We start from the raw sequence: 115,343 nt of genomic DNA on the forward strand, positions 1-115,343 counted from the left end.
ACGAGCTGGAGCGCCGCGCAGCGGAACTCGCCTGATTCGCCTGGCCACGGCCCCGGCCCTGCTGCTGGTGGCCTGCCGGCAAAAAACCTGATCGATCTGGTCACCGGCCACAGGCGCTTTTCCCGGCTGGCCACCGACAGCAGGGGCCCTTACAGTGGCGCGCCCTGGCGCCCACTTGGCCGAAGTTCCGGGCGGCCGGTTGCAAAGCCGCCCCCGCCCATTAAAATCCCGCGTTCCCACGAATTACAGCAGCAGTCTCCTATGAATATTCGCCAGCTCCTCTCCGACAAGTTCCAGGCCGCCATGCTGGCCGCCGGCATTCCCGCTGAGTGCGGCCCGGTGGTGGCACCGGCGAAGAAAGCGGGCTTCGGCGACTACCAGGCCAACGGCGCCATGGGCGCGGCCAAGCGCATGGGAACCAACCCACGCGAACTGGCGGCGAAGATCCTCGAGCACCTGGATCGGGGCGAGATGATCGAGAAGGTCGAGATCGCTGGCCCCGGCTTCATGAATATTCACCTGAGCGAACAGTGGCTGGCCGACAAGCTGGCCGCCACAGAGAAGGATGAGCGACTGAATATCGCCGCCGTGGAACAGCCGCAGACGGTGGTAATCGACTACTCCCACCCGAATCTGGCGAAGGAGATGCACGTCGGCCACCTGCGCTCCACCATTATCGGTGACGCCCTGGCGCGCCTGCTGGAATTCCAGGGCCACAAGGTCGTGCGCCAGAACCATATGGGCGACTGGGGCACCCAGTTCGGCATGCTGCTGGCCCACCTGTCCGACAAACTGGAGAGCAGCGACGCCGAGGTGGCGCTGGCAGACCTGGAGACCTTCTACCGCGAGGCCAAGATACGCTTCGACGACGAGGAAGGCTTCGCCGACCGCGCGCGCGAGTACGTGGTGAAGCTGCAGGGCGGCGACCCCGAGTGCCTGAAGCTATGGCAGCAGTTTATCGATATCTCCATCAGCCACAGTGAGGAGATCTACCAGAAGCTCAATGTCACCCTGAAGCGCAGCGACGTCTACGGCGAGAGCCAGTACAACGAAGACCTGCCGGTGCTGGTGAAGGAGCTGCTGGACCGCGGCATCGCCGTCGAGGACCAGGGCGCCATCGTCGTGTTCCTCGAGGAGATGGCCGACAAGGAAGGCAATCCCAGCCCGATGATCATCCAGAAGAAAGGCGGCGGCTACCTCTATGCCACCACCGACCTGGCCGCCATCCGCTACCGCGCCAACCAGCTGCACGCGGACCGCATCCTCTACGTGGTCGACGCGCGCCAGTCCCTGCACCTGCAGCAGGCGTTCACCGCCTCGCGCAAGGCCGGCTTCCTGCCGGAGTCGGTATCGCTGGAACACTGCGCCTTCGGCACCATGATGGGTGACGACGGCAAGCCGTTCAAAACCCGCACCGGCGGCACGGTAAAACTGGCCGCGCTGCTCGACGAAGCCATCGAACGCGCCGAAAAACTGGTGGCGGAGAAGAACCCGGACCTGGACGCCGACACCTGCGCCGAGATCGCGCGCAAGGTGGGCATCGGCGCGGTCAAGTACGCAGACCTGAGCAAGACGCGCACCAACGATTATGTGTTCAGCTGGGAAGCGATGCTCAGCTTCGAGGGCAACACCGCGCCCTACCTGCAGTATGCCTACACCCGCGTGCGCTCCATCTTCCGCCGCGCCGGTATCGAGCCGAGCGAGCTGACCGGCGACATCCAGCTGGGCACCGCCGAGGAACGCGCACTGGCGGTCAAGCTGTGCCAGTTCGGCGAGGTGCTGGATCAGGTTGCCAAGGACACCTTCCCGCACATGCTCTGCAGCTACCTGTACGACCTGGCCAGCGCTTACATGGCCTTCTACGAGGCCTGCCCGGTGCTGAAGGAAGGCGTCAGTGAAGAACAGAAACACAGCCGCCTGCAGCTATGCGACCTGGTCGCGCGCACCATCGCTACCGGACTCGGCCTGCTCGGCATTGAAGTCATGGAGCAGATGTAACGAGCCGACCACAACGCCGTAACTGCCCTCGATGCGAAGGCCCTGATGCCGGTGGCGATTTGCCAGACCTTACGCGGCCATGGATGGCCGCGTAGAGCGTACGACCGCCAGGGAAGGCGGAAGTGCAGATTTTGCAGGAGCAAAAATCTGCCAAGGATGTATTCACAGCGTGTCTGGCAAATCGCCACCGGTAGCAGGGCCGCCGATTAGCCGACAAAGAAAACAAATCTTGAAAATACTGATCACCGGCGCCTCCGGCCTGCTCGGCCGCAGCGTCTTCTCACAGCTCAGCGCCAATCCCGCATTCGATGTAACCGGCACCGCCTTTTCCCGCGCCGGCGAAAACCTGCGGCGGCTGGATCTCACCGATTCTGCCGCCGTGGCAGACATGCTGCGCGAGATACAGCCGCAGGTGGTTATCCACTGCGCCGCCGAACGCTGGCCGGATCGCTGCGCGGAGAACCCCGACGCGGCCTGGCAGCTCAATGTGCAGAGTACGGAAAGGCTGGCCCAGCTGTGTCGCGATACCGGTGCGCAGCTGGTGTATATCTCCACCGACTATGTCTTCGACGGCAGCGCGCCGCCCTACTCCGCCGACGACGAGCCCAACCCGATCAACTTCTACGGCCGCAGCAAACTGGCCGGTGAACAGGCGGTGCTCGGCAATGGCGATCACTGGGTGTTGCGCGTGCCGCTGCTGTTCGGCCCGGTGACTTACCTGCGCGAGTCCGGGGTAACCGCACTGCTGGAAACGGTTCGCGATCCGCAAGCGGTTACGCTGGATGACTGGGCCATTCGCTTCCCCACCAGTGTCGAGGACGTCGCCCGGGTGCTGGAGCAGTGCCTGCTGAAAACCGCGGTAGGCGCCCACCTCGGCGGTATCTATCAGTGGAGTGGCGATACCGCCTGCACGCGCTACCAGCTGGCCAGAGTGGTGGCGGAGACTTACGGCCTGTCGGCGGACCACCTGTCTGGCGACCCCGCGCCGCAGTATAACGAGCCCCGCCCGTATAACTGCCAGCTGGACAAGTCGCGCCTCACCGACATGGGTATCGAAGCCGGTGAACCACTGACACAGCAGCTGGCGCGTTACCTGCACCCGTTCCTATAGACGGCCGGTGGAAAAGAGAAAGAAGAAATAAGCGGAAACCGCGTCAGGCGATTTCCGCCGGGGGGGATGAAGAGGAGGAGATCCGGCTGGCCACCTGGGCCAACCCGGGCATTTTTTCCAGGCGCCCGACGGGCACCCGTATAGCTTCCGCAACCAGCGCGCCTTCGAGCAGCTGTGATGCGATATCCAACTGGTGGTTCTGCAAAACCCACAGTTCCGAATACCAGGCCACAGGGCCGCTGTCCTCTTGTGGTACGTCGACCACAGATTGTTGCATCAGAACCGAGATACCGGCCCGTTCCAGCAACGTATACAGGTGACAAACAAGCAGTTGGTCGCTGGCGATAAAGATCCTTTGCGCCATGATCAGATTTTCCGCAGTCCTTGCCGGCTGACAGCCTCAGCAATCTCATTATCTTTTTATTTATCGCTTTCAGTGCCCCGAATAACGCCGAAAATACATTCGGGTACCCTTAAAGGTAGACCACGGCAGGTCATAGCGCGATGTTCAACCTTATATAGAAGTGGGGAATTACGACACGCGCAGGAAAGTGGACCAAGAGCAAGAGCCACAGGCAATATCCAGGTCCAATTCCGGGAACAAATACTAACGGCGCATTTTTTCGAGAATTTCGGCCAGCCTGTCCGAGTGACAGAGTGTGCTGCCGAATTGTTCAACCGTCGCAGCACCGGCGGCCACTGCGTAACGGGCGGCCGAGATCGGGGGCTGCCCGTTGGCAATGGCGAGGGCAAACGCCCCCAGCATGCTGTCACCGGCACCGGTGGTGTCAACGACCTGCACTTGGGGCGCCTTGATGTAATCGCTACTCTCTCGTGTCACGCACACGGCGCCCTCGGAGCCCAGCGAAATCAGGATAACGCGAACCCCTTGCCCTCCCCTTACCACTGCTTCCGCCCGCTCGATCAGTTCTCGACGATCGCCCCGCCCCCCTGAACCGCCACCCACTCCGACTTATTCGGCTTTATTGCGAACAGACGCTCTTCCGCCATGGCCCTGCGCATCGCCTCGGGCGGGCTATCGAGAAACAACAGAGCCCCGCGTTTTTTCGCCACCGCGGCCACGCGCGAGTAAAAGTCATCGGGAACGCCGGGGGGCAGACTGCCGCTGGCGATCAACAGCGAACCATCTCCAAGGACCTCTTCCAGCCGGCGCAGGGCAGATTGCCACTCCCGTTCACGCAACTCAGGTCCCGGCAGCACCAGTCGGTATTCACCCTCTTCGTCTTCGGGATTGGCGAGAATATTGATCCTGGTGTTCTCCTGGATATCGATCCGCGCTGTTGCGATTCCCGCGCGCGCCAATTGCTGCACAATGATCCGGCCCGTTTCACCACCGCAGGTAAACATCGCGCAGGACTTGCCTCCCAGGTTGGCGATAGCGCGGCTACAGTTGATCCCGCCGCCGCCGGGAGTGATGCTCGCATCCCGGCAGCGAAGTTTGCGCTTGATTTCCAGCCGCGGTGTGGTTACTGCAAGATCGACAGCCGGGTTCATGGTAAGTGTCCAGATCATCTAGCACCCGCGGGATATCAGGAGACAAACAGCAACCTATCGCTTAGAACATTATTGCGCCATTGACGCAATAACAGGATTTGATCCAGCTTTACCGCCATAAAATAGCACTTTTGACGCTAAAATCCGGCAGATTGCCGGCATCGCCCGCGATTGCTAAGATGCGCGCGCCCGGCGCCCCAACAGACCCCGCGATCCGCCTGTCTGACGGCTGCCAGCCTGCTCTTTCCCAAGGTCTGTTCCTCGACTATCCGCCGTGCGGAGACCGCGGGCCTATTGAGGAAAGCGGGACAGACACCAGGTGCTATTTTTAACCGCGAGCGCACCAGCGACGACTCCCTGCGATTACAGGAACGAAGTTTATGACCCAGCCATCTCTTCAGCAGTTGGAACAACACGACGCCTTTATCTACCGTCATATCGGCCCCGATGCCCAGCAGGTTCAGGCGATGCTGAAAGCCCTCGGCGTTTCCAGCCTCGACGAGCTGATCGAGAAGACCGTACCCGCAGCCATCCGCAAGACCGATGAGCTGGACCTGGCAGACGCGGTCAATGAAGTAGAGGCGCTGGCCGAGCTGAAAGCGCTGGCGGGCCGCAACAAGATTTACCGCACCTTTATCGGCATGGGTTACCACGACACCATCACGCCGAACGTCGTCCTGCGCAACGTGCTGGAAAACCCGGGCTGGTACACCGCCTACACCCCCTACCAGCCGGAAATCGCCCAGGGCCGCCTCGAGGGCCTGCTGAACTTCCAGCAGATGATCATGGACCTGACCGGTATGGAACTGGCCAACGCCTCCATGCTGGACGAAGGCACCGCCGCGGCCGAAGCCATGGCCATGTGCAAGCGCCAAGTGAAGCGCAACAAGTCCAACGTATTTTTCGTCGATCGGGACTGCCACCCGCAGACCATCGCCGTGGTTGAGACCCGTGCCGAGCACTTCGGTTTTGAAGTGGTTGTCGGCGACGTGGAAAAAGATATCCCCGCGGAGCTGTTCGGCGCCCTGCTGCAGTACCCGGGCACCACCGGCCAGGTGCGCGACCTGACCGACATCATCGCCAAGGTACATGAGGCCAACGGCCTGGTGACCGTCGCCGCCGACCTGATGAGCCTCGTCGCGCTGAAGGCGCCGGGTGAGATGGGCGCGGACGTGGTGGTCGGCTGCAACCAGCGCTTCGGTATCCCGATGGGCTACGGCGGCCCGCACGCCGGTTTCTTCGCCTTCCGCGAAGCCTACAAGCGCTCCGCGCCCGGCCGCATCATCGGCGTATCCGTGGACAGCAAGGGCAAGCGCGCACTGCGCATGGCCATGCAGACCCGCGAGCAGCATATCCGCCGCGAGAAGGCCAACTCCAACATCTGTACTTCCCAGGTACTGCTGGCAGTGATGAGCGCCTTCTATGCCATCTACCACGGCCCCGAAGGCCTGAAGACCATCGCCGCGCGCATCCAGCGCCTGACCGACATCCTCGCCGCCGCACTGAAGAAAGAAGGCTTCGACCTGGCCCACGACAACTGGTTCGACACCCTGACCGTCACCGTGGGCGGCAAGCAGGGCGAGATCTACCAGCGCGCCCTGGATGCGGAAATCAACCTGCGCAAGGTCGGCGCCGATGCCCTGGGTGTCAGCCTGAACGAGACCACCACGCTGCAGGACGTGTCCGATCTCATCAACGTCTTTACCGGCACTGAGCATAGCCTCGACCTGCGCGCGCTGGACAGCGAGATCGCCGCCAAGGGTCCGCAGGGCCTGCCGAACTCCCTGGTACGTACCAGCGAATTCCTGACGCACCCGGTGTTCAACACCTACCACTCCGAGACCGAGATGCTGCGCTACCTCAAGTCCCTGGAATCCAAGGACATAGCGCTGAACCACTCGATGATCCCGCTGGGCTCCTGCACCATGAAGCTGAACGCCACCGCGGAGATGATCCCGGTGACCTGGCCGGAATTCGGCAAGCTGCACCCGTTCGCGCCCGCCGACCAGGCCCAGGGCTACGCGGAGATGTTCCAGCAGCTGCAGCAGATGCTGGCGGCCTGTACCGGCTACGATGCCGTCAGCCTGCAGCCGAACGCCGGCTCCCAGGGCGAGTACGCCGGCCTGGTGGCGATCAAGAAATACTTCGAGGCCAAGGGCGAAACCCAGCGCGACATCTGCCTGATCCCGGCTTCCGCCCACGGCACCAACCCGGCTTCCGCGATGATGGTCAGCATGAAGGTGGTCGTGGTTGCCTGTGACAACAAGGGCAACGTCGATATCGACGACCTGAAGGCGAAGATCGAAGAGCACGGCGACCGCATCGCCGCGCTGATGGTCACCTACCCGTCCACCCACGGCGTGTTCGAGGAAGGTATCCGCGAGATCTGCGACCTGGTCCACCAGGCCGGCGGCCAGGTGTATATCGACGGCGCCAACATGAACGCACTGATCGGCGTGGCTGCACCGGGCCAGTTCGGCGGCGACGTTTCGCACCTGAACCTGCACAAGACTTTCTGTATCCCGCACGGCGGCGGCGGCCCGGGCATGGGTCCGATCGCAGTCGGCGAGCACCTGAAACCCTACCTCGCCGGTCACCCGGTGACCGAAGTGCCGGAAACCGATGCCGCCAACGGCACCATCTCCGCGGCACCCTGGGGCTCGGCCAGCATCCTGCCGATCAGCTGGATGTACATCCGCATGATGGGCAAGCAGGGCATGAAGCGCGCCACCGAAATGGCGATCCTGAATGCCAACTACGTGGCCAAGAAACTGAGCGAGCACTACTCACTGCTGTATACCGGCACCAACGGCTTCGTCGCCCACGAGTGCCTGGTGGACCTGCGCCCGCTGAAAGAGGCGAGCGGTATCAGCGAAGAGGACATCGCCAAGCGCCTGATGGACTTCGGCTTCCACGCCCCCACCATGTCCTTCCCGGTGGCCGGCACCCTGATGATCGAACCCACCGAGAGTGAGTCGCAGGAAGAACTGGACCGCTTTATCCAGGCCATGGCGACCATCCGCCAGGAAGTGGAAGATGTGGCCAACGGCAAGTACAGCGCCGAGGACAACCCGCTGCACAATGCGCCGCACACATTGGAAGACGTGATGGCGGACCAGTGGGCCCACAGCTACTCCCGCGATGTGGCCGGACGCCCGGCGGCGTGGCTGAAGGAGCACAAGGTGTGGCCGGCGTCCAACCGTATCGACAACGTCTACGGCGACCGCAACCTGATCTGTTCCTGCCCGCCGGTGGAAAGCTACGCAGAATAAGCTGCCCACTACCCGTAGCGATCACAGATCGCTCATGCAAAAAGGCCGGGAATTTCCCGGCCTTTTTGCTTTTGCTGTTAACCCGCAACTCCGCGGCCGGCAATCCCTTACGCCGGCACCAGCGGTCGCTGGCGATACCAGCGCCCCACCCAGACTGCGAGCGCCAGCACGGCAACGGCGATCACCCCGCAGCTGATACCGAGGTATTCCTTGCTGAGCGCACCGGCGAAACCGGCAGGCGGCATTTCGCCAGTCATTTCGTAACTCGCCGCCGCCATACCCGTGTAGTGCATACCGCACACAGCCAGCCCCATGACCAGTGCGCTGCCTGTCTTCTGCCAGTGCCCGCGAGTCTGGAAGGCCATCCATAAAGCCGCACCAGCAGCAACTACAGCGATCAGTACCGAGATAATCAGGATATTCAGGTTGTAGCTGATTTCTGCCGGCATCAGCATCGCTGCCATACCCGCGTAGTGCATCCCGGCCACACCAAACCCCATGAATACAGCGGCGGGCAGTAATTTGTCGGCATTGAACTCACCCGTACCTACGATCGCCAGCCCCAAAGTACAGGCGGCCACCGCAACAACCACCGAGCCCAGCGTGCCGAGAATGTCATACGCCATCGGCATATCGGTCTCCAGTGCCAGCATGCCGATAAAATGCATCGACCAGATAGCCGCGCCACCCATAACCAGGCCAGCGAACAGGATTGCACGGCGTCTGTCCACCCCGGTCACCGCCTCGGGAATAGCGGTAATCAGTTGCAGCGAAGCAAACGAGCCCAGCACGGAGATTACATAGGAGAGCGTCACTAACATCGGGTTGTACTGGTCGAGCATCACTTCGTTTACCTGTATTCAAGATTCACTGCGTCAGAGCCTGAGAGGCAAGCCGCTTGGGCATGCGCACTCGTCACTGTTACGGCGCCTGCCGGAATACGGATCACAATATGCTGGCGTTGTTGAATATTCGTGGTGCAGCTCAGGTGTGCATTGACCGGAGGATAGGAATGGAAGCGATGCGGCAAGTCATAAAAAAAAGCCGGGGCACACTGCTGTGCCCCGGCTTCACGTTTTTCGCGCGACTCAAACACTCGTCAGCGCTTCACACCTTCCCGGCATTCACCGCGCACTTCGCCATTCATCGGCGATACGCTGCGCTCAATCACGAAGTAACCGTCCAGACAGAAACCGGTCTCTTGCAGTTTCAGGTTAAGGGCGTGGTCGAAATCCAGGCTGCGGTTGCCGCGCTGCTGGCGGACCGGCATATCCTGCGGGCGCACCATACCGCTGCGGGCAGTGGGGCTCTGGGTATAGGGCCCGCGCACCAGCGGCGTCGTCATTTCCAGCGCGTAGGTGAATCGCTTGGAACCATTGGCAGAGATTTCGGTGTGGAAAGATTCCTTCAGGCCGGGATTCGGGGCGGGCTGAGTACTGGTACAACCAGACAACAGCAGTACCGCAGTGGCCACCCCCAGCAGCCCCCAAGCGGGCCGGGCAACAGTCGGGGAAAAACGCATTCGCACTCCTCTCAGTTCTAGTTACCGCCTATCGCTACCAGCACCGGTCAGCTGCGGCGTTATTGTTCCTTAAGATATTGAATAAGCAGCCTGCGCTGCTGTGGATCCTCGATGCCGGCAAATGTCATGCTGTTACCCGGCGCAAAGGACTTGGGATCGGCAAGAAAGCGATCCAGGTTTTCCTCGCTCCACCGCCCGTCAACCGCACGCAAAGCCGGGCTGTACCGAAAATCTTCTGCTCCCGCGATGGGTCTGTTAAATACCTGTGCCAGATTTGGACCGATATGGTGACCCTCCCCGCGCTGGTTGCTATGACAGGCGCCGCAAGCCATCCACAGAGTACGAGCCTGCTGGCTGATATCCATCTCTCCGGGTTCTGCCTCAGCTGCAGGTTCGACGCGAATAAACACACCGCTATCCGTCATTAGCAGCAAGGTACCGTCGGCGGCCTGGGCAAGATCCCGCAGGCGATCACCTATCGCGATCCGCTCCATACCGATGATATCCGTTCCTCGGGCCTCCAGGCGAATCAGCGAACGGCCGCCGAGACTGGCCATTATCAAGTCATCGCCCCAGCGCGTAAACCGGGAGCCGTTCAATCGAATCAGGTTTGAAGCACCTACCGACCTCGCCCATATGTACGCAGGATCCGTGTAATCGCCGTGCTCGTGCCAGTCGGCGCCCGGCGGATAGTCATAGCCGGCGTACAGGGTGCCGTAGCTCACACGGGGCCAGCCATAATTGGCTCCCGCGCGAAGGACATTCAGTTCGTCACCACCGCGCGGCCCGTGCTCCGAGGACCACCAATTGCCGAACTGATCCCTGGTCAGGCCCTGCGGATTGCGGTGCCCCATAGTGAACAGAGTCGCTTCGCCGGTGTGGCGATTCACGAGCCAGGATTTTCCGTAAGAGGCGGCGGGATCCTGTACCAGATCCGGGTTATGCAGCCCCTCCATGTAGTGGTCACCGATGGTCACCAGTAATTGATCCGCGTCGTACTGCGCAATACGCCCGCCGGCCTGTAGCAGGGTGTCGTCCACCCCAAGCCGATTGACGCTCGCGTCAAGCTTCAGGCAGGGCTGGCTTTCAAACAGGGTCTGCCACTCGTGTTCGGGAACATCCGCAAAGGCGTTCTCGGCAATGCGAATGCCCGACAACCTGAAAACCGCGCACGCTTCCTGTTCTTTCCAGAAGTGATGGCTGGCGTAGATATAGAACCCATCGTCGGCCTTCAGCGTGTAAATATCCTTGACCCCGAAATGCAATGGGATCCGGGGATGACGTTCAGTTACCGGATGCTGCAGAAAGATTTCCTTTTTCACCGGCACGCGATAAGGAAGTTTCTTCACCGAGAAACTGTCCGGCCAATTCAATTCGGCATAACTGAGTTCGCCGTTCCTTTTGGCGATCAGATAACCGTTGCCCAGCGGGGTAAAACCAACATTGTCGCCAGGATTTTTCGGCATCACTTCCAGGCTAGTGAGAGACAACTCCAGAAGGCTGCTTTCAAGAAAGGTCTGATTGCTCCGCTGCCCACGAAACTTGCTCAATACGGTGCGGATCATGGTTTCCGTAGCATTTATGGGCTCGAAGAGTGGCTGAATGCGCAATTTCCCGGCCAGCCCCCCGACCAAAAAAGCAGCGGCCAACATGGCCAGAGCTAACACTGTGGCTGCGCATATCAGGTAGAAGTTCCGTTTCATTCCATTGACTCCCGATTACAAGCAATAAATTCTTCATCCAATCAGGCTGAAGCGATAGTGCGGATCGACTACAAACTTCAGTCCTGAACGATTACAGCATTTCCCCACTTGTTGCTGGATCCCGGCAATCAAAGCCGGAAAATCGGCGGCTTAGTGCGGACAGCGCCAATATCCCTGCGCGCAGTGTTTTCCAGGCTACTTGAACACCACAGTCTTGTTGCCGTGAATAAAAACCCGCTCCTGCAATACCAGTTGCAGGGCGCGGCTGAGAACCGACTTCTCCACGTCGCGCCCGGCCGCAGCCATCGCCTCGGCGGAGTAAGCATGGTCCACATGGATAACATCCTGCTCGATGATCGGCCCCTCATCGAGGTCATCGGTGACAAAATGTGCGGTGGCACCGATGATCTTCACGCCGCGCTCGTAGGCCTGCTGATAGGGCTTGGCGCCGATAAATGCGGGCAGGAACGAATGGTGAATATTGATGATACGGCCGCGATAACGGGCCACGAATTCCGGCGTCAGCACGCGCATGTACTTGGCCAGCACCAGATAGTCCGGCGCGTAATCATCCACCAGTGCCATGACCTGCTCTTCGTGCTGCGCCCGCTGCAACCCCTCCGCCGGCAAGCAGTGGAACGGGATATCGAACTTCTCCACCAGGGCGCCGAGATCCGGGTGATTGCCAATCACCGCGGCGATCTCCACGTCCAGTGCGCCGGCGTAGCATTTCATCAGGATATCGCCGAGGCAGTGGGGCTCGCGGGTGACCATCAGCACCAGCCGCTTGCGCCCGCTGGCCACCAGGCGGCGCTCGGCACCCGCCGGCAGGGCCATATCCAGGTCTTCCAGCAGCGTGGCATCGTTGAAGATGCCCTCCAGCGCGGTGCGCATGAAGAAGCGCCCCTGCGCGCGGTCGACGAACTCGTCGTTCTTGATGATGTTGAGCTGGTGCTTGTAACAGATGTTGGTGATCTTGGCGATCAAACCCTTGGCATCCGGGCAGTCCGTCAGCAGTATCTTCTTTTGCATGGTCAAAATTCAGGCCAAATATCCGGACTCCAGACTATACACTATGCCGGATAGTCGATTCACACACTGTCGATTCACACAATAAGGGCAACCATGGACAAGAACCTCTACGCCGACCATATCGCCACCCTGCGCAGCCGCTACGACGACATCATGGAGCAGTGCGGTTTCGACACCCTGAACGTATTCAGCGGCGCGCCCAAGGTGCAGTTCCTGGACGACAACTACTATCCATTCAAGGTCAACCCGCAGTTCAAGGCGCTGGTGCCGGTCACCGACAACCCGCACAGCTGGGTCATCTACCGCCGCGGCCAGAAGCCGAAACTGCTGTTCTACCGCCCGGTGGATTTCTGGCACTATGTGCCGCCGGCTCCCCAGACCTTCTGGAGCGACCACTACGATATCGAGCTGCTGAGCAAGCCGGCGGATGCCAAGGAATTCCTCAGCGCCGAAAACGCCGCCTTCCTCGGCGAGACCGCCGGTCTCGAAGACTGGCCCATCGGCACCCCCAACCCGCAAGAGCTGCTGGAGCGCCTGCACTGGGCCCGCGCCTACAAGACACCCTATGAATTCGCCTGCCTGCGCGAGGCCAACCGCATCGCGGTGAAGGCCCACCGCGCCGCCGAAGCGGCCTTCCGCAGTGGCGCCAGCGAGTTCGAGATCAACCTCGCCTACCTGCAGGCCGCCGGTCAGGGCGAGAACCGTATGCCCTATGGCAATATCGTCGCCCTGAACGAGCACGCGGCGATTCTGCACTACACCCACCTGTCGGAGCAGCGGCTGCCGGAAGCGGAGCTGAAGACCTTCCTGATCGACGCCGGCGCCGACTGCAACGGCTACTGCGCCGACATCACCCGCACCTACGCCTACCGCGACGGCGAGTTCGCCGAGCTGGTGGCGGCCATGGATCAGAAGGAACAGGAACTGGTCGCCGGCCTGAAGCCGGGCCTGCCCTACCCGGACCTGCATCGCGAGTGCCACCACAAGGTCGGTCAACTGCTGAACCAGTTCGGCGTTATCAAGACTTCCGCCGAAAGCGCGGTGGAATCCGGCCTGACCGGCACCTTTATGCCCCACGGCCTCGGCCACTTCCTCGGCCTGCAGGTGCACGATGTCGGCGGTCACCAGACCGCGCCGCAGGGGGGGGTCACCCCGCCGCCGGCGGAATACCCGTTCCTGCGCACCAGCCGCACCATCGAGGAAAACCAGGTCTTTACCATCGAGCCGGGACTCTATTTCATCGACAGCCTGCTGGCCGAGCTGAAAGATTCGGAGCTGGCGACGGAAGTGAACTGGGACAAGGTGGACGCCTTCCGTCCGTTCGGCGGCGTGCGCATCGAGGACAACGTGATTGTGCATAAGGACCGCATCGAGAACATGACCCGCGACTGCTACGCCCAATAATTCTCGATTGGATACCGGAGCGGGTAACACCGCTCCTTCCGCCCTTCTCGCCCCTCCCTCACAACAAATTCAAACCGATGCCGCACACTCCGGTCTCGCCGCTTCCCCACTTAAAACAAAACCGCCGTACCATCTTGTCGCCGACGGACAAGCGCAACATCAGTTCAGTCAAAATTTTTGGCGCGCAGATTTTCTCTGTGAGCGCGTGTCACGTATTTCTATTGCCGAGCCGATAAAAAATAATCAATCTGGAGGGGACAAAACCAACAAAAAGGACTCCAGATGAAGATCTCTACGCTTCCTGTGGTACTTATGGCAATGCTGTTCTCTGCCGCAAGCCAGCTGCACGCGGAAACCATCGAATATGTTTTCTACGACAAAGAGGGTGTCGCGGGTACAGAGGTAATCGAACAGGACGGCAACAAGGTTGCCGGCAAGCTGCAGTTGGGCTGGAACAACCGGCGCCTGAATTTGACGGAAACCTTTACCATCGGCGCCGCCGCGATGCCGAATGATTTGCATATCGAGGGCATCAGCCCCTTCGGCGCGCCGGTGGATGAAAAGTTCTCTATCCAGGATGGCGTGGCCAGCTGGAGCAGCACCGACGAACGCGGCAACGCAAAATCCTCCGGCCCCCAGTTCTATATTCCGAAAAATTCCACGCTGGCGGTGCAGGCCCAACTGGTCAAATCGCTGCTCGCGGATGAGGACAGGACGGTCAGCCTGCTGCCCCAGGGGCAGGCACAGCTGCGCCAGCTCGACACCGTGACCCTGCGTCAGGGCGAGCAAGAGCAGACAGTAATTCTCTACGGCATCAGCGGGCTCTCGTTTACCCCGCAGTTCGCCTGGTACGACGAACAGGGCAACCTGTTCGCGTCCGACGAAGGGGGCTGGTTTGCCATCCTGCGCAAGGGCTGGGACAAGTCGCATCTGGACAGCCTGAAGGAGCGGCAGATTCACGCTGCCGACACCTACCTGCAGGAACTCGCCAGCGAACAAACGCATAAGTCCGCCAAGCCGATTCTGATCAGCAACGTCAACCTGGTCGACGTCGAGGCGGGCAAGCTGCTGGAGAAACGTCATGTGCTGATCAGCGGCGGCAAGATCGCCCGTATCAGCACCGCCCCGATCGGCCTCGCCGGCGCCACCCGTATCAACGGGCGCGGCATGACCCTGATCCCCGGGCTCTGGGATATGCACGGCCACCTGTCGCCCGCCGACGGCGCGCTCAATATGGCCGCCGGCATCATCAACGTGCGCGATATCGGCAACACCCATGAAAACATCATGCGCGTTACCGAGCTGTTCGAATCCGACAAGGTGATCGGCGGCGATGTGTTCCGCGCAGGCTTTATGGATCGCGACAGCGAAAATGCGATGCGCATGGGCAAGACCGCCAAGAGCCTCGAGCACGCCAAGGAGATCGTCGACTGGTACGCGGAACGCGGCTACCAGCAGATCAAGACCTACAGCTCGATGGAGCCCGAGTGGATAGCGCCGCTGGCGAAACATATTCACAGCAAGGGGCTGCGCCTGTCCGGCCACATCCCCGCGTTTATGACCGCGGAACAAGCCGTGGATGCGGGCTTCGACGAGATACAGCATATCAACATGCTGTTCCTGAACTTTATGGGGCCGATCGATACGCGCAAGAAACTGCGCTTTACCGAAGTGGGCGAGCATGCGCACGAACTGGACCTGGACAGCGAGGAGGTTTCCGCGTTCCTGGACAAGCTCGCCCGCAAGGGCACGGTGGTCGATACCACCACCACCGTGTTCAGCTCCATGCTGCTGCGCGAGCCCGGCAAGCTGGATCCGGAGTTTGCCAATATCGCCGACCACCTGCCGGTGAATGTGCGCCGGCAATTTATCGGTGCGGAGCTGGACGTGAAACCACAACACCGCGACGACTATGACCTGTCCGCCGAAGCGCTGCTGAAGATGGTGCGCAAGCTGCATGAGCACAAGGTACCGATGGTCGCCGGTACCGATGGCATCCCCGGCTTTACGCTGCTGCGCGAGCTGGAACTCTACGCCAAGGCGGGTATCCCCAACGCCGATGTCCTGCGCACCGCCACCGTGGTACCGGCCCGCATTGTCGGCGCACTGAATCACAGCGGCACCATCGATGTCGGCAAGGACGCGGACCTGGTTTTACTGGACGGCAACCCGCTCGAGGATATCAGCGCACTGCGCCGCACCGCGCTGGTGATCGAGGGACAGAACTTGTATCGACCGGATGAACTGTACCGCGCGCTCGGCATCAAGCCGTTCCACGAGTCGGTTCCGTTCAAACTGAATGGCTCCACGACCGTAGCCGCCAAGTAGCTTTTGGGCGACGCCCCGCCTCCCTTCAAAACACTCGTCGTGCCGGCGCAGGCCGGCACCCAGTGGAAACTGGATCCCGGCCTACGCCGGGATGACGAGAGTGCTTTGAGATCAGGCCAGCTCCGCACGCACCGTGCGCGCAGCCTCCACCATATTCAGCAGCGATGTTCCCACCTCGGCCCAGCTGCGGGTCTTGAGTCCGCAGTCCGGGTTGACCCACAACTTCTCCAGCGGGATAACCTCGGCTATCTTGCGCAGCCGCGCCACCAGCTCCAGCCGCTCCGGCACATTCGGTGAATGGATATCATAGATGCCCGGACCCATCTCGTTCGGGTAGCCACCGTTCTTGCCCGCCCTCTCACCTTGCGAAAAGACGCGCAGCAACTGCAGATCCGAACGCGCCGATTCAATCGTAATCACATCCGCATCCAGCGCGACGATCGCATCCATGATCGCATTGAAGTTGCTGTAACACATATGCGTGTGGATCTGCGTCTCCGCTTTCACCTGGCTGCAGGTATAGCGGAAACAGGCTACCGCCCAGTCGAAGTAGCCCTGGTGCTCCGCCTGCCGCAGCGGTACGCCCTCGCGCAGGGCCGGCTCGTCGATCTGGATAATGCCGATCCCGGCCGCTTCCAGATCCAGCACTTCCCGACGCAACGCCTTGGCAATCTGCAGGCAGCTCTCGCTGCGGGGAATATCCTCGCGCGGGAAAGACCAGTTCAGTATCGTCACCGGCCCGGTGAGCATGCCCTTCACCGGTTTACTGGTCAGGCTCTGCGCGTAGCGGCTCCACTCCACCGTCATCGGCTGCGGGCGGGAGATATCGCCGAAGATGATCGGCGGCTTCACGCAGCGGGAGCCGTAGCTCTGCACCCAGCCGTTGCCGGTGTGCACGAAGCCGTCCAGCTGCTCGCCGAAATACTCCACCATATCGTTGCGCTCCGCCTCGCCGTGCACCAGCACGTCCAGGCCGATAATCTCCTGGCGGCGGATCGCCTCGGCAATTTCCGCACGCAGGTGATCGAGGTAATCCTGTTCACTGATCTCACCAGAGCGGAACTGCCTGCGCACCTGGCGCAACAGGTCCGTTTGCGGGAAAGAGCCGATCGTGGTGGTCGGCAGCAGCGGCAGCTGCCAGCGATTGCGCTGCAGTGGCGCGCGCTCCGTGTAGGATTGCGGGCGCCAGGTATCTTGCAATTCCGCTATGACCGCTTTGTCTGTCAACGGAGAATCCGCAGCCGTGTCAGCGGTCGCGATATCCCCAAGCAGCAGCGCCTGTAATTGCTGCAGCTCGGCCAGCTTCTGGCGGCTGTAGGCGAGCTTCTGCAGCTGCACCGCCGGCAGTTTGGTTTCCGTATCCAGATCCACCGGGCAGTGCAGCAGCGAGCAGCTGGCGGAGAGCCACAGCCGCTCGCCCAGCTGATCCGCCCGCGGCTTCAGTTCGCGCTGCCACCTGGCCAGGTCCGCGCGCCAGACGTTGCGGCCATTCAGCACGCCGACGGACAGCACCTGCTCTTGCCGCAGTGCTGCCACCGCCGCCGGCAATTCCTCTGGTGCGCGCACGCAGTCGATATGCACACCATCTACCGGCAGGTCGAAGGCCAGCGGCAGGTTTTCCCGCAGCGGCGAAAAATAGGTGGCGAGCAGCAACTTCAGCGATGGGGCTGCCGCACGGATACCGCGGTAAGTATCGGCGAAGGCGTCGCGCCACTCAGATGGCAGGTCCAGGCCGAGGATGGGTTCGTCGATCTGTACCCATTCCACCCCGGTATCCGCCAGCTGCTGCAGCAGCTGTTCGTAGCAGGGCAGCAGCTGCGGCAACAGCGCCAGCGCTTCGCCCTGCGCACGTCCCAGCCACAGGTACGTGAGTGGCCCGATCACCACCGGCTTGGGGCTGTGGCCCAGAGCCTGCGCCTCGCGCACTTCGTCCAGCAGCCAGTCACTGTCCAGCGCGAACTGCTGCTCGGCCGCGAATTCCGGCACCAGGTAGTGGTAATTGGTATCGAACCATTTCGTCATCGCACTGGCGGCTACCGGTTCGCCGGACGGCGCGCGGCCGCGAGCAACGCGAAAATACTGGTCGAGCTTGTTGTCCGCCGCGCCCTGCCGGAAGCGGGCCGGCACCGCGCCGAATAGCAGTGTGTGATTGAGCACCTGGTCGTACCAGGCGAAATCGCCGACTGTCACCAGGTCCAGGCCGGCGTCGCGCTGCGCCTGCCAGTTGCCGCGGCGGATCTCCGCCCCCACCGCCAGCAGTTCCTGCTGGGAGATTTCCCCACGCCAATAGGCCTCCTGGGCCTTTTTCAGTTCGCGGCCGGCGCCGATGCGCGGGTAACCGAGGATATGAGTCTGAGCCATCTGTAATTCCCCAATGCATTCCTTGTTCACCCACCCCCCATGGGTGGAATCCGAAATCGGGGTTGATTCTGCGGGCACGCTGTTATTCAATCAATTTCATATTTTTTGCCAGAAACATGAATATTTCTAAAGATGATTGAATTGCGGCATTTAAGGGCCCTGACGATATTGCGCGAAACCGGCAGCATGGTGCGTGCCGCCGAGCGCCTGCACCTGACCCAGTCCGCCCTGTCCCACCTGTTCCGGGAGATGGAGGAGCGCCACGGGCAGCCGCTGTTCGTGCGCAAGTCGCGCCCGCTGCGCTTTACCAGCGCCGGCCTGCGGCTGCTGCAGCTGGCGGACGAGGTGCTGCCGCGTGTGGCGGTGGCCCAGCGTGACCTGGCGCGGCTGGCCTCCGGCCAGGCCGGCCGCCTGAATATCGCCATCGAGTGTCACAGCTGCTACCAATGGCTGATGCCGACGCTGGACAAGTACCGGGACGACTGGCCGGAGGTGGAGCTGGACCTGTCCAGCGGCTTCCACTTCGCGCCGCTGCCGGCGCTGGTGCGCGGCGACCTGGATCTGGTGGTCACGTCCAACCCGGATCCGGAACAGAAAGGCATCCACTACCAGCCGCTGTTCGGTTTCGAAATGGTGCTGGCCATCAGCCGCAAACACTCGCTTGCCGACAAACGCTGGGTGAAACCGGAAGACCTCACCGACGAAGTGCAGATCACTTACCCGGTCGAACGCGAGCGGCTGGATGTCTTCCAGCACTTCCTCGATCCGGCCGGTGTCGAGCCCGCCGACGTGCGCACCGCCGAGCTGACGGTGATGATGGTGCAGCTGGCGGCCAGCGGCCGCGGTGTCTGCGCGCTGCCGAACTGGGCCTTACATGAATACCTTCAGAAAGGATTTGTTGCGCAGCTGCGCCTGGGCGAAAAAGGATTGTGGAGCACACTCTACGCCGCCGTACGGGAGGAAATGCTGGAGCAGGCGTATGTGGAGGATTTTCTGCAGACAGCGCGGGATACCTGCTTCGCCAATCTGAACGGTATTCGCGCAGTTTAATCACTCACTCGTCATGCCGGCGCAAGCCGGCATCCAGGCTGCTCGGAACTTCATGTGGATTCCGGCCTGCGCCGGAATGACGAAGGTGAGAATGAGAAATTGTATGAGCGGCCCATGGCCGCAACAGGCCGCAACGATTTTTTCCCACATCCCGCAGTAAAAACTGGATAAGATAAGCCACAAAGAAAAGAGGGAGATTCGGCATGAGCGAACGAGTGGAAAAATGGCATCCCGTCAGCAAAGGGCTGCACTGGCTGGTGGCCATCCTGATTCTGTGCGCCTGGGCATCCGTGGAATTACACGAGCTCTACGAGAAAGGCGAGCCGATGCGGGAGTGGTGGGAGTACCTGCATTTTTCCATCGGCTTCACCGTTTTGCTGCTGGCCATGCTGCGACTCTACTGGCGCGCAACCCACCCGCGCCCGAAACTCTACGGCAGCCGCTGGCAGCGGCCGGTATCGCTGCTGGTAGAGGCCCTGCTCTACGTCGCCATGTTTGGCATGCCGCTGACCGGGCTGGCGATGCGGCAGTTTGCCGGCAAGGAAACCCCGCTGTTCTGGCTGTTCAACCTGCCGTCGTTTGTCGAAAAAAATATCGATGTCGCCAAGCAGATCGCCTTTGTGCACAAGGAACTGCTGTGGAACGCGTTGCTGGCACTGCTGGTACTGCACATCTGCGGTGCGCTCTGGCACCACTTCGTCACGCGCGATGACACGCTGCGGCATATGCTGCCGTGGGTGAAGAGCAGCTGATTGCTGCGGAGTAAATTTAGGCGGGGCGATCCAGAGGCCCCGCAACAAGAAATCGTCATACCGGCGCAGGCCGGTATCCAGAATCGCCACCGGAGCACTGAATTCCGGCTTTCGCCGGAATGACGACAGAGCATAAAAAAACGGGCCACTGGCCCGTTTTTTTGTTACTGCTGCGGCTTGCGTTTTCTCGGCTTGGCGACCGGTTTACCGCGCGGCTTGCCACCGCCGCCCTGCTCGGCGAATTTGGAAATTTTCATTTCCCGGCCGGACACACGCACTTTCTTCAGGTGCTGGAAGATCTCCTTCGGCATCCCCTCCGGCAGATCCACGGTGGTGTAATCCGGATAGATCTCGATGCGGCCGATATAGGAGCTCTCCAGATCCACCTCGTTGGCGATCGCGCCAACGATGTTGCCCGGGCGCACGCCGTGCTCGCGGCCAACTTCGATGCGGAAACGCTCCATGCCCTCGTCCGGCGGCGGCATCTTCTTGTCCTTCTCGTAACCGCCCTTCTTGCGGCCGCGGCCCTCGAAGTCGTCATCGCGCTCGCGGCGCTCGCGCCGACCGTCTCTGTCGCGCTCCGCCCGCGGCTTGCGTTCCACTTCCTTGACCAGCAGCGGCTGGTCGCCCTGGGCCATCGCAGCCAGTGCGGCGGCGACGTCGAGCGGATCGGCCTCAGTCTGCGCCAGGTATTCCTCAACCAGCTGGCGGTACGGCGCCAGATCGGTGCCGCCTTCCATCGTGCCGGTGATGCGCTCGCGGAAACGCTGCATACGCGCGCTGTTCACCTGGGCGGCGCTGGGTAGTTCCAGCTGTTCGATCGGCTTCTTGGTGGCCTTCTCGATGATGCGCAGCATGCGGCGCTCGCGTGGCGCCACGAACAGGATCGCATCGCCCTCGCGGCCGGCACGGCCGGTGCGGCCGATACGGTGGATATAGGCTTCGGTATCGTAGGGAATGTCGTAGTTGATCACGTGGCTGATGCGCTTCACATCCAGGCCGCGCGCCGCCACATCGGTGGCGACGACGATATCCAGCTTGCCGTTCTTCAGCTTGTCGATCACCTGCTCGCGCAGGTTCTGCGCCATATCGCCGTTCAGCGCAGAGCTGGCAAAGCCGCGTGCGGCCAGCTTATCTGCCAGCTCCACGGTGGTGTTCTTGGTGCGCACGAAGATGATGGTCGCATCCACCGGCTCCGCTTCCAGGATGCGGGTCAGCGCATCCAGCTTGTGCAGGCCGCCCACCGGCCAGTAGCGCTGGCGGATGGTCTCGGCGGTCTCGGTCTTGACCTTGATCTTCACTTCCACCGGATCTTCCAGGTGGTCGCGGGCGATGCGCGCGATTTCCTTCGGCATGGTGGCGGAGAAGAGCGCGATCTGGCGCTCCTCCGGAATCTGCTCCAGTACCCACTGCACGTCGTCGATAAAGCCCATGCGCAGCATTTCGTCGGCTTCGTCCAGCACCAGCGTCTTCAGGTTGGACAGGTCCAGTGAGCCGCGGCGCATATGGTCCATGACCCGGCCGGGCGTACCCACCACCAGCTGCACGCCGCGTTTCAGCTGCTGCATCTGGCCGCGGTAGTCGGCACCGCCGTAGATCGGCGCCACATGGAAGCCCTTCAGGTTGGCGGCATAAGACTGGCAGGCCTCGGCCACCTGGATCGCCAGCTCGCGGGTCGGCGCCAGCACCAGCGCCTGCGGGCGACGGTCTTTCAGGTCCAGCTGCGCCAGCATCGGCAGCGCGAAGGCGGCGGTCTTGCCGGTGCCGGTCTGCGCCTGGCCCAGCACGTCGCGGCCCTCTAACAGGGAAGGAATGGTCTGTGCCTGAATCGGCGAAGGCGTCTCGTAACCCAGCTTCTGGACTGCGGTAAGGATGTCGGACGGCAGGCCCAGCTGGTCAAAGCCAACGGGATTGGGGGTATCGGTCATTTCGGAGTTCACTTGATTTTACAAAGGGGCCGTGCGGGAGCCATGTGCCCATCGGGCTAACCATAGCTCACCGTCAAATATTGCTGGGCGTGGAGAAGAGCCCAGTAATAGCACCCGCTATCTCAAGCTCGTTCAACGCAGTACAGGGGCCTGTGGCGAGGAGGTCTGTAACCCAAATTGGCTGATGTCCCGTTTCGGGGGCCCTGTGTGGCCGGGGACAAAAGGCCGCGCAGTCTAACAGGTTCGGCCAGACATAACAGTATATTTTTTAACCAAAACGCAGGGGTCGCCGCACTGAACTACTTCACCGTGACTGGCCGCTCACCACCGCGGGTTACCTCCTGAGCTGCCGCCCTCACCGCCCCCGCAAGGTCGGCACAGACCCGCTCGAGGCCCCGCCGCCAGCTGGGAATTGGCGTCTCCAGCAGCGTCTCCAGCTTGCTACAGTCCAGCACCGAATAGGCAGGCCTTGCGGCGACAAAGGGATATTCAGCGCTGGTGATTTCGTGCAGCTGTGGTTGCTGTTCCAGCAGCCCGCAGACGACAGCCTGCGCCATCACGGCCTGCGCGAAGTCATACCAGCTGCAGGGTTCAGCGTTGCTGCAATGATAAGTCCCCCAGGGCAGCTGCCAGTCGCGTTGATAGCGCTCGACCAGATGACCAATGATAACGGCGAGATCTCCGGCATAGCTGGGGCAACCGACCTGATCCCCCACCACGCTCAACTCGCTTCGCTGTTCGCCCAGACGGATCATCGTCTTCACAAAATTGTTGCCGTGCGCGCTGAACACCCAGCTGGTTCGCAACAGTATGTGCCGCCGGTTATACAGGCGCAGCAACTGCTCGCCCTGCAGTTTGCTGTGCCCGTATTTGTTCAACGGGCATACGGCGCTGGTCTCGCGATACGGCCTGGCGGCACGGCCATCAAATACGTAGTCCGTGGAAATATGGATAGTGGGGATCCGCAAAGCGGCACAGGCGGATGCCAGCCTGCCGACACTGACACCGTTGACCAGCCCTGCCAGCTGCGGCTCCGATTCGGCCCTGTCGACAGCGGTATAGGCGCAGGCATTGACCACCAGCTGCGGGCGCAGGCGCTCCACGGCGAGCGCAACCGTTTCCGGCTTGCTGAAATCCACCTGGTTTCTACTGGGCGCCAGCAACTCCCAGCCCGCCTGCTGGAAAACTTTCCGGCATTCCGTGCCGAGCTGGCCGGTAGCGCCAAACAATAGAATCTTCACGACAGGGATTCTTCCCGAATCCGGCTGACGTACTGTGCCAGTGTTGGCAAGACGGCGTCTTTATCCGACAGAATGGGGGTTTCCAGCTGCCAGTCGATCGCCAACTGCGGATCGTTCCATACTATCCCGGAGTTGTCGCCCGGGTCGTAATATTCGGTGCACTTGTACTCCACGTCGGCGATCGCCGACAGTACCGCGAAGCCATGTGCATAGCCGGGCGGGATCCACAGCTGCCGTTGATTGTCATCACTCAGAACACACGCTTCGTGACACCCGAAAGTGGGCGAGTCAGGATCTATATCCACTGCCACATCCAGGATCCGCCCACGCGCGACGCGCACGAGTTTCCCCTGCGGTTTTTCCTGCTGGAAATGCAAGCCTCGCAGTACACCGCATATCGAGCGAGAATGGTTGTCCTGCACGAAACTGACATCGATTCCCAGCTCGGCGCGATAGCGCTCGGCCTGAAACGTCTCCAAAAAAAATCCGCGGCTATCACCAAATAATTTTGGCTCAACAAGCAGTACGCCAGGCAGGCAAGTCTCGGTGATTTTCATTAATCAACTCAATATTCCAGAAGATCCAACAAGTATTCGCCATAACCACTCTTGAGCAGCGTGCCCGCCAGTGTCTGCAACTGCTGCTTGTCGATCCATCCCTTACGCCAGGCCACCTCTTCCGGGCAGGCGACTTTCAGGCTCTGGCGTTGCTCGATGGTCTGCACAAACTGGCTGGCCGCAAGCAGAGAATCGTGTGTACCCGTATCCAGCCACGCCGCACCGCGGCTCAACACTTCAACATTGAGTTCACCAGCTTCCAGGTAAAAGCGGTTCAAATCGGTAATTTCCAGCTCACCGCGCGAAGAGGGTTTCACCTCCCTGGCCAGGTCCACAACTTTTTCATCGTAAAAGTAGAGGCCGGTCACCGCGTAGCGGGATTTTGGATGTATCGGTTTCTCGACAATGTCGCAGGCCCGCCCCGACTCGTCGAAAGACACTACACCAAACCGCTGCGGGTCTTTCACCGGATAGGCAAAGATGGTGGCGCCGCGATGATTCTGCGCCGCGCGCTCCAGGGCCGGTGTCAGGCCCTGACCGAAAAACAGGTTGTCCCCCAGAATCAGCGCGCAGGCCTCGCCATTGATAAACTGCTCGCCGATCAAAAAGGCCTGTGCCAGGCCATCCGGGGAAGACTGCACCGCATACTGTAGGTTCATCCCCCACTGGCTGCCGTCACCGAGCATCTGCGAAAACCGCGGGGTATCTTCCGGGGTGGAGATAATCAGCACTTCGTGGATACCCGCCAGCATCAGTGTTGTCAGCGGGTAGTAAATCATCGGTTTGTCATAGACCGGCAACAACTGCTTGCATACGCCACCGGTTATCGGCAGCAGCCGGGTGCCACTACCGCCGGCCAGAATGATTCCCTTCATCAGTGCACCTCCTGCACGGCGCTATCCTGCGGCAGGCCCAGACGTTCGCCGAAGTAAGAGCCGTGCCCCACTGAGTGATGCCAGTCGCTGTTGTCGAGGTACCAGGCAACCGTCTTGTACAGGCCTGACTCGAAATTTTCCTGGGGCTCCCAGCCAAGCTCCCGCGCGATCTTGCGGGCGTCGATGGCATAGCGTCGATCATGCCCCGGCCGGTCCTGCACGAAACACAGCAGGTTTTCGTAGCGACCCACACCTGCCGGTTTATGCGGCGCCAGCGTCTCCAGAATGTCACAGATGGCTTTCACCACGTCGATGTTCTTGCGTTCGCAGGCAGCGCCTATGTTGTAGGTTTCGCCCACGCGCCCATGGGTCAGCACTCGATACAGGGCCCTCGCGTGGTCTTCCACATAGAGCCAGTCCCGCACCTGACAGCCATTGCCATAGACCCGCAGCGGCTTGCCGGCCAACGCATTGAGGATCGTCAGCGGAATCAGCTTTTCCGGGAACTGATAAGGCCCGTAATTGTTGGAGCAATTGGTGATGAGTGTCGGCAAGCCGTAGGTGCGGTACCAGGCCCGCACCAGGTGATCGCTGCCGGCCTTGCTGGCGGAATAGGGTGAACTCGGCGCATAGGCTGTTTTTTCTGTGAAATAGCCGCGCGCGCCAAGATCACCGAATACCTCGTCGGTGGAGATGTGCAGAAAACGGAAGCGATCGCGCGCCGTTGCGGGCAGGCAATTCCAGTAGTGGCGCGCCGCCTCAAGAAGATTGCAGGTGCCGACCACATTTGTCGTGATGAAATCACCGGGGCTGTCTATGGATCGGTCCACGTGGGTTTCCGCCGCCAGATGCAGCACTGCCTCCGGACGGAATGACTCGAACAGCTGTTCCAAACCGTCTTTATCACGAATATCCGTGCGCCTGAACAGGTAGCGGCCATCCGCAACCGGCGGAATCGATGCGAGACTACCGGCATAGGTAAGGGCATCGATATTCAGAACGACATGGCTGGTCTGCTTCAGCAGAAAACGAACAACGGCGCTCCCGATAAATCCGGCGCCACCTGTAACCATTATTCTCATGGGCAAAGTTCCATAAATCACCGAATCACCGCGACCGAGGCAAAAAAGGTCGCCTAACTTGGTGCCGCGTATTTATGTGGTGCCTTTCTGTATAGCCCGAACAAACAAACTGCGCCTCCATAAGGGAAAAAGTAATGTTGGTACCGGTGCCGAGCTCGGAACTTTCTGATTCCAAATCTTTGACTTGGACTCAGTCACGGCGGGCAGTCGGCGAATCTGTGACGCAGAAAGTCACAGCTCTAAGACCAGTGGTTTGGAATGCTTTCACGAAGAGGAATCAGATGTCGAGCCCATAAGGAATGAGTAGATCAGGCGCAGGGCAAATCAATACCAGTGATTTTCCTGCGAGAACTGCAGTTCGAGCCTTCTATGGTTCCGGCACATGAATGATCCCGAAGATCCCCCAGTGGATGCGCCGGGACACATGGCCATCAAATGGACCTTCAGCAAGATCGCCACTTTCAATCGCCGTGAGTACAGCCCGACTGAATGGTTCGAGCTTGCCCATCAAGACTGTCATGGTTGGGATGGCAGGCACTGCCCGAAACTACTTGATATCACTTTCCAGCGGACTTGAAGAGAATTTGGGCATGGCCGTCATACGCCGCAAGGAGCCTTTCGCCAAATACGTGCATTCCGTATTCACTTAAATGCTCTGCATCGACGAGCATCAGATTGTCATTCTGGATGGCGGCACAATTAGCTTTACCGCCCTCCCCACAGAATAATTTAACGGTATCTATAACCTGCACCCCAGGGAGCTTTCCAAGTTTATCCATCGAGGTATTAAATGCGTCATAAGATGAAAAATCCGGAACTATCTTGGAGACACTTTCCGGGCCATAAAAAGCGTAAATGGAGTCTAATCGACGAAACTCGGGCATAGGGGAAAATATGAATATATTCTCGTAATGAGCCCCCCAGAAGTCTACGACTCGCTTGATATAATCAGCGCTCAATTCCTCGCCTTCAAAACGATGTGCCAACATTATCGTTTGCACACCCCTACTCTCACTTTCCGCAATAACCTTGTCGAAAAGCGGAATGCAATAATCAACTTCCTTATAATACGCTTCTGAAAGCAATGCACACCCGGCACCACCCACCTGAAAAATATCGTAACCCATGGAGCGAATAGCCGCCGCCTTGTCTGCGGAATGCGAGTCACCAAATACTGCGACCCCAGCCATATGGGGCTTACCTAATTCGCTGCCATCGCAATCCCAATTAGAGATAAATACATCAATTCTTTTTACTTCACTGACCGGATTGAAATGACATTCTCCTGCCCTTATCGCTTCAAATCTCTTCGTTGCCAGGGCCCGGATTTCTGTCCATCTCGCAAACTGATCGCCCGACATCCTGCCGGAAACACCTCCAGCAAGGTGTCCATATAGGCCAAAAGAGGCGAAGACAACGGAACACGTCCCTGCCATTGCAAAAATTACAGACCGAGAGGAAAGCACAGGAATGGTTTTGACCCTGAAAGGCCTCTCGATATAACGCCATGTCAAGTACGCCAGCAGTATTGTGGCTATCGCAAGAAAGGCCATCAATTGCGCCGACGGCTCATTGATGCTCCCTAAACGAGCAAACGCAAATAGAGGCTGGTGCCACAAATAGGCACTAAAGCTAATCAGGCCGATTCCGACCAGCCACCTGGCAGACAGAATCTTCGCAGTGAATGTTGATGGCGCACCAAACAGGATGATCAGGACTGACCCAACAACTGGGGTCAACGTATAGGCGGACGGAAAAGGAATCGACTCGTCATATGCGAATACCGCAAACAGAATCAGGCCCAGGCCAAGGGCAGATAGAATTGAGCTTTCTCTTTTCTTATCAATCAAGATAAACGCGCAAATAGCGCCAACTCCCAGCTCCCAGGCCCTGGTTGGAAGGAGATAGAAGTTGGCCCTGGGGTGATATCTGGCCCCATATTCGCACAAAAGGAAACTCAATATCGACAACGCAGCAATCAGGATAAAAATGCGATTGCGGCCAAAGCGCCACAACAGCAATAAGGCAATGGGAAAGAAGATATAGAATTGCTCTTCCACCGCCAGGCTCCAGGTATGGAGCATCGGATTCTCTTCAGCTGCCGGGGCGAAATAGTTCGACTTTTGCCAAAAGACGATATTGGAAGAGAAAAAGACAATGGCAATCAGGTACTGGGAAAAGTCCTGAAATTCCTGCACATTCATCAACACCCATGCTGCAGGAATACACCATAGCAATACAAAAAATAGTGCGGGCAATATCCGCCGCGCTCTACGCTCGTAGAACTGCGCAATGGAAAATCTACCCTCATCAATTTCCCGGATTAGAATCGTGGAGATCAAATAACCACTGATTACAAAAAATACGTCAACCCCAACATACCCGCCGGAAAACCATGCAAACCCGGCATGAAATAGAATGACAGGAAGAACCGCAACAGCCCGCAACCCGTCAATTTCTCGCCTGTAATTCATTTTTCCCACCGAAGTCGCGTACTGTCGCCGCGCAAGCGGGAAGCGCACCGGAACCGCAATGGCCGATCTACAGCAGCAAGTCTCACCACGGCACGACCGAAGAATCCCGTGCCGCCAGCAACCATTATTCTCATGAAATAAATTCCGGAGCTCACTGAAACACCGCGGCTATAGCTAACAGGCGCCCAAATTGTCGCCGCGCACCTATGTGGTGCCTTTCTGTATAGCCTTAACAAACTAAATACGCTTATCGGAAACCCAAACTGGCGTGGTGACTCGTGCCGCGTTGAAAACCTGTTGGCGCATGGGATTACCAACATGATTCGGAGAGAGAGGGGAGATTCGAGCGGGGGAATAACTTCAGACGGCAGCAGGCATCAGCAGGAAAGAAACAAACTACGCCAACATCGATCAATTGTTGGTGGAAAGTCCCTGATTATCGCAGAACGACAGCGACGGTTTGGGTTCCGGCGCCTGTGCCAGCAGATCGCAGGCGGTGGATTCCTGGCGGTATTGCTGTGTCAGTTCCTGCATCTGGCCGCGGCTGCGGTGGTCCTGCAGGCCGCGCAGCAAGTGGCGCTGTAACAGCGGGCTGTCATGCTGCCCCGAGGCAAAAGCGGCACGGACGATCGCCGCGTGTACCGCCGGGGTATAGGGGCCGAGCCGGTCGGCCCGCTCCATCAACCCGCCGAGTTCGCCGTCCAGCTGCTGCAGATTGAGCTTTACATTGATCATTTCCGCTATCGAATCGGGCCACAGCGGGCGCAGGGCGGCGGCACGGCGGTAGAGGTCCAGTGCGGCGCCGTAATCCGCAGCTGCGGCATCACCGCCGGTTGAAAAGGCGCGCCATTCCAGCAGGCGCCCCTTCAGCGACAGCTGATAGGGATTGTCCTGGTGCAGCGCGATGGCGCGGTCGATGGCGGTCAGCGCGTTTTGCATGGCTTCAGGAGAGGAGACTTTGCCGCTCTGCTGCCAGCGCATGAGATCGTTCTCTACCCGGATCACCTGCAGGTGGGCAAGGCCCAGCGAGCCCGCGTGTACCGACAGGCCGCACAGCACAACCAGCAGCAGCGCAGTCACTGCCAGCCGGGCAGGCGAGGTCTTCGCATACCAGGCCTTGTACCAGGGGGTGCAGCGAGTACGGCGCCCGTGTCGGTGTCGATGTCGCTTAGGCGCGGCTTCGGTATTCATCGTTCTCAATCACAAAATGGCTGGCGGCGATGCGCCCCGGGATCTGGCGCACCAGCTCCCAGGATTTCGATTCGCCGACAACCGCTTCCGCGGCGCGGCGGCCTTTTTCCAGTACCGGCGGGCGGCGCACTTCGTGGTGCGCGTCGGTGGCGAGAATCGTCACCAGCTCCCGTTCCAGCAACTGGCGCGCGCGCTGCATCGGCCCCTCGCCGAAATCGCCGGCCACGGCGCCGGCAGTTACCTGAAACAGGCAACCCAGGCGCGCCAGCGGCAGCACCTTGTTGAAATCCCGCAGCACATCCTTGTTGCGCTCCGGATGTGCGATCATCGGGCGAATCTTCTGCGTCTGCAGCCAGCGAATCAATTGCTCGACACCGGGGGGAATATGGCTGTGGGGCAGCTCCAGCAGCAGTACCCGATCGCCTTGCCAGCTGCCCAGGAACGGCACCTGCCGGCCGGCCACCATAGTGAGAATTTCTTCCGACAGGCGGATTTCTGCCGCCATACCCAGTTGCAGCGGAATATCGGCGCGCTCCAGTTCCGTCTTGAACGCGGTGAACACTTCGGTAATAGAGGCGAGGGAGTTTTCGTAGCGGCCGGGGTGGATATGCGGCGTGGCCACACAGTGGGTGATGCCGTCAGCCACCGCCATCCGGGCCAGGCGCAGGGCCTGGTCCAGATCGCGGGCACCATCGTCGATGCCCGGCAGTAGGTGGCAGTGCAGATCGATCATGCAACTTCCAGATCTTTTGCAGCTGCCCCCTTCTTGGACTGAGCCTGGGCTGCGGCAGCGTGATCCTGTTCCGTCCGGTCGCCGTAGCTATAGTCGCCGGCATAGCCGTAATACTCGCCGTAGTAGCTGGCCTTGGAATCGGTATCCACCTGGTTCAGCACCACACCATCCAGTTTGGCGCCGACCTGCAGCAGGCGGCCGATACCGTTGGTGATCATCTTCTGGCGCGTGCTGTCGGCCTTGACCACATACAGCATCGAATCGGCAACACGGGAGACGATCAGCGCATCACTAACTACTTGTGCGGGCGCGGTATCGATAATCACCCGATCGTATTTGTCCATTAGTACCTGCAATGCCTTGGCAAAGCGCGGCGAAGAGAGCAGCTCCTGCGGATTCGGTGGCACGGCACCGGCCGGCATTACATCGAGACCGCTCTTCTCGTCGGAATAAACACACTCCGCCAGGGTATTGCTACCGGCAATCAGGTTGGACAGGCCCGGGTGATAAACCGGCAGATCGAAATCCTTGCCCACGGACGGACGGCGCATATCGGCGTCGATCAGAATGACCTTTTCCATCTGCGCCAGCGCGAAGCCGAGGTTTTCCGCCACGGTGGTCTTGCCCTCGCCGGGCACAGACGAAGTCACGGAAATCACCTTGGCCGGCTTCTCCAGATGGGACAGCACCAGGCTGGTCCGCAGTGTGCGCACCGCTTCAGAGAAACTGTGCTGACTGCTCTCGAAGAAGGTCGCCAGGCTCAGGCGCTGTTCCTTGTCGTGTTTCACCCAGGGCAGCAGGCCGATCATGCGCTGGCCCAGTTTGTTCTCGACGTCTTCCGGGTTGCGGATGCCATCGTTCAGCGCTTCCATCAGGAAGGCCAGCATCACACCGAACATCGCACTGACCACCAGCGCCAGCGCCACGATCAGTTTCTTCTTCGGTTTGGCCGGCACGCGCGGCGGCGTCGCCGGGTCGGTCAGGCGCGCGTTGGCCGCCTCGAAATCCGAGGTCTCGCTGGTTTCCTTGAAACGGGTCAGGAAGGCGTTGTACAGCTGGCGGTTCACATCCACTTCCCGCTTCAGCTCGTTGTAGCGGGTTTCCTTGCGGGAGATATGCTGGTATTCGTTCTTGGCCTGGGCCAGTTCACGCTCCAGGGCGCGCTCGTTGGACTTGATCGCATCGTAATCGTTCTGGATACCGGCAACCAGCTGGCGCACTTCGCTGCGCAGCTTGCTGTGTACGGATTCCAGCTGGTCGCGGGCGGCGATCATTTTCGGGTGTTTCGGGCCGTAGCGGCGCGCCAGTTCGGAGACCTTGCGCTGCGCCTCTATTTCCGCCTGCTTAACGTTCTGAATCACCTGATGGTTCAGGACTTCCGGCAGGTTGGCCAGCGCATTGATATCGTTACCGCGCGTCTGCACCAGCTGGTAAATGCTCTCCGCCTGCTTCACTTCCTTGCGCGCCTGCATCAGCTGGGTGGTGATTTCATTCAGTTCCTGCGCCGCCAGCCCCTGCACACCTTTTACATCCACCAGCCCTTCGGATTCCTGGAACGCCTGCAGCTCTGCCTCGGAGGCCTCCAGCTTCACGCGCAGGCCGTCGAGGCGGCTGTTCAGCCAGGAAGTCGCCTGCTGGGTCATCTCCAGCTTGGCTTCCAGGTGGCTCTCGATAAACACTTCCGCCACGGTATTGGCCACCTGCGCAGCCAGCTCCGGGGATTCGGACTCGAAGGTGATTTTCACCAGCTGGGTATTGCGCACCGGGGAAACCGTCAGATTTGCGCTCACGGCACTGGTAACACTTTCAAGCTTACGCTCGGCCAACTCTTCTTCGCTCAGTGGTTCCTGCTGTGGCAGGAACGGCAGCCAGCTTTTTACTTCATCTTTCAGCGACGGCTCTTGTTGTTCGGGGTCGAACAACCGGTGGCTTGTCAGCTCCAGGCGCTCGACCACCCGCTCGGCGATCTTGCGGGACTTGAGGATTTCGAACTGGGTCAGGAAGTATTCCTTGCGGCTGGAATCCAGCCCGTACACTTCCTCGATGGACAGGGCCTTGGCCTGCTCCGCCTCGATCATCAGCGTGGCAGTGGCCTGGTAGCGGGGTGTCATGGAGAACACCACCATCGCGGTCAGCATCGCAACGGCAACGGACAGCGCCGCGATGCGCCATTTGAATCGATCGACAATGCGCCAGTACTGGCGCAGGTCGATAACTTCTTCCTGAAGTAAACGCTCCTGATTGATGGAGTTAATTTGCGCGTTCATTGTTTACCTCAGAAGAAGCTCTGCTCCACGGTTACCACATCGCCCGGGCGCAGCAATGTATTCAGGTCCACCTTTTCCGGAGTCTGGCTCGGATCGTCGCCGCGGATAACAAAGATCTTGGTTTTGGAGGCGCGCTCGGTAAAACCCTGGGCCAGCGCCGCCGCCTTGCTGATGGTCAGCCCCGGCTGATACGGATAACCGCCCGGCTTTTCCACCTCGCCGTTAATAAAGAAGGGGCGATACTCCAGAATCGAAACATGCACGTTCGGATTCACCAGGTAATCGCCCTTCAGGCCGCGGACGATACGCGCTTCCAGCTGCGCCACGGTCATGCCGGTAACCTTGAGCTCGCCGAGGAACGGATAATTCACCGCGCCGCTGTCACTCAGTTGGGTTTCAACGGTGAGATCGTCTTCGCCGTAGACATTGATCAGGATCTTGTCCCCGGAACCGAGGCGGTAATCGCTCTCGGTTATCGCGTGGGCCGCCGGCACCAACAGCGCCCAGGCGGCCAAACCCATCACCAGAAAAGCAATAAAGGCAGAGCGCAAAGCGCCCTGCCCTTCAGTTTTTGAATATCCCATAGCGGTTACCAGTATTTACCTCAGGCCACCGTTACAGCGTGGCTTGGAAGCCGACAAAGGTCAGGTTCTTGTCGTATTCGAAACGTGCATCAACACCAGAGGAGTCCTGCTCGGACACGTTCACGCCCGCGCGCAAAGACAGCCAGCGCTGCATCTGGTAGTTGAAGCTCAGGCTGGAAGTGGTCACTTCCTCCACGCGGTCCAGGCCTTCGTAATCGTTGTTGGAACGATTGAAGGAGACCTCGGAGGTGAGGCGATCCATCCACGCGTGAGTCCAGGCCAGGGTGTAGCGCTGCACATCGATAAAGTCGCCCACACCGTAGGCCTCGTCACTGCGGCGCTCGGTGATCAGGTCGAAGGCACTGTAGGAACGCGGCATCCAGCGAATGCCGACTTCCCAGCGCGGGCCGGTGAAATCTTCGCGGGCGGCGCTTTCGAATTTCTTCTGGCGGGAACCGACCTTGATGGTACCGGTGGTCTTGGCCGTGCCTTCCCAGGTAATACCAACCAGCACGTCGGTCTCGGTGCTGTTACGGCTCTCGGCGCCGGCCGGGGTAAACGCATAATCCACATCGCGGCGCACGATTTCGGTCAGCAGCTCGGTCTTGCCGCCGGCGTTATAGAAGAAACCCAGCTTCGCGTAATCGGAGTCGCGATCACGGTCCAGGGTAATGCTACCGCCATCGTAGTCGCGCTCGCTGGTACCAGCGGTCACGTCGATACGGCCCTTGGCACCATCGGTACCGAAGCTGTAGATACCGTGAACGTCTTTGTCTTTAAAGCCGGTGGGTTCATCCAGCAGGATACCGAAGCCCTGCGAGTAGCCGGTACCGCGGCTTTCGTGCCCATCCAGGTAGCTGCCGGCCAGGGTCACACGGTTGCGGGAATTCAGTTCCCACTTGGCTTCGCCATCCAGCTCGTGATCGAGGTAGTTGTCCTCGTCACTGTCGAAGTATTCGCCCTTACGCAGGGAGTAGGTCAGTTTGTAGGCGGAAACCCCATTCTCCGCCGACAGCTGAAAGCTCGGGTTCAGCACCGCAACCAGGCTGTCAATCTGCTCGTCGTTTGCATAAAGGACGTTATCGTCGCTCTGCATCAGGAAGTCCACAGTCGGCGTGAACTCGATACCATTACCCAGTTCAACCGAAGCCGCCTGATTCTGAGCCAGTGCCGACCCCGCCCCCATAGAAACGATCATGCCGATCGCCGCAGAAAGTCTTACTTTTGTCATCGTTGTTGTTCCAACAGTTCTTAAAAATCCGTTGATTACCATCCCCAAATTGCCCCCAAAGGGATGGCGAACCACTTCTCAAAATAGTTGCGCACACTAGCACATCGGCGCCGTTTTCACTACCGAAAATACACCGGCTGTAATTGCCTGTAATGACTTTTTGACCGATATTGTCAAAGCGTTCAGGCAATCGGCGAGCGGGCATGCGCAAGCAGGATTGCGCTCGTTTCTTCGCCAGATTCAGGTCTGCTTAGTAGACGTTCTTACCCACAAATCCCTTAAATACGGTCATCAGTACAATGCGCAGATCCAGCCAGAGGGACCAGTGGCGGATATAGTGCAGATCGTGCTCCACCCGCCTGCTCATTTTTTCTACGGTATCCGTCTCACCACGCCAGCCGTTCACCTGCGCCCAACCGGTAATGCCCGGCTTGACCTTGTGCCGCAACATATAGCCATCCACCAGGCTGCGGTATTCCTCGTTGTGTGCCACCGCGTGCGGGCGCGGCCCCACGATCGACATTCGCCCCTGCAGCACATTGATAAACTGGGGCAGTTCATCCAGGGAAGTCTTGCGCAGGAAGCGGCCGATAGGGGTAATGCGCGCATCGTTGCGGCTGGCCTGCACCACGGTGCTGCCATTGTCCTGGGCCGTCATGGAGCGGAACTTCCATACCTTGATCGGCCGCCCGTCCAGGCCATAGCGATGCTGCTTGAAGATTACCGGGCCCGGCGAGGTCAATTTGATCGCCAGCGCGATCACCAGCATCAACGGTGAAATCAGGGTCAGTATCACGGAAGACAGCACCAGGTCTTCCAGCCGCTTCAGCCAGCTGTTCAAGCCCTCGATCGGCGTATCGTAAACACTTAACAGACTGGAGCTGCCCACCTGGTGCCAGCGCGCATGCAGGAGGTTGTTTACAAACAGGTCCGTAAGCAGGTGTACGGTCGCCGTGGTATCGGCGAAAGCCTGCAGAATTTCGACGATGCGCTCCTCTTCGCGCATCGGCAGCGCGATATAGAGTAGATCCACCTCGCCGGCCTTGGCCGCGCGCAGGGCATCGTCCACATCGCCAAGAAGATTAAACGGCCCCCAGGACATCAACGACTGACCGCCGTCATCGGCACCGGGGACGCGATAGAAACCCTTAACGCGGATTCCCAACTGGGGTTCCGCCGCGAAATTGTGTGCAAGCCGCAGCCCGGCATCGGTCACGCCGATAATCGCCGCGGAGCGGGTATTGTGGTCATGGGAGCGGATATAGAACAACAGCAACCGGAAGACGTAACGCCAGGCCCCCAGGATAAACAACGTGGACAGGAACCAGCTGCCGACCACCAGGCGGGAATAGGTCTGCCCCGTCTTACTGAAGTAAGCCAGCAATAACAGCAGCGTACACACCATCACCCAGGAGAAGGCGGTATAGCCGAACAGCTGCAGGTAGGTGTCCGCACGCCAGGAGCGGTAGAGCTCCACCGACTCCGCCATAAACGCAAAGCCGATCGCCGCCAGCAAACCGGCCACCAGCCACTCTTTATCGAATGGCTGTTCAAAGAAAGTGCAACAAAGGACCAACGCACCAAGAATCAGTACGCCATCCAATAAGCGGTACAGCGCAGCCAGACTACTCTGGTGGCCGCGTATCCGTCCTTGCCCCACGGTATCCCCCTGAAAGATCCCCAATGCCAGCTAACCCCAAGCCGGCTAGCAGCGGTCCCCACCGCTGCAACCCCCGTTTTACGCTCCAGCAAGAGCGCACATTTTTGAGGCGAAAATCATGCCACAAATGTGACAGGGTTCAATGTTTTTCGGCGTAATCCATTACAAAAACCCCAAAATTGCCGAATAACTACTGTTTATCAGTCAACAACGGCCAAAATTTACTCAGAAAAATGCCAGCCGAAAGCCCCCCCAGCAGCACGCCGCCAAAATTCGCCGACATATCCACCAGCGAAGCTGTCCTGCCCGGCAGCAACCAGCCCTGCCAGAGCTCAATAGCGGCACCCACCACCAGTAAAAAAACAAGCCCCGGCAACCACCAGCGCCGGGAGAAGCCCAACAACCACAGGGCACTCAACGCGGCAAAAGCACCGAAATGCAACATTAAGTCAAAGTGTGAAACCACTTGAGGAACAGGCTGCGCTTTCAGTCCGGCAAAAAGCGCCACACCCAGGACCAACAGAAACAGCCCTCTAAAGACAATTACTAACACGCGACAGTACCTCAAAGAAATACCCCGGAGGGGCTATTTCCATTACAGCGCATTACAGCTGCGCTAATTAACCATGGCCGCTTCTAAGATGCCCTTTAGGGCACGGCGCCAAGGTGAGAGCACACAACCCAAGGTGAATCCGAACCTGAGGTGGCTTGCAGCACAACTTCGAAATAGACTTCTGTCGTCATCCCGCACTTGTTCCGGGATACAGTCTCACGAACATGGAACGAATATTGTGGCTACTTGATAACCATCTAAGAGGCTTCGGTTCTCGCGCCCCTGAATCGCTCCTTAACCAATAACCATGCGAAGCGACTATTAGTCACTAAATAGCGCTTCCACATACGGCCGGGCTCCTGAATAACACGGTAAAGCCACTCCAACCCCGCATTCTGCATCCAAACTGGTGCCCTCTTGACCTTGCCGGCGACTACATCAAAGGTCCCTCCGACCCCCATCACAAAATCCACCCCAAGCTGGTCCTTCCACTTATTAATGAAGTTCTCTTTTTTGGGGGAGGTAATTGCTACAAACAACAGTTTTGCACCAGACTCACGAATCGCCTGGACGACTGCCGCTTCATCGTCCCAGAAGTAACCGTGGTGGTAGCCCGCAACATCCAGCCCTGGATACATCTCCTTCACCACATCAGTCGTTTTGGCGACCACCTCGTGCTTCGCACCTAGCAGGTAAATGGGAAACCCTCGCCTTGCACTCATCGCCAGTAGGTTATGAAACAGGTCTACGCCTGCCACCCGCTCTGGGACGTGGTGACCACAGAGGCGGGCTCCCCATACCACGCCCATTCCGTCAATATTGATGACATCGCAAGCGTTTACCGACTCCGCCAGCTCGCGATCCTTACGCATATTGACCAGTTTGGCGACATTGACGACGACGTGCTGCAGAAACTCGCCAGCAGCAATCTTCGATTCGATGTGATTGACAGTATCTGCCATGGATGCGCTCAACATGGGCGCACCCAAAAATTTGATCTCTTTCATTAGTTATTGTTTTTTCAATGAGTTATTAAAAGCCGCAAAAGAGTAATACACCCACGCCTGGGTCCAACGCATGTAATTGATTCGGTTAGTAAATCTTTTTGTTTTCTGATAAACGAACCGCCCCTGACGAGGAAGATAAAGCGTATCTAAAGCTCGCCGTATGATCCTATCAGCCAGCGCAAGATCTTCCTCGCGCCCCCCAACCTTGATCAGCGTTAGCACCGCCTGTGCAACCGAATGCATATCCAATGGATAGCGATTATCGTGATAGTACTTTGCCGTACCATCCTCTTCAAAGAAAACGCGCTTGTAGTAGGCGAATCCCTTGTCAATAGAGTTATCAAATTCGGAAACCTCAAGCGAGCGGCGTATAAGATCCAACGCCTCAAGGTTATAACCGGTATGAAACCCGTCGATAAACTGGTGGTGGTGGCGTGCCCCGTAAACCCAGGAACCATCCTCCGCCTGCTCCATTACTGATTGTCTGGCAACCTTCAGTGCCAACTCGCGATAGACCGCGTTTTCCGTGTCGCGAGCGACAATAGCCACCCAAGCGGCAGCCCATAAACTCGCATTGTGTACAAAAGCGACCTCACCGGGAATATAAGCAAAAAAGCAGCGTCCTTCAGCCTCCGTGTAAAGCGTTTTAACAATGAAATGCCCGGCATCCAGTGCCGACTGCAGAAACTTGCTCTCCCCCGTTACCTTCGCCAGCGCATAAAGCGCCTGTGCCACATAAATTGTGGTAATTACGTTCGGCTTACCTTTGGGAACAAAAAACGCACGCGCATTCCAATCAAAATGGTAACCCCAACAGCTATGCTGCCAAGTTGTCCGATCGCACTGCTGCTGTAACAGCCATTCCGCAAGGTCAGTTGCCTGCTGTAAATAATTGGCGTCTTTGGTCCGATCAAAGTCCTCTAGCATTCCCAATATAAATAACGCTATCCCTTTGGGGTTTCGTCGCTTAGGCACACACAGCAACGTGCGAAAATTAAACGGGGACCGCTTAAAAAACTGAATCCAAGCCAAGCCCAAGGGGCCGGAGCGCAGCACCGGCAAAACGTCAAACAACTTACTGTTCAACCCATCAAAGGGATCATACCCAGAAAACTTGTCTGCCTTAGCCTGATCAAGAAGTGAAGCAGCGACGAAATCGAAATTGTTCACTAATCGGCCTCATTTAGCAGCTCAGAATAGAGACCATTTAATTGCGGAATAACAGCCTCAATACTAAAACATGTGGTATATTTAATACTTGCAAACTCTGCTAAACGACGGTTAAGCTCTCTATTTCGAATCAAATCCGTTAAGGCTCTTTCCAGGCCATCAATGTCGCCAGCCTCTATTAGTATGCCTTCTCGCATATGTGTAATAGCATCAGGAATACCGCCTGCCCGAGATGCCACAACCGGGACACCTGCCGACATTGCTTCAAGAATACCCATTGGAAGCCCCTCATTGTAACTAGGGAGGCAATAAATATCTGCCTTAGATAACAGCTCGAGCTTATCTTTACCGGATATCCAACCGCAGAAATTAACACTGTCAGTTAAACCCAACTCTGTCACAAGATCTCTGCAAGCAGAAATATCTCCATCGCCAGCAAGAACCAGCGTAGCTTCTGGGCAAGCTTGCCTAACCTTAGCAAAAGCATACAGCAAATCGAGCGTTCCCTTCCTCGTGCCTATGCGGCCCATAAAAACGACCAGTCCAGCTTGTTTTTTTTCTTCATCAAGCCTCAACTCGGGCACGGAGTTATAAATGACGCGGACATGCTCTTTATTATTAATAAGCAAATTTCGCACCCATACAGCCCATTGACTCGACAGAACAACAACTGCGCTTGCCATCTCGAATGTGCGCAATATATGCGCCTTCCGGCTCAAACTGCATTCTTCAGAGTAAAATTTACGAAATTCAGCACCATGCAAATGTACAACAACCTTGCTCCCAAAAAATTTGGCCAACCTGACCACTATTGACTTTCTCAGATAACTACCTCTGGAAGCCATATGAACATGAACTATGCCGACGTCTCTAAAAATAAGATACATCGTAATTTTTATCAGTGAAAATGCGTACAACAGCAAAGCTCTCACCCTGCCAACTTTATCGGCTCCGCCATGGCTTCGGATTAATCGAACATTCCACTTACTAAAAAACCCAGCATCATGGTAGACATTTAAAACTGAAGCAATCCCACCCATCCCTCTAATGTTCGTACCAACCATTAAATTTATTTTCTGCTTCATTGAGCCATTAATCGACATTACAAATCGCCCTAGGTTGCTTGGCGCTATTTGTTCTCAAAAGTTTTTCCACCTTTTTCAATCGCACAGTCACCCCTTTACCCAATCTATTTCGCACATTAGACAAAAGAATAGCTTGCTGCTTGAAGTCAAATAATTCGTTGACAAGCACTAACACATCAACCTCGCCAACTTTCTCCTGGACAAACTGAGCATCTATAAGACCGATGACTCCCTTGAGACAATCACCTAACGCACTAATCTTGGCACCATTCGACCCGTAAACGTAATCATCCGAGTTCATGCGACCAACAACTTTCTCTACGATCGGAAAGACACGACCACACGGACATTGATTTTCACCTGAAAATACGACCAAGTCTCCTGTTCTGTATCGAATAAGCGGAAAATAATGGTTATTGAAATTCGTCCCAACAATCTCGTGCAACCCGTTGCCGACACTAAGGAACTCTACGAAAGAATAGTCTGAAAGCACATGGTATCGACCGTGCTCGCAATTCGCTATCGCCGCCACACGCTCAAAAAGGCCATACCAGTCAAACACCTTGCAGCGAAACCGCTGCTCAATTAATTGTCTGTCCTCACATGAAAGAGTTTCAGAAGAAGTCACTATCGACTTCAAGCTTCCAGGATAATATTGCTTGACAGATTCAAGGTACTTCGCAAGCGTTACTATTGATGAGGGATACGCTTGGATCACATCCACACCGTAATTCACCATTGCTTCTATATACAAAGGCAACGCTTCCTTACTCATGTGAAAGGACGACAGCATGATCATATTTTCGCACCATGAATAACGCCAATAAGGTGGTTTACTCTGCGCGATGGGGACCATCATATCGCCACGAAGCCAAGCTCGTTTATCGCCTTTTTCAAACCCACACCACTTCAGCATTCGAGCAACAAAGGCCTGCTCGCGGATCACTGACCCCAGCGACTGAGGAACTAACAAAGGTGCTCCAGATGTTCCGCTAGTGGATCCGTTGACGATGATTCTAGGCTCGACAGAGCTCTTAAAGCTGTCTGGGTTAGAGCGAACGTCATCTTTGGTAATAAAGCCAAATTGATCAAGATTAGCTGAATTTGCCAGACCTAATTTAGAGTAAAATTCGACATTACTTACTGCATTGCCAATTGCATGGCGTAAGCTTTTTTGCACATAGCTATTCAATGCCTTAGCCGATCTCTCATGCTCCTCAATCTGCTTAAACAACTTTTTAGTAGCGCCATTATCTCTAATCATTCTTCGTATTAGCGCCCTTATGGTAATAAGAAGGCTTTGGATGAAAAAAGGCGAACTTTTATAGAGCAGGCTATCAAACATTAACGAGCATCCTGTGCGCTAGGTCGCGCGCTTGCGCCTTGACTAGCAACACCACAATTTTCACAAGAAGTCTTAATTTTGCGTCCCATCCTATTTCGATCGCAACTAAGACAAAACAATGTGACCATAAGAAACAGAAGAGCTGGGGTCTTTGCCGACAACGAATTATTAGTCAACGAGATAATTATAAAACTAAGTAGCGAAACCCCCATAGCCCAATCACCATAGGACACCAAACGAAGAGGCAACCGGTATGTAGCAAACAGCAGCAACCCCGCCCCCACTACTCCAAAACTCAAAATCCACGCTACTAAATAATTTTCAATTACATTTACCCCAATATAAAAATCTACATTATTAAGAAGAGACTGTTTTGCGCCTAAAAACCATTCAACTAAAGACAACTTCTCCAGCAGAAAGAAGATGTCAAATCTAACCTGAGCACTAGCATCAATATACAGGCTGTTAAATATTCTATTTCCCACAGGGGTAACTATAACTAGAGTTAAAACGCCCAAAAATGCCAAGCCATAAATAAACTGCATATAAGCAAATTTTTGAAAGTTAAAACGAACCGCACCAGAAATTACGCGGCTAGACTTATATATTAATGAAGCAAATGAAAACAACATAAAAACGGCCATGGCGGCGCGACCGCCATAAGCAAATAGCGCCAAAAAAACGACGGAAAAATACAAACCTGGCGCCAGCCTTGTTTTATCCATCAAGACAGGAGCCAAAGATGCAGTAATTAGTGCATTATTTAGGGGGTGGGATAGGAATGCGGTGGATCGAAAGTACGACGAAAAATCAATAAGCGCAATACCTTTCCCCACCACAAATTCCAACAATGCTACAATGGAATTAATCAAAAGCAAGTAGGCGAGTATTTTTATTAACTTATTCTTATAGCTATCATCTAACACTGCAACTACTGGAATTATCAATAAGGGAGTTAAAAACGTATCAACAAGATACGCCAACCCAGAAGTACCTGACCTAGCCAACCCATAAAAAATAACAAACGTTATTGCACAGACGGAAGTCGACCAACTCGCACCGTAAGGACCCAAACTGCCCAATATTTTTCGATACCCAACACGAAGGAAAAGCAATCCGAATATGAACATTGTCAAGTATGATGCAAAGTGAATCTTAGCGATGGCTGAGCCACCTTCAGAAACATACTTAACACCTAAACTTTCTAGCAAATAAGCACCAAAAAAAAATGAGCTCAGCAATACAAGCACAATGTAACGGAACAAAAAAAACCCACTCATTAGTTACACCTTAAGCCTAATCACAGCTCAAAATAACGTCCAATTACCGCCAACTAAATACAATTATTTTTTACATTTTATCATGTAGAAATAATCGACAAATATAACTAAGCATCCCGGCCACCCCGAAACACTTATTGAAATTTTGAATCTAAAATTTCCATAAACTTCTTTGCGCGCTCCTCAGAAGATTCTAACATTGCTAACTCAACTCTTTTAGAGACTCTATTGACATCTCTAGCCAGACCCAGAGCTATGCGCGCATTACTCAAAAAATCATCGATGCCGGAAGACTCAAAAATCTCTTCGGAAAGGCTGTCATAATCGTTATGGGTCTTAGTGGCGACCACAACCTTACCTAAGGCTAGATACTGATAGACCTTATTATGATGTACATATCTTGACAATTCATATTGCTTGTCGAGCATCAAACAAACATCCCATTTGGAAACCTCCCGCTGAATTTCAGTATATGGAATCATCCCAAGATAAGTAACGTTTTCACGTGCAAATATTTTTACAAACTTCTCTTTATCGTTTTTTTTAGAAAAGTTTATTTTCCCCGCAAATCGAAATTCGGTATCGGGAAAGGAGGCAACCAATGCTTCAACAAGAGGAATATCAATCGTAATTTCATTCATATTGCCGGCATAACCAAACACGTAGTCGCCAGACTGAATTGCATTATTTTTAAAGTTTCTCAGATCCCACCGAGATATATCTACAGTGTTAGGCCAATAAATACCTTCGACATCAACACCAAGATACTTCCGACAATAATCAGATGCCAGCAACTTACTAGTGCAAAGTAGAATCTGAGAAGACAAAGCCATCGTCTTTTCGTCCTCTTTTGTTTTTCCTCCATTCATCAAAAAATATGGATCAACGAAAAGAGACACGATACGCTTTCCTTTAAGAATAGGAATCAAGTATGCGACGTGTGTGTTAGTGAGAAGCGCAACATCAAATTTTTTAAATTCAGGCCGAATAAAAATATGAGCAACAAGGTACTCTATGAACGACAGCAACCAAAAACGCCTAAGCTTCTCAGGAAAAATCGAATAGATATAATTTATTTTCACAAACTCTGATTGAGTCTTTGGCTTAAAAAAATCGGTAATATTTCTCTTAACAAAAACCTCAATATTTTTGTAATTTTTAGATATTGCTTCAATCGTAGCTCGATTCTGGAACTCAATTGTCGATACCACTGCCGCAATTTTCAAAACTTCACCTTAAGAATATTAGTCGCTGTAGATATCGGATTAGCCAGGCTGTACATAGAGGCGCGAATGACGCCCGCGACACATGAAAGTCGACTGACCAGAAAATAAAATAGAAAGTCAGCAATAAAATAGGAGATCAGCGAAGCGATCGCAGCCCCATTTATCGAATATGCCGGTATCAACATTAAGTTCAATCCAATATTCAGTGCAACCGCGAGTAGCGCTTTCGGCAACTCATATCTTGCAACTCCATATATAATCATTAAAGAAGAATAGAGCTTCGAAGATATAAGAAATACTGCAATCGGAGATAATATCATCATCACCAGCTTTGCTGGTTCGTACTCCGAACCAAAAAGCACCTCAATAATTCCCCCAGAAAATACAAGAAGAATTGCCGCTGCACTTATCGAAAAAAGGAAAAGCGCCTTTCCCAGCACTGAAACAAGTTCGTCGAAGCTACTCTTATCACTCTCATGCTTTTCAACTAACACGGGGAAGAAGGCAGACATTATTGCCACTCCCAAAAAACCCACTTGAGTGATTATTTTCATCGGGCCAGAATAAAGCCCTGCCTCATGCTCTCCATAAAAATGAGCAATCATCAAGACATCCATCTGCATAAATAAAGGGAAAACAGCACTAGATAGCATCAGAGGAGCCGCCAAACGGAGGTGCTTACGGGCCCAAGCAGAACTAAACTTGGGGGGCACATGCTCTTCTTTACTTTTAACAAAGATAAAGAAGAGGTATATCAAGCGTACAAAACTCTGCAACGGCAAGAAAATACACGTCATTACAAAGCTCCAACTGTAATATGCGCTAATAATTAAATACAGAAAACCGATACACCTAGATACTATCAGCGAGAATGCCAACTCTTTGGCTTTACCCTTTGCTTCAAACTGACACTTTAAACTAATTAGGTGCACCATCAATACAGTGACAGCTTCAATTGCCGCGATTATTAGTAATTCCGGCGTTTGGCCAATCCACAACACTGTGACGTATAGGCCAGTAGAATATAGTAACCAACCCCCAAACCTAATAATTGCAACAGTGAAAATGATTTGAGAAGAACACTCAGGAGTTTCCACTAAACTTTTGACGATGAAACGATCCAACCCCAGCGTAACTAAAAAAATTAAAGCCGCAGATGCAGCTTGAACTATTGATAGAGATCCAACCTGGGTTGGCCCAAACACCCTTGCCAAAATGACAAACGCAGCTAAGCCAGTAAAAATAGTTACCAATCTTTCTATCACATAGAGCGTTGTTTTTTGTAACACTAGCTTTACCTGAAAGTCACATGCGGCCACACAAAAAATATAGGTCGCTTTTTAAGCGATCAATATAAACTCTCATATTCTTGGCAAATGCCTGAAACAGAGAACTTATTTCGAAGATAAACCGCAGCTTGATTATCGTTAAAACCAAGCAAACTAGTTAACTTCTGCACTTGTTGAGACAAGTCTTTGCCATCAACAAACTTTACGCCTACCTTTTCAAAGTCATGACGGAGATAACCCAACACCCCAACTGGAGTTGTCAATAAGGGCAACCCTGCTGCCAACATTTCCAACGGAGCCATCCCGAAGGTTTCTTGTTCAGAATAGAATACTCCAACGGAAGATTCCCTATATCTCTCGATTATTTCTGACTGGGATAACGCACCCGTAAAAATAACATCGTGTAGCAATCCGCTTGATTTTAACTGCTGAGTTAATTGAGAGAAGTAATCAGGATCTACATTGGGACCGATCACGGTCAGGGACACCTTCCAGCCTGATTTTTTCAATACCGACAATAACTCTATAGCCCGATCTATTCGTTTGCGTCTACTTATTAGGGCGCAAGTTACTAATCTCACTTCTTCGCACTTCGAATCCTCACCAGGCGTAAAATATGCTTCATCGACAGGGTTACCAATAAGAGATATTGGTTTTTGGACATCGCATTCTAATGCAACGCTCAGATCCCACCCAACGCAGGTATAAGCGTCAGTAAAAATATCAGAAACCCTAGGAATAATTCGCTCATAAACAATATCATTAATCAGTGATACTGATTTTCTACATATTTTTTTGTAGGAATGAATCGTTGCTATTCTTCTGATTTTTTTTGAAATAGCAATTAACCACTGCGCCTCATGAACATGCACAATGTCTGGCTGGAAATCTCTAACCTGCCTCCTGACCCGAAATAAGTTAGTGATTAAGCTAGGCATCTTAAACCCAAAAATCGACTCATTTTTTGGGCAAAGGACAACCTCTACATATGGCGACAACTTTAGAACGTCCCCTGAATAACTCACACAGGAAAAAGGATCGATGGCCAATATACGATAATATAAATTAGTTTTTTCTCGATCACCGAGATATTTAATGATGACTTGGCATACGGAGTCTACGCCACCAGCATTCTTTTCTCCCCAATTAAGAGTTGACAGGGGGACAACCAACAAAACCTTCTTCATCATCGAATTTAGACTGGATTCTGTATATAGCACGCAGAGAATTTGGTAGGAAATTGGCGGGCTGGATTCCCAACAGCCGTATATCCTCGTGAGATATTCTTTACGACAACTGCTCCCGCACCGATAATAGCTGAATCATCAACAATAACATTTTCAACAATGCATACATTTGGCCCAATATAGACATTGTCCCCGATGGTAGCGGCCTTACCATGATTAGAGCCAATTGTTGTGAACTGACTTAAATTGCAATTTTTACCGATTTTTGCAGTTGGATGGATAATTATAGAGCTCGCATGACCGAGATACAGGCCAGCGCCAACCTCTGTTTCCTTTGGGATTTTGATTGAGTACTTTACTGAAAGTTGATGGTGCATAAACCTAGCAAATGTTCGTACAAATAGAGACTCACTTCTTAGACACCTAAACCAAAATGTATATTTGAACGATCTATTAGAATTAAGTAGGTTTTTTATCAGTAACGGAAAACTATAACGACCAGTGTGTCGATAAAGATCCGCCTTTATTAAGGCCCACGAGGTGGGGCTATTTTGCATTTTCAAGTCGCAATCCCTCGCGTATCAATCACCACTTTTTCCACAAGGTGCGTTCTATCAAGCATTTTGAACTCTTGGTGATCCACTAGAATGAGAACTATATTGGCTTTTTCAAGCGCTTGCTCGAGCGGTGCAATTGCAACGCCTTTACTGGCAACTAAGTCTGGGAGTTTTTCAATATTGGGCTCAACTGCAATGAGCTGTCCAATATTTTGTTCCGCCAATTTTTCCACTATTTGCAATGCTGGGCTTTCGCGTAGATCATCGATATCTGCCTTAAAGGCGAGCCCTAGGCACGCAATGACCGGCCGCTTAAGTTCGTCGGCCGCCTTGATCACGCGCTCAACTACATAATGCGGTTTAGCGTCGTTGGTGTGCCTCGCTTGAGTGATCAGCTTGGCGTCATCAGGGCAGCTGCTTACGATAAACCAGGGATCTACCGCTATGCAGTGGCCGCCTACACCTGGTCCTGGATTGAGAATGTTTACTCGCGGATGACGATTGGCGAGGCCGATCAGCTCCCAGATATTTATTTTCAATTTATCGCAAATAATCGAAAGTTCATTGGCAAATGCAATATTCACATCGCGGAAGGAGTTTTCGGTGAGCTTTGTCATCTCTGCAGTACGGGAGTTGGTGACGATGCACTCCCCTTTTACAAATGTTTGGTAAAGCTCTATTGCTTTCTCACTACAAGCTTTGGTCATGCCGCCGATCACACGGTCGTTGGCAACCAGTTCTTGAAGAACATAACCGGGCAGTACTCGCTCCGGGCAGTGGGCCACCTTGATATCTGCGGCGTCGCCTTTGGACTGCGGAAATGTCAAGTCCGGGCGCTCCTCCTGCAGCCAGGAAGCCAACTGCTCTGTAGCCCCTACCGGCGATGTGGATTCTAGAACGACCAAGTTACCCCTTTCCAGCACCGGAGCAATAGATCTAGCCGCAGCCTGTATGTAGGAAAGGTCAGGCTCTTTGGAGTCCCCATCAGGAGTTTCTTTAAAGGGGGTCGGCACAGCAATCATAAAGGCGTCGGCAGGCTCCGGAATCAACGTCGCCCGGAGCTTTCCAGTATTGACTACACCGTGAACGACGATATCAAGGTCGGGCTCCACAATATGGATCTTGCCTGAGTTGATGGTATCTACAGCCTTTTGACTAACATCAACACCGATCACTTCGATTCCGCGCGAGGCAATCACAGCCGCAGTCGGCAGGCCGATATAGCCCAAGCCGATTACAGAAACGCGCTTGAATTCTGAGCTCTTAATCATTATTCGCGATTCCTTCGATAATTCTTTGACAAGCAGCGCCATCGCCGTAGGGGTTGTGGGCGTAACTCATTCGTTCGTAGGCAGATTCGTGATCCAATAACTCCACAACTGCAGTGACGATTTTCTGAATATCGGTTCCGACCAGTTTTACAGTTCCGGCCTCCACTGCTTCCGGGCGTTCGGTGGTATCGCGCATCACCAGTACAGGCACCCCCAGTGACGGTGCTTCTTCCTGGATGCCGCCAGAGTCCGTGAGCAGGATGTGGGCCCGACTCATCAAGTAGACAAAGGGCAGGTAGTCGAGAGGTTTGATCAGATGGACATTGCTCAAGTCGCTGAGATGGCGGTTGACCGGTTCCTGAACATTGGGGTTCAGGTGGACGGGATAGATCACCTGCACGTCATCACGGCCGGCGATTTCTCTAATGGCATGGCAGATATTTTCAAAGCCAGCGCCGAAGCTCTCTCGGCGGTGCCCGGTCACTAGCACCAGCTTTTTACCCGGCTCGAGGAAAGGGAACTGTGATTCCAGAGCCGAACGTAAAGCTTCGTCACTGTCGATTTTCTTTACCACCTCCAGCAGTGCATCGATGACGGTATTGCCGGTGACAACAATCCGTTCATTACTTACGCCTTCCTTCAGGAGGTTTGCACGAGAGCGCTCAGTTGGGGCGAAATGGTACTGGGCAATCGCACCCGTCAGCTTGCGGTTGGCTTCTTCCGGCCAGGGGCTATAGATATTGCCGGTTCTCAGCCCTGCTTCGACATGGGCAACAGGAATTTGCTGGTAATAGGCCGCGAGAGTCGTTGATAGGGTGGTAGTGGTATCGCCGTGCACAAACACGCGATCCGGCTTGAATTCAGAGAATACGTCCCGCAAACCGAGCAGAATACGGGAGGTAACGTCGTACAGGTCTTGACCTGCTTTCATGATATTCAGGTCGTATTCCGGAGTGATGTCGAAAAGCTCGAGAACCTGATCGAGCATTTCGCGATGTTGCCCAGTCACGCATACACGAGCTTCAAAGCGATCATCGCTTTGCAATGCTTTCACCAACGGGGCCATTTTTATGGCCTCCGGGCGGGTTCCGAATACAACCAATACCTTCATTCTTGTTAGTTCCGTATGCGCCTAAGGGCTTCTCTTAACAAATAATGTCTTGGGTCGAGTAGCAGCTGGGCATACCTAAAGCGGCATCGGGAATCCGTTCTCCAGCGGCTGATTGACCTCTGCCATGATTAAATCGAGCGACGGCAGCCATGCTGGAAAGCACGGCATGCATTCTTGCAGGCACGGTTTTGTCCTGGCATGAGCGAGAGAAACAGGAAAAGAAAGAAGACTGGCAGCAGCCGACAATAGGGCAATGATGCCCACGCGGCAGTAAGAAAGGATACGAAGACGTGCCCCCCAGCACCTCCACTCAACTTGGAATGGAAGCCCCCCAATCTGGCTTTCCTGACCTGTCACCGATCCTTCTTCGCCTAGCGCCGCTTTCGCTTGCGACCCAATCCCCCAATCGGGCCACTCACGACTTGTGACAGGCGTCACACTCTACCAAACCGGTAATTCATGTCAAAGAAATCTGTGACCTTTTTACAGCCACTGGCATTCACTGCCAAGCGCTTGTAATGGCGTGTAATGGCGCTTGTTTTTTGAGCGTTTCTGCAGAGAGCTATTCGTGCTAGACCACTGAAGGTCCATACCCCCTTTGGGGTAATTAGGTGCCCCCTGTGCTCCGGCGCATTCCTTTCTCCGCCTCGGGTGAGGTTGCGTGCTGTTTTGGCACAGCAAGCCCCCTCTTGGCTCCAGGCCTCCCATCGCTTGTCTTTTCTATTGCCACACTTATGCCGCTACGGGTTACGAGAGGCCCTGCGATTCCCGCAGGGTCAGTTGTGATCACAAACACCTGCGGATTTTTTGTACAGCCTCAATGAATAGGTTTCTGTTGCAGCGGTTAATGTCTCGCTCTGCTGTGGCCGCTTTGGTGGCCAGGGCTGCCTTGCTGTGCACTTTCGCGTGCGGGCTGCTGGTGGCGGGGCGCGCGCTGCCTTCTTCCTCCCCCCTCCTCTCGCCCGCCTTGCTCGAGCAGATGAGCGCCCGCTATGGGAAGGGCGCCGTGTGGCGGTTGCTGGAGTGGAACAAGCTGTTGGGCAACCAGCAGAGTGCCAGTGAGCGGCTGCGGTTACGGCATGTGAATCAGTTTTTAAACCGGGTTCCCTTTGTGGAGGATGCGGAGCACTGGGGGCTGGCTGATTACTGGGCCACGCCGGCGGAGTTTCTGGCCTCTAACGGCGGGGACTGTGAAGACTTTGCCATTGCCAAACTGTTCACGTTGCAGGCAGCGGAGGTGCCGGCGGACAGGCTGCGGCTGATGTACGTGAATGCCCGCCTGCTGAATCAGCCGCATATGGTGCTTCTATATATAGAAGAAGGACAGGCGCCGCTGGTGCTGGATAACCTGACCAATGCGATTCAGCCGGCGGGGGAGCGGGCGGATCTGGAGCCGGTTTATAGCTTTAACTCTTCCGGTTTGTGGTTGAACCGGCCGGATTCGCCGGAGCGGAAGGTGCGGGATCATAGTGGGTCTTTGATGTGGGAGGACCTGGTGGAGAGGATGCGGCGGGAGATTGGGGAGTGAGGGTTTGTTGTTGGGGAGGTTTAGGTGATTGGGGTTTGTGTGGTGCGGGCGGTTGGTTGGGGGCGCTGTAGCCCTGGATACCGGCGTTCGCCGGTATGACGATTGATTTAAGAGCGGCGTTGGGCGGTGAAGCTATAGGGTTGGTTGGGCGGTTGGCTATGGGCGCTGTAGCCCTGGATACCGGCGTTCGCCGGTATGACGACGAAGTGGTTGCGGGGTTGGTTCGGGGGATTTGTGGAGGAGTCTGAGTCTCGCTTCTTCACTTTTCATACTTAATAGGTAACACCTAAGAGGAATGCAGCCTTGGGACTGTTTCAGGGAATAATCGCCAGGCTACTGCTGGTCATTGGCTTGCTGCTGGGGGCGACTCTGTGGCTGGCGATCGACACTACGCGGGATTACCTGCAGCACCAGCTGCGCGCTTACTCGCAGGATGGCGCCAATGCACTGGCACTGGCGTTGCAGCCGTATATTGCCGAGGGGGATCTGCTGACGGCGGACACGATGATGACGGCGCTGGTGCAGGACGGTAATTACTCCGCGGTTGTGCTGCGCGATACCGGTGGCGATCCGATGCTGCAACACCGCCTGGGGGAAATCCAGGCCCGCGTGCCGGCGCTGTTTACTGAGATGCTGCCGCTGCAGCCGCCGGAAGCCAGTGCCTTTATTCACAATGGCTGGGATCGGGTGGCGAGCGTTTCGGTAAGCGCGCACCCGGCGCTGGCTTACCAGCAACTGTGGCGGCTGACGCTGGGGTTTATCGGGCTGGGGCTGGCGGTGTCTGCACTGGCGGTGGCGCTGGCGTGGCGCTGGGCGAAACAGAAGCAACAATTGCTTGCTGCCGAGTTTGAATCTCTGCACAGCGAAATCGACACGCAGCGCCAGCAGGCGCAGCTTGATGAGCAGACCGGCTTTGGCAATTTGCATGCACTTAATCGGCGGCTGCAGTCATTACTGCATACAGCAGGGGAACAACCAGCTGCGGCCGCTACCGACCAGTACCATCTGTTGTTGATACACCTTTCCAGCCTCGGTGATGCGACCCGTACGCTGGGCCGCTGGGCAGCGGATGACTATGTTGAAGCAGCGGCAATGGCGCTGCGCCGCCATTTTGGTGAGCACTTACTAGAACTGGAAAGCGCGGGGAGCGCGACTGAGCCCGGCGATTGTTATCCGTTCCATACCTACACAGACGAGCTGGCCCTGCTGGGTATGTTTGGCGGCGAGGAGGCGGTTTGCGAAATTGCGCAACAGCTGAGCGATGCATTTAACACGCAGACTGCTGAGCTGCATCGCCATGGTTTTGCGACTATCGGCATAGTGCCGGTTGATCCTGCACGCACGCTGCAGGAAATCATCGACGACGGGGATTTCGCCCTGCGCCGGGCGGAAAGTAACGGGGTAAATCAATGGTGCTATTTCGCTGACCGGTCACCCAATCCGCGTGCGGTTACAGCGCTGGAAACCAGCGAATAAACACTGGCAATACGCTGCAAAACAGTGACCAGAATTACCAGCCAGTACCAGATCGTTTGTTTTTAAACCAGTATTTTCAGAAAATTTGGGAATCTGTTAACAACTGAGTTGTGTACTCTTCCCATTTACAGTAGTGCCGGTACAATCAGGCCCATCTTTGGGGATATGACCACTGAGAAGAACACAAAGGAGCAGTCATGAACAAGACTATTTGGGGAATCGCATTGAGCGCCAGCTTGCTCAGTGGTATTGCGAACGCGAGCGTGGAGGGCTTTATCAAGGCCGGTTACTCCATGGAACACGTGATCGCCCACGGCCTGGTAGATGGCCTGAGCATCGAGGAAACCGTTAAGCAGGCGGTTACCACCGCGCCGGAAAAAGCCGATGCGATCATCGCGGCGGCCATTGCCGCCGAGCCTTCCAAGGCGCAGGAAATTGTTAACGCCGCAGCCGCAGCCGGCGTGGACCCGCAGCAGGCAGTAGCCGCAGCCGTGGCCGGTGGTGCCGATGCCAGTAGCGTTTCTGCCCCGACTGCCGCTGGTGGCTCAGCCCTTGTTGGCGGTGGTACTTCCACTGCACCGGCTCCGGTTGCCCTGCCCCCCCAACCACCCGCCGCGTTCGGTGGTGGTGGCGTTGGTGGTGGCGGTACTGGGGCCTCCAAGAACTAAGACGCAGCCGCGTTGCAGAAAAGGCCCTTGCGGGCCTTTTTTGTTTCTGCAATAAACGCTTTAAGAGTGTGCAAAGGGACAAGACACTCCACACAAATTTGATTGAAGTACTTGTACCCGACCATGCCCACCGCCAACCCCACCCACAGTCACCGCATCGAGCGCCTTGAGCGCGGCCTCTTCTATGGGCTGCTGGCGCTGCTGTTCTGGCTGCCGATTCCGCTGGGATCCCACCGCCCCTGGGCCTGGGCGCTGCTGGAGATCTGGTCTTTCGGGCTGATGGGCGGCTGGCTGCTGGTTAACACTTACTCACCACGCCTGCATTCACTGCGCCCTTACCTGCCGCTGCTGGTGATATTCGGTGTATTCCAGCTGTGGGTGGCGCTGCAGCAGATGCCACTGCCGATGGGCCTGCTGCAATCCATTGCCCCGGATACCGCCGCCCACTATCTTGCCGCCAATCCACAGGCCGCGACCGGCACCCTGTCGCTGGACCTGAACCACACCCATGTCGGCCTGCTGAAAGGCCTGAGCTACTGGTGCCTGCTGTTTCTGCTGCTGGCGCTGGTGAATTCCGCCCAGCGGCTGAAGACACTGGCGCTGGTGGTGGTGCTGACCGGTACCTTCCAGGCGTTTTACGGCGTATTGATGGCACTGTCTGGCGCCGAGACAAGCTGGGGGCTGGGCCTGCCCAACAGCCACATTGCCACCGGTGGTTTCGTTTACAAGAATCACTTTGGCAACTTCCTGGTGCTGTGCCTGTGCCTGGGCATCGGCCTGCTGATTGCCAGCCTGAGCAAGAGCAAGGCGCTGTCAATCAAGGAAATGCTGCGCGGCACACTGGCGATGCTGCTGAACGGCAAGGCGGTGGTGCGGCTGTGCCTGGCGATGATGGTGATCGGCCTGGTGATGTCCTACTCACGCATGGCCAACACCGCCTTCTTTGCCAGCCTCTCGATTACCGGCGTGCTTGGCCTGCTGCTGATCCGCAAGAAGAGCCGCAGCCTGACGGTGCTGCTGGCGAGCCTGCTGGTGATCGACCTGTTTATCGTCGGCAGCTGGTTCGGTGTGGACAAACTGCGCGACCGCTTGGAAAACACCAGCTTTGCTCAGGAAACCCGCGACGAGGTCAACCAGTACGGCATGACGCTGATCGAGCAGCACCCGATTGCGGGTACCGGCGGCGGCAGTTTCTATTCGACTTTCCCCAGTGTGAAGGGGCCGGGCATCCAGACCTTTTACGACCTGGCTCACAACGACTATCTGCAGTTCGCGATCGAGTTCGGCCTGCCGGCGACGCTGCTGCTGGGTGCGGTTGTGCTGTGGAGCCTGGCCCTGGCCTTCTCCGCGCTGCGCAATCGGCGCAACAGCCTGATGCAGGGCATGGCCTTTTCGGCGGTGATGGCGATTATCGCCGAGCTGATGATGCTGGCCACCGACTTCCACCTGCAGGCACCGGCGACGGCGCTGTACTTTATGTTGTGTCTGGCGGTGGCTTGGATGGCTAGGTTTATGAAGGTGGAGCGGGCTCGTTAGCCCCTAGAGCACCTTGTCGTCATTCCGGCGCAGAGCCTGTGCCGGACTTGATCCGGTACCGGAACCCAGTGCCACGAAACTGGATTAGGTGGTGCTCCTGCACCACACCCTACGGGCCACGCGCTTTGCGCGTGCTCGCTTCGGCATCCATGCCTTCGCAGTCCGGCATGCGCCGGTATGACGACACATGAAGCGGCCGCTAAATCGAACCTTCAGGCCTGGGCTCAGCTGGTAAACGGGAATACCAGCGGTAGCAGTACCAGCACCGTTACCGAATAGGCGATGGTCAGCGGCAGGCCGGCGCGTACGAAGTCGCGCAGGTGATAGCCGCCCAGGTTCTGCACCATCAGGTTGGTCTGGTAGCCGAACGGTGTCAGGAAGCTGGCGCTGGCTCCGTAGGCCACCGCCATCACAAACGGCATCCAGCTCACACCGAAACTCTCCGCCAGGCTCCAGGCCAGTGGAAAGGTCAGTGCGGCGGCGGCGTTGTTGGTCATCAGCTCGGTCAGTGCCAGCGTTAGCAGGAAGATACCCACCAGCGCGGCAAAGGGCCCCCAGTCGTGCAGCAGATAGCGCAGGCCATCGGCCAACCCATCCGCCAGCCCGCTGCCGGCAAAGGCCTCGGCCAGTACCAGTGCACTGGCAATAATCAGCCAGATCTGGAACGGGAAGCGGCGCTGCAATTCGGTGGTGGAGACAATCCCCAGGCCAATCATGCCACCGAGCAACAGGACCAGGCCTTTGAGTAACGAGAAATAACCCAGAGCCGCACCGGCCACCACCGCGGCGAAGCCGATACCGAGCAGCCAGTTGTCGCGCCGGGAGAGTTCCCGCTGCACCTTGGTGCCGCTGATGACATAGAAGTTCTTGTCGATATTCAGGTGGTGCTTGAAGTCGGCGCCGACGGCCAGCAGCAGCGCATCGCCAGCTTCGAGTTCGATCTCGCCGAGCTTGCCGGACAGCCTTTTACCACCGCGGCGCATGGCAACCACCGCCGCATCGAAGCGGGTGCGGAAATTACAGCTCTTCAGCGACTGGCCGAGAATACTGGAGTTGGGCGTGATCACCACTTCGGTCAGGTGCAGGTCCAGCTTCTCGTCTTCCAGTGCGAACAGGCGCAGGCCCTGGATTTCCTGCAGGCGGCCGAGATCCCGCACGTCGCCACTGAAAATCAGCTTGTCGCCGGAGCGAATCACTTCCGTCGGCGCCACCGGGCTGATCACCTGCCCACCGCGCACGATTTCAATCAGGTAGAGGGTTTCCAGCTGGCGCAGCTGGTTCTGCTCCACCGTGTTGCCGTCGAGCGGCGAATCGGCGACGACTTCCGCTTCCAGCAGGTATTCGGTCACCGGCTCTTCCGCTACCTGCCCTTCAGGCAACAGGCGGTTGGTGAGCATCAGCACTACAAGCCCGACGATGACTGCGGCCAGGCCGACCGGCAGAAAAGCGAAAAACTCCAGCCCGGGCAGGCCGCGGTCCAGCACAAAGCTGTTGACGATCAGGTTGGTGGAAGTACCGATCAGGGTCAGGGTGCCGCCGAGAATGGCGGCGTAGGACAGCGGCATCAGCAGCTTGGCCGCCGGGTAGCGCCGCTGGGTCTTCACGCTGGACGCCAGCGCAGCCACGACGGCGGTGTTATTGAGGATCGCAGAACTCAGCGCAGTGGCCGTGGTGAGCCGCAGCAGGCTGCCTTTCAATGAGCCGTTGATCAGCTTGTCGGAGACGGCCCGCAGCCAGCGCGCCCGTTCCAGCCCCACGGAGACCAGCAACAGCGCCACCAGCGTTACCAGGCCGGGGTTGGCACCCTTCTGCAGTACCGACTCTGCCGGCACTATGCCACTCAGGAAACAGGCTCCCGCCGCCGAGGCGAAAATCAGCGAGGGGCGAAACCGCGTAAAGATCAGTGAGCCGATTACCACTGCAAAGATAATGGCTACAAATAACTGGGTCAGTGTCATAGGGTTCCGTCGCCGTCCTGGTCATTGCCAAGACCGCCCGCTTCTTACACGCCTTCTTGGTGCGGGAAATTATCCCAGAAGTTTGGCTGGCACCCAATGCATTCGGGTTTTTGGGTGGGTGGTGGTGTTTGTTTGATTGGGGCGCGGGATGGTTTGCGGGCTACGCCCGTTCACCCCTTCGGGGGTCGCCGGTGCGGGCGCTCTGCGTCGCCGCTGCGCGGTGCCTTGTGAACCGGGGCTTTGCCTCGATTCCGCAGCTGCGGCCAAATACGAAAAAGGCCGCATCCTTTCGGGCACCTGTGCCTGCGGCTAGATCTGGGCGCGGGATGATTCGCGGGCTTTGCCCGCTCACCCCTTCGGGGTCGCTGGTGCGCCAGCCCGGCCTCCGCGCGCTCTGCGGCACCGCTACGCGGTGCCTTGTGAACCGGGGGCTTTGCCTCGAGCCCGCAGCTTTGCCAAATACGAAAAAGGCCGCACCCTTTCGAAATCAGGCCCTTCCTGCGGTTCGAGACCGCCTCTAGGTACTGCAGCACGAGATTCTGATATCGGGGCGCGGGATGATTCGCGGGCGCTGCCCGCTCACCCCTTCGGGGTCGCCCGTGCGGGCGCTCTGCGTCGCCGCTTTGCGGCTCCTTGTGAACCGGGGCTTTGCCTCGCTCTCGCAGCTAATACCAAATACGAAAAAGGCCGCATCCTTTCGGATGCGGCCTTTTTCGTATTTGGTGGAGCTAAGCGGGATCGAACCGCTGACCTCCTGCGTGCAAGGCAGGCGCTCTCCCAGCTGAGCTATAGCCCCAAATTGGTGTGCTTTCCGTCGAAAGCGGGGCGCATTTTAACAATGCGGGGACGCCTGTCAACAAGAAAAATAACTTTTTAATCAAATAGTTAGCGACCGGGGCGTCGGCTTTGGTACCCGGAGCTTGGGAAGGCCCGGGGATGCCCCCTGCGCCGGCCGCTTTTCAGCGCTTAATTCGGGCATCCGTGCCCTGCCCGCCACCTGGATCAGGCGACGGCGGCGGCCTGTTGCTGCTGCTTGCCCAGGTAGTCGCGCAGGCTGCTGCCGACTTCGGGGTGATGCAGGCCATATTCCAGCTGGGCGGTCATGTAGCCGGTTTTGCTGCCGCAGTCGTGGCTGCGGCCGACGATGCGGTAGGCTTCGACTGCCTGCATCTGCAGCAGCTCGTCGATGGCATCGGTCAGCTGGATCTCACCGCCGGCGCCGGGCTCGGTCTTCTCCAGCAGGCCCCAGATCTCGGCGGGCAACACATAGCGGCCCACCACGGCCATGTTGGACGGGGCGGCATCGACGCTGGGCTTTTCCACCATGCTGTCGATCTTGGCGGTGCCGCCGCTGTGCAGGTCAGCCCCGAGGCAGTCCACCACACCGTATTTATTCACATCCTCCCAGGCGACCGGCTCCACCATGATCTGGCTGACCTGGGACTCTTCGAAATTCCGCACCATCGAGGCGAGGTTGGTTTTGCTCAGATCAGCGGCGTACTGGTCGATCAGCACATCGGGCAGCAGCACCGCGAAGGGATTGTCACCGACCACCGGGCGGGCGCAGGCGATGGCGTGGCCGAGCCCACGGGCTTCCGCCTGGCGCACCGAGATCACGGTGACATCCTGCGGGACGATGGAGCGGACTTCATCCAGCAACTGGCGCTTGAGGCGCTTTTCCAGCTGAGCTTCCAGTTCGAAGGAGGTATCGAAGTGGTTTTCGATGGCGTTCTTACTGGCGTGGGTTACCAGCACTATCTCCTTGATGCCAGCGGCGACCGCTTCGTTGACGACATACTGGATCAGCGGCTTGTCGACGATCGGCAGCATTTCCTTGGGAATGGCTTTGGTGGCGGGCAGCATGCGGGTGCCCAGGCCGGCAACGGGAATTACGGCTTTCTTTACTGCGGTCATTCTTCTTTTTCCTTCAAATCAGATTGTTTTTTGATCGACACGTTGGCCATAGCAACGTGTCGCTACGATTCGTTAATGGCGAAAGAGGAAGAGGAGAGGAAGGAGACTGACGAGCGCCGCTCGCAGCGCTCAAATCGTTGCCGGTTTACCGGCGGGCGCGTGGATTCATGCTCCAGCAATTGCCGCCTGTCGACCGAGTACACCCCCACAGCCCGGCATTCCGTGCCTAACACTGCTCCCAAGCCTTCAATCTTTACTGCCCCGGTCGGTCGGCGTTAAAAATCACCGAAGCCCGACCCGTGATCTGGATCACACTTTAGCAGAGGGCACAGTTGGTGAAAAATTTTCCGCGCCGTAATTAAAACGGGCAGAAGCGACCGCATGCGCGCATGGCCGACCCAAAACGCATTCGGGCGGCCAGATGGCCGCCCGAGCATTGAGGGAGTGTCCCGCCTACCGATCAGCCCAGCGAGGCGTACTCCTTCTCCCAGCGCTTCAGCACCTTCTTGCCGGCGCCACCGAGTACGTCGACCGCCTGGCGCAGGCGCGCGCGGCTGAGGTCGGGGCCCAGCAGGACCATCGCGTCCATCACAGAGAAGGACGCCGTGGTGCCGCTGATCGCGACGAACAGCGGTGCGTTGAAGTCCTTCAGCTTGATGTCCATCGCCGTGGCCAGGTCCTTGACCGTGGCGAAGATGCTGTCGCGATCCCAGCTGCGCAGGGCTTCCAGACGCCACAGGGCGAACTGCAGCAGCTTCTTCTGCTCGTCCAGCTCCAGCTTGTTGCCGCTGAAGCTCTCCTCGGTCAGGCCCAGGCTGCCGGCGGCGAGGAAGCTGACCAGCGGGGCGAAGTCGCCGAAGGTCTCCATGCGCTCGCGGGCGTGGGGCAGTACCTTCAGCAGGTTTTCGCGGTTGAACATCCACTCGGTCAGGCGATCGGCCAGCTGCTCGTTTTCCAGCTCGCGGATCCACAGGCCGTTCAGCCAGGACAGTTTCTCGACATCGAATACCGGGCCGCCGAGGGATACGCGGTGGATGTCGAAGTGCTCCAGCATCTCGTCCAGCGAGAACTTCTCGCTCTCGTCCGGCATTGACCAGCCCATGCGGCCCAGGTAGTTCAGCAGCGCCTCGGGCATAAAGCCGGCGCGCTGATAATAGAGAATGGACGTGGGGTTCTTGCGCTTGGACAGCTTGGTCTTGTCCGGGTTGCGCAGCAGCGGCAGGTGGCACAACACCGGCATCTCCCAGCCGAAGTATTCGTACAGCAGCTTGTGCTTGGGTGCGGAATTGATCCACTCCTCGCCGCGCAGTACGTGGGTGATCTCCATCAGGTGATCGTCCACCACGTTGGCCAGGTGATAGGTGGGCATGCCGTCGGACTTCAGCAGGATCTGCGCGTCGACCTGGGCCCAGTCGATCTCGATCGGGCCGCGCAGCAGGTCGTCCACCACGCAGGTGCCAGTCTCAGGCACGGTCATACGCACCACGTAGGGTTCGCCGGCGGCGCGACGTTTCTCGAATTCTTCCTTCGACAGCGCCAGGTCGCTCGGCTTCAGCGCGGTGCGGCCGGCCTCGCGCAGCTGTTCGCGCAGTTGCTCCAGCTCTTCGGCGGTGCGGTAGCAGTGGAAGGCGTGACCCTTCTCGACCAGTTCCTCGCAGTACTTCTTATAGATGTCACCGCGCTCGCTCTGGCGGTACGGGCCGTGGGGACCGCCCATATCCGGACCTTCCTGCCAGTCCAGCCCCAGCCAGCGCAGGCTGTCGAGGATGGCCTTTTCCGATTCGGGGGTACTGCGCTGCTGGTCGGTATCCTCGATACGCAGCACAAACTGGCCGCCCTGGGCGCGGGCGAAGCACTGGTTGAACAGGGCGATATAGGCGGTGCCCACATGGGGGTCGCCGGTGGGGGAAGGTGCGATTCGGGTTCTTACGGTGGTCATATCAAACCTGGTTGGGATTGAAGTGGATCAAATTTGATCGTTTTGAGGCGCGGGATTATAGCGCTGGCGGGGCTCCGGGCACAGAGACAGTCACGAACCTGACTTTCCGCGCTAACTAGCACAAATTACGGCCATTAGACAAAAAACATCCACAAAAACCGTGACTTGCATCACGGAAAAAGTATCATTGGCGCGAAACGCATGGATTGCCTTGACCAAAAAAACAACACAAGTCGCAGTAGGGTATTTGCCAGCGAAATCGTTTCATATTCTCAACATGAATTTATGGTCCCAGGAAGAGTTACCATGAAAACAACAATTCGCACTTTTGCAGCCTTTGCACTTGCTGCAGCAGCTTCCGGCGCTCTCGCCGCTAATGATGGAAACGTCGCTACCGGCGTCAACGCAGCTTCTCAGGGTGATTTCCAAGTTAACTTAAACTTGGGCACCGCCATTGTCGTCAAAAACCTTGGCGACCTAACTCTGGACGCGACAACGGCAGTTAATGGCCAACCAATTGTGGGGCGCGAACAAATCTGTGTTGGTGGCGTAGGCTTTAGCTCTTATAGCGTTGACCTGGTAAGCACCAATGGCATCACAGGTGGTGGCGCCGGCGCGACTTTCGGTTTCCAGCTAAACGGTTCCGCACAAAATCTCGAGTACAGTGCATCGTTCGCTGATGATACAAACCTTAGTTCAACAGGTGATTCGGCCGATAGCTCGACCGGCGTTGTGACTGGGGGCAGTTACCTCCGAAATGGCACCTTGGGTTGTACTTCGGACAACGCACAAGTGATCGTTTCAGTACCCAACTGGGAGTCCGCAACTGAGACTACCTACAGCGACACTCTGACTGTCACAGTTACTGCAGAGTAATTTCGACAAAGCCGGCGCTCATTGAGCACAGCTACTGACGAATTTATGATCCGTACTATCGTTCGTATGTCGCTGGTTTTGTCATTGCTCGCATTTAAAAATAATAGCTATGCAGCCAGCGCAGCTTTTACGCTGGAAACCTCCGCGCCGGACGGTTTTGCCGAATTGACAGAGCCACAGCAGCTGGTCGCCGAACTTTACTACGGCAGCCGGCCGCTGGGACCCGTACAGGTCACCGTCGACCCGCAGTCGGTTCGCTTCAGGGATCCGCAGGCGGTGCTGGCCCTGCTGCCGCCAACGCTGGATCCCGATGTTGTGCTACTGGCTCTGCTGGGGCCACAGCCACGCAACTCCCACCGCATCTGTTACAGCAATCGCCAGCGCAATTGCGGCGTTCTGCAACCGGAAAGTTTCGGCCTGATCTACGACGAGAGCCGTTTCCGCATCGATGCCTTCCTGGCGCCTGCACTGCTGCCACAACAGGCAGCCATTACAGACCCCTATCTGCCGGAGGCGAGCAGTGACTTTTCCTATGTGCAGAGCCTGACCGGCAGCTGGTCTGGGGTACGCAGCGACAGCGGTCCCGACACGCAAAGCGCCAGCCTGTTCGGCCAGTCGATATTAGGCTTTGGTGCCAGTGGTCTGCATAGCCACTGGTCGGCCAACGATGCGGGCGAGAGCCAGATCTACCATCTGCACTGGGCGCGCGACTACCGCGGGAAAGCCTACTCCGCCGGATTGATACAGCCGCAGGGCGGCTTCAGCAGCTTTACCGCGGCGCCGTATCTCTACGGCCTGGAATTTCGCAGCTCGAACAACAGCCGTATCGATAACCGCTACCAGCAGGGCGCGCCACTGGAAGTGAACATGCCGGTGCGCGGTCGGGTGGAGGTACACCGCGACGGCCGCCTGCTGCACAGCGAGCTGCTGGAAGCCGGCAACCAGTTACTCAACACGTCCAGCCTGCCGGGCGGTGCCTACACGGTGGAAGTCCGCACTTTCGACGACAGCGGCAGGCCGCTGGCGCAGTACACCGAGTTTTTCGCCAAGGACTCACAGCTCCCCGCGCCCGGCGAATGGCGTTGGAGCTTCCAGACCGGGCGCCCGGCATTGTTGAATGCCGATACACTGCTGCCGGAACAGGCCGATGATTTTGTCGCGCAGGCCAGCGTTGCGCGGCGTCTGTTCGACAGTACCGGCCTGTTCGTCACCGGGGCACTGACCCAGGATGAGCAGCTGCTGGAACTGGGCGGCCGCTGGATCAGCGAGTATCTGGAACTGTCACCGAGTTTGCTGCAGACCAGTGACGGGCGCAGCGGCCACCGCCTGCATGCCATTCTACGCAGCCCGTGGCTCAACCTAAGCCTGACCGAAGCGCAACTTGACGACGCCACAACTCTGCCCACAGACAACAATTACTCGTTGCTCGGCCGCGGTTTTTACCAGCGCAGTGCGAGCCTGAATGCCGGCCTGTTCGGCGGGCAACTGTCGCTGCGCTACAGTGAGCGGGACCGCGGCGTTTCATTGGCCACACCGGATTTCACCCTCGACGAAACCGCGACCGGCGCCGACAAACTGACCACGCTGGAATACCGCCGCAATATTTTCCGCAATCGCCACTGGCACGGGGACCTGACCCTGGCACACAGCGAAGCGGATGGCCAGCAGCTCACCTCCGCCTCTTTCCAGTTCCGGATGCGCGGCGATCGCTGGAGCCATAGTGCGCGGCTGCGCAGCGAAATCGATGAGTCCGGCGATCAGCTCACCCGCGCGGGCATCGACTCCAGCTGGAACGATCGCGACCTGTGGGCGATGGAAGTGGAGCAGCAATTCTCCAGCGAGATCGCAGAAAACGAGTACTACCTGGGCAGCAATACCCGTGTTGCCGGACACCGCGGCTTTTTCAGCTCGACGCTGGATTACATCGATACGGAGAGAGGCAAGTCGCTCAATTACCTCGGTAACTTCAGCACTAACCTGATCAGCGATGGCCGGGAGTTCGCCTGGGGCGGTGAGCGCTCCTATAACAGTGCGGTCCTGGTGGACATTGCCGGCAGCGAGGATCAGGATTTTGAAATCCTGGTCGATGGCGCGCGCCGCGGTTACGCCAAGGGCGGCGCCCGTTCGCTGGTCAACCTGCCCTCTTTCGGCAGCTACGATATCAGCCTACGCCCCCTGACGGAGGGCTTTTACGACTACAGCGATGTCAGTGAAACCGTGACCCTGTACCCCGGCAGCGTGGCCAAGACGCAATACGAAATCAAGCCGGTGATTCTCACTATGGGGCGGATCGTCAACGGAGATCGGCCGGTGAAAAATGCCAGGTTCAGTATTGGGGGACAGTCCACCGTCACCGATGAGTTTGGTGTCTTTCAACTGCAGCTATATGGCGATCCGCGCCGGCTGCAGGTGCCCCCGGTGCGCTGGCAGGACTGCCTGGTAGAAGTCCCGGAACAGACCTCCGGGGAGCACTGGCTCAACCTCGGCACCATCGATCTGCAGCATGCACAATGTGCCGAAGGCAAGATCATTACCGTCGCTCAAGGAGATAACGATGGGCGTTAAGCGATGGTTGTTTATCGCGCTGTTGCTGCCGCTGGTGCAGGGGCTGGCACCTCTCGCTCACGCCCAGGCGTGCGATACCGACCAGATTGTCCAGGTCTGTGAACTGAACAGCCGGACAACCTTTGTTTTCGACCCGCAGACACAAACGCTGGGTTCGGTGGACTTTCGTATTATCAGCAAGCGCGAGAAGAAAAATGACCGGCCGCAGGGGGTGAAATACCGGGTCCGGGCAACTGAGACCAACCCAGCGCAATTCACCCTGAGGTCAACGAGTGGTAGTGACCAGATCGATGTCACGCTGACGTACGTCAACTTTGACGGTACGGCTACCGCGCTGACTCCCGGCGCCGAGTCCGCACAGCAGGACGGCACCCCCACCTTCGCCGACGCCTCGATCAGGTTCGACCTGGCCACGCCCGGGGTTCAGCCAGCGCCGGGGGTCTACCAGGGATCTTTCCAGCTGGAGCTCAACCAGTCGGCCGCTTGTGCTGACAGCGGCTGCCAGAGCACAACCGCCTCCTTTGAAGTGGAGCTGGTGGTCGATGCCAGTATCCGTATCAGCGGCCTGGAGGATATGTGGATCGATTACCCGGTCAGCACGGCGACGCAGACTTTCTGCGTATTCACATCGGCGGGGCTCGACTTTGGCATTCGCGCCGAAAGCCAGAACGGCACAGGGGAGTTCCTGCTGCTCGGCACCGGCGGCACCGGCGATACCGTGAACTACCAGGTGAGTACTGGCGAGGTCAGCAGCGCACTCTTCACGCTGACAGAGGGTGTATCGACGCTGGATCAGGGGACCACCTGGGCGGGCAACCCGAGCGCAGACTGCGCAACGGGCGGTGAAAACATGCAGCTGGAGATTTCGCTCGACCCAGCGGCGATCAATAACGCCATCGAGACCAACTATACCGACACCATCACGCTGACGGTCGAAATGCAGTAAAACCTGCGGCCATCACTGCAGCGGCAGGCGCACCTGCTCCGTTTCCCTGCCGCGGGCCAGCAGCTTCAGGAATCCGCCAGAGATTTCCGGAGCGAGCACCCTGCTGGTGCCGGCATACAGACGCCCTGCCCCTTCGATCGGGCGGCAGTCGTTTTCGCTCCGGCAGTGCTGCAGGTTACTGACTTCCACATTGACGTTGCCGGTATTTTTCAAAATCCAGGCACCATCATCATTGCTCAATGCCAGCTGGTAATTTCCGCCCTGGGGTTGCACGAACACCAGCGCCTGGTAAGCCACGAGGATTTTCAGTGCGGTGCGATCCGTCTTGATATCACCCACCACCGGTTTAAACGTCACCCGGTAGACCTTTTCGCGCTCCAGGTTGCGCTCCAGTGACATCAACCTAAAGCGCTTTCGCTCGCCGCTGGCCAATACGGCCTTGGACGGGCTGACCAGCAGTTTGTACTCCTTCGGGTCCACCACGCGCACGCGCTTTTCATCCGGCAAACCGGGATTGTCGACCCGGTAGATCTCTGTCTGCAGGTACAGGGTTTCCTCGTCCGGATTGGTCACGACAATATCCTCGCGGGAGTTTGGCGCGTCATCCAGATAGACGATGATCTTGTCCAGGGACATGGCGGCCAGCGTCGGCTGGGCGAGCAGCAATAGGAATCCGGCGATTATTTTTTTCATACGGGGGCAACGAATCATGAAAGTTTTCTATTCTAAACCCCGCGCGCACGGAAACAACTATTGCGCCACTATCATGATCGAGTCTGCGTCTTTCGTGATATCGGCGGACAGGCAGTAGCTGCCACTCTGGCCCGCCATCTGCCGGCCGGACTCTTCTCCGCTGCTAGTGAATTGAATCGAGAAATACCAGCCGGGAATGTGGCTCAGACACAGCCGCTCGCGACCGCCGTCCTGCTCCCGGCGCAGCTCCACGCGTGGGGGGAGATGCAGGGTGATACGGGCCGACGCCGAGGCGGTCACATTGTCGGCGGAGACCGCAACCGACGGCAGGCTGGCGCTCAAAACCAGCGCTGCCACGATGGGGCTTCCATATCCCATTACAGCCATTTCCATTCTTTGACGCCGAATACGCAAAGCGCCCGAACAAACCGGCCGGGCAACCCGCTTCCAGTCTAGTCGACGGATTTTGCCCGCCCGCCATACAGGCGACTGCACGCCAGATTTTCACCGCTCATCAGCTTGCAACCACCGTCCCACCGTCTATTTTTTCCTTTAGGGTCGGCGGCTATCGCCGGCCCGGAACACCAATGGATCTGCGAGCGACCGGCCGCTCGCGTCATGATGACAATAATGCTTACTATGCGGACCTGACTCTCATGCTGATTGCGCATCGAGGCGATAAAAGCCACCATCCGGAAAACACCCTTGCCGCCTTTGAGGCCGCCCACAGCCTGGGCGCCTGTGCAATCAAGTGCGACGTCCGGATCAGCGCCGACGGCACCCCCTGGTGCTTTCACGGCAACACACTACGGCTGCCGGAAGCCGCCGAGGAGCGCCCGTTTCACGAGCTGAGAGACCGTGAGCTGCGCCAGTCACCCCTGAACACCTTCGCCCAGCTGGTCGACTGGGCCAGCTGTCACCGCCACCTGGACTGGTTTGTCGAACTTGCCGAAACGAGCCTGGCCGCGGCGGGCGCGGATGTGGCGGTGGAAAGCGTCGTCGACTTGATGCGCCGGGAATGCGAGTCCTTTGCCCTGCTGACCGGGGATCACCGCAGCCTGCGTATGGCGCGCAGCCTCGGCTGCCACCGGGTGGCGCTGAAGGTGGACAGCGTGGCGCAGTGCCTGTCGGCAAGCGTCGTCACCCTGGCCCCGGACTACGTGCTGATCCGTGACTGCGATGTCGAATTCGAAGAGCTGCCGCCCGGCCCCTGGCAATGGGTGGTCTACGAGATCAACTCCGCCAAGGATGCGGTGCGCTGGCGCGTCCGCGGCGCCCACCACATCCTGACCGGCAACCTGCCGCTGCTGATGCGCTCGCGAGAAGCCAGCGATGTCTACGGATTTTGATGTTCTGGTAGTCGGCGCGGGAATCCAGGGAGCCGGAGCCGCCGAAGCATTGGCGAAGGCCGGCTACCGGGTGGTTATCCTCGAGCAGCTGGGTATTGCCACTGCCACCTCCTCCCGCTCCTCCAAGCTGATACATGGCGGCCTGCGCTACCTGGAGAGTGGTCAGTTCCAGCTGGTCTACGAGTGCCTGCGCGAAAGACGCTGGTTGCTGGAAAACAAGCCGCAGCTGGTGCGCATGGTGCCCTTCTATATCCCTGTCTATCAGCACAGCAAGAGACCCGCGTGGATGGTACGGCTGGGGCTGATGCTCTACGCGCTGCTGTCCGGCGTGACCAGCGGCTACTCGCGCTTCCGCGCAGTGCGAAAGCGTGACTGGGAAAACCTCTCCGGTCTGAACTGTGAGGATCTGGTGGCGGTTTACCGTTACTACGATGCGCAGACCGACGACGCCGCACTGACCCGCAACGTGGTCGAATCCGCGATGATGGAGGGCGCCCAGTTGATCTGCCCTGGCAGCCTCGTCGGCGCCGAGGTAACGCAGACGGGCGTGCGGGTGGACTATGTCGCCGACGGCCAGCTGAATACCCTGCGCACCCGCGCGCTGGTCAACTGCAGCGGCCCCTGGGTCGCAAACACCAATGCCCGCTGTACCCCGGCAGCGCCACTGCCGCCGATCGATCTGGTGGCAGGTACCCATATCCAGCTGCCGCTGTCGCTGGGTGAGAAGATCTTCTATGTGGAGGCCGAGGACGGCCGCGCGGTGTTTGTGATGCCCTGGCTGGGCGAGACACTGGTGGGCACCACGGAGCGCAGCTACTACGGCGATCCGCTCGATGTGCAGCCGACTATGGAGGAGGAGAGCTACCTCTTGCGCACGGTACAGCGGTATTTTCCCCAGACTCGCGCCCTGCAGGTACACGACATAAGCGACAGTTTCGCCGGCCTGCGGGTGCTGCCGCAGATGGACAAGAGCCCCTTTGCGCGACCGCGGGAGACGCTGATCTGCTGCGACAGCGAGAAACTGCCGCGCATACTGGCCGTGGCCGGCGGCAAGCTCACCAGCTACCGCGCCACCGCGCGCAAGATCGTCAGGAAGTTGCGGCCCACACTGGAAGCCGACGACGGTGGCGGTGGTGACCCGGTCGCGCGCTGTGCCACGAGCAGCCTGTCGGAGAAAGAGCGCAATCTGTAATTAGCCCCCGTGTCCGCATCCTTAGGGCATCAGCAGCACATCCCCTATAATGCGCAGGTCTTTTGATTTCAGCGCATTTCCGACTGCAGTTTTATGTCCGATACCCTCTCCCACCGTTTCTGTACTGCGCCGCTGCTCGACTGGAGCGACAGGCACTGCCGCTTTATGTGGCGCCTGTTCAGCAAGCGCGCCCTGCTGTACACCGAGATGGTGACCACCGGCGCGATCCTGCATGGGGACCGCGAGCGGCACCTGCAGTTCGACGCGTCGGAACACCCGCTGGCACTGCAGCTGGGCGGCAGCGATCCGCAACAACTGGCGGAGTGTGCGCGCATCGCCGAACAGTGGGGTTACGACGAGATCAACCTGAATTGCGGCTGCCCCAGCGACCGGGTGCAGTCCGGCCGTTTCGGCGCCTGCCTGATGGCGGAGCCGGAAGTGGTGGCCGAGGGGCTGGCGGCGATGCGCGACGCGGTTTCGATTCCGGTCACGGTAAAGCACCGTATCGGTATCGACGATATGGAGGATTACGCCGGCCTGACCCGTTTTGTCGAGGCCCAGGCCGCGGTCGGCATCACCACGTTTATCGTGCACGCGCGCAAGGCGTGGCTGAATGGCCTGAGCCCGAAGGAAAACCGGGAAATCCCGCCGCTCAATTACGATATGGTATTCCAGCTGAAACGCGATTATCCGCAGCTGGAGATAGTGCTCAACGGCGGCATCAACTCGCTGGAGGAATGCCGGCAACATCTGCGCCATGTGGACGGTGTTATGCTGGGGCGCGCGGCCTACCAGACCCCGACGCTGCTGGCACAGGTGGACAGCGAACTGTTCGGCGGCGAACCCGGCCCGGATGCGGCCCGGGTAGTCGAACAGATGCTGCCCTATATCGACAGCGAGCTGGCCCGAGGTCAGCGCCTGAACCATATCACCCGGCACATGCTGGGGCTGTTTCAGGGGCTGCCGGGCGCGCGCCGCTTCCGCCGTCACCTGAGCGAAAACGCGCACCGCAAAGGCGCCGGCCCGGAGGTGGTGAAACAGGCACTGGCGCTGGTCACCCAGGCCGCGTAGACAGGAATTTCAGAAGACAGGCGAGAGAAAGGTATGAACAAGCTGGAACAACTCAGACAGCGCAGCCAGGTGGTCGCGGATACCGGCGACATCGAGGCAATCCGGCGCTACCGGCCGCAGGATGCCACGACCAATCCCTCGCTGCTGTACAAGGCCGCGCAGCTGCCCCAGTACCGCGAACTCATCGGCGAATCCCTGGCCTGGGCCGGGCATCACTGCAGCCATCGGGAGCCGGCGGAAGTCGCGAAGGTGGCGGCGATGAAACTTGCGGTGGCCATCGGCGCGGAAATACTGCAGCTGGTGCCGGGTGTGGTTTCCACCGAAGTGGACGCGCGCCTCTCTTTCGATACCCGCGCCACCATCGATTACGCCCGCCGCCTGATCAGTCTCTACGAGGAAGCCGGCGTGGCCCGCGAGCGGGTGTTGATCAAGATTGCCTCCACCTGGGAAGGCATTGCCGCGGCCTCCGTTCTGGAGCGCGAGGGCATTCACTGCAACCTGACCCTGCTGTTCAGCTTCAGCCAGGCGATCGCCTGTGCCGAGGCGGGCGTGACGCTGATTTCGCCGTTTGTCGGCCGCATCCTCGACTGGCACAAGGCCAACAGCGGCCGCGATGACTTCAGCGCGGAGGAAGATCCGGGCGTGCTGTCGGTGCGTAACATCTACCATTACTACAAGTCCCGCGGCTACGACACCATCGTCATGGGCGCCAGCTTCCGCAACACCGGTGAAATCGAAGCACTGGCGGGCTGTGACCGCCTGACGATCAGCCCACAGCTGCTGCAGGAACTCGAGGACGATGACGCGGCGCTGGCGCAGGGTCTGCCCGCCCATGTGGACTCAGAGCCGCGCCCGGCTCGCGCGCTGGGCGAGGCGGAATTCCGTTACCAGCTGAATAGCGACGCAATGGCCACAGAGAAGCTGGCCGAGGGCATTCGCAATTTCGTACAGGATCAGGAGCGACTGGAGATGCTGCTACAGGGACAGTTGATGGGACACAGGGAAACCGATGCTGCAACAAATCCGTAAGCTGTTTGAACAGATCGGCAGCGGCGCCGACGTCGAAGTCCGCACCGAAAAGGACGTGCGCATGATCAGCGCCGCGCTGCTTGCCGAGGTCGCCACCGTGGACCAGAAGCTGGATCCGCGCGAGCAGGAAACCCTCACCCAGGTGCTGCAGCAGCATTACCAACTGGAAGCGGCTGTCGCGCACGAAATCGTCCGCGAGGCCCTCTCCCACCGCGAACAGGCCACCTCCCTGTACGAGTTCACGCAGACGGTGAACGAGCAGTTCGACGAAAAAGACAAGTATCTGCTGGTTCGCCAGATGTGGCAGGTGGCATTTTCTGACGACGTGATTGAAGCCTTCGAGGAACACATGATCCGCCGGGTGGCCGAGCTGATTCACCTGCCGCACGGGCTCTTTACCCGGGCGCGGGCGGAGGCCAGGGAAATGCATGGAGGGGAAAATAGCTCGGACTAGACCGGGGCCTGCCGGTTGTGTCTTCGAGGGAAAATCAGTGCATCCGCGCCGAGGGCTTGCGGATCGGATCACACTCCAGTTCCAGCGTATGCACCAGGTCGCGGAAGGTCTCCGCATTCTGCTCGTTCATACTCATCAGCACGCGGTGGGCTTCCAGCACCTTCTCCCGCGCCGCGCACTCATCCGGAGTCTTGCAATTTAGCGGCTTGGTTTCGGCGTCGTAATCGCGGTGCTCGTCACTGACTTCGATCAGCGCATCGAAACCCATCGCATCGAGCAGGTGGCGAATGCCCTGGTCCGCGGTCAGCGCCAGCGGTTTCTGGCAGCCGCGCTCCAGCGCCCGAATAGCGATCTTGGCCATCAGTCCAAGCGTGGTGCTGTCGACGCCTTCGGCCCCATGCAGATCGAACACCACATCGGTGAAGTCGTCGTGCGTAAACATATTATCGATAAAGTCATCGAAAGAGGTGCAAAGGTTGAGTCGCACATCACCGATCAGCTTGATGACGTAGACGCCCTCGTGGGACCCAACCATGATTTGCCCGGACTGCATAACAACCCCTGGCACATCCGCGCTGCGGCAAGTACTGCACACGAGCAGATGGCGAAAGTTCACTTGTGGAGAACACAACCGCCGACGGCCGGGTAAAGCCATCATTACAGTTTGTGCTTAAAGTGAGCGGAGCTTACTCCTGCCCGCCAGGGCTGGCAAGGGTACCAACGTCTACGGCAAGGGACCCACTGGTCACAGAACGCCCACAAATTGCCCGCCAACAGGGGCAATACTGACCGACAACTATAGGGTGCCGCGTGGCGCCACACCCGTCGCCAATGGCGCGTCGCTAAACCGCGCACGGTGCAGTGCGCCGTAAACGCGCGCGTCACTGCCAGTAAGAGGTATTCCAAAAGGGTGATGCCAGCCATCCATGGCGCGGGTCTGTGCCTTCGTTCCGGCCCCGGCCCCGCCATCCCTGGCGGGTCGCTAAACCGCGCACGGCGCAGTGCGCCGTATGCGCGCGCTTTAGCCCTGTCGGAGGGTTAGTATGGTGACGTCGTCCGGCAGGGCTTCGCTGGTGTCTACGTGCAGTGCGGTGCAGAGGCTGTCCAGGTCACCGCGGCTCTGGTCGATGGCCTGCAGCAACTGCGCTTCCTTCTGCAACAGATCCCCTTCGAGCAGCTCCAGCACGCCGTCGGAACAGGTCACCAGCCGCCAGCTGGGCGGGAGTTTGGCGCACATCACCTGCCAGTCGCCCTGTTGGAACAGCCCCAGGGGGCGGCCCTTGCCGGGCAACCACTCGGCGCCATGCTCGGTGACCAGGGCCGGCATCGGAACCTGGCCGGCAACGGCATAGTGCAGCTGCCGCGCGGGGCCATCGATCACCCCGACGAACATGCTGGCATGCTTGTCCAGACGGGTCGACAGCAGCTCGCTGTTGATCAGGCTGAGGATATCCAGCAGGTCGCTGTCCAGCGTGTCCAGCTGCGCGAACAGTGGCCGCTCCCGCAGCAGATGCATGATGCTGTGTTTGATCAGCGCGGTTACCAGTGCCGACGAAACCCCGTGACCGGAGACATCCACCAGATAGAAAGCGACGAAGCGCTCGCCAAACAGACCGTAATCGATGAAGTCGCCGCTGAGGTAGAGTGATGGAATCAGCCGGTAGGCGGCCTCGATGCCGCCGGGATAGCGGTAGGGGGTACGCGGCAGCAGGTGTTGCTGCAGCAATCGCCCGGCCTGCTGATCCCGCTGCAGTACCTCGACGTGATCGCGCAGCTCGCGATTGCGTCGCTCCAGCTCCTCGCGATATTCGCGGTTCTGCTGAGCCAGGGTCTCCGCGTTGGTAATGCGACAGATCGCGTGGTCGATGACCTCGGCGTCCTCGATAGGCTTCAGTAAATAGTCGCTGGCTCCGAGTCGCAGCGCCTGAACCACATCACTGACTTCACTGTTGGAAGCGAGCACTACCACGGGCGTATCCGGCGATGCCTGCTTGATCTTGCGCAGCACCTCGAGACCGCCCATATCCGGCAGGTGCAGATCGGTTACGACCAGCTGGAATACTCCGGGGGCGAACTGACTTATTCCTTCCAGGCCGCTCTGCACCTCCACAACCTGGAAACCGAGGCGCGACAGCGCCCCCCGCACAAAGTCGCGGGAGCGCTCATCTTCTTCTATCAGTAACAGGCTTCTGCGGCCGGCCATCTTGCGGCTCTTTGGCTGTCGCTATTGTGTGCGGGCAGATCAGAAGGCAAAGGGATCTTGTTCCCGAGCGCCTTGCTGGCCACCTTCCTGATCACCTTCCTCGCCCTCTTCCAGATCATCACCGAAATCATCCTGCTCCGCGCCATCATTGATCAGGAATTCGCGACGTTGCATGTAGGCATCACGCAGCAGGACATAGCGATCCCCCTGCAATAGCGACTCGACCTTCAGCAGGCTGGCGCGGGTCTGGATAATGTCGGTGAGCTTCAAGGCATAAAGCGTAGGATCGTGATCGACATAGGTCAGCGGATTGGTATAGATATCCACCACTCGGCCGGGCGCATCCCGCGCCGTTGACGGGCCCAAAAACGGCAATACGAGATACGGGCCCGAAGGAACCCCCCATACAGCGAGCGTCTGGCCAAAGTCTTCGCCGTCGCCCTCTTCCAAGCCGATGTGCTGAGCCACATCAAAAAAGCCAGCGACTCCCACAGTGGTATTCACGAGGAAGCGACCGGCGTCATTGCCAGCCTGGCCCCACTTGCCCTGCAAGACACTGTTCAGACTGTTGGTAACTTCGCGCATGTTGTCGAAGAAGTTGCTGATACCGTACTGCAGGAAGATCGGGGTGATCTGCCGGTAACTGGTGGCAACGGGCTTCAACACCCAGCGGTCGGCCGTGTCGTTGAAGCGGAACATTGCGCGATTGTAACCTTCCCAGGGGTCACGCGTGGCCGGCTCCTCGTCACTGGCGAACTCGTCCGCCGGATCGAAACCGTACTCGTCCGCGAGGGAGCCGGACTCCGCCGTAGTGTCGCCAGACTCGGCAGATGGATCCTCGCCGTCCGCCTGCGCCGCGTCACTATCGGCGGTATCAGCGGAATCACTATCGGTGGTAACACTGTTCCCGGCGGGTTCCTGCGGCGCGGCAACTTCCTGTCCCCCCTCCGCAAACGGATCCTGTGCCGCAAAAGACAGCGCCGGCGCGGCGGCCATTGTCGCGGCAATCAACCAGAGCGAGATAACTATGCGTCCTAGCAAAACCCTGCTCCTCTCATTAGCTTAACGTTGCGGGGGATTCTAACGCCCCCGCAATACGTAAACCACCCTCGCCAGCATAGCAGCCGGGATTCATCAAAGATGCGGGAGTTTTCGGCAAGCCAGTATCAATGCCTAAGGGCGTAGCCCGGCGACCACCCCGACGCGCAACAGCTTCTGCAACAGCTCGCGGCCGAACTTTTGCAGCGTATCGCTGTCAGCCTGGGGCATCTCCGCGGCCAGCTTCTCCAGCAACTGCTGCCCGCTCAGGGCGTCTCCCTCTGCCAGCTGCAGCAGCCGCGCGGTGACGGCGTTGATTTCCATAAACCCCACCTCGTCTTCGCGATCACGATAAACCAGCAGGAAAGTGGGGTTGGGGGGCGGTTCCTGGGGTTGATAAGCCGGGCCGATGCGGTGCACCGGGTAGCGGTAGCTCAGGCTCCATACCAGAGGCGATACCACCGGCACCAGCTGCAGCACGTCGCCGTCAGCAAGCAGCCCGGTGGGAATCTGCGCTTCGCTGACATCCAGCGCCAGCTCCACCCATTCATAGTGGGCCAGCTCCAGCAGGAAGGGCGGGTCACCTGGCTGGCAGCCGCGCTCGCTCTGCAGGTAGTGCAGGAACTCTTCGCTGATCTGCAAAAAGTAGGGGCTCTGGGACGCGTGGCGGTGCACGAAATCGCGCACCATGTTGTGCCAGCGCTCGTCACTGTACAAACTGCGCAGTACTGGGAAGCCACCGGCGATAAAAGACTCGATATTGTTGTAGATCAGGTCGCGGTAGATACCCATGCGCCGGTCTTCGACCTCCGCGGGCGGCGCACAGCTGTCCGGCGCGCGCAGGTGAGCGGCGAATTCGCGCTGCAATCGCTGAAACTTGCGGGATTTATCAACGGCCGTGGACATAGCTCGCCTCCACGGACTGGGCGGCCTGTATGGCCCGGATCCGCTCTACTTCCTTCAATAGCTGTGGCAGCGGCGGTATGTTGAAGTCGCGTTCCAGCAGCGTCGGCGCCGTGCCGTGAATCTGGTAAGCCTGCTCGAGCAACTGCCACACGGGGTCGATCACCGGTGCACCGTGGGTGTCTACCTTGAGGTCGTCGGCTTCATCATAGTGGCCGGCGACATGTATATAGCGTATGCGTTCGCTGGAAATGCCGCGCAGGAACTCGAGCGGATCGTAGCGGTGATTGATCGCATTCACATAGGTATTGTTGACGTCCAGCAACAGATCGCAATCCGCCTCCCGCAATACCGCGTTCAGAAATTCCAGCTCAGTCATCTCCTGTCCCGGTGCGGCGTAGTAGGAGACATTTTCCATCGCGATGCGCTGTTCCAGCACGTCCTGCACGACGCGAATGCGCTCGGCCACATACTGCACCGCTTCAGCTGTGAATGGGATCGGCAGCAGATCGTACAGATGGCCGTGGTCGGAGCAGTAACTGAGGTGTTCGCTGTAACAGCGAATACTGTGCTCACGCATAAACGCCTTGATGGATCTGACCAGATCCAGATCCAGCGGCGCCGGCGCGCCAATGGACAGGGACAGTCCGTGTATCACAAACGGAAAACGCTCTGTGTACTGGCGGAACCAGCGCCCGTAGCGCCCGCCGACACCGATCCAGTTCTCCGGCGCCACCTCGAGAAAATCCACCGCCTCGGACGACAGATCCTCGCCCATCATTGAACGGCGCAGGCCGAGGCCGGCACCATGAACCGGGTATTCTCGTGTAGCCAATTTTGTCATCACTTATTTTTGCTGGCGATTGCGAGGAGCGGCGTTCATAAATGCCGCTCCTCTACGGGGCTAGACGCGGATTATGCGCCGCACTTGCCCTCGCCACATTTACCTTCTTTCTTTTTACCCTCTTCTTCCTTACCTTCGCCGCACTTGCCTTCGCCGCACTTACCTTCTTTTTTCTTGCCTTCGCCGCACTTACCTTCGCCGCACTTACCTTCTTTTTTCTTTTCACCTTCTTCTTGGTCGTGCTCGTTCAAGGCGAGGTTATAACCAGAAGACAGCTCCTCGGCCGCGAAGGGGTTGGCAGTGTCAGCCGCGGCGGACACATTGATGGCTGCCGAGGCGAGGAAAGCCGCACCAACAGCCGCTGCAACCGGGGAAAGATGTTTTTTGTTCATAATAATTCTCCTGAAAAGTACCCTGAGTAATAAACGACACACACCGGCGTGCCGATCCTCCGCGCAGTATAGCGACACCGCTTGGAAACCGGTCACGCGTTGAGACGGGGCGCAATCCGCGCGGGATATCCCGCCGATTCCGCACTTTTATCCGTTTCTCAAGTATTTTGTCGCGTGAATCGCGCATATATTACAGCGCCATCAACAAAGTTTGCCGAGAACCGTTACCCATCCGGTTATTTCTACGCCGATAGCAGCGCCGCAGATTGCTCGATCTCCATCCATAGCTTGTGCAATCGCTTCACCGATACCGGCATCAGGGTTTTCAGGGTCTGCGCGAACAGGGAGACGCGGAATTCTTCCAGCATCCAGCGGTACTGCCACAGTTGCGGCTCCGCCGCCAGCACTCTGGGAGAATACCGCTCGGCCAGTCCCTGGTAGGGCTCTGCCGCCTTGTGGAATTCCGCCTGCAGCTTGCGATCCCGGTTTGGGTCCAGCGCCGCCTTCTCCAGGCGCAGCACTATGCCCTTCAGATAGCGGCCGTACTGCCGCAGCCACTCCAGCGGAGTATCGAACAGGAATCCGCGGTAGAAGAGTCCATTCAGCTGCTGCTGGATATCGCCCACGGCCATCGCGACGGCGAGATTTTTCTGCTGCTTGATCTGTTTGCGCAGCGGCACCAGCTGAGACAACGCCTTGACCAGCAGATCGGCTATTTCCTGCGCAACGCCGACCAGCTCGCCACTCTTCTCGGCGAGGACTTCAAGGAACTGGGCTTCGCTGCGCGGCCACTGCTCGTCGGGCCAGAACACTTCCCGCGCGGCCGCCAGCAGGATGTCATCCGCCACCTCCTCGCGCCGACCGAGATCCGCGGCCGAAAGCCCCAGCTCCTTGCCGCGCAGCAGCTCCTTGCGCAGGTATTTCACCGGCTCCGGCAGGTGCAGCAGCGCCAGGCGGCAGATTCCGGCACGGGACAGGCGCCGCGCCTCGGCCGGGTTATCGAGCAGTTTAAGGGATACGCTGTCTTTTTCCTCGACCAGCGCGGGATAGGCGCGCACCTTGAGCGCGCCCTGCTGCAGTGTGTGTGTCTCGGGCAGATCGCCGAAATCCCAGCTGGTGATACCGTCGCGCTCGAAGTCGTCGCCGGCACTGGCCAGACCCTGCTGTACACGATCGCGATAGCGCGCCTGCAAGGCGGCCAGGTCGCGGCCCTGGTCGAGCAGCCTGCCCTCCTCGTCCAGCACCTGGATATTGAAGCGGTAGAAGTCCTCCAGCGATTGCTCTGCCGACTCCCAGGCAGCATCCGGCAGTTCCTGCGCAGTCTGTCGTTTCAGCTCTTTGGCCAGCGACTGCCACAGCGGTATGTTGTCCGGCTGCAGTCGCGGCAGCGCCCGGTCCACCGCTGCCGGCACCGGTACGAACACCTTGCGCCACTGTTTCGGCAGACCCTTGATCAGCGCAATGCATTTGTCGCGCAGAATGCCGGGCACCAGCCACGACAGCCGCGCCGCCGGCACCTGGTGCAGGGCGCCGACCGGCACCTGGATACTGACGCCGTCGTCGATACTGCCGGGTTCGAAGTGATAACCGAGCGGGAAGACGATACCGCCGGCCTGCAGCTCATCCGGAAACTGCGCCTCGCCCACATGTTCGGCACTCTGCTGCATCAGCAGGTCACGCGGGATAAACAGCAGCTGCGGATCCGCTGCCTCGGCCTTCTTGCGCCAGTGTTCGAAGCCGGCCAGATTGACGATTTCCGTGGGAATACGCTCGTCGAAAAACTGGAAGATCACCTCGTCATCGACGACGATATCGCGGCGCCGCGACTTGGCTTCCAGATCCTCGAGCTCTTTCAGCAGGTCCTTGTAGTGGGTAAAGAAGCGGCCCTTGCCGCGATAGCGCTGCTCGACCAACGCCTGGCGGATGAAAACTTCACGCGCCGTTGCCGGGTCCAGCTTGCCGTAGTGGATACGGCGTTTCTCCACCAGCACCAGCCCGTACAGGGAAATTTTCTCGAACGCCATCACCTGTCCGGCGCGGGCATCGTAGTGCGGCTCGAAATAATTGCGTTTCACCAGGTGTTCGGCAGCAGCCAGCACCCATTCCGGTTCTATCTTTGCCACCGTCATTGCAAACAGACGGCTGGTCTCCAGCAGCTGCGCCGCCACCACCCAACGCGGCGGCTTCTTGAACTGGCCGGAACCGGGAAAGATATGGAAGCGGCGGTTACGGCAGCCGAGGAATTCCTTGTTCTCGTCGCGCGCGCCGATATTGCCGAGCAGGCCCGACACTATCGCCCGGTGCACCGCCGCATAGTCGGCGGCGTCACGGTTTTCCTTCAGCTGCATTTCGCGGCAGGCGATACGCAGCTGGTGGTGTATGTCTCGCCACTCGCGCATGCGCAGCCAGGACAGGAAGTTTTTCTGGCACCATTTGCGCAGCTGGTTCTGGCTCAGCTCCTGGCGCTGGGCCTCGAAGGCATCCCACAGTTGTACATACGACAAAAAGTCCGACTGCTCATGCTGCCACTGCCGGTGCTTTTCGTCCGCGGCCTGGCGTTTCTCCGCCGGCCGTTCGCGCGGATCCTGCACCGCCAGCGCACTGACGATGATCAGCACTTCGCGCAGGCTGTCACTCCCTTTACCTGCCTCTCCTGGGGCGGCCTCCATCAGCATGCGGCCGAGGCGCGGGTCGAGCGGCAGCCGCGACAAGGCGCGACCGAGCGGTGTCACCCGGCCCTTGCCGTCTACCGCCTGCAGTTCCTGCAGCAGTTTGTAACCGTCATTGATCAGGCGCTGGTCCGGCGGATCGACAAACGGAAAGTCGCGGATGTCGCCGATACGCAGTTGCAGCATCTGCAGAATCACCGCGGCGAGATTGGTGCGCAGGATTTCCGCATCGGTGAATTCGGGTCGCTGCTCGAAGTCGCGCTCTTCATAGAGACGCACACAGACACCGGCGCTGACGCGGCCGCAGCGGCCGGCGCGCTGGTTCGCGCTCGCCTGGGAGATGGCCTCCACCGGCAGGCGCTGGATCTTGCTGCGGTAACTGTAGCGGCTGATCCGCGCGGTACCCGGATCGATCACATAGCGGATGCCGGGCACGGTAATCGAGGTTTCGGCAACGTTGGTGGCCAGCACGATGCGCCGGCCCCTGGAACCGGATGTAGAGTAGCCGTGAAAGACCTTGGCCTGTTCGGCCAGGCTGAGGCGCGCATACAGCGGCAGTATCTCCATTTGCGGAATCTGCGCATCGCGCAGCGCCTTGGCGCACTCGCGGATCTCCCGCTCGCCACTCATAAACACCAGTATGTCACCGCCGCGCCGCCCGCTGGATCTCTCTTCCAGCAGCAGTTCCTCCACCGCCGCGATCACCTGTTCGTTCAGGTCGGCATCGCTGTCCGCCGGTGGGCGGTAGTGGATATCCACCGGATAGGTACGGCCGGACACCTCGATAATCGGCGCGTCGTCGAAGTGCCGGGAAAATTTCTCCAGGTCGATGGTGGCGGAGGTGATGATCAGCTTCAGGTCCGGGCGCTTCGGCAGGATGGTTTTCAGGTAGCCGAGCAGGAAATCGATATTGAGGCTGCGCTCGTGGGCCTCGTCGATGATCAGCGTGTCGTACTTGTTCAGCAGCGGGTCGCGCTGAATCTCCGCCAGCAGAATGCCGTCGGTCATCAGCTTGATATGGGTGTGCTCGGTACTGTGGTCGGTAAAGCGCACCTGATAGCCCACCGACTCGCCGAGCGGCTGCTGCAGTTCCTCAGCGATGCGGTTGGCCACGGTGCGCGCGGCGATCCGCCGCGGCTGCGTGTGGCCGATCTGGCCGAAGATACCGCGGCCCAGCTGCAGGCAGATTTTCGGCAGCTGGGTGGTCTTGCCGGAGCCGGTCTCGCCGGCCACCACGACGACCTGGTGATTGCCGATCAGCTCGGCGATTTCCTCGCGCCGCGCCACCACCGGCAGCCCTTCCGGCCAGCTCACCTCGGGCAACTTGCGCCGGCGCGCTTCCGCCAGGGCCATCGAAGCTGCAACCTGCTCCCCCAACTGCGCCAGCATGCGATCCACCGGCTTGCCTTCCTTCAGGCGCCGGCGTGCGTTGCCAAGCGTTTTGCGCAGGCGATAGCGATCCTGCCCCATACAGTGGGCAATCTGCGTATCCAGGGCGCTCAGGGTATTCTTGGCTTCGGTGTGACTCATGATTCGGAACGTAACCGCAAACGGGCGATTATACCCGCCACAGCGGCCGCCTTCACGGGCGCGACATCTTTGCTGACATACTCGGCGCCCTATGGCGCTGAACTATACTTGGGCAGACGCACGACTTTCCCCGCGGGCGCAGTCAATCATCGCACCCGCGCATGCATGCCGTAACTTGCGAGCTGTACCTATGCAAGATCACAAACCCAAGCCGCCGGCCACTGCCGGAGAAATGCTCGGTCACCCCAAGGGGTTGTTTCTGCTCTTTGGCACCGAGATGTGGGAACGCCTCAGCTACTACGGTATGCGGGGTATCTTTGTCTTCTACCTCACCTCCGCTGCTGCTGCGGCGGTATTCGGCTGGGAACAGCTGTCTGACACCGAACTGCAATCCAAGGCCCTGAGCTATCTGGGCTGGTATGCGATGCTGGTGTACCTGACGCCGATTATCGGCGGCTGGATGGCCGACAATATATGGGGGCAACGCCGCTGCATCATGTTCGGTGGCGTCATGATGATGCTGGGGCAATTCGCCCTCGGCTTCCCCCACGGCTGGTTGCCGGACGGCAGCGAGATCTACATGCTATGGCTGGGTCTCGCCCTGATGATCATCGGTAACGGTTTTTTCAAGCCGAATATTTCCACCATGGTCGGCGACCTCTACGATGAGGGCGATCAGCGCCGCGACACCGCGTTCACCATTTTTTACATGGGGATCAATCTGGGATCGATCCTCGGTTACCTGGTGATCGGCTGGATTGGCGAAAAGGTGAATTATCAGCTGGCCTTCTTCGTTGCCGGCCTCGGCATGCTGCTCGGCCTGATCCTGCAGATGACCCAGGCTAACCGCTACCTGGGGCAGATCGGTGTGGAGCCTTCGGCGAAGCTCGGCCTGGAAAAGCAGACCGCAGACAAGCACGAGCCGTTGACCCAGGAGGAGCGCGACCGCATCAAGGTGATCCTGATTCTCGGCGTCTTCACGGTGATTTTCTGGGCCGGCTTCGAGCAGGCGGCAGGTTCGATGAACCTGTTCGCAAAGTACAACACCGACCTGAACGTTTTCGGCTGGGAAATTCCGGCCAGCTGGCTGCAGATGGTAAACCCGCTGTTCATCATTATCCTCGCACCGATCATCGCCAGCATCTGGGTCGGACTCGGTGACCGCGAGCCAAACTCACCGGCAAAATTCAGCATGGGGCTGATTTTCCTGGGGCTCGGTTTCGTCTCCATGTGTGGAGCCGCGCTGCAGATCGGCGATTCGGAAACGATCAAGGCCAGCCCCTGGTGGCTGATCTTCGCCTATATCTTCCACACCATTGGCGAGCTCTGCCTGTCACCGATCGGGCTCTCCATGGTCACCAAGCTGTCGCCACTGCGCTACCTGTCGCTGATGATGGGGCTGTGGTTTGCGTTTATCGGTATCGCCAACAAAGGCGCGGCGGAAATCGGTAAACTGGTCGGCGAATCCGGACCGCTGGCGACCTTCGGCGGCGTCGCGATCGCAGCGATTGCAGCCGGTATTATCCTGTTCTTCCTGCGCAACAAGCTGGTGGATTGGATGCACGGTGTCGAAGAGGTCCACGTGAAAGTGGGCGATACCACCAAGGAGGAAATCAGCATCACCGCCGATCACGAAGGTGCACCGCCCAAGCATTTCGGTGGCTGATTCCCAACCAACAAAAAGGGCGATCGTAATGATCGCCCTTTTTACATTCGTCATCCCGGACTCGATCCGGGATTCAGTTCCGACATCTGCGAGTGCAGATCTGGATACCGGCCTACGCCGGTATGACGGTGTACGCTGCTGATCTCAGCGGCCCTTCACCAGATAGGCGATGGCCCTGTCCAGCCCCTCCAGGGTCATCGGGTACATGTGCCCGCCGACCAGGCGCTGGGTCAGGCCGATACTCGGCGTGTACTGCCAGTATTCCTCGCCAATAGGATTCAGCCAGATCAACTTGCCGTAGGTATCGGTGACTCGCTCCATCCACGCGGAGCCCGGCTCCTCGTTCATATGCTCGACGCTGCCGTAGCGGCTGGTGATTTCGTAGGGCGCCATCGAGGCGTCACCGACGAAGATCACCTTGTAATCCTTGCCGTAGGTGCGCAGCACTTCGAGCAATGGTGTCGTTTCGCTGTAGCGGCGCTGATTGTCCTTCCACACATGCTCGTAAACGAAGTTGTGGAAATAGAAATATTCCAGGTGTTTGAACTCGGACCGGCAGGCGGAGAACAGCTCCTCACAGACCCGCACATAGGGATCCATGGAACCGCCGACATCGAAAAATATCAGCACCTTCACCGCATTGTGGCGCTCCGGCACCATCTTGATATCCAGCAACCCGGCGTTGCGCGCGGTCGAGGAGATGGTGTCATCCAGGTCCAGCTCTTCCGCGGCGCCGGTGCGAGCGAACTTGCGCAGTTTGCGCAGCGCCACCTGGATATTACGCGTACCCAGGGACACGCTGTCGTCCAGGTTCTTGAACTGGCGCTTCTGCCACACCTTGACCGCGGAGCGGTTGCGGCTGCTGCCGCCGACGCGGATACCCTCGGGGTGATAACCACTGTTGCCGAATGGACTCGTGCCGCCGGTGCCAATCCAGCGGTTGCCGCCACTGTGGCGATCTTTCTGTTCCTCAAGACGTTTCTGGAATTCTTCCAGCAGTTTTTCCAGCCCGCCGAGGCTCTCGATTTTTGCTTTTTCCTCTTCGCTCAGCTGCTTCATGAATTCCGCCCGCAGCCAGTCCTCGGGAATCATCTGCTCGAGAATATCGTCGAGGGTTTCCAGGTCCTTGAAGTAGGCGTCGAAGGCGCGGTCGAATTTGTCGAAGTGCTTTTCGTCCTTGACCAGGCAGGTGCGGGCGAGAAAATAGAATTCCTCCACATTCGCAAATACCAGGTGCTGCTGCAGGGCCTCCAGCAGGGCTAGCAATTCGGTGATGGAAACTGGCAGCTTGTAGCGGCGCAGGTTTTGGAAGAAACCGATCAGCATGGGAAATCAGCGATTTTCCCGGCGCGCCATAAAGGCCAGGCGCTCGAGCATATGCACGTCCTGCTCGTTTTTCAGCAGCGCGCCGTACAGAGGCGGGATTGCTTTGCTATTGTCGCGGTTCTTCAGCACTTCTTCGGGAATATCGTCGGCCAGCAGCAACTTCAGCCAGTCGATCAGCTCCGAGGTGGAGGGCTTTTTCTTCAGTCCCGGCACGTCGCGCAACTGGAAGAAAATATCCATCGCCTCGGCTACCAGCTGCCCCTTGATGCCCGGGTAGTGCACATCCACGATCTTGTGCATGGTGTCGCGGTCCGGGAAGCTGATGTAGTGGAAGAAACAGCGGCGCAGGAAGGCGTCCGGCAGTTCCTTCTCGTTGTTGGACGTGATGATCACGATCGGCCGCTGCCTGGCCTTCACGACCTCGCCGGTTTCATAGACGAAGAACTCCATGCGATCCAGCTCTACCAACAGGTCGTTGGGGAATTCGATATCGGCTTTGTCGATCTCGTCGATCAGCAGCACAACGCGCTCTTCAGCCGCGAACGCCTCCCACAGCTTGCCGCGCTTGATGTAGTTGCGGATATCGTGGACCTTGTCCACCCCCAGCTGCGAATCCCGCAGGCGCGACACCGCGTCGTATTCGTACAGCCCCTGCTGCGCCTTGGTGGTGGACTTGATGTGCCACTGGATTAGTTTCAAACCCAGGCTCCGCGCGACCTCCTCGGCCAGCAGTGTCTTGCCGGTGCCCGGCTCGCCCTTGATCAGCAGCGGCCGCTGCAGGGTAACCGCCGCGTTCACCGCCATTTGCAGGTCTTCGGTGGCTACATAGCTGTCGGTGCCGGTAAATTTCATCGTAACTCCAATCCTGTTCGCACAAATCGCCTAAATAGTTGCGCATATTAATTGATCAGGCGGGAGTGACGAAAGTCGGGATCGATCAAATTGCATGACATGCCCGCGTGGACGGGCATCGATGAAGGATAGTGACTGCTGCGAGTGACCAGTCAGGCCATTTGGGTACTGCGGCGATGTACGACCTGGCGGCCCTTGTCGGTGATAAACCAGCGGATACCCAGGTGGCTGTGAATCTTGCCCACCATTTCCAGCACCAACAGGCTGTTCAGTGCGCGGGCGGCGGAATTGGTTTCCATACCCCCCTCCTGCACCATGCCGGACAGGGAGCGGAATACACAGTCACCATTGTTCAGCAAGTTCAGTACATGCAGGGCATTGTCATCCAGCTTGCGGATCTGGTTGAAATCCAGCGCCGGCCCCTGCTCCGGGTCCCCCTCGATCTCGTGCTCCAGCAGTGGCATGATTTCCAGCTGCATGGCGCGCAGTTCCTGCTCCAGGTTCTCGACCCGGGCGCGGGCGATGCTGGCGTCGCGCAGCTGGCGGCGCGCGGCGTTGAAGACGAACATACGCGAGGCGATCGCGGCGAGCAGGCAGTAGCCGGTAAAAATCAGCAGGCGCGAGGGGTCACCCTGGATCTCGATCAGCAGGTCGCTCTGGGTAAACTTCAGGAAAATAGGCACCATCAGCGCGCCGCACAGCCCCATAATCAGACAGCGCGCGAGACCGGCGGGGTCTTCCTCGGTAAACAGCATCTGGTAATAGTTCACCAGACCGCCAAGAATGCCCGAAACCAGCATTACCGCGGTCAGAATGAGCAGATGGTCGAGCATCCGTATTCCTCTGCCATGCACAGCTTGGACGGTGCTGGCATTTTTCTAATTGGATCGACTCCGCGCCAATGGCGGAGCCAGCCTTATAGATATAGCAGCTGTCACCGGGGACAGTGGCGGCGGAGAGGGGATGCGGCGCCTTTGATCAGGTAATGGGACAGGGGCTCCGGTCACTACTGACCGGTCGAGTCACTGTTCGTTGAAATAGGGATCTTCCTCGAAGCGATGGCGTCGCTGTCGACGGTAGCCCAGGTACAGGGAGACCAGCCCCCAGATCGCCATCAGGCTCAGCGCCCCGCCGGTGGCAAACACCAGATTGGCCGTCACTTCCGGGGTGGCCCCGTCCTCTTCAAACAGGGTCTGGTACACAAACAGCGGCAGCACCGGCAGGGCCACGGAGTCCTGTACCGCGCTCCGCGCGGGGACCAGCAGTGCCGCGGCGAAAGTCAGCAGCAGCGTGCGGCGCAGCCAGCTCCATTTCCATTTCCGCATAAACCACCACCCCGACAGCAGCAGCACCAGCGTGCCAGCAGCGTAAATCATCCAGGCAATTCGATACTCTTCGGCCATAGTATTTCGTTCTTCTAATTAGGATCGTCACCCACCCAGGTGACAATATGCTCTTCAAAATCGTCTGGGTGCACCAGTTCTTCGCTGATCACGCAGCCGCGCACCGAGATACCGGCTTCGTGCACCGACTCGGCGCGGCCGGATACCAGCGGATGCCAGTCCTCCAGTGGTCGCCCCTCTGACAGGGTGCGGTAGGCGCAGGTTGCCGGCAGCCAGCTGAATCCCTGCACATCCTGCGCCCGTAACTGAATGCAGTCCGGCACATGTTGCTTGCGGTGCGCGTAGTCGCCGCACTGACAGGAATGCGTATCCAGCAGGCGACAGGCCACATTGGTGGTATAGACCTCGCCGCTATCCTCGTCTTCGAGCCGATGCAGACAGCAGCGGCCGCAGCCATCGCAGAGCGACTCCCACTCCGCCTCACTCATCTGCTCGAGGGTTTTGCGCTGCCAGAAAGGTTGCTCGGCCATTGCAATCAGGCTCAGCGCTGCAGCTTGCTGTTTTTCGCTGCGACCGCACTCATCTCGGAATCAGCCACCGGCGGCATCTGCAGATAATAGCCGCGCTCGCGAATTTCATTCAGGACTTTGTTCGCATCTGCGCGGGCAAGTCGCTTATCCGGCGTCACCAGCATGGTGGTGACATGCTGCGGCTTGCCAAACAATTCCAGCAAGTTTTCCGGTACCCGTACGGTACCCTCGCGCTTGTCTACATACAGGTACATTTCTTCTTTCCGCGGACTGCGGTAGATATCGCACAGGACTTTCACTTCACTTCCTCGTCACGCAGCGCTGCCAAAAGTTCGAGCAACGGCTTGCCAATTACCTCTCCACGCCAGCCCGCGAGCCGACCCTGCAGTTCGGGGCGGGGCGCCTGCACCAGCGCCTCCAACTCTTTCTTGCGCACCAGTATTTCTGCCGGCAGGTTTTCCAGTTCGGCGATCGCGTTGACTTCCTGACGCAACAGCTTGAGCCACTCGCCCTCGCGCCGGCTGAGTGGTTGCGGCAATCGCGGCGGAGCGTCTTCGCGCTCTGCCGCCCGCGCGATAATCTGCAGCAACGTGTCGCCGTGCTCACGTAGTGCGCGCCCTTCCAGACCGGGCTGCACCAGAGTGGCTTTGTGCTGCGGCAGTTGCTGAGCCAGGTTCATGCAGACATTTTCTTTCAGCAGATGGTTGCGCGGCACGTCCCGCAGTCGCGCCTCCCGCTCGCGCCAGGCACACAGGTCCTGCAGTGCCGCCAGCTGCTTACCGCGCAGGCGCCAGGCCCCTTTCACTCTCTGGTAATAGAGCTCCGGGGGCTGCGGGCTTCGTGCTGCAGTCACCAGCGCGGTGCAGTCTTCCTGCAACCACTCCAGGCGCTCCTGCTCCCGCAGTCGTTTCACCAGCACCCCGTACAGTAGTGGCAGCCAGGCCACATCCAGTGCGGCGTAATTTTTCTGCGCGTCACTGAGGGGGCGCTGCAGCCAGTCGGAGCGCGTCTCGCTCTTCGGCAGATCGATATTGAGCAGTTCCTTGACCGTGGCGGCGTAGCCCAGGCCCGCGCCCATGCCGGTAAGTGCCGCAGCGATCTGGGTATCGAAAATTGGTTCGGGAATCGCGCCCAGCAGTCGCTCCAGTGTTTCCAGATCTTCGCTGCAGCTGTGCATGATCTTGGTCACACCGGTATCCAGCAACAGCTCGCGCAGTGGCTGCAGGTTTTCTACCGCCAGGTTGTCAATCAGGTAACAGCGCTCGCCGTCCCCGACCTGCACCAGTGCCGGCTGCGGGTAGAAGGTGCGGCTGCGCATAAACTCGGTATCCAGCGCCACCGCATTTTGCTGCCGCCAGCGGGCGCACAGCTCCGCCAATTGGTCGTCGCTGTCGATCCAGATCGGGGTGGTATCTACTTTGATCATCAGCGCCCTCAGCCGCCCGGGAAAAATGAGGTGCGGCTGTTGAACGCGTGGGCCAGGGTGCCGCCATCGATATATTCCAGCTCGCCGCCGATGGGCACACCGTGGGCAATGCGGCTCACGTTGACGCCCTGTGCTTTGGCGCGCTCGGCAATAAACTGTGCGGTGGCTTCACCTTCGACGGTGGGATTGGTGGCGATAATCAGCTCTTCGAGCGCCTCGTTGGCGAGGCGCTGCTCCAACAGGTCGATGCCGAGGCTCGCCGGGCCCACCCCGTCGATCGGCGACAGGTGCCCGTGCAGCACAAAATAACGGCCGTGGTAATTGCCCGCCTGCTCGATCGCCAGCACATCCGCCGGCGTTTCCACCACGCACAGGGATTTCTGGTCGCGGCGACTGTTGTTGCACAGGGAGCAGATCTCCTGCTCGGTCAGGGTGCGGCACTGGCTGCAGCGGCCGACTTTTTCCACCGCCTGCTCCAGGGTACGCGCCAGCAGGCCGGCGGCATCGCGGTCTTTCTCCAGCAGGTACATTGCCATACGTTGCGCCGATTTCGGGCCGACGCCAGGCAGACAGCGCAGCGCGCGTATCAGATCTTCGATCAGGGGACTAAACATAAATGACAGAAACTATTCGCCGAAGCGCGCCTTAAAAGGGAAACTTGAAGCCTTCCGGCAGGTTCATACCGCCGGCGAGATTGCCCATCTGCTGTTTTTGCAGTTCCTGCGCCTTTTCTTCAGCACGGCGCACCGCATCATTCACCGCTGCGGCCAGCAGGTCTTCCAGCATCTCTTTCTCTTCACGGAGCAGGTCCGGATCGATTGCCACCGAGATGACATCGTGACGGCCGTTCATCGTGACCTTAACCATGCCGGCACCGGACTCTCCGCAGACACGCAGCTCGTTCAATTCCTGCTGCAACTTCTGCATTTTTTCCTGCATCTCGGCCTGCATTTTCTGGGCCTGCTGCATCAAATCGCCCAAACCTTTCATAATCGGCTCAACCTCTGTGATCTTCGGTGCGCCTTACGCACTCTGTGGAATTTCTGAATCTGTTAGTCCGCTTCTACCAGGGACTCCACCGAGTCATCTTGCAACTCGGCGCGGAACTCCTGTTGCAGTTCCTGCACCAGCGGGTCTCCCGCCAGGGCGTCACGTGCAGCGGCCAGGCGCGCCTCACGCGTGGCGGCGGCCAGGCGCGCCGGGGTGGTCCCCTGCACCTGGCCGACCTGGATGTGCACAGTAACCGGCTGCTGGAAGAAATCGCTCAGCAGATCCGCCAGCCGGCGCTGGTGCACCTCGTCGTAGAGACTGCTGTAGGACTCGTCCAGGGTAAAGGAAAGTATATTGTCCTGCCGCCCCACCAGCTCCAGATGGAAGGCGATGGAGTGCAGAATGCCGCTGATACCCAACTGGCTGTAGAGCGCCGGCCAGCTGCCGGGGGTCAACGCATCGAGGCGCGCGCTCGCAGGCTTCTCCGCGACCGGCTGTTGCGGTTCAGGCTGGGATTCCTGCGGCGGCACCGGCGCCGACTCCACCTGCGCCACCTGCTGGCGGAGCTGCTCCCGCAGCGCAGCGCGCGTATCCTGTGATACGGGCTGACTCGGCTCTGGCGGCTGTTGGGCAGGCGCGGCCGGTTCGTCGACGACAGCATCAGCTGCCGCGGTCACCGGTTCCGGCGGCCGCACAACCGGCTCCGGCTGCACCTGCGCCATCCGGGCAGATTCGGGGACTTGAGGGGCCGCTACCGTTATTTCGGGTTGTTGCGCTATCCCCACTTCGCCATTGGATGGTGGCGCAGCGTCGACAGGCGCCCCGCCGGCTTCAGCCGGTTGCGGGTCCGCCAGGGACTTTTTTTCCGCGGCTACCTCCGGGACGGCCGGCGCCTCTGGCTGTGATACCGGCGCTGCGACAGGTTGCTGCGCCGCCGCTTGCGTTTCCGCCGCGGCGCCTTGCGGCAGGCTGCTACGCGGGATATCGGCTACCCCCTGGGGGCGGAAAGCCAGCATGCGCAGCAGCGCCATCTCGAAACCGCTGCGCGGGTCCGGCGCCAGAGACAGGTCGCGGCGTGCGAGCAACGCCATCTGGTAGTAGAGCTGCACGTTTTCCGGTGCAATGCGCGCGGCGTGGTCGCGCAGGCGTTCGCCATCGCCGAGGGCATTGTCTACGGATTGCGGCAGTACCTGGGTTACGGCGATGCGATGCAGGTTATTGGCCAGTTCCGCCAGCGCCGCGCTGTAATCGGGCGCCTGTTGTGCCAGCTCCTCGACCGCGGCGAACAGTGCCGGTGCACTCTCGTCTGCCAGAGCCTGCAACAGCTTCCAGACCAGGCCGGAATCGATGCTGCCGAGCATGGCCCGAACTTCCGCCTCGCTGATCTTGCCACCGCCAAAGGCGATCGCCTGATCCGTAAGGCTCATGGCGTCACGCATGCTGCCATCTGCGGCGCGCCCCAGATGCCACAGGGCCCCTTCCTCGAAGGGCACCATTTCCTGCTCCAGCACGAAGCGCAGGTGCTCGACCACGCGCTCCGGGCTCATATTCTTCAGATTGAACTGCAGGCAGCGGGACAGCACGGTCACCGGCAGCTTCTGCGGATCGGTAGTGGCGAGCAGGAATTTGACGTGGGGCGGCGGCTCTTCCAGGGTTTTCAACAGTGCGTTGAACGAGCTGTTCGACAGCATGTGCACTTCGTCGATCAGATAGACCTTGTAACGGCCTCTGGTCGGCGCGTACTGGACATTTTCCAGCAGCTCGCGGGTGTCCTCCACCTTGGTGCGCGAAGCCGCGTCCACCTCGATCAGGTCGACGAAACGACCCTCGGCGATCTCGCAGCAGGCCGCGCACTGGCCACAGGGTTCGGAGCTGACACCGCTCTCACAGTTCAGGCACTTGGCCAGGATGCGCGCGATGGTGGTTTTACCCACGCCACGGGTACCGGCAAACAGGTAGGCGTGGTGCAGGCGGCCGTTATCCAGGGCGTTGATCAGCGCCTGGAGCACATGCTCCTGCCCCACCATCTCCCGAAACAACCGCGGCCGCCACTTGCGCGCCAGTACTTGATAACTCATCCGCTCTCCAGCGCCCACCGGCGCCATTGCTGTGTCTGTAATTTGGGCGCCAGTGGCGCGGGGGCCATTATACCGGCATAGACGGTGAGGCATAGCTAGGGAACCGCTGAACAACTCCATGGCCTCTCTACGGGCCCCAGATAAGAGGAAGCCCCTCGTCGCCGAGCCGGCGCCTGTGATATAACTGTGCGCCAGCTCGCAATTACAACAACGATCGAATAACCACAGCGAGTGCAGTACGGGGAAACCTCTAAGTAATGAACAAAGCTCGGAAAACGCTTCTGGAAAAGCTGTTTGCCGAACACGGCCAGGCATTGGTGCGCTTTGTGGCACGCATTGTCAAAAGCACCGAAGATGCCGAGGACATAGCCCAGCACGCCTATTTGCGCCTGCAGAAACTCAGCGATGAGAAAGAGCTGGATAACCCGCGCGCCTACCTCTACCAGATTGCCAACAACCTGGCGGTAGACCAGCTGCGCCGGGGCAAGCTGCATATGGAATACATCAGCCAGCAAATGCCCGCGGAAGGGGAAACCATCAGCGACGAACACGCGGACCACCAGTCACCGGAGCGGGTACTGGCTGCCCGCCAGCAGCTGCAGTCTATTTATGAAGCCATGGACAGCCTACCGATCAAATGCCGCCAAGCGTTCCTGCTGCACCGCACCCGCGGGCTCTCCTACAACGAAATCGCGCAAGAAATGAACACTTCGGTGAGCAGTGTGGAGAAATACATACTGCAGGCCCTCAAAGTGTGTCGCCGGCGGGTAGAAGTGAACAGGTAGCCCTCCGGAAACCGATCAGTGACAAAAGTATCGGAGGATCCGGACACCCGGCGCGCTTTTCATCCCAACCATCGCAAACGATTTGCGGAAACGTGAGCGAGCGCACAGGCTTTGTGCACGCCAATTCCGATCTGTTCACAAATTTAATTGAGGGGGATAACCAGTCGGTCGTCTTATCTCAAAGCCCGGTCATTTGAACACACAAACCGGAGCAAAAGAAAAATAAAACGCTAAGATATGGAAGCGTTGGCAGAAGTTATTGCGCCAAGCGTGCAGTGCACGGAAAAAATCGCGCCAAATGGGCCGTTTTTCATAGAATGCACCAAAACAAGGCGGGAGCGGGAAGCTCCTGACCAGGCAAAAGATGGATTGAGCAAGGTAAACAGCGGTGAATACAGCGGGCGTACAAGAAGTACAAAATGAAGACAGGCTGGATCAGGCGTGCGCCTGGGTCGCACGCCTGCGCTCCGACGCCGTCAGCCCCGCGGACCGCCGCGAATTTGCGGCGTGGCTAACCGAAACCGCTGACAACCAGCGCGCATTTGATGAGGTGAGCGAACTGTGGGGAGACCTGGGTGCGCTTGCCCATATGCCGATTGACGACCTGTTTCCCGAGAGCCGGCCGACCTCCACTTCCGCGACCCGCCCCAGCGAACGCAAAACCAGCACCGCAACTGGTGGCGCAATGGCGGCTGGCGGCTGGAATTTTGCCCAGTGGCTGATGGGCGGCGGCCTGGTTACGGCCTGCCTGGTAGTGACACTGTGGGTCGGCAACCAGTGGCTGAACGGTGACAAGACCCGCGAACAGACGTTCATCACTCAAGTCGGCGAAACCCGCACCGTGACACTCGCAGACGGCTCCCAGATTCAGCTCAATACCAATACCGAGCTGCACGTGGCCTACAGCCGCGAAGAGCGCCGCACCCAGTTACTGCGCGGCGAGGCCTATTTCGATGTGGCCCGCCAGACGGCCCGCCCGTTTACCGTTGCGGCGGGCAAGGCGAATATCCGCGTACTGGGCACGGAGTTTAACGTGGAGCGCAATCCGGGCAGCACCCGAGTTTCCGTGACCGGCGGCGTCGTCTCGGTCAGCGAGGCCGAGAGCGGAGCCGGCCTGCAGCCCGAATCCGTCAAACTGGTCAAGAATCAGAAGGTCAGCGTTTCCAGCCGTGGTCTGGGCAGCGTCGGCCGCACCTCCCCGGAAGAGGCGCTGGACTGGACCCGCGGCGTACTGGTATTCGAACAGACCCCGCTGACCGAAGCCCTAGAGGAGCTGAACCGCTACCTGAAGGTGCCCGCCGCGGCAGATGCCAGTGTGCATGACCAGCTGCTGTCCGGTACTTTCGAGCTGTCCGACCCGGACAACACCCTGAAAGCCATCGCGACTGCGCTCAACCTGCAGCAGGACCACAGCGACCCTAACCTGACTCTCTTGTCTCCCAAGCGCAACTAAGTTATAAAACCCGCTTGGGCGATCGTTTATTGTACAGCTCCTGTACGCCTCGCCCGCAACGACACTGCATTACAACAAAATGCCCCACGCAACGCGGCGTGCGGGCAGCGATGGCGAAACGGGCACTCCATTTGAACTCTCGGCACTGGGTCACACTGTCGCTGGCGACCACGATGTTGCTCTCCAACGGAGCCCTTGCCGCCTGCCCGAAATCCGGCATCCAGCTACCCGCGGGCAATCTGGAACGCGCACTGATCGCCCTGGGGCGCCAGTGCAAGATCTCGGTGCTGGTACAGACCTCCTCCGCAGCCAGCTACAACCTGCCGGAAAAGTTCCTCGACAGCGAAAACGGCGAGTTTGAGCCTGCACTGCAGCAACTGTTACAGGGCTCGCCATTTACCTATGAACGGGTGGGCCCCGGCGCCGTAGCGGTATTGACCCGCGAAGCCGAAGAGGAAGATACCGAAGCCCTGCCGGCCCATACAGAAGAGATTACCGTAACCGGCCAAAGTTTGACCGGCAGCCACCTGCGCCACCTGCAGCTGGACAGCTACGCGCCGATCGACGTCTTGGCGCAGCCGGAGCTGGAAATCACCGGCGCCCAGACTATTGCCGAGCTGCTGAAATTCCTGCCCGCCGTTTCCGGTAATTCCACCAGCACCTCGGTCAGCAACGGCGGCAATGGCACCGCCACCGTTACACTGCGCGGACTCCCTGCCAGCAATACCCTGGTATTGATCAACGGCCGCCGCATCGTCAGCAACGGATTCGGTGGCGAGGCGGCAGACCTGAATACGATTCCGCTTTCGGCTGTAGATCGCATCGAGATCCTCAAGGATGGCGCTTCCGCCGTTTACGGATCCGACGCCATCGCCGGCGTGGTCAACATCATCCTACGCAAAGATTTCGAAGGCCTGTCCCTCAACAGTTATTACGGCCAGGCCCAACAGGGCGACCAGCAGACCGAATCCCACCACCTCACCTGGGGCACCAACGGCGAGCGGGGCCACCTGATGCTGAGCCTGGCGCACTACAGCCAGGGCGCCCTGATGAGCCGCGACCGCGAGCTGTCCGCATCCGCAGACAACCGCCCTCGCGGCGGTACCGACCAACGTTCCTCTGCATCCCCTGACGGCTTTATCGCACTGGGCGACGGACAGATCGTCACCAACGCCGAGAGCGGCGGTTTCCGAGACTGGTCTCAGGATGACCGTTACGACTACCGCGAATATACGTCTGCGGTAGTGCCGTCGCAGCGACAGTCGGGCTACCTGGAAGGCAACCTGGATCTTGGCGACAACACCCTGGCCTTCGTCGAGGCCATGGGTATTCGCACTGCAGCCAAGTCCACGCTGGCACCGACACCGGTTTTTACCCGCTTCGACAACGGCGACCTGACCATCGCTGCAGACCACATCTATAACCCTTTCGGTGAAGATATCGTCGATGTGCGCAAACGAGTCCTGGAACTCGGCCCGCGTATTCAGAAAAACCGCACCGACACCTGGCGCCTCAACGCCGGCCTCAAGGGTATGTGGGATAGTTGGGAGTGGGAGTTGACGGCCGCATTTCACTACACCCACGCCACCGAAAGTCTCAGCAACCTGATTAATCCGCACACCCTGTCGCTGGGATTGAAAGGCCCGGATATTTGCAATCCCGAGTTCGACTGTGTGCCGACCAACCTGCTGGGCCCTAGCGGCAGCATCGATACCGCACAGCTCGATTTCGTCCGCGGCCAAAGCAAGGTGGAGGGTGCCACACGCATGTCTTCACTGACGTACATCACCAACGGCACCCTGGGAAGTAATGGCGCCGGAGATGTACTCGCCGCCGCGGGTGTCGAGTTCCGCCGCGAGACAATCGATTTTCGCTCCAATGACGCGATGGGCCTCTCCTTTATTGGCGGGCACGCGGCCGGATCCGCAGAGGGCCTGCGCATGATCGGCGAGGCGTTCGCGGAAATATCCGTGCCTCTGGCCGAGGACAAGGTGTGGCTCGACGGCGCATTACGCTATTCCGATTACAGCGATTTCGGCAATACCGCGAATCCCAAGCTGGCGATTCGCTGGCGTCCATCACCTTCGCTGATGATTCGCGCCAGTTATGCGACCGGTTTCAAGGCGCCAACGCTGGTCGATATGAACCAGAGCGGTTACCAGAGCCAGGAATACCTGTTCGACCCTTGCACGCGGAGTGACGCCGACGCCCTGCCCGGCTGCCGCGGCCAGGCCGATATCGCGCGCATCCAGTACCTGACCGAATTCGGCGGCAACCCGAACCTGCAGCCGGAAACCTCCGACAACCGCTCACTGGGTCTGGTGTGGACACCCCGGCGACTGCAGGGATTCAGCGCGACTCTCGACCTGTTCGACATCCGCCAAAACGATGTTATCGACACCAGCCCGCAATACCTGATCGACAGAAACGCCTATGCCGGCCTGTTTACCGATCGCGTAATGCGCGACGCCAGCGGCGACATTACCAAAATATTCGCCACCCGCCTGAATATCGGCGCACGCGAGGTGCGCGGCTTCGATCTGGCCCTGCGCTACGAACACAATTCCTCCGAGATTGGCCAGTTGCGCTGGTCGTTCAATTCCAGCCATATGCAGCATTACTTGAATCAGGCCGCGCCTGGGTCAACGGTGGAAGATCTCGCCGGCACTTTTGTCGATGCGGCCAGCGGCGGCGCCGGGTCACTCCCGCAATGGAAGGCGAACACCGGTATTTACTGGCACAAGGGACGCTGGGAAGGCGGCTATACGATTCATTATGTTAGCGATCTCGCGGAATCCTTTACCCTCGATGAAAAACGCGTGACGCGAACTATCAACAGCTGGTCGAGCCACGACTTGCAGCTCGCCTACGCACTTCCCCTCGGGCTCAGATTTGCCGTCGGTATCGACAACCTGTTAGACCGCGAACCACCGTTTGCCGCCACTGCGTTCAACGACAATTTCGACGGCCGTACTTACGACCTCAGCGGCCGCTACTGGTACACCACGCTCGCCTACAATCTTTAAGTGCCGCCAGCGCAAGCACACGCCAAATAAATTCTCCCGCCATTCATTTCATTCTGATTTTTAAAAATCGGCGGCATCTTCGGCATGACATTCTCCTGCATGCCACCATTACGCAAACAAACTGAAGTGCACAAACGTACCAATAGACGCCCAATTGTTCGCCCTTAGCGTTGACCGACGAAAAAATGTTCTAGTGTTTTAGCAAGCCTCTGTTGATAGTAGTTTGCAGTTGTCAGGGAGGGCACTGCCGCATTCGGCGTTTTGAACCGGTATCAGGAGAGGTATACCATGGACAGATCCCGTCTATCCCGGGCAATTAAGGGCGCAATCGCTGCCACGGCCGTTTCCACCAGTTTTGCTACTTTGTCGTTTGCTCAGGAAGTGGAGGAAGTCGTCGTCACCGGTTCGCGCATTGTGCGACCCACCGATGCTAACAGCGCAACGCCTATCAGCGTTTTCGACGCCGCCGCACTGGAAGCATCCGGCCAAACCACTCTGGAGGACTTCCTGCAGGAAGTGCCATCCATGACTGGTGGCCAGCTCGGCCAATCAGTAAACAACGGTAACCCCGGCCTCGCAACCGTATCCCTGCGCGGCTTGGGCTCATCCCGCACCCTGGTGCTGATGAACGGGCGGCGCCTCAGCTCATCCGGACCGTCTACCGGCGTCGTCGACTTGAACACCATCCCCACCACCGCGATCGAGCGCGTGGAAATCCTGCGGGATGGCGCATCCACCATTTACGGTTCCGATGCAATCGCCGGCGTGATCAACATCATCACCAAGAAAAACTTTGAAGGCGCGGAGCTGACCTTCGACGCAGGCACATCTCAGGAAAACGATGGCCAGCAATATCTTGCAGCCTGGACGTTCGGTACCGGTACGGACGACGGGCATGTGATGATGAACGTCCAGTACACCAAGCGGCAGGATATCTTCCAGGGCGACCGCAAGCGTTCCGATTGCCCGCTGTTCGAGTCTGGCGACCAGGTGCTTTGCGGCGGCAGTAGCTATACCGTTCCCCCGCGGTTCTTTACTGACAGCTTCCCCGGTGGCCCAATCCTCGACCCGGCCACCGGTGAAATACTGCCCTTTGTTCCATCACGCGATGCATTCAACTATGCGAAGGTGAGTTACCTGATTACGCCGCAGGAAGTGGTTACTTTTTACGGCTATGGTGAAAACAAACTGTGGGACTTTAAAGATTTCACCACAGTGGAGGCCTTTGGCGAAATCCTGTATGCCAACCGCCAGTCGGATCAGTTGCTGGCCGCGGAAGGTACCTTCTTCCAGCCGACCGCCCCGGCTACCAACCCGGGCAACCCCACCGGTGAGGACGCGATCATATTGCGTCGCCTGGTCGAAACCGGCGGCCGCTCGTTCAATCAGGATCTGAGTACCTGGCGCGGCGTTGTGGGCTTTAAGGGCGAATTCTGTAACGAGTGGAGCTGGGATCTTTCCTATAACTACGCCCGCTGGGTCGATTCCCAGATCGATCGCGGCCGCGCGAACCCTGGTCGATTCACCACCATGCTCGACCCAGCTCTCTGTGCCGACGATGAGGACTGCTCGGCGGCAGCGGATGCCGCGGGCGTATCGGCATGGAATCCATTCGCGCCCGGCACTTTTGTTCAGCCATGGCAGGACTACGCACTGGTGGTGAACTCGCCGGTGGAAAAAGCTACGCTGAACAGCCTGCAATTCAACCTTGTCGGCGACTTGTATGACTGGAGCATCCCCACTTCGAGTGAGCCGGTTCAGTGGGCGACGGGTTACGAGCGTCGCCGCGAGCGCACCGAGATTACGGTCGACGGCGCGGCGGCGCTGGGACAGATCTACTTTGTCAGCGGCGAGGACTGGGGCGGTGCCTACGATGTAGACGAGGTCTACGGCGAGGTCCGCCTGCCGATAATGGAGGGTAAAAATTGGGCCGACCTTGTCGCAGCCGAACTCTCCTTCCGCTATTCAGACTACGACACCATCGGCAGTAGAACCGTTTGGGCGGGCGTGTTCGAGTACGCCCCCCTGGAACAGTTGCGCTTCCGCGCCACTTACGCCGAGGGCTTCCGTGCACCCGGTCTGGACGACTTCTTCCTGCCTCCCACCCAGTCCGCCGAGACCTACACGGATCCCTGCGTCAACTGGGGGGGCAGCGCCAATCCAAATGTACGGGCAAACTGTGCCGCGGACGGCCTGCCACCGGACTTTGAGCTGGGTAACTCCCAGGCGACCGGCCTGTTCGGCGGTAACCCGGACCTGGATGCCGAAACCTCCGAGAGCTATACCGTTGGTCTCGTCTGGACGCCGACGTTCGTCGAGGATCTGAGTTTTACCGTCGATTGGTGGAAGATCAAGATCGATGACGCCATTGGCACCTTCAATACCAACACCATTGTCAGCAACTGCTACAGCAGCCCGGGCTTCAGCTCGCCCTCATGCGACCTGATCACCGGCGCAGGAGCCGTCGGCCTGACGCCGCTGCCCACCAGCCCGCGCCGCGACCGCAGTGGCACCATCGCCGGCCAGCTGTTGAATGGCCAGAACATCTCCACCTTCAAGACGTCGGGTGTCGACCTCGGTGCGGACTACAGCATGGATCTGGGCCCGGGTGTCTTTACGTTCAGCGGTAGCGCGACTTGGCTGGACGAATGGAAGTTCCAGGCCAGTGAGTTCGAGCCAGAAGTGGATCTGGCCGGCAAGTTCGGTGTTGACCCGGTGACCACCCGCATCGCGGCTTTCCCCGACTGGAAGATCTATACCAGCTTCAACTACGAGTATGACTGCTGGGCCTCCACCGTAGTCGTCCGTATGGAAGGCGAGGTGGACGACATCGACCCCCGCGACACCGACCTGGCCACCCACGTGGACAACACCTGGTACACGGACTTCAACTTCCGCTACTTCCGCTGGGAGGGCATCACCCTATCCGGAGGCATCCGCAACCTGTTTAACCAGCAGCCGCCCTATGTCACCAACTACGATGACATGAACACGCTGCCGCTGAACTACGACACCGTCGGACGCTTCTATTACGGCAGAGTGAACTTCAAGTTCTAATCCCTTCGCCCCGCCCTCCAAGGGCGGGGATCTTCCCCTCTTACCCTCAACTCCAATTCACGATACAACGGCAACTTTCCAAACACGTTAATCGAAATAATTTTATTTCGGACAGGGCCTCTCCATTTTTTCCTCACTTCCAATTAATGACACAACGACAAGATTTCAAACACATTAATCAAAATAAATAGACTACTTCCGGCAGTAATTTTCCATTTTTTCTTCAGCTCCAACTCACGACACAACGATAATTTTTTAACCGCGCTAATCAAAAAACTTTAACTATCATTCCTGACATTACAAAAAAAAAGAAATTAAGTAATTTATTTGAGGGATCTGCATTTCTGGCCGTCTCTGCCCTTGTTGGGAAAGAAGTAGTCGCATGGGGGTGGCTACTTCTACGTATCGCCATTCAGGCAAAAAGAAAATAAATCCAACGATCTAGAGAGGATTTCCAATGAAAAAGAACCTCCTGTCCGTAGCTGTGAAAGGGGTCATCGGCCTAACCGCAGCCGCAGTAATGGTTCCCGCCATGCCGGCATTTGCGCAGGAAGACGCGCAGCTCGTGGAAGAAGTACTGGTCACCGGTTCACGCATTCAGCGCGCTGACCTGGAAGGCGCCAACCCTGTAACTGTACTCTCCAGGGAAGACCTTGTAGGAAGCGGCGAACTGAGCGTCGGTGATATTCTGCAAAACCTGCCGTCTTCCGCTGGTGCGGCAACCAACACCGGAGTTAACAATGGTGGGTCCGGTGCTGTGCGTTTCTCCCTGCGCGGCCTCGGCTCGGAGCGTACCCTGGTACTGATAAACGGTCGCCGTGCTGTTGCTTCCGGCTTGGGCGCCGACTCTTCTGTCGACCTGAACAACATTCCGGTGGCAATGATCGAGCGCGTAGAAGTACTGAAAGACGGTGCTTCTGCCGTATATGGCTCTGACGCTATTGCCGGCGTAGTCAACATTATTACTCGCGACAATTTCGAAGGTGCTGAATTCTCCACCTCCTTCGGTGAGACTAGCGAAGGGGATGGCAGAAAAGAGGAAGCCAGCTTTACTTTCGGTACGTCCACCGATAACGGCAACTTTGTTGTTTCTGGATACTACGCAGACCAGCAGCCTATCTGGGCCGGTGACCGCGAGTACTCACAGGAAGAGATCTGGTTCCACCCTTACTGGGACCCTCAAGGACAGACGCCTGGCGGCTCATCTGCCACCCCATGGGGCAACCATGGTGGATCTGACGGCAACCGTTACACCCAGGGACCGGAATTTGGCGACTGGAGAACGTATAACGGCGCTACCGATGCATATAACTATGCGCCAGCCAACTACACCCAGACCCCGAATGAGCGTTGGGGCGTTAGCGCTTTCGGCAACTACAATCTCGGCGATCTCGGCGCCCTGAAAAACGTTGAGGCCAGTGCTGAATTCATGTACACGCACCGCGGCTCTCAGCGACTGATTGCTCCAGAACCTCTGGCACCTCTGGCATTTTTCGGTCACGCGGCCCCCTACTCAGACCTGAACTACTATAACCAGCAGTTTGGCCCGAAAAATGCTGACGGCGAAACCATGGTACTGAACGACTGGCGTCGTCGCATGGTGGAGACCGGAGGTCGAGACCAAGTCCACGAAACCAATACACACCAAATCACTCTGGCCCTTGCAGGTGAATTAGGCGATTGGAACTGGGATCTCTCTGCACTCTATGGCGAGAACGACGCCAATATCATCGACAAAGGTTACTTCAACCTGGAGCGAGTAGCCGAAGCAGTTGGCCCCACTTTTGTAGACTCTGCAGGCAACGTACTGTGTAGTTCAGACGGTACTGAAGGAGGGGTGATTGATGGCTGTGTGCCCCTCAATGTCTTTGGTGTTCCGGGAACCGACACCCAAATTACTGCAGAAATGCTGGAGTACATTAGCGGCAACTACGTTTCCATTACGGAAGGTGGTAACGATATGTCAGCTGTCCAGTTTAACATTGGCGGTAACGTTATCGACCTGCCTGCCGGCCCTCTAGGTATGGCATTTGGCCTTGAGCACCGCAAAGTAAGCGGCTTCTCCCAGCCCGATTCCCTGCAGCTGCTGGGCACCTCAACTGCAGGCTCTTCGCTCGCAACTGGCGGCTCCTATCACCTGAACGAAGCCTTTGTGGAATTTGCCGTTCCGCTGCTGGAAGGTCTGCCCGCTATCAATTCCCTGGAGTTGAGTGTGGCTTCGCGCTACTCCGACTACAGCACATTTGGTGAGACCACTAACTCTAAAGTAGGCCTGCGCTGGTCTATTGTCGATGACCTGACAGTTCGCACCACGGTGTCCGAGGCCTTCCGGGCCCCGTCCATCCCCGAACTCTACCAGGGTATCTCCAGCACCTTCCCTAACGCCACAGACAAGTGCGCCAACGACCCGACTGCTTCGTGCATCGCGGATGGCGTGCCTACAGGCGGCTATAGCGATGATGGAATTATCCAAATTCCGTCCAAGATAGGTGGCAACCCGGATCTGCAGCCGGAAACCGCCGATATCTTCACCGTAGGCCTGGTATATCAGCCATCATGGCTCGACGGCGCCTCCCTGACGGTGGATTATTGGGAAACGGAAGTTGAAAACATGATTTCCACTTCCGGCCCTCAGGTCATTCTCGACAACTGCTGGGCGACGGGTCAGGACTGTGACAAGATCGATCGCTGGGCTGCAGGCAGCGGTGCAGAGGTGGGTGGCATTATCTTTATCCACGACCTCAATACCAATGTCGGCGGCCTGAGCGCCTCGGGTGTGGACCTGTCACTTCGCTACCAGATGCCGGGAACCAGCATAGGCTTATTCGGCTTTGGATTCGATGCGGCCTATGTAACCGAGTATGACAAAACCCTCTCCAACGGAGACGTAGTAAGTCATGCCGGCCGTTTCGAAGATAACCAGGATGGCAACTTCCCCCGCTGGAAAACCAACTTCACCACCAACTGGAGCTACGAGAACTGGGATGCCAGCTTCAGGTCCCGCTATATCCACTCCGTTATGGAAAACCTCAACGGTTGGTACAATTTAGACCCAGTTACATTCGAACCCACAAACGAGCCTCACGAAGTTGATAGCCAGGTCATTCATGACATCCAGCTGTCTTACAACCTGGCCGATTACAAGACTCGTCTGACCTTCGGTATTGACAACGTCACCGATGAGCAACCTCCGTTTGCTTATACCGGTTTCAATGACAATACCGACGTACGTACCTATGAAACCCAAGGTCGCTACTATTACGGCCGCGTAAACTTCAACTTCTAAGCTTTAAGCTTAAAGGTTGTCCTTCAAAGCCACCGGCGGACTTCCCCGGTGGCTTTTTTAATTTTTACCGCCACCTAATTTCATGGCATTATTTGTTCACTTACAAGTTGAACTTGAAACACAATGACCACGCATAAAGCTTTAGAAAACTACAAGGGTCGACTCAAAAAAAAGCTAGAGTTGGCGCTAAGCCACAATGACATACAAGCCTGCACACATATCGGTAAGCTGCTCGTAGAAATCCCAGAGCTTGATGCCAAAGCGTGGCTTCTTTTAAGTGAGGTATATCGGCGAACAAAAAGAACTGAGGATGCATTAGATGCGATCGATAAGGGCTTAAAGCTGCAGCCGAACCACCCACATCACGTGGCACAGCAGGCCTTCTGCCTACTATCTAACGGAAATTTTTCCGATCTTATCCCGGCACTCAGGCACGCGAAAGAACTGAACATCCAGGACACATGGTCTCTCGATATTTTGGGGACGTCCTCGGCATCTATAGATGAGCACACTCTAGCCATTCACTTCTTCACAAAAGCAACAAAAATCGCACCTTCCGTCCTGAGATTCAGGCACAATCTTGCCATGTCACAAATAGCTCTAGGCCGCACAATAGAAGCGGAAAAAAATTTTAGAAACATTATCAAAGAATCCCCATCATCCGGAAAAGCGTACTGGGGTCTAAGCCTGATAGATCGGTGCAAGAGCTCCGACTTAAAAGACCTCATTAAAATAGCAAATTCTGAAAGCTCAACCGAGGAAGAAAAAGTTTTCGCAAGATTTTCACTAGGTTCTCTTCTAGAGAAAAATAAAAACTTTGAAGAGTCCTTTAAATATTACAAACTAGGGAATGATTCAAAACGAAGACAGATAAAATTCTCAATCCATGAAGAAAAAAACAAATTTTCAAAGATAAAACAAACATTCAACAAAGACTGGATATCAAACAAAGAATCTGGGAATCAAACCGACCAAGTCATATTTATTTGCGGGCTACCAAGAACCGGAACAACATTAATAGAGAGAATGCTCTCATCGCATTCATCGGTCACCCCCTACGGAGAACTTAGAAACTTCGGAATAGCCTTGAAAAAGCTATGCGAACGTCCGCTAAACCTAGATTATGACCTTGATACAATTCACGCCTCAGCAAAATTACCAATGCAGCAACTAGGCGAAACCTACTTGAGCAGCATCCCCAAGGACGACAACCACACCACACATATTATTGACAAGAACCCTTTCAACTTCTTGTATATACCGCTAATCGCAAAATCCCTTCCTAACGCTAAAATCATTCACATGACCCGCGACCCGATGGACACCTGCTTTAGCAACTACAAACAGCTCTTCTCTGCCGTCGCCTTTTATTCATATGATCTAGAGGAATTAGCCGAGTATTACCTTCTGTACCGAAACCTAACGGAATATTGGGAACAACAGCTCCCTAGCCAAGTCACAAGAATTTCATACGAAAATCTGATAGAAAACCCAAAACGCGAGCTAGAAAAATTGCTAGGTTTTTGCGAGCTCCAGTGGGAAGACGAGTGTTTAAACCACCCCAACACGAAAAGCCAAGTAGCAACAGCAAGCGCTATGCAAGCGAGAAAACCTATTTATCACTCATCTGTAGGGAAATGGAAGGCGTACCAAAAGTTCCTAAGCTCCGCTTTGGACATCTTAATTCAAGCTGAAATAAAGTTAAATTAAATCCCGGGACACCACAGCTAAACCAGGCCAGACTTGGTCGATTGAACTTGGTGATACATTGAAAATTATGGACACCTTAACCGCTTTCCTGACCCTACTCTTCGTCATGAACACCCCGGGCAACATCTCAGCCTTCCTCGCCACCCCCTCACTATCATTTAACTCCAGCGCCCTCCATTAAAAGTTAGCTCTTATAGACACTCGCACCGCCCTCCTAAAACCCCTCTTTGTAATGGAGCCCTGCCCGAAAACGCTTCAAGTTCGTCTATCAGCATATCGCCGCACAACTGATCGCAATGCTGCCCCCCCCTTAAGTGAACAGCATTAGGCCTTCGGGCCAGTTTTTGCTACCACGAACGCCCGATTGAAAGGTCAGCCAACCTCGCAACCCCCAAAGATCCACAGTCTAGCCTCAACGCTTTCGCGACCAAACAACAAATAATGGTCACCAAATATCGCCACCAGCCACAAAACCACCAAGCAAACAAAAAATTATAGATTTTTTTGCTGCAAAAAAACACATTTTCAGCATTTAACTCCAGTATCAACCTCCCGTTACTGACATTACGTGATATTCGAAAATATTTAATTTTTTATTGAGGAAATTCGAATACCGCCCGTCTTTACCTTGTTGGGAGGGAAGTGGCCACTTGGGGGTAGCCGCTTCCGACAATCGCCATTCAAGGCAAAAGACTATAAATCCAACGATCAAGAGAGGATTTACAATGAAAAAGAACCTCCTGTCTGTAGCTGTTAAGGGGGCCATTGGCCTGACTGCAGCCGCGGTACTGGTTCCGGCAATGCCTGCTTTCGCCCAGGAAGATGCCAAGCTGGTCGAAGAAGTTATCGTTACCGGTTCTCGCATTAAGCGCCAGGACCTGGAATCTGTAAGCCCGTTCACGTCCATTGGCCAAGAAGAATTTAAAATCTCCGGCAACCTGAACGTTGAGCAGAAACTGGCTGAGCTGCCGCAAACTCTGCCGAGCTTCGGCCCCAGCTCCAACAACCCTGGTGACGGCACCGCACGCGTTGACCTTCGCGGTCTGGGCTCCTACCGCACCGTGGTACTGGTGAATGGCCGCCGTTACATCCCGGCTACCCAGACTGGTGTTGTTGACCTGAACACCATCCCGGGCACCCTGATCAAGAACGTTGACGTTGTAACCGGCGGTGCTTCCGCGGTATACGGTTCTGACGCTCTTGCCGGTGTTGTGAACTTCCAGATGGTTGACGACTTCGAAGGCGTTCAGATCACCAGCCTGTACGACGTAACTGGTGAAGGCGACGGTGCCAAGTCCAACATCGACATCACCATGGGCGGCAACTTCGCCGACGGTCGTGGTAACGCTGTTGTATACGCTTCCTGGTCTGACCGCGAGTCCGTATTCCAGGGCGACCGCGACTTCTCCAACGTTGCTCTGACCGAGAGTGGCGGCGAGCTGGTTCCGGGTGGTTCCTCCGGTATCCCGGGCACTCGCGTGTTCGATACCAACACCACCTTCAACTCAGACGGCACTTCCCGCGCGTTCCAGGATCCGGCTGATCGCTTCAACTACGCCCCGGATAACTACCTGCAGCTGCCGCAGGAGCGCTTCCTGGTGTCTTCCTTCGCGCACTACGATATCAGCGACAAGCTGACTGCCTACGGCGAAATGGCTTTCGCACATAACGAAGTGCCGCAGGAGCTGGCTCCGACTCCGGCGTTCACCACTGTGTCTGTGAACCCGAACACTCCGTTCTTCGACGCCGCCTATCAGGACACACTGCGTCAAATGAACATCGACGCGGGTCTGGATCCGAACGCCCCGGTTGATCTGTTCGTTGGCCGCCGTATGGTCGAAAACGGCCCGCGTCAGTCACTGGATACCCGTGACGGCTTCCGCATCCTGGCCGGCTTCCGTGGCGACATCAACGACGATTGGTCCTACGACACCTACTACAGCTACGCCAACCTGGAAAACACCAACCTGCTGAACAACGACGTTGCGGCTTCCCGCTTCCGTCAGGCTATTCTGGTGAACGATGCTGGCACTGCGTGTCAGGACACTTCCAATGGCTGTGTACCGCTGAACATCTGGGGCGAAGGCAACATCTCCCAGGAAGCAGTGAACTTCGTCAACGTTGGCGCTACCAACGTGACCAGCATTACTCAGGAAGTTCTGTCTGCTAGCATGTCCGGCGTTCTGGGCGCCCTGCCGACTTCCGACGAGCCGGTTGCCGTAGTATTCGGTCTGGAGCACCGCAACGACGAATCTACCTACCGTCCGGACTCCTTCCTGTCTGCGGGTGACGTACTGGGCTTCAACGCCGGTAAAGCAACTGTAGGTAGCTACAGCGCCGACGAAGTCTTCTCCGAGGTGAACGTACCGCTGCTGCAAGGCAAGCCGGGTGTTGAGAGCCTGTCTCTGTGGGGCGCCGTGCGCTACTCTGACTACTCCAACATCGGTGGCGTAACTTCCTTCGCGACCGCGATGAACTACTCGCCGATCGAGATGCTGAAGATCCGCGCCGGTTACCAGCAGGCCGTACGCGCGCCTAACGTATCCGAGCTGTTCCTGGGTCAGTCCAACGGCTTCCCGTCTGCTGACGACCCCTGTGCAGCTGGCAACGTTACCACCGACACCGACACTGCTCTGTGTGCCGCCACTGGCGTTACCGCCGGCAGCTTCACCCAGGCCAACTCCCAGATCGAAGGTATGTTCGGTGGTAACCCGGATCTGCAGGAAGAAACCTCCAACACCTTCACCTTCGGTGTTGTTGTTGAGCCGATGGACGGTCTCGACATCGCTGTTGACTACTACAACATCGAAATCGAAGATGCCATTGACGTACTGGGCGGCGGTGTAAACAACGTTCTGGATCTGTGCTACAACGTTGTTAAAGACATCAACTCTCCGTTCTGTAAGGCGATCTCTCGCCGCAGCGATGGCAACGTTCGGATCGTTAACGTACTGAACGAAAACATCGGCCTGATCGAAACCAACGGCATTGACCTCAACGTCAACTACGGCACCGATCTGGCTTTCGGTATTGACGGCGGTTCTTACCTGAGCGTAGGCTTCAGCAGCACCTTCCTGCTGGACTACGACCAGACCCCGATTGCCGACCTGCCTGACCGTGTTAACTACTGCGCCGGTAACTTCGGTAACACCTGTGGCTCTCCGCGTCAGGAAGTTAACTGGAATAGCCGTATCACCTGGTCCAGCGGCCCGCTGACTCTGTCCGCTCTGGTTCGCTACCTGGGTGAAACCAACGACGACGTGATCGAGAACAACGACGTAGCGGCTTCCGATCTGGTTGTACCGTCTCTGGATGCAGAAACTTATCTGGATCTGAGCGTTGGTTACGCCATGACCGAAAACCTGGACCTGAACTTTGGTATCAAGAATGCCCTGGACACCGAACCGACTCCGCTCGGCGATGCTCAGGAGCAGGCGAATACCTTCCCGTCCACCTACGATCTGCTCGGTCCGCGCTACTTCCTGAGCGCGAGCTACAAGTTTGACTAAGTCAAACTTGTAACTAACTGAAGTAGGGAAACGGCGAGCATTGCTCGCCGTTTCTTTTTATGATGTAAAACTATGAACAAGAAGCCTGCCAACCCTCAGTTACTCACCAGCCTCTACGGTATGATCAACAGTGGACAGGCGTCACTGGCCTTGCCACAAATTCAGCAGTTACTGTCCAACAACGCCAAAGACCCCAATGTTTTACATCTGGCTGCCCTCGCGCATGCCGCCACGGGAAATACTGCCGAAGCTAAACACTTCTTTACCCAGACGCTCAAAGTAAATGGCCGACAACCGGCAGCACATAATAATTTCGCCAACTTCCTCAAACAGCAGAACATGCCCGAACAGGCGCGACAGCACTATCACAGCGCAACCGCCCTGGCCCCCAAGTTCAGCGATGCCTGGCGCAATCTGGCAATACTTGAGTATGAACTGGCTGAACTAGACCCTGCTTACAAGCACGCCCAAAAGGCAAGCGAGATTGCGCCAAACAACCCCGCGGCCTACACGCTACTGGGTAATATCTGCAGAAAAAGTGATCGCCATGAAGACGCTATCGAATATTTTCAGCGCGCGATCAATTTAAAACCTAATTATGTGAATGCCATCTACGGCCTGGCGATTACTTATACCGCCCTCGAAGAAAACGAACGGGCTATTACGCTGCTGGAGCAGGCGCTTCGCATAAACCCGGGAACCGCCGAATTTCAATATGCGACGGCACTGGCACAACTGAACCTCGGCGAATACCAGCAAGCACTCACTACGCTGGAAGAGTTACTAAAGAATCACCCTCTATATATCGATGCGCACCGCACCCTTAACGAGGTCTATTGGCAACAGGGTGACCAGGCAGCTTTCTGTTCCAGTTATAAAAACATTCCCTCTCCCCAGCGACAGAACATCGCTATCGCCATAGCTCATATCGAAAACCTCTTGGCAGTAAACCGGGTTGAAGAAGCCGAGCGAGAACTCGACAATAATTGGAACGACTCCCGCGATCCCAGAATCCTCTTTTTACGCGGCAAGGTTGCAGAAGAACAGGGCGATATCGGTTCTGCCACACTACAGTATGAAGAAGCCTTTACCCAGCATCCCGAATTGACTGTCGCCAAGCAATTTTTTATCGCTCTAATCAAGTCAGCGCAGTTCGACCGGGCGGAAAAACTTATCTCGGACTATCTAAATAGAGCGCCAGACGATCAATTGCTGTGGGCATTACAAGGCACCTGCTGGAAAATGCTCGGGGATCCCCGCTATCACTGGCTGACAAAAGACAATGCCTTTGTGCAGCGTTTCGAAATCCCAACCCCGAATGGCTACGCCAATAAAAATGAGTTCCTCGATCAGTTAAAGGAGACGCTGATCGAAATGCACAACTTAAAAGCCCAGCCGCTTAACCAGTCAGTTCGTGCTGGAGTACAAACGCCTGGGCGCCTGTTGCACAAAAAGCACCCTGTAATAATGGCCTTACGGAGCAGTCTTGCCGAGATAGTGACGGAATATATTTCGGCCTTGCCGACGGACAAGACGCATCCCCTGTTGCGCAGAAAATCTGGAGACTTCGTTTTTTCAGGCTCCTGGTCCGTCTTACTGAAAGGAGGTGGACATCATGTCAGCCATGTGCACCCACAGGGATGGATTAGCTCTGCTTTTTACGTGGCAGTGCCACAAGTGATTCCCGACGAAGCAAACAAAGATGGCGGTGACATCTATTTCGGCCGCTCTCCTTATGAGCTTGGCAGTAGAGACATGATTGAGAAGCAAGTGACCCCCGAAGCCGGGACACTTGTTCTGTTCCCGTCATACACCTGGCACGGCACCGTACCGCTATCCGGGAATGAAGAAAAAGTAAGGATCACAACGCCGTTTGATGCTGTGCCTGCGGCAAAGACCGACAAATAGTTGATTTAGAAGGACAACTCACCGCGACGTAGCCAGCCCGTAATTGAAAAGCGGCTACCTCTGGCAAAAGGGGTCACGTAGGAAACCGAATGCTTTCTCGGTACTTTAAACACATTAATTGCGTTGAACGTAGGGACCAGGGTTTTTACCACTTCCTGATCATCCAACACATGGAAAAGGCCACCCCAGTCCGAGTTCCAGTTCGGGGTAAGATTTAGAACATACGCTGCCACTCGGCCCTTGCCTTGAACATTATCGTCATGCTCCTTAAGAAAATGCCCCCGCTCGAAGCTAGTCGCCTGAACATCAGCGAAGGAGATACTGTCATCCCCGACTAAAGTTCGCATCATGCTTAGGAACTCCGAACTATTTACCAGCTCAAAAACCTCGTTTAGGTCACTATCTGGTAGTAGCTTCTTGGCGTAGATATCAAATATGGGGATGCTTTTATAGAAATATTGGAAATCTGTCGCTGCCTGAGCCCAGACCACTTCTGAAAGCGTTTTTTTCTGCTGCTCTGTCCAACTACAGAAATCCCTGTAACTCAGGTCGACATGGCTTCCCAGCTTATTGAATGCTAGATTCCATTCGCGCTGCGACTCAAGTAGGCTATGTAGTGCCTGAGCTGAATCCTGGCGGAGGAAGTCTCGCACCTGAATCACACCTTGCTCGGCAAACTCTGCCTTATGTGCTTCAATATCCAATAATTCTGAAATATGGTACATTGTCGGACCTATGCGCACCGCCAAGCGGGACCAAAAACTCTAAAAGCGCCTCTGCCGGGAATAGAATTCCCTGCTAAATATTTTCCGTCTATTGTACCAGAGATACTCAACCGGTATGAATCACCCCGACCCCTTCACAGCGGCGGAACAGGCCATCCGTAGCGGTAACATTCAAAAAGCATGCGAGCTCCTGCAGGCCAACCTTAGCGATGCTAGGAATTTTGTAAAAACCCGCATTACATTAGCCGAACTCTATCTCCGCCAACGGAGGTACGACCAGGCCCGAAAGCTTCTGTCTGAAGTAATCTCTCGTACTCCAGAACAAGTGCATGCACATACATTGCTTGCATATGCCGCCAGAAACCAGGGCGACACATCTATAGCAGCGAAACACTTGGAGCAGGCCAGCAACATAAAGTCCGCCAGCCAAAATGAACTGAAATTTATTTCAGGTGAATTTATGGCGCTCGGGGCATATCGAGCGGCCGTTCAAGTAATAAAGAAAATTGATCCGATGGATGCACAATGCTTCTATCACCTTGGCCTTGCCTACTTTAAGCTGGGCGAGATCGGCAAGGCACTACCTATCTACCGCAAGCTTTTTTCCAGCATTTCCGATAGCGCAACTATAGCTCGGGAACTATCTTTAGTTGCCGCAGCATTCAGAGAATACAAAACAGCTGTAGAAGCATTTAGTCGATATATAGATCTAATCCAGCCCACTGCTACAGATTTTTTAAAGTTTGCCGACCTGCAGTTGATGAACCGCAACATCTCTGAAAGTGAAAAGCATCTTGCGAAAGCCTTTGACATAGGAGAAAACAGTGCCCAAGCTCGATTGCTCCAGGCAAGACTTTCTCGACTAAAAGGCGATTATTCAAAGTCGCTTTCAGAAGCGAAAAACGTTGTTAAAGAGTTACCTGAGTCCGGTACCGCATGGAAGATTGTTTCAGAGCTAATCGAGCCAACCGAGATTGACGCGAATCTTATCAGTCAATTGAAGAGGGCTATATCCTCGCCTGCCATGGGTGACCAGGATAAAGAGGAAGCCCAATTTGCTCTTTCGGAACTTTACACCAAGTTAGAAAAATATGAGCTGGCATACAAGGAGATGTGTGCCGCCAACCAAATCAAGTTGCGAGCTCTTCATGAACAGGGTATTCGGTACGACCGCCAGAAGACTGAGTCACTGTTCAATAAGATCCGACAAGCTTATGCGGACTCCGCTCTATTGCAATCCTCGACTGACCCACATAGCCCGGTATTTATTGTCGGCATGCCAAGATCAGGCACAACGGTAATCAACCGAATTGTCGAGATGTCGGGGAGACTGCAATGCATCGGAGAAAGTGAAGCAATTCCATATATACATTCTCAGCTGCAACTTCGATTCGGCGGTGGAAGTGAAGAATTCGCAAAAAACCTAACTGCGAAAGACTGGAATCAGCTAGCTGCTGACTACCTCCACCAAGCGGACGATAGAGGCCTGGAAATTGCCGATAAGATGCCAAGCAACTTCCTCTATGTCGGCATGATCTTATCAATGTTTCCCCACGCCCGAATTGTACAGCTGAGAAAGAATCCATTTGATGTATGCATGTCTATTTTCGCCAAGCCTTTCCCTGAAGGTCACAACTATGCTTGCGACGTAAATGATCTCGCCCACTATTATTTCCAAGCAAATAGACTCATGGATTTCTGGTCACAAAAATTTCGAGACCAGGTTTTCGACATTAATTTTGACCAATTCCTTGAATCACCTAACCGTATCGGCAAGCAACTTTTCTCGTTTTTGGGGTATGAGTGGAGCGCTGAGTATCTGGCTCCCCCAAAAAAAGCCTCGCACGCCTTTACTTTCAGCGAGCTACAAGTACGAAAGCCGATTGATAAAAGCGAGGCTGAAAAATGGAAGCCATTTTTCAAGGTCGCATTCGATCTCAGTGCTGCCATCAACTCTGAAGCCCTTGAATCACCTGATCGTCAATAGCTGAAAGGGCAAATTAGAGAGCTTTAAAATGCAATACAGATTAAACCATGAACTCGACATAGAAGCCTGGACGCCAGAGTATGCCAAGGACATGCGGTGCCGCGTTACCAACATACTTGATCCAGAGTCTGCACGCACAATGACGCAGACAATTCTGGAAAATGCAGAGTTCAAACAGGCGCATATTTCAGAAAACAAATATCGAGAGATTTCGAAGGAAGAGTTCTCTAAGTTGGACATCGCCAAACGCCAGGCTCTGGTCCGGGAAGTATACACGCTGGCCCGCGAAGGCATCGGATTTTGGTATGGACGACAAGGCCTCAACAAAGGGATCACGGGCCCACTGGAAGAAATTCGGCAATGGCTGGGTAGTGAAGAGACGCTTGACGCTGTCAGAAAGGTAACCGGCATCGCATCGTTGACTCCTCCCTCCGCACAAATCACTTCATTTGCGCCCGGAGATTTTCTTACTCGCCACAAGGACGATGTAACCGCAGAGAAGAGGAAAGTGGCTTTCGTCCTCAACCTGACAGAAAATTGGCATCCAGACTGGGGCGGGCTCTTGCAGTTTTTCCGCGACAGTGGCGAAACCAGGGATTCCTGGTCCCCCGTTTTCAACAGCCTATGCCTGTTCGATGTCAAACATGTACATTCCGTGACTTGCATCGCGCCTTTCTCACCAAAAGTGCGCTTAGCTATCAGCGGCTGGTTTCACGAAAAAATCTAGCTGCGAGCAATCCGCCCCGTCATACTCAAATTACATATTCCTGGCTCGCTATGCGCTCTTTTCCACTTCATGCAGCCTTTTCAGGCAGGCCCATCCCGCGCCACCTGACCGACCAAGCGAGACTCTGACACCTTAAAAACGGGGGCGCAGCCCCCGCCAAACGGGATAACGCTTCAATGCGCTAAATATTCCTATCTGTCTCACTCCCTATATTATCTTCAAGCTAGACCACGTCACTCACTCAGCACAGCCCGCTGTACTTGGAGTTAGAATGCATACTATTCGCACTCCTGCGCGTTAGACCATAAAAGACCGGTAAGAAACAATGGATACCTTAACAGCCTTCCTGACACTACTCTTCGTCATGGACCCACTGGGAAATATCCCAGTTTTCCTCGCGGCACTGAAGAATGTGCCTCAACGTCGCCAGCTCTACGTCATCATGCGTGAGCTGGTCTTCGCACTAATAGTACTGCTGGTATTCCTCTACGGCGGCCGCTATGTGCTGGCTTGGCTCGGCCTGTCGCAGGAAGCGATACGTATTGCCGGCGCGATTATTCTGTTTTTGATCTCGCTGCGCATGGTTTTCCCGACCGAGGGCGGAATCATGGGAGAGCGCCTGGAGGGCGAGCCCTTCTTCGTACCCCTCGCAGTGCCGTTAGTTGCAGGCCCCTCTACGATGGCCATCCTGATGCTGATGACAAACAGCGAAGGCGAGCAATTAATGGATTGGACTCTGGCGCTACTGGGTGCCTGGGGTGTTTCTTCGGTGATATTGCTGGCGTCTGCACCGCTGGCCCGATTGCTTGGGAACCGCGGTCTGATCGCCGTCGAGCGGCTGATGGGAATGGTCCTGGTAATGCTCTCCGTGCAGCTTTTCCTCGACGGAATGAAACAGAGCCTCGCTTAACTCCTCCTCAGCAGCCTCTTTCGCAACGAGAGAGGCTGAATATTTTTCGACCAATCCAGTTTCCCCCCATTCAGAGAGCCCCCCTGTCTGTTTTTCAACCAACATTTTCTAATTGCTCACAAACTTTACATTTGACAGTTACATACTCCGAATTCAATAACGGCTATAAAAATATCACTTAATTATTGGTTTTTGCGGACATATATTTTTTGCGCCGCTCAAAAAAAAACCATTCCGCTCAAAATGCGCACCGCCCGAAAGTCAGTTCCGCGATACCTGAATGTCACGTTAGTTCCATAATTTTATTTGATGCATTAAAGTCAGCTCGCGCATTAAATGCTACAAGCTAATAAACGCATTATAAGTACCCTAAGTACATAAAAGGATGCATTATGATCAAGACCAAACTGAGCGTTGCCATTGCAGCTCTGGGCACTATCGCCAGCACCGGCGCGCTGGCCCAGGACGCAGTACCCGGACCGGAAGTTGAAGAGGTAGTTGTTACCGGTTCACGTATTGCCCGCGACCCTCTCTCCACCACCGGCCCTATCACCATCGTTGACTCCGAAGCAATCCAGCGCTCCGGCGTTGGCACCATCGATGAGCTGCTGACCCAGCTGCCGTCCATGGGCACCAACGGCATCAACGCCAACGACAACAATGGCGGCCAGGGCCTGGCGTTTGTCGACCTGCGTAACCTGGGTTCTGCGCGTACCCTGGTTCTGGTTAACGGTCGTCGTTTTGTATCCTCCAGCTCCGGCGTCAGCTCCGCGGTGGATATGAACAATATCCCGGTTGATATGATCGACCGTATCGAAGTGCTGACCGACGGCGCTTCCGCGGTATACGGCTCCGACGCCGTTGCCGGTGTTATCAACGTGGTTATGAAGAAATCCGTAGACGGTGTTCGCGTAAGCGCCCGCGCCGGCTCCACCACAGAGGGTGGCGGCGAGAACGGTGACTTCTCCATCACCTTCGGCGGCGAGGGTGAGCGCGGCAGTTTTATCGGCAATATCAGCCATGCACAGCGCGACGAAATTACCTATCAGGACCGCGAGTGGGCAGGCCTGCGCAGCTCCATGTCCCCGACCGGCAACATCTTCACCGATTACGGCAGCTTTACCGTGGGTGAAGACGGAGAGACTCTGGCTTCCGGCTACACCCCTTACGACATCGGTCAGTACATGTGGCTATCCGGCGCCATGGAGCGCACGGCCGCAACCCTGAACGGCAACTACTCCATCACCGATGCGGTAGAGCTGTATGGCGAAGCGAGCTTCACCACCAAGACCACTAACCAGCAGCTGGCTGCCCAGCCGATGTACGCCGGTAACGGCCTGGCGCTGACTCCGGATCACATGCCGGCAGAAGTGCAGGCGCAACTGCAGCAAGCCTGGCAAGCGGCAGAAGACGCCTACCAAATCGATCTGGCGGCATATCAGGCTGCGCACGCTGCCTGGGTAGCCCAGGGCAGCCCGAAAGGCCTGGAGCCAAAAATGCCGGTCGCTTCCCACGGCACCAGCTGGGACAGCGGCGCGTTTGATGTACGCCTGCGTCCGGTTGCCGGCGGTACCCGCGACTATGAGCAGACCACCGACACCTACCGTATCGTCACCGGCCTGCGCGGCGACCTGGCCAACGGCTGGGGTTGGGATACTTTCCTGAGCTACGGCAAGAACGAAGGTGAGAACAGCACCACCAACTCCTACAACAAGGCCAAACTGCAGCAAGTCCTGAACGGCACTTCGCCGATCGCCAACCCGCAGTTCCTCGGCGGCATCGGCGCGGATGTGATCGACTACATCCGCTACGACGACAAAGAGAACAATGAGTACGAACTGGTTAATGTCGGCGCCAGCCTGACCGGCGACATCGAAGCCATCCAGTTCCCGGGCGGCGCCCTCGGCTTCGCCACCGGTGTTGAATACCGCGAGGAATCTGGCGAGTTCAATCCGAGCGTGGAAACCCAGAGCGGCGATACCTTCGGCAACCAGCAGGACGCAACTGCCGGTGAATACTCCGTAACCGAAGTCTTTGCCGAATTTAACCTGCCGATTCTGGCCGGCGCCAAGTACGCGGAAGAGCTGTCTGCCGACGTTGCGGTTCGCTACTCCGACTTTGACACCTTTGGTGGCCAGAGCACCGGTAAGATCGGCCTGGTGTACGCGCCGACCGAAGACCTGCGTTTCCGCACCAGCATCTCCACCGCCTTCCGCGCTCCGGGAATCTACGAGCTGTTCAGCGGTGCCGCGCAGAGCTACGAGTACCTGATCGATCCGTGTGACAACGGCACCACCAATACCACCGGCGTTGGCGCTAATTGT

89 protein-coding genes and 1 tRNA gene (2 of these 90 only partly in view) are annotated in these 115,343 nt (G+C 57.4%); 34 read left to right on the forward strand and 56 right to left on the reverse strand.

The features are described from left to right. From BLW36_RS13225 to BLW36_RS13235, 3 genes are all read left to right on the forward strand, one after another. Positions 1–35: the 3' portion of a VOC family protein gene (locus tag BLW36_RS13225; RefSeq protein ID WP_091389409.1), read on the forward strand. 415 nt of this gene lie to the left of the window's left edge; 35 of the gene's 450 nt are visible here — the last part of the coding sequence; the start codon falls outside the window, past its left edge; its stop codon occupies positions 33–35. A gap of 226 nt (positions 36–261) precedes the next feature. Continuing rightward, on the forward strand, positions 262–1,998 hold the full coding sequence (argS, locus tag BLW36_RS13230) for an arginine--tRNA ligase (RefSeq protein WP_091389411.1): 1,737 nt from the start codon (positions 262–264) through the stop codon (positions 1,996–1,998). Positions 1,999–2,227: 229 nt separating this feature from the next. Continuing rightward, entirely contained in the window at positions 2,228–3,109 is an 882-nt protein-coding gene (locus tag BLW36_RS13235; RefSeq protein ID WP_170833214.1) for a dTDP-4-dehydrorhamnose reductase family protein, read from the forward strand. Positions 3,110–3,152: 43 nt separating this feature from the next. Here BLW36_RS13235 and BLW36_RS13240 read toward each other — a convergent pair whose 3' ends face one another. From BLW36_RS13240 to BLW36_RS17625, 3 genes are all read right to left on the reverse strand, one after another. After that, on the reverse strand, positions 3,153–3,473 hold the full coding sequence (locus BLW36_RS13240; RefSeq protein ID WP_091389418.1) for a hypothetical protein: 321 nt from the start codon (positions 3,471–3,473) through the stop codon (positions 3,153–3,155). Positions 3,474–3,716: 243 nt separating this feature from the next. After that, positions 3,717–4,076 carry a PfkB family carbohydrate kinase gene (locus tag BLW36_RS17620; protein ID WP_091389421.1) on the reverse strand — a complete coding sequence of 120 codons (360 nt, stop codon included), beginning with the start codon at positions 4,074–4,076 and terminating at the stop codon, positions 3,717–3,719. After that, positions 4,034–4,642, reverse strand: a complete 609-nt coding sequence (locus BLW36_RS17625; RefSeq protein WP_091389424.1) for a 1-phosphofructokinase family hexose kinase — start codon at positions 4,640–4,642, stop codon at positions 4,034–4,036. Before BLW36_RS17625 ends, BLW36_RS17620 begins: the two co-directional genes overlap by 43 nt. Before the next feature lie 362 nt (positions 4,643–5,004). Between BLW36_RS17625 and gcvP the strand changes: the two genes are divergently transcribed. Next, the gene (gcvP, locus tag BLW36_RS13255) at positions 5,005–7,896 is read left to right on the forward strand and encodes an aminomethyl-transferring glycine dehydrogenase (protein WP_091389428.1); all 2,892 of its coding nucleotides are present in this window, start codon (positions 5,005–5,007) and stop codon (positions 7,894–7,896) included. A 107-nt stretch (positions 7,897–8,003) separates the two neighbouring features. On the opposite strand, the gene BLW36_RS13260 is transcribed toward gcvP, so the two are convergent. The 4 genes from BLW36_RS13260 to purU form a co-directional block, all read right to left on the reverse strand. After that, positions 8,004–8,738: an MHYT domain-containing protein gene (locus BLW36_RS13260; RefSeq protein WP_091389431.1), complete on the reverse strand. Its 735-nt coding sequence runs from the start codon at positions 8,736–8,738 to the stop codon at positions 8,004–8,006. A gap of 257 nt (positions 8,739–8,995) precedes the next feature. After that, on the reverse strand, positions 8,996–9,418 hold the full coding sequence (locus BLW36_RS13265) for a hypothetical protein (protein WP_091389462.1): 423 nt from the start codon (positions 9,416–9,418) through the stop codon (positions 8,996–8,998). Positions 9,419–9,477: 59 nt separating this feature from the next. After that, a complete protein-coding gene (locus tag BLW36_RS13270; RefSeq protein ID WP_091389466.1) occupies positions 9,478–11,121 on the reverse strand; it encodes a PQQ-dependent sugar dehydrogenase in 1,644 nt (547 codons plus the stop codon). 195 nt (positions 11,122–11,316) lie between these two features. Further along, positions 11,317–12,153, reverse strand: a complete 837-nt coding sequence (gene purU, locus BLW36_RS13275; protein ID WP_091389470.1) for a formyltetrahydrofolate deformylase — start codon at positions 12,151–12,153, stop codon at positions 11,317–11,319. 93 nt (positions 12,154–12,246) lie between these two features. On the opposite strand from purU, the gene pepQ reads away from it, so the two are divergent. Further along, complete coding sequence (gene pepQ / locus BLW36_RS13280; protein ID WP_091389473.1) at positions 12,247–13,557, forward strand: Xaa-Pro dipeptidase; 1,311 nt, start codon at positions 12,247–12,249, stop codon at positions 13,555–13,557. Between the two features lie 282 nt (positions 13,558–13,839). Continuing rightward, entirely contained in the window at positions 13,840–15,885 is a 2,046-nt protein-coding gene (locus BLW36_RS13285; RefSeq protein ID WP_091389476.1) for an amidohydrolase family protein, read from the forward strand. Positions 15,886–15,996: 111 nt separating this feature from the next. On the opposite strand, the gene metE is transcribed toward BLW36_RS13285, so the two are convergent. Then, positions 15,997–18,246, reverse strand: coding sequence for a 5-methyltetrahydropteroyltriglutamate--homocysteine S-methyltransferase (metE, locus tag BLW36_RS13290; RefSeq protein ID WP_091389479.1), 2,250 nt, complete (start codon positions 18,244–18,246; stop codon positions 15,997–15,999). 132 nt (positions 18,247–18,378) lie between these two features. Between metE and BLW36_RS13295 the strand changes: the two genes are divergently transcribed. Together BLW36_RS13295 and BLW36_RS13305 are read left to right on the forward strand one after the other, a co-directional pair. Then, positions 18,379–19,296, forward strand: coding sequence for a LysR family transcriptional regulator (locus BLW36_RS13295; RefSeq protein ID WP_091389483.1), 918 nt, complete (start codon positions 18,379–18,381; stop codon positions 19,294–19,296). Between the two features lie 203 nt (positions 19,297–19,499). Next, positions 19,500–20,048 (forward strand): cytochrome b, encoded by a 549-nt coding sequence (locus tag BLW36_RS13305; protein WP_091389490.1) that lies wholly within the window; start codon positions 19,500–19,502, stop codon positions 20,046–20,048. 164 nt (positions 20,049–20,212) lie between these two features. Here the strand turns inward: BLW36_RS13305 and BLW36_RS13310 are convergent, their stop codons facing one another. The 5 genes from BLW36_RS13310 to rfbB form a co-directional block, all read right to left on the reverse strand. Continuing rightward, positions 20,213–21,976, reverse strand: a complete 1,764-nt coding sequence (locus tag BLW36_RS13310; protein WP_091389493.1) for a DEAD/DEAH box helicase — start codon at positions 21,974–21,976, stop codon at positions 20,213–20,215. Positions 21,977–22,275: 299 nt separating this feature from the next. Then, entirely contained in the window at positions 22,276–23,217 is a 942-nt protein-coding gene (gene rfbD, locus BLW36_RS13315) for a dTDP-4-dehydrorhamnose reductase (RefSeq protein WP_211567206.1), read from the reverse strand. Continuing rightward, positions 23,214–23,774 (reverse strand): dTDP-4-dehydrorhamnose 3,5-epimerase, encoded by a 561-nt coding sequence (gene rfbC, locus BLW36_RS13320; RefSeq protein ID WP_091389498.1) that lies wholly within the window; start codon positions 23,772–23,774, stop codon positions 23,214–23,216. The genes rfbD and rfbC overlap by 4 nt, the downstream gene beginning before the upstream one ends. 8 nt (positions 23,775–23,782) lie before the next feature. After that, complete coding sequence (gene rfbA, locus BLW36_RS13325; RefSeq protein ID WP_091389501.1) at positions 23,783–24,649, reverse strand: glucose-1-phosphate thymidylyltransferase RfbA; 867 nt, start codon at positions 24,647–24,649, stop codon at positions 23,783–23,785. Beyond that, the gene (gene rfbB, locus BLW36_RS13330; RefSeq protein WP_091389504.1) at positions 24,649–25,731 is read right to left on the reverse strand and encodes a dTDP-glucose 4,6-dehydratase; all 1,083 of its coding nucleotides are present in this window, start codon (positions 25,729–25,731) and stop codon (positions 24,649–24,651) included. Before rfbB ends, rfbA begins: the two co-directional genes overlap by 1 nt. A gap of 382 nt (positions 25,732–26,113) precedes the next feature. Here rfbB and BLW36_RS17215 point away from each other — a divergent pair, with 382 nt between their 5' ends. After that, complete coding sequence (locus BLW36_RS17215; RefSeq protein ID WP_139304893.1) at positions 26,114–26,308, forward strand: hypothetical protein; 195 nt, start codon at positions 26,114–26,116, stop codon at positions 26,306–26,308. On the opposite strand, the gene BLW36_RS13335 is transcribed toward BLW36_RS17215, so the two are convergent. From BLW36_RS13335 to wecB, 19 genes are all read right to left on the reverse strand, one after another. Beyond that, positions 26,289–28,205 (reverse strand): acyltransferase family protein, encoded by a 1,917-nt coding sequence (locus BLW36_RS13335; RefSeq protein ID WP_091389506.1) that lies wholly within the window; start codon positions 28,203–28,205, stop codon positions 26,289–26,291. The two genes, BLW36_RS17215 and BLW36_RS13335, sit on opposite strands and share 20 nt — an antisense overlap. A gap of 411 nt (positions 28,206–28,616) precedes the next feature. Continuing rightward, positions 28,617–29,396, reverse strand: coding sequence for a hypothetical protein (locus BLW36_RS13340; RefSeq protein ID WP_139304894.1), 780 nt, complete (start codon positions 29,394–29,396; stop codon positions 28,617–28,619). Further along, a complete protein-coding gene (locus tag BLW36_RS13345; RefSeq protein WP_091389511.1) occupies positions 29,374–30,129 on the reverse strand; it encodes a tyrosine-protein phosphatase in 756 nt (251 codons plus the stop codon). The genes BLW36_RS13340 and BLW36_RS13345 overlap by 23 nt, the downstream gene beginning before the upstream one ends. Beyond that, positions 30,126–32,396, reverse strand: coding sequence for a GumC family protein (locus BLW36_RS13350; RefSeq protein ID WP_091389514.1), 2,271 nt, complete (start codon positions 32,394–32,396; stop codon positions 30,126–30,128). Before BLW36_RS13350 ends, BLW36_RS13345 begins: the two co-directional genes overlap by 4 nt. An 8-nt stretch (positions 32,397–32,404) precedes the next feature. Then, complete coding sequence (locus BLW36_RS13355) at positions 32,405–32,980, reverse strand: polysaccharide biosynthesis/export family protein (protein ID WP_211567207.1); 576 nt, start codon at positions 32,978–32,980, stop codon at positions 32,405–32,407. A gap of 31 nt (positions 32,981–33,011) precedes the next feature. Further along, positions 33,012–34,211 carry an outer membrane beta-barrel protein gene (locus BLW36_RS13360; RefSeq protein ID WP_170833216.1) on the reverse strand — a complete coding sequence of 400 codons (1,200 nt, stop codon included), beginning with the start codon at positions 34,209–34,211 and terminating at the stop codon, positions 33,012–33,014. A 250-nt stretch (positions 34,212–34,461) separates the two neighbouring features. Then, positions 34,462–35,871 carry an undecaprenyl-phosphate glucose phosphotransferase gene (locus BLW36_RS13365; protein WP_091389520.1) on the reverse strand — a complete coding sequence of 470 codons (1,410 nt, stop codon included), beginning with the start codon at positions 35,869–35,871 and terminating at the stop codon, positions 34,462–34,464. Between the two features lie 190 nt (positions 35,872–36,061). Next, the gene (locus tag BLW36_RS13370; RefSeq protein ID WP_211567208.1) at positions 36,062–36,424 is read right to left on the reverse strand and encodes a VanZ family protein; all 363 of its coding nucleotides are present in this window, start codon (positions 36,422–36,424) and stop codon (positions 36,062–36,064) included. A gap of 257 nt (positions 36,425–36,681) precedes the next feature. Then, the gene (locus BLW36_RS13375) at positions 36,682–37,431 is read right to left on the reverse strand and encodes a WecB/TagA/CpsF family glycosyltransferase (RefSeq protein ID WP_091389524.1); all 750 of its coding nucleotides are present in this window, start codon (positions 37,429–37,431) and stop codon (positions 36,682–36,684) included. A 3-nt stretch (positions 37,432–37,434) separates the two neighbouring features. Further along, positions 37,435–38,601 carry an aspartate-semialdehyde dehydrogenase gene (locus tag BLW36_RS13380; protein ID WP_091389526.1) on the reverse strand — a complete coding sequence of 389 codons (1,167 nt, stop codon included), beginning with the start codon at positions 38,599–38,601 and terminating at the stop codon, positions 37,435–37,437. Next, positions 38,601–39,704, reverse strand: a complete 1,104-nt coding sequence (locus tag BLW36_RS13385) for a glycosyltransferase family 4 protein (protein ID WP_244506257.1) — start codon at positions 39,702–39,704, stop codon at positions 38,601–38,603. Before BLW36_RS13385 ends, BLW36_RS13380 begins: the two co-directional genes overlap by 1 nt. After that, a complete protein-coding gene (locus tag BLW36_RS13390) occupies positions 39,694–41,031 on the reverse strand; it encodes a phenylacetate--CoA ligase family protein (RefSeq protein ID WP_091389528.1) in 1,338 nt (445 codons plus the stop codon). The genes BLW36_RS13385 and BLW36_RS13390 overlap by 11 nt, the downstream gene beginning before the upstream one ends. Then, positions 41,031–42,311, reverse strand: a complete 1,281-nt coding sequence (locus BLW36_RS17220; protein ID WP_139304895.1) for a VpsF family polysaccharide biosynthesis protein — start codon at positions 42,309–42,311, stop codon at positions 41,031–41,033. The genes BLW36_RS13390 and BLW36_RS17220 overlap by 1 nt, the downstream gene beginning before the upstream one ends. 134 nt (positions 42,312–42,445) lie before the next feature. Continuing rightward, the gene (locus tag BLW36_RS13395; RefSeq protein ID WP_091389531.1) at positions 42,446–43,537 is read right to left on the reverse strand and encodes a glycosyltransferase family protein; all 1,092 of its coding nucleotides are present in this window, start codon (positions 43,535–43,537) and stop codon (positions 42,446–42,448) included. Next, complete coding sequence (locus tag BLW36_RS13400; protein ID WP_139304896.1) at positions 43,534–44,826, reverse strand: flippase; 1,293 nt, start codon at positions 44,824–44,826, stop codon at positions 43,534–43,536. Before BLW36_RS13400 ends, BLW36_RS13395 begins: the two co-directional genes overlap by 4 nt. A 59-nt stretch (positions 44,827–44,885) precedes the next feature. Continuing rightward, positions 44,886–46,016, reverse strand: coding sequence for a VpsD family glycosyltransferase (locus BLW36_RS13405; protein WP_244506258.1), 1,131 nt, complete (start codon positions 46,014–46,016; stop codon positions 44,886–44,888). 5 nt (positions 46,017–46,021) lie between these two features. Continuing rightward, the gene (locus tag BLW36_RS17630) at positions 46,022–46,390 is read right to left on the reverse strand and encodes a serine acetyltransferase (RefSeq protein ID WP_280140358.1); all 369 of its coding nucleotides are present in this window, start codon (positions 46,388–46,390) and stop codon (positions 46,022–46,024) included. A 182-nt stretch (positions 46,391–46,572) separates the two neighbouring features. Further along, the gene (wecC, locus tag BLW36_RS13415; protein WP_091389537.1) at positions 46,573–47,841 is read right to left on the reverse strand and encodes a UDP-N-acetyl-D-mannosamine dehydrogenase; all 1,269 of its coding nucleotides are present in this window, start codon (positions 47,839–47,841) and stop codon (positions 46,573–46,575) included. Further along, complete coding sequence (wecB, locus tag BLW36_RS13420) at positions 47,834–48,952, reverse strand: non-hydrolyzing UDP-N-acetylglucosamine 2-epimerase (protein ID WP_091389540.1); 1,119 nt, start codon at positions 48,950–48,952, stop codon at positions 47,834–47,836. The genes wecC and wecB overlap by 8 nt, the downstream gene beginning before the upstream one ends. Before the next feature lie 847 nt (positions 48,953–49,799). On the opposite strand from wecB, the gene BLW36_RS13425 reads away from it, so the two are divergent. The 4 genes from BLW36_RS13425 to BLW36_RS13440 all read left to right on the forward strand — a co-directional run bounded on the left by BLW36_RS13425 (position 49,800) and on the right by BLW36_RS13440 (position 54,160). Further along, positions 49,800–50,480 (forward strand): transglutaminase-like cysteine peptidase, encoded by a 681-nt coding sequence (locus BLW36_RS13425; RefSeq protein ID WP_170833217.1) that lies wholly within the window; start codon positions 49,800–49,802, stop codon positions 50,478–50,480. A 303-nt stretch (positions 50,481–50,783) separates the two neighbouring features. Further along, complete coding sequence (locus BLW36_RS13430) at positions 50,784–51,956, forward strand: LapD/MoxY N-terminal periplasmic domain-containing protein (RefSeq protein WP_091389547.1); 1,173 nt, start codon at positions 50,784–50,786, stop codon at positions 51,954–51,956. A 197-nt stretch (positions 51,957–52,153) separates the two neighbouring features. Continuing rightward, positions 52,154–52,624: a hypothetical protein gene (locus BLW36_RS13435; protein ID WP_091389550.1), complete on the forward strand. Its 471-nt coding sequence runs from the start codon at positions 52,154–52,156 to the stop codon at positions 52,622–52,624. A 102-nt stretch (positions 52,625–52,726) separates the two neighbouring features. Next, a complete protein-coding gene (locus tag BLW36_RS13440) occupies positions 52,727–54,160 on the forward strand; it encodes an O-antigen ligase family protein (protein WP_139304897.1) in 1,434 nt (477 codons plus the stop codon). Positions 54,161–54,384: 224 nt separating this feature from the next. Here BLW36_RS13440 and BLW36_RS13445 read toward each other — a convergent pair whose 3' ends face one another. The 4 genes from BLW36_RS13445 to gltX all read right to left on the reverse strand — a co-directional run bounded on the left by BLW36_RS13445 (position 54,385) and on the right by gltX (position 59,971). Then, the gene (locus tag BLW36_RS13445) at positions 54,385–56,118 is read right to left on the reverse strand and encodes an SLC13 family permease (protein WP_091389559.1); all 1,734 of its coding nucleotides are present in this window, start codon (positions 56,116–56,118) and stop codon (positions 54,385–54,387) included. Between the two features lie 720 nt (positions 56,119–56,838). Continuing rightward, positions 56,839–56,914 (reverse strand) — tRNA-Ala (locus tag BLW36_RS13450). 206 nt (positions 56,915–57,120) lie between these two features. Then, positions 57,121–58,032 (reverse strand): UTP--glucose-1-phosphate uridylyltransferase GalU, encoded by a 912-nt coding sequence (galU, locus tag BLW36_RS13455; RefSeq protein WP_091389562.1) that lies wholly within the window; start codon positions 58,030–58,032, stop codon positions 57,121–57,123. Between the two features lie 460 nt (positions 58,033–58,492). Then, positions 58,493–59,971 carry a glutamate--tRNA ligase gene (gene gltX, locus BLW36_RS13460; RefSeq protein WP_091389565.1) on the reverse strand — a complete coding sequence of 493 codons (1,479 nt, stop codon included), beginning with the start codon at positions 59,969–59,971 and terminating at the stop codon, positions 58,493–58,495. Between the two features lie 306 nt (positions 59,972–60,277). On the opposite strand from gltX, the gene BLW36_RS13465 reads away from it, so the two are divergent. Genes BLW36_RS13465 through BLW36_RS13475 form a run of 3 tightly spaced genes read left to right on the forward strand, consistent with a single transcriptional unit; the run spans position 60,278 to position 64,358 of the window. Beyond that, positions 60,278–60,847, forward strand: coding sequence for a hypothetical protein (locus BLW36_RS13465; protein ID WP_091389568.1), 570 nt, complete (start codon positions 60,278–60,280; stop codon positions 60,845–60,847). A 45-nt stretch (positions 60,848–60,892) separates the two neighbouring features. Continuing rightward, positions 60,893–63,412: a TcfC E-set like domain-containing protein gene (locus BLW36_RS13470; protein ID WP_244506259.1), complete on the forward strand. Its 2,520-nt coding sequence runs from the start codon at positions 60,893–60,895 to the stop codon at positions 63,410–63,412. Continuing rightward, positions 63,402–64,358 carry a hypothetical protein gene (locus BLW36_RS13475; protein WP_091389571.1) on the forward strand — a complete coding sequence of 319 codons (957 nt, stop codon included), beginning with the start codon at positions 63,402–63,404 and terminating at the stop codon, positions 64,356–64,358. Before BLW36_RS13470 ends, BLW36_RS13475 begins: the two co-directional genes overlap by 11 nt. Positions 64,359–64,370: 12 nt before the next feature. On the opposite strand, the gene BLW36_RS13480 is transcribed toward BLW36_RS13475, so the two are convergent. Both BLW36_RS13480 and BLW36_RS13485 read right to left on the reverse strand, forming a co-directional pair. Next, complete coding sequence (locus tag BLW36_RS13480; protein WP_091389573.1) at positions 64,371–65,051, reverse strand: fimbrial biogenesis chaperone; 681 nt, start codon at positions 65,049–65,051, stop codon at positions 64,371–64,373. Between the two features lie 57 nt (positions 65,052–65,108). Next, a complete protein-coding gene (locus tag BLW36_RS13485) occupies positions 65,109–65,429 on the reverse strand; it encodes a hypothetical protein (RefSeq protein ID WP_139304898.1) in 321 nt (106 codons plus the stop codon). 209 nt (positions 65,430–65,638) lie between these two features. Between BLW36_RS13485 and BLW36_RS13490 the strand changes: the two genes are divergently transcribed. From BLW36_RS13490 to BLW36_RS13510, 5 genes are all read left to right on the forward strand, one after another. Then, on the forward strand, positions 65,639–66,400 hold the full coding sequence (locus tag BLW36_RS13490) for a glycerophosphodiester phosphodiesterase family protein (protein WP_244506260.1): 762 nt from the start codon (positions 65,639–65,641) through the stop codon (positions 66,398–66,400). Beyond that, positions 66,384–67,592, forward strand: a complete 1,209-nt coding sequence (locus BLW36_RS13495; protein ID WP_091389579.1) for a glycerol-3-phosphate dehydrogenase/oxidase — start codon at positions 66,384–66,386, stop codon at positions 67,590–67,592. The genes BLW36_RS13490 and BLW36_RS13495 overlap by 17 nt, the downstream gene beginning before the upstream one ends. Before the next feature lie 93 nt (positions 67,593–67,685). Next, the gene (gene dusA / locus BLW36_RS13500; RefSeq protein ID WP_091389582.1) at positions 67,686–68,663 is read left to right on the forward strand and encodes a tRNA dihydrouridine(20/20a) synthase DusA; all 978 of its coding nucleotides are present in this window, start codon (positions 67,686–67,688) and stop codon (positions 68,661–68,663) included. A gap of 33 nt (positions 68,664–68,696) precedes the next feature. After that, positions 68,697–69,692, forward strand: coding sequence for a transaldolase (gene tal / locus BLW36_RS13505; protein ID WP_091389585.1), 996 nt, complete (start codon positions 68,697–68,699; stop codon positions 69,690–69,692). Then, positions 69,673–70,146, forward strand: coding sequence for a tellurite resistance TerB family protein (locus BLW36_RS13510; protein WP_091389587.1), 474 nt, complete (start codon positions 69,673–69,675; stop codon positions 70,144–70,146). Before tal ends, BLW36_RS13510 begins: the two co-directional genes overlap by 20 nt. A gap of 34 nt (positions 70,147–70,180) precedes the next feature. On the opposite strand, the gene BLW36_RS13515 is transcribed toward BLW36_RS13510, so the two are convergent. The 7 genes from BLW36_RS13515 to hrpA form a co-directional block, all read right to left on the reverse strand. After that, entirely contained in the window at positions 70,181–70,699 is a 519-nt protein-coding gene (locus tag BLW36_RS13515; protein WP_091389591.1) for an STAS domain-containing protein, read from the reverse strand. 468 nt (positions 70,700–71,167) lie between these two features. Next, complete coding sequence (locus BLW36_RS13520; RefSeq protein WP_091389594.1) at positions 71,168–72,349, reverse strand: PP2C family protein-serine/threonine phosphatase; 1,182 nt, start codon at positions 72,347–72,349, stop codon at positions 71,168–71,170. Between the two features lie 39 nt (positions 72,350–72,388). Beyond that, the gene (locus BLW36_RS13525) at positions 72,389–73,390 is read right to left on the reverse strand and encodes an MlaA family lipoprotein (protein WP_244506261.1); all 1,002 of its coding nucleotides are present in this window, start codon (positions 73,388–73,390) and stop codon (positions 72,389–72,391) included. A gap of 132 nt (positions 73,391–73,522) precedes the next feature. Beyond that, a complete protein-coding gene (locus BLW36_RS13530; RefSeq protein ID WP_091389600.1) occupies positions 73,523–74,293 on the reverse strand; it encodes an HvfC family RiPP maturation protein in 771 nt (256 codons plus the stop codon). After that, positions 74,277–75,134, reverse strand: coding sequence for an HvfB family MNIO-type RiPP peptide maturase (locus BLW36_RS13535; protein WP_091389603.1), 858 nt, complete (start codon positions 75,132–75,134; stop codon positions 74,277–74,279). The genes BLW36_RS13530 and BLW36_RS13535 overlap by 17 nt, the downstream gene beginning before the upstream one ends. A 71-nt stretch (positions 75,135–75,205) precedes the next feature. Further along, on the reverse strand, positions 75,206–75,526 hold the full coding sequence (locus BLW36_RS13540; protein WP_091389606.1) for an HvfA family oxazolone/thioamide-modified RiPP metallophore: 321 nt from the start codon (positions 75,524–75,526) through the stop codon (positions 75,206–75,208). Positions 75,527–75,768: 242 nt separating this feature from the next. Further along, positions 75,769–79,725 (reverse strand): ATP-dependent RNA helicase HrpA, encoded by a 3,957-nt coding sequence (gene hrpA / locus BLW36_RS13545; protein ID WP_091389609.1) that lies wholly within the window; start codon positions 79,723–79,725, stop codon positions 75,769–75,771. Positions 79,726–79,915: 190 nt separating this feature from the next. Here hrpA and BLW36_RS13550 point away from each other — a divergent pair, with 190 nt between their 5' ends. Further along, complete coding sequence (locus BLW36_RS13550) at positions 79,916–81,391, forward strand: peptide MFS transporter (RefSeq protein WP_091389612.1); 1,476 nt, start codon at positions 79,916–79,918, stop codon at positions 81,389–81,391. 144 nt (positions 81,392–81,535) lie between these two features. Here the strand turns inward: BLW36_RS13550 and BLW36_RS13555 are convergent, their stop codons facing one another. From BLW36_RS13555 to dnaX, 10 genes are all read right to left on the reverse strand, one after another. Further along, the gene (locus tag BLW36_RS13555) at positions 81,536–82,717 is read right to left on the reverse strand and encodes a vWA domain-containing protein (protein WP_091389614.1); all 1,182 of its coding nucleotides are present in this window, start codon (positions 82,715–82,717) and stop codon (positions 81,536–81,538) included. 6 nt (positions 82,718–82,723) lie between these two features. Next, positions 82,724–83,569 carry an AAA family ATPase gene (locus BLW36_RS13560; protein WP_091389617.1) on the reverse strand — a complete coding sequence of 282 codons (846 nt, stop codon included), beginning with the start codon at positions 83,567–83,569 and terminating at the stop codon, positions 82,724–82,726. A gap of 152 nt (positions 83,570–83,721) precedes the next feature. Further along, positions 83,722–84,402, reverse strand: a complete 681-nt coding sequence (locus tag BLW36_RS13565) for a YEATS-associated helix-containing protein (RefSeq protein ID WP_091389621.1) — start codon at positions 84,400–84,402, stop codon at positions 83,722–83,724. Between the two features lie 189 nt (positions 84,403–84,591). Then, positions 84,592–84,972 (reverse strand): hypothetical protein, encoded by a 381-nt coding sequence (locus BLW36_RS13570; RefSeq protein ID WP_091389624.1) that lies wholly within the window; start codon positions 84,970–84,972, stop codon positions 84,592–84,594. Between the two features lie 14 nt (positions 84,973–84,986). Beyond that, positions 84,987–85,442, reverse strand: coding sequence for a YcgN family cysteine cluster protein (locus BLW36_RS13575; protein ID WP_091389628.1), 456 nt, complete (start codon positions 85,440–85,442; stop codon positions 84,987–84,989). A gap of 11 nt (positions 85,443–85,453) precedes the next feature. Beyond that, the gene (locus BLW36_RS13580) at positions 85,454–85,741 is read right to left on the reverse strand and encodes a YcgL domain-containing protein (protein ID WP_091389632.1); all 288 of its coding nucleotides are present in this window, start codon (positions 85,739–85,741) and stop codon (positions 85,454–85,456) included. Further along, positions 85,738–86,868, reverse strand: coding sequence for a ribonuclease D (rnd, locus tag BLW36_RS13585; RefSeq protein ID WP_091389635.1), 1,131 nt, complete (start codon positions 86,866–86,868; stop codon positions 85,738–85,740). Before rnd ends, BLW36_RS13580 begins: the two co-directional genes overlap by 4 nt. Positions 86,869–86,876: 8 nt before the next feature. Further along, the gene (gene recR, locus BLW36_RS13590) at positions 86,877–87,482 is read right to left on the reverse strand and encodes a recombination mediator RecR (protein ID WP_091389638.1); all 606 of its coding nucleotides are present in this window, start codon (positions 87,480–87,482) and stop codon (positions 86,877–86,879) included. 31 nt (positions 87,483–87,513) lie between these two features. Then, positions 87,514–87,858 carry a YbaB/EbfC family nucleoid-associated protein gene (locus BLW36_RS13595; protein ID WP_091389640.1) on the reverse strand — a complete coding sequence of 115 codons (345 nt, stop codon included), beginning with the start codon at positions 87,856–87,858 and terminating at the stop codon, positions 87,514–87,516. Positions 87,859–87,920: 62 nt separating this feature from the next. Further along, positions 87,921–89,936, reverse strand: coding sequence for a DNA polymerase III subunit gamma/tau (gene dnaX / locus BLW36_RS13600; RefSeq protein WP_091389643.1), 2,016 nt, complete (start codon positions 89,934–89,936; stop codon positions 87,921–87,923). A 257-nt stretch (positions 89,937–90,193) separates the two neighbouring features. Between dnaX and BLW36_RS13605 the strand changes: the two genes are divergently transcribed. From BLW36_RS13605 to BLW36_RS13640, 8 genes are all read left to right on the forward strand, one after another. Next, positions 90,194–90,721, forward strand: coding sequence for an RNA polymerase sigma factor (locus BLW36_RS13605; protein ID WP_091389646.1), 528 nt, complete (start codon positions 90,194–90,196; stop codon positions 90,719–90,721). Positions 90,722–91,109: 388 nt separating this feature from the next. Continuing rightward, complete coding sequence (locus BLW36_RS13610; protein ID WP_091389650.1) at positions 91,110–92,174, forward strand: FecR family protein; 1,065 nt, start codon at positions 91,110–91,112, stop codon at positions 92,172–92,174. Positions 92,175–92,347: 173 nt separating this feature from the next. Then, positions 92,348–95,200, forward strand: a complete 2,853-nt coding sequence (locus tag BLW36_RS13615; protein ID WP_091390274.1) for a TonB-dependent receptor — start codon at positions 92,348–92,350, stop codon at positions 95,198–95,200. Between the two features lie 288 nt (positions 95,201–95,488). Then, entirely contained in the window at positions 95,489–98,257 is a 2,769-nt protein-coding gene (locus BLW36_RS13620; RefSeq protein ID WP_091389653.1) for a TonB-dependent receptor plug domain-containing protein, read from the forward strand. A 457-nt stretch (positions 98,258–98,714) separates the two neighbouring features. Next, positions 98,715–101,543 (forward strand): TonB-dependent receptor plug domain-containing protein, encoded by a 2,829-nt coding sequence (locus BLW36_RS13625; protein WP_091389656.1) that lies wholly within the window; start codon positions 98,715–98,717, stop codon positions 101,541–101,543. A gap of 123 nt (positions 101,544–101,666) precedes the next feature. Further along, positions 101,667–103,253: a tetratricopeptide repeat-containing sulfotransferase family protein gene (locus BLW36_RS13630; RefSeq protein ID WP_091389659.1), complete on the forward strand. Its 1,587-nt coding sequence runs from the start codon at positions 101,667–101,669 to the stop codon at positions 103,251–103,253. A 725-nt stretch (positions 103,254–103,978) separates the two neighbouring features. Next, on the forward strand, positions 103,979–106,762 hold the full coding sequence (locus tag BLW36_RS13635) for a TonB-dependent receptor plug domain-containing protein (protein ID WP_091389662.1): 2,784 nt from the start codon (positions 103,979–103,981) through the stop codon (positions 106,760–106,762). 72 nt (positions 106,763–106,834) lie between these two features. Beyond that, positions 106,835–108,670, forward strand: coding sequence for a tetratricopeptide repeat protein (locus BLW36_RS13640; RefSeq protein WP_091389664.1), 1,836 nt, complete (start codon positions 106,835–106,837; stop codon positions 108,668–108,670). A gap of 5 nt (positions 108,671–108,675) precedes the next feature. Here BLW36_RS13640 and BLW36_RS13645 read toward each other — a convergent pair whose 3' ends face one another. Next, on the reverse strand, positions 108,676–109,395 hold the full coding sequence (locus BLW36_RS13645; protein WP_091389666.1) for a 2OG-Fe(II) oxygenase: 720 nt from the start codon (positions 109,393–109,395) through the stop codon (positions 108,676–108,678). Between the two features lie 115 nt (positions 109,396–109,510). On the opposite strand from BLW36_RS13645, the gene BLW36_RS13650 reads away from it, so the two are divergent. From BLW36_RS13650 to BLW36_RS13665, 4 genes are all read left to right on the forward strand, one after another. Further along, a complete protein-coding gene (locus BLW36_RS13650) occupies positions 109,511–111,382 on the forward strand; it encodes a tetratricopeptide repeat-containing sulfotransferase family protein (RefSeq protein ID WP_091389668.1) in 1,872 nt (623 codons plus the stop codon). A 28-nt stretch (positions 111,383–111,410) separates the two neighbouring features. Continuing rightward, positions 111,411–112,109 (forward strand): 2OG-Fe(II) oxygenase family protein, encoded by a 699-nt coding sequence (locus tag BLW36_RS13655; protein WP_091389670.1) that lies wholly within the window; start codon positions 111,411–111,413, stop codon positions 112,107–112,109. Positions 112,110–112,434: 325 nt separating this feature from the next. Further along, positions 112,435–113,019, forward strand: coding sequence for a MarC family protein (locus BLW36_RS13660; protein ID WP_091389673.1), 585 nt, complete (start codon positions 112,435–112,437; stop codon positions 113,017–113,019). Between the two features lie 392 nt (positions 113,020–113,411). Continuing rightward, on the forward strand, positions 113,412–115,343 hold the 5' portion of the coding sequence (locus tag BLW36_RS13665; RefSeq protein WP_091389676.1) for a TonB-dependent receptor plug domain-containing protein. It continues 768 nt past the right edge of the window; only the first 1,932 of its 2,700 coding nucleotides appear in the window; its start codon is at positions 113,412–113,414; its stop codon lies beyond the right edge, outside the window.

It is taken from the genome of Microbulbifer marinus (genome assembly GCF_900107725.1).
Taxonomy (GTDB): domain Bacteria; phylum Pseudomonadota; class Gammaproteobacteria; order Pseudomonadales; family Cellvibrionaceae; genus Microbulbifer; species Microbulbifer marinus.

Excerpts from the sequence above, each read along its gene's own strand:
- argS (WP_091389411.1), top strand. The coding sequence starts at position 262 with ATGAATATTCGCCAGCTCCTCTCCGACAAGTTCCAGGCCGCCATGCTG.
- BLW36_RS13240 (WP_091389418.1), bottom strand. The coding sequence starts at position 3,473 with ATGGCGCAAAGGATCTTTATCGCCAGCGACCAACTGCTTGTTTGTCAC.
- BLW36_RS17625 (WP_091389424.1), bottom strand. The coding sequence starts at position 4,642 with ATGATCTGGACACTTACCATGAACCCGGCTGTCGATCTTGCAGTAACC.
- gcvP (WP_091389428.1), top strand. The coding sequence starts at position 5,005 with ATGACCCAGCCATCTCTTCAGCAGTTGGAACAACACGACGCCTTTATC.
- BLW36_RS13260 (WP_091389431.1), bottom strand. The coding sequence starts at position 8,738 with ATGCTCGACCAGTACAACCCGATGTTAGTGACGCTCTCCTATGTAATC.
- BLW36_RS13265 (WP_091389462.1), bottom strand. The coding sequence starts at position 9,418 with ATGCGTTTTTCCCCGACTGTTGCCCGGCCCGCTTGGGGGCTGCTGGGG.
- BLW36_RS13270 (WP_091389466.1), bottom strand. The coding sequence starts at position 11,121 with ATGAAACGGAACTTCTACCTGATATGCGCAGCCACAGTGTTAGCTCTG.
- purU (WP_091389470.1), bottom strand. The coding sequence starts at position 12,153 with ATGCAAAAGAAGATACTGCTGACGGACTGCCCGGATGCCAAGGGTTTG.
- pepQ (WP_091389473.1), top strand. The coding sequence starts at position 12,247 with ATGGACAAGAACCTCTACGCCGACCATATCGCCACCCTGCGCAGCCGC.
- BLW36_RS13285 (WP_091389476.1), top strand. The coding sequence starts at position 13,840 with ATGAAGATCTCTACGCTTCCTGTGGTACTTATGGCAATGCTGTTCTCT.
- metE (WP_091389479.1), bottom strand. The coding sequence starts at position 18,246 with ATGGCTCAGACTCATATCCTCGGTTACCCGCGCATCGGCGCCGGCCGC.
- BLW36_RS13295 (WP_091389483.1), top strand. The coding sequence starts at position 18,379 with ATGATTGAATTGCGGCATTTAAGGGCCCTGACGATATTGCGCGAAACC.
- BLW36_RS13305 (WP_091389490.1), top strand. The coding sequence starts at position 19,500 with ATGAGCGAACGAGTGGAAAAATGGCATCCCGTCAGCAAAGGGCTGCAC.
- BLW36_RS13310 (WP_091389493.1), bottom strand. The coding sequence starts at position 21,976 with ATGACCGATACCCCCAATCCCGTTGGCTTTGACCAGCTGGGCCTGCCG.
- rfbC (WP_091389498.1), bottom strand. The coding sequence starts at position 23,774 with ATGAAAATCACCGAGACTTGCCTGCCTGGCGTACTGCTTGTTGAGCCA.
- rfbA (WP_091389501.1), bottom strand. The coding sequence starts at position 24,649 with ATGAAGGGAATCATTCTGGCCGGCGGTAGTGGCACCCGGCTGCTGCCG.
- rfbB (WP_091389504.1), bottom strand. The coding sequence starts at position 25,731 with ATGAGAATAATGGTTACAGGTGGCGCCGGATTTATCGGGAGCGCCGTT.
- BLW36_RS17215 (WP_139304893.1), top strand. The coding sequence starts at position 26,114 with ATGAATGATCCCGAAGATCCCCCAGTGGATGCGCCGGGACACATGGCC.
- BLW36_RS13335 (WP_091389506.1), bottom strand. The coding sequence starts at position 28,205 with ATGAATTACAGGCGAGAAATTGACGGGTTGCGGGCTGTTGCGGTTCTT.
- BLW36_RS13340 (WP_139304894.1), bottom strand. The coding sequence starts at position 29,396 with ATGAATACCGAAGCCGCGCCTAAGCGACATCGACACCGACACGGGCGC.
- BLW36_RS13345 (WP_091389511.1), bottom strand. The coding sequence starts at position 30,129 with ATGATCGATCTGCACTGCCACCTACTGCCGGGCATCGACGATGGTGCC.
- BLW36_RS13350 (WP_091389514.1), bottom strand. The coding sequence starts at position 32,396 with ATGAACGCGCAAATTAACTCCATCAATCAGGAGCGTTTACTTCAGGAA.
- BLW36_RS13355 (WP_211567207.1), bottom strand. The coding sequence starts at position 32,980 with ATGGGATATTCAAAAACTGAAGGGCAGGGCGCTTTGCGCTCTGCCTTT.
- BLW36_RS13360 (WP_170833216.1), bottom strand. The coding sequence starts at position 34,211 with ATGACAAAAGTAAGACTTTCTGCGGCGATCGGCATGATCGTTTCTATG.
- BLW36_RS13375 (WP_091389524.1), bottom strand. The coding sequence starts at position 37,431 with ATGAAAGAGATCAAATTTTTGGGTGCGCCCATGTTGAGCGCATCCATG.
- BLW36_RS13385 (WP_244506257.1), bottom strand. The coding sequence starts at position 39,704 with ATGTCGATTAATGGCTCAATGAAGCAGAAAATAAATTTAATGGTTGGT.
- BLW36_RS13390 (WP_091389528.1), bottom strand. The coding sequence starts at position 41,031 with ATGTTTGATAGCCTGCTCTATAAAAGTTCGCCTTTTTTCATCCAAAGC.
- BLW36_RS17220 (WP_139304895.1), bottom strand. The coding sequence starts at position 42,311 with ATGAGTGGGTTTTTTTTGTTCCGTTACATTGTGCTTGTATTGCTGAGC.
- BLW36_RS13405 (WP_244506258.1), bottom strand. The coding sequence starts at position 46,016 with ATGATGAAGAAGGTTTTGTTGGTTGTCCCCCTGTCAACTCTTAATTGG.
- BLW36_RS17630 (WP_280140358.1), bottom strand. The coding sequence starts at position 46,390 with ATGCACCATCAACTTTCAGTAAAGTACTCAATCAAAATCCCAAAGGAA.
- wecC (WP_091389537.1), bottom strand. The coding sequence starts at position 47,841 with ATGATTAAGAGCTCAGAATTCAAGCGCGTTTCTGTAATCGGCTTGGGC.
- wecB (WP_091389540.1), bottom strand. The coding sequence starts at position 48,952 with ATGAAGGTATTGGTTGTATTCGGAACCCGCCCGGAGGCCATAAAAATG.
- BLW36_RS13425 (WP_170833217.1), top strand. The coding sequence starts at position 49,800 with ATGTCTCGCTCTGCTGTGGCCGCTTTGGTGGCCAGGGCTGCCTTGCTG.
- BLW36_RS13435 (WP_091389550.1), top strand. The coding sequence starts at position 52,154 with ATGAACAAGACTATTTGGGGAATCGCATTGAGCGCCAGCTTGCTCAGT.
- BLW36_RS13445 (WP_091389559.1), bottom strand. The coding sequence starts at position 56,118 with ATGACACTGACCCAGTTATTTGTAGCCATTATCTTTGCAGTGGTAATC.
- galU (WP_091389562.1), bottom strand. The coding sequence starts at position 58,032 with ATGACCGCAGTAAAGAAAGCCGTAATTCCCGTTGCCGGCCTGGGCACC.
- gltX (WP_091389565.1), bottom strand. The coding sequence starts at position 59,971 with ATGACCACCGTAAGAACCCGAATCGCACCTTCCCCCACCGGCGACCCC.
- BLW36_RS13465 (WP_091389568.1), top strand. The coding sequence starts at position 60,278 with ATGAAAACAACAATTCGCACTTTTGCAGCCTTTGCACTTGCTGCAGCA.
- BLW36_RS13470 (WP_244506259.1), top strand. The coding sequence starts at position 60,893 with ATGATCCGTACTATCGTTCGTATGTCGCTGGTTTTGTCATTGCTCGCA.
- BLW36_RS13475 (WP_091389571.1), top strand. The coding sequence starts at position 63,402 with ATGGGCGTTAAGCGATGGTTGTTTATCGCGCTGTTGCTGCCGCTGGTG.
- BLW36_RS13480 (WP_091389573.1), bottom strand. The coding sequence starts at position 65,051 with ATGAAAAAAATAATCGCCGGATTCCTATTGCTGCTCGCCCAGCCGACG.
- BLW36_RS13485 (WP_139304898.1), bottom strand. The coding sequence starts at position 65,429 with ATGGGATATGGAAGCCCCATCGTGGCAGCGCTGGTTTTGAGCGCCAGC.
- BLW36_RS13490 (WP_244506260.1), top strand. The coding sequence starts at position 65,639 with ATGGATCTGCGAGCGACCGGCCGCTCGCGTCATGATGACAATAATGCT.
- BLW36_RS13495 (WP_091389579.1), top strand. The coding sequence starts at position 66,384 with ATGTCTACGGATTTTGATGTTCTGGTAGTCGGCGCGGGAATCCAGGGA.
- dusA (WP_091389582.1), top strand. The coding sequence starts at position 67,686 with ATGTCCGATACCCTCTCCCACCGTTTCTGTACTGCGCCGCTGCTCGAC.
- tal (WP_091389585.1), top strand. The coding sequence starts at position 68,697 with ATGAACAAGCTGGAACAACTCAGACAGCGCAGCCAGGTGGTCGCGGAT.
- BLW36_RS13510 (WP_091389587.1), top strand. The coding sequence starts at position 69,673 with ATGCTGCAACAAATCCGTAAGCTGTTTGAACAGATCGGCAGCGGCGCC.
- BLW36_RS13515 (WP_091389591.1), bottom strand. The coding sequence starts at position 70,699 with ATGCAGTCCGGGCAAATCATGGTTGGGTCCCACGAGGGCGTCTACGTC.
- BLW36_RS13520 (WP_091389594.1), bottom strand. The coding sequence starts at position 72,349 with ATGGCCGGCCGCAGAAGCCTGTTACTGATAGAAGAAGATGAGCGCTCC.
- BLW36_RS13530 (WP_091389600.1), bottom strand. The coding sequence starts at position 74,293 with ATGTCCACGGCCGTTGATAAATCCCGCAAGTTTCAGCGATTGCAGCGC.
- BLW36_RS13535 (WP_091389603.1), bottom strand. The coding sequence starts at position 75,134 with ATGACAAAATTGGCTACACGAGAATACCCGGTTCATGGTGCCGGCCTC.
- BLW36_RS13540 (WP_091389606.1), bottom strand. The coding sequence starts at position 75,526 with ATGAACAAAAAACATCTTTCCCCGGTTGCAGCGGCTGTTGGTGCGGCT.
- hrpA (WP_091389609.1), bottom strand. The coding sequence starts at position 79,725 with ATGAGTCACACCGAAGCCAAGAATACCCTGAGCGCCCTGGATACGCAG.
- BLW36_RS13550 (WP_091389612.1), top strand. The coding sequence starts at position 79,916 with ATGCAAGATCACAAACCCAAGCCGCCGGCCACTGCCGGAGAAATGCTC.
- BLW36_RS13555 (WP_091389614.1), bottom strand. The coding sequence starts at position 82,717 with ATGCTGATCGGTTTCTTCCAAAACCTGCGCCGCTACAAGCTGCCAGTT.
- BLW36_RS13560 (WP_091389617.1), bottom strand. The coding sequence starts at position 83,569 with ATGAAATTTACCGGCACCGACAGCTATGTAGCCACCGAAGACCTGCAA.
- BLW36_RS13565 (WP_091389621.1), bottom strand. The coding sequence starts at position 84,402 with ATGCTCGACCATCTGCTCATTCTGACCGCGGTAATGCTGGTTTCGGGC.
- BLW36_RS13570 (WP_091389624.1), bottom strand. The coding sequence starts at position 84,972 with ATGGCCGAAGAGTATCGAATTGCCTGGATGATTTACGCTGCTGGCACG.
- BLW36_RS13575 (WP_091389628.1), bottom strand. The coding sequence starts at position 85,442 with ATGGCCGAGCAACCTTTCTGGCAGCGCAAAACCCTCGAGCAGATGAGT.
- rnd (WP_091389635.1), bottom strand. The coding sequence starts at position 86,868 with ATGATCAAAGTAGATACCACCCCGATCTGGATCGACAGCGACGACCAA.
- recR (WP_091389638.1), bottom strand. The coding sequence starts at position 87,482 with ATGTTTAGTCCCCTGATCGAAGATCTGATACGCGCGCTGCGCTGTCTG.
- BLW36_RS13595 (WP_091389640.1), bottom strand. The coding sequence starts at position 87,858 with ATGAAAGGTTTGGGCGATTTGATGCAGCAGGCCCAGAAAATGCAGGCC.
- dnaX (WP_091389643.1), bottom strand. The coding sequence starts at position 89,936 with ATGAGTTATCAAGTACTGGCGCGCAAGTGGCGGCCGCGGTTGTTTCGG.
- BLW36_RS13605 (WP_091389646.1), top strand. The coding sequence starts at position 90,194 with ATGAACAAAGCTCGGAAAACGCTTCTGGAAAAGCTGTTTGCCGAACAC.
- BLW36_RS13615 (WP_091390274.1), top strand. The coding sequence starts at position 92,348 with ATGTTGCTCTCCAACGGAGCCCTTGCCGCCTGCCCGAAATCCGGCATC.
- BLW36_RS13620 (WP_091389653.1), top strand. The coding sequence starts at position 95,489 with ATGGACAGATCCCGTCTATCCCGGGCAATTAAGGGCGCAATCGCTGCC.
- BLW36_RS13625 (WP_091389656.1), top strand. The coding sequence starts at position 98,715 with ATGAAAAAGAACCTCCTGTCCGTAGCTGTGAAAGGGGTCATCGGCCTA.
- BLW36_RS13630 (WP_091389659.1), top strand. The coding sequence starts at position 101,667 with ATGACCACGCATAAAGCTTTAGAAAACTACAAGGGTCGACTCAAAAAA.
- BLW36_RS13635 (WP_091389662.1), top strand. The coding sequence starts at position 103,979 with ATGAAAAAGAACCTCCTGTCTGTAGCTGTTAAGGGGGCCATTGGCCTG.
- BLW36_RS13640 (WP_091389664.1), top strand. The coding sequence starts at position 106,835 with ATGAACAAGAAGCCTGCCAACCCTCAGTTACTCACCAGCCTCTACGGT.
- BLW36_RS13645 (WP_091389666.1), bottom strand. The coding sequence starts at position 109,395 with ATGTACCATATTTCAGAATTATTGGATATTGAAGCACATAAGGCAGAG.
- BLW36_RS13650 (WP_091389668.1), top strand. The coding sequence starts at position 109,511 with ATGAATCACCCCGACCCCTTCACAGCGGCGGAACAGGCCATCCGTAGC.
- BLW36_RS13655 (WP_091389670.1), top strand. The coding sequence starts at position 111,411 with ATGCAATACAGATTAAACCATGAACTCGACATAGAAGCCTGGACGCCA.
- BLW36_RS13660 (WP_091389673.1), top strand. The coding sequence starts at position 112,435 with ATGGATACCTTAACAGCCTTCCTGACACTACTCTTCGTCATGGACCCA.